Origin of the sequence: Paenibacillus cremeus (assembly GCF_007786445.1) — a bacterium.
GTDB classification, from domain to species: domain Bacteria; phylum Bacillota; class Bacilli; order Paenibacillales; family NBRC-103111; genus Paenibacillus_G; species Paenibacillus_G cremeus.
In genome coordinates this window covers 1-115343 of sequence record NZ_VNJI01000010.1, presented here as the reverse complement: position 1 = coordinate 115343, position 115343 = coordinate 1, and the positions used below count along the sequence as shown (strand labels likewise).

The following is a 115343-nucleotide window of genomic DNA, read 5'->3' as shown; positions in this document are numbered from 1 at the left end:
TGATGTGCTGGCCATTATGTTTAGTGATGCGCCTTACACGTATCCGCAGCATTGGCAGAAGCCGTTTTTGCGCAACGGTCCTGAAGGAGCCTACGTCTGGTTTGATCCGTCTTACGCGGCGGAGGAAGCTCAGAACGAGGCTTTAGGTCAGGAGCTGGCCGAACAGCTTCGGCGCTTCAAAGAAGCCGGTCAAGTATCGGAGGATGCGGTTCGTAAGCTATTGGAGCGGTTGGACGACGACAACAACAAGAAATCATAATCCAAGAAGCCTTTCTACAGCATGCCGCGGAAAGGCTTTTTTCTTGTTCTGCTGCATAATTTGCCCACAATGATTCATCCTAAGTGGGAATGCGGTGAAGGAACAGGAGAGTGAACTATTCATGCCAATTGCAATCAGCCAGCAGCACCGGATCATGCTCGCAGCGGTCATCGGGTGCATGGCCCTGCTTAATGCTTGTGGAAGCAATCCATCGGAAACCGGGCGTACGGGAAGCGGGACGGTAGATATGAAGCAGCAATCCTTGCATGATCGGGATTCCCGGAATAACGAAGACAACAGCTTGGGCGTGAAGACAAAGTGGGTGAAGGAGCAAAATCAGCCTCAAGGGCGTGAATATGGCGGCCGGACGCAGCTGGATATGACGAACCCACATTTGTCAAAGACGATGGCCTTTACGCCCCAGATCGCTAATCGCGTGCAGCAGATGCCTGGAATACAATCCGCCCAAGTGCTGCTCACGGAAATGAACGCCTATGTGGCAGTCGTATTGAACGGCCACAATCCGGATGCGGAAGCCTCGCCTGAGGTCAGTCAATCCAGAATAACCTCGAATGGCGGTGCCGGGCTGTTCGGAACGGATCAATCGCCGAACCGGATCAGTTGGACGGAGTCGGGAGGGCTGTCGTACCGGACGGCGGACGAAATCAGCAAGCAGGTGCTGGGGATGGTGCCGACCAACATTCAGCAGGTGTATGTATCGGCGAACCCGAATTTTGTGCAGCGAGTCAAGGTGTATGCGGAGGAAGAGCAGAAGGGGGCGCTAGGCAGCTACCTGAACGAATTTAACACGATGGTGCAGCATGTCTTCCAGCGCGATACAAATACACGCAAATAAGGGATCCGTCAGCAAACGAATCGCCTCCTTCTGGGTGCAGCTCCTTGCAGCAGCATAACCGGGGGAGGCGTTCTGTCGTTTATAGTGCTAGCTGAATGGAAGGAGGGAAAAATGGCAATACCAAGAAAGACACACTACATGTCGTGTGTCTTTCTCTGGAAGGATGTGCCGTTCGATGAACAGCTGTTACAAGGTCCGTGCTTGCTGCAGTATGTCAAGCTGTGACAATGTCTATCACCAAGATGTGATCCGGACGATCAATCATGAATCTTCTTTTGCGCTTGCGATGGCATTGAACGAACGGGCGGATGAGCGAAAAGGGTGCCCTTCGTGCGGCGAGCCGCTTTTCTATTATCCTGTGGCTTCGATGGAGGAAGTCCTGCATTACGAGTAGCAGAAGCTAAGTCGTTAGTCTACCCAGGCTTCGCCCCAGCTTTGCACGGCCTCCATGACGGGCTCCAGCGCTTTGCCTTTTTCCGTGAGCTGGTACTCGATGCGTACAGGCGTCTCGGGGTACACGTGGCGGCTGATCAGGCCACAGGCCTCGAGCTCCTTGAAGCGCTCCGCCAGCATTCGGTCGCTCATGCCCGGAATCATCTCCGATATATCCTTAAACCGGCAAGGTCCTCGCAGCAATGAACGGATGATGAGCCCGGTCCAGCGTTTGCCGAGAATTTCGAAAGCCGCTTCGAATTTGGGACACATTTGGTGCAGATGATCTGCCATAGTATTCACCTCTTCTTTAAATGTATTTTAACATAAGCTACTTGACAAAGGTAAGTTTTTTTGTATACACAAACTAAAAAAAAGTAATCTACTTTCATTTTAGCGTATATTCAATAATTTCTCCACTTTTCGACGCGGCCATGCAAAATTCTGTTGAAAAATCGATGTAATTACAGTATAACATCGTTAGGCGACAGGAAATTTTGCAGCTTATTCTATTGGAGTAGGTAAATGCAGGCTGACAACTGACACCGTTGAATCGATACAACAGTTGCAATGAGGAGGAATTCATTTATGTACGGAGCCCCTTTATCGGGACAAGCGAAGAAAATGATGCTGCTCGGCTCTGGCGAGCTTGGCAAAGAAGTAATTATCGAAGCGCAGCGGCTGGGCGTCGAAACGATTGCGGTAGACCGCTATGCATCCGCACCTGCCATGCAGGCAGCGCATCGCTCTTACGTCATTAATATGCTGGACGGCGAGGAACTGCGCAGGCTAATCGAGCAAGAGAAGCCGGATCTGATCGTACCGGAGATCGAAGCGATTGCAACGCCGACGCTCGTAGAGCTTGAGCAAGAAGGCTACCACGTCGTGCCTACAGCGAACGCGGCGCGGCTGACGATGGACCGGGAAGGGATTCGCCGGTTAGCGGCTGAAACACTTGGACTTCCGACGGCAGGCTACGCGTTTGCCGACAGTCTGGACGAGCTGCGGGCTGCTGTAGCTCAGATCGGAACGCCTTGCGTGATCAAGCCGATCATGAGCTCCTCCGGCAAAGGCCAGAGCGTCTGCCGTACCCCGGAAGACGTCGAGCAGTGCTGGAACTATGCGATGGAGGGCGGCCGTGCGAAGAAAACGCGAGTGATCGTCGAAGAGTTTATCCGTTTTGACTCGGAAATTACACTGCTGACGGTTCGATCCGTCTCCGGAACTACATACTGCGCCCCGATCGGACATATTCAAAAGGATGGCGACTATATTGAGTCTTGGCAGCCTCATGCGATGAGCGAGCAGCAAATCCAAGAAGCGCAGCGGATTGCAGGCGCGATCACTGAGGCGCTGGGCGGAGCAGGCTTGTACGGCGTCGAGCTGTTCCTCGCACCGGACAAAGTGTATTTTAGCGAGGTGAGCCCAAGACCTCACGATACGGGAATGGTGACGATGGTCACACAGGATTTGTCTGAGTTTGCCTTGCACGTACGGGCGATTCTCGGCTTCCCGATCCCGACGATTCGTCTCTTGACCCCAGGGGCCTCCTACACGCTAAAAGCAGACCGGGAAGCAAGTGCAGAGGAATTCCGCATAGGCGGTCTGGAGCAAGCTCTGGCTGTACCGAATTCGCAGGTCCGTGTGTTCGGCAAACCGGAAACGAAGTTCGGTCGCCGGATGGCGGTGGCATTGAGCTCGGCGGATACCGTGGATGAAGCGCGGAAGCAAGCGGCTGAAGCTGCGTCCCACCTGCGAATCGAGTATGCTGCGTTGAAACTTTAAACCTGCTCTGTCGTATGATCATGCATGGAGCAGCTCTGTTTGGCAGAACGGATCTGATCGATCTTGAATTGGCAGAGGAGTGGACGTTATGAACGCACATGAAATTGATTACCAAATCAACGGCTCGGAAATGCAGTATGTCGAAATCGAGCTGGATCCGGGTGAAAGTGTTGTAGCTGAAGCCGGAAGCATGATGATGATGGATCAAAGCATACAAATGGAAACGATTTTTGGCGATGGCAGCGATCAAGGAAAAGGCCTAATGGGCAAGCTGTTCGGCGCGGGCAAGCGGCTGTTAACCGGCGAGAGCTTGTTTATGACCGTGTTTACGAACCGAGGCCGCGGCAAAGAGCGGGTCAGCTTCGCATCCCCTTATCCCGGCCGAATATTGCCGATGGACTTATCCATGCTAGGCGGAAAATTGATTTGCCAAAAGGATGCCTTCCTCTGTGCGGCGAAGGGCGTATCGGTCGGAATCGATTTTCAGCGGAAGCTGGGCACCGGATTTTTCGGTGGCGAAGGCTTTATTATGCAAAAAATCGAGGGCGACGGCCTCGCATTCGTTCATGCTGGCGGCGCGATCTGCGAGCGTGTGCTGCAGCCTGGCGAGATGATTCGCGTGGATACCGGGTGCCTGGTGGCCATGACGCAGGACGTTGATTACGACATCGAATTCGTGAAGGGGATTAAAACGGCCATTTTCGGCGGTGAAGGCTTGTTCTTTGCTACGCTGAGAGGACCGGGCCGCGTATGGATTCAATCGCTGCCGTTCAGCCGTTTGGCAGACCGGGTGCTGAGCGCAGCGGGACCTGGCGGCCGGAAAGAGGAAGGCAGTATTTTGGGCGGACTCGGCAATTTGCTTGACGGAGACCGATAAAAAGCGATATCATTCATAGTACGCATGGTTGATTACTGACAAGGTTTGCCACGAAACAACCATAGATACGCTGATGAGATCATTATATATGTTGAAAGAGGTGCTGAACTTGGCATACAATCCGCAAGTCGTCGATGCCAAAATCGTCAGTAACAATCCCAAGAACGGATTGTTTGAAGTCGTAACGCAACTGAAAGACCGGACCGTTTGCCGTCTGACGTTTGGTAAAGATGCGGCAGGTGTAGCCGTGCCTACTCATATTAGCCGTCTTTTGAAGGAGCCTTGCCCGGTTTGCCGGAAGGATTTCCTGTGCAACTGTATGTCCCGCTACAAAGAAACGATTTCTTCCCAAGCGCTTAGTTTGACAGGAACGCCATAAGGCGATAGCTTGGAATGACAACCCATGAGCTCCATAGCTCATGGGTTGTTTCCTTACCTAACGATTAAAACGACTAGTAACGACTTACCGTGGGAGACGGAAGACTATGCTGCGTTTGCTGATTTATCTAGGCATCATTTGTCTATTGATTTTCTCCGGTACCGCAGCGCTCCTCTATTGGCAATCAGTATCTGCCGCTCGCGAGCAGGAGGAGAAGCAGGCTAGATTGTGGCATGAGCAAGCCTCGCAGCGAATCGAGCAGTCGATGGGTGAGTTGGACCGGATGGTGAAGACGCTTTCAGGCGATTGGGCGGTTCGACGATTTGCCGAAACCGGGCTAAGCCGGGAGTCGGCGGAGGAAGCGGCGCTGCGCGACTATTTGGATGCGCTGATTAAGCAGCAGGCTCAGCAATGGAGCTATATTAATGAGCTGTGCCTCACTCAAGACAGCACAGGCCTCTCGCTCTGCAATCAGCCGGCCGCGGGAGGGAAATCGCTGGCGTCCAGACGCTTGCCGGCATTATCTCGCAATGAAAGGCTGCTATTGCCTGTGACGACGGACTCGATGGAGGAGAATGCCCGCGAGCATGAGCTGATTTATGCGGCGCCATTGTTTGAGCGGGGCACGAGCATCGTCAAAGGCACGCTGACCCTCTCTTTAAATGCGTCCAAGCTGCTGAAGGATGCTGTGAGTGATCGTGTATTTCGCCGCTTTGCGGTGATCGATGAGCAGGGCCAGCTGATCTACGGCTTAGAACCTTCAGCTACCAAGGCCGAGGTCTGGGCAGCAGCGGGTGAACGCAAAGGCGAGTTCCAGCAATGGGACAGTGGACGATACATCTCGCAAAAGCGACTCGGCATCCCTTACGTCTCCTGGTATTCAAGAGCCGAGCTGATCCCTGCACATTCTTTTGCAGATCGGAACCGTGTGGTGCTCCTTCTACTGCTGTTTACGTTGGTGCTGGCGCTTCTGTTTACCGCAAGTGCATTTTTGTATAAGCGTCTTTACATGACTCCTGTAGCGCAGCTGCGCGGCTTGATGAAGCGGGCGGAGCTGGGGGATCTCAAGGCCTATTGGGTGAGCAAGCATGGGAACGGATTGCAGGAGCTCGGTGAGAGCTATAACCAGATGCTGAACCGGCTGGAGGAGCTGATCAAGCAAGTCAAACGAGAAGAAGCGCTGAAAAAAGAGGCCGAGATGGAAGCGCTGCAATATCAGCTGAATCCGCACTTTTTGTACAATACGCTCAATACGATCAAATGGGTGGCCAAGCTGCACAAAACTCCGCAAATTTCGGAAGCCGTGACGGCGCTGGTCCGGCTGCTTCAAGCCAGCTTAGGGAAAAAGGGCGATTTCATAACCGTTCGAGAGGAAATTGGGCTGCTTCAGGATTATATGGAGATCCAGCGTTTCCGCTACGGGGATAAAATTCAATTGATCTGTGAGATGGAGCCAGCTTCAAAGGAGTGCCTGCTGCCCTGCATGCTGCTGCAGCCTCTGGTGGAGAATGCGATTGTTCATGGGATCGAACCGGGGAAGCGGGAGGGCCGGATTGCGGTTCGGATTCACGTCGATGTGAGCCGCGGCCTGCTCCTTTGCGAAGTAGAGGATAACGGGGTGGGCATGACCGAGAGCGCGCAAGGGACAATGGAGCTGGAGCCGCCTGCTGGCCCCCGTGTTCGAGAACGGATGACCGGCATCGGTCTCAAGCATATTCGTGAAAAAATCCGGCTGTATTACGGCAGCGGTTACAACATGCACATCGTCAGCAAGCCGGGGGAAGGCACGACGATCCGGCTCACGCTTCCGATGCATCAAAGCGGGGGATAGCGAAGGTGAACGTACTGATTGTAGATGACGAGCCGATTATTCGCCAGGTGCTGAGGACCATGATCGATTGGGAGTCGGAGGGGCTGGCTTGGTACGGCGAAGCGGAGGACGGGCTGGAGGCCTGGGATGCGCTTCAGAAGGGCGAGATCGATATCGTTGTGACAGATATTCTCATGCCTCGCATGGACGGCTTAGAGCTCGTTCGCAAGCTGGAGCAGGAGCAGCTCGATGTGGCGGTTGTCGTGCTGAGCTGTCTGGACGATTTTCAAGTCGTGAAGGAAGCGATGAAGCATGGGGCTGGCGACTATATTTTAAAGCCGACGATGGAGCCGGAAGGCTTAACCGTGGTGCTGCACGAGGCCAAGGAAGCGCTGGTGCGCAAGCGAACCGAGGCGGCGGAGCGCAACCGCTGGCGGGAGCAGCTGGAGCAGTCACGCCCGACGCAGACAGGGCTCTATCTTCGCAGGCTGCTGGAGGAAGAGCCGCCACTGGAAAAGGATGAACAGCTGCGAAGCCTCTGCGGCACAAACTCAACCGACACCGCAGCTTTCGTCAGCTGTATGATTCATTTGTCATCGGACCTCAACTGGTCATCGGCAAGCGGAGCCTTTCCCGATGCCATTGCCCTGATGTCTTGGACGGAGCGCCAAGGGATGGTGCTTTATCTCGACTCTGCTGCAGCGCAGGACATCACAGCGCATGTTCGGGGGCAGCTGCAAGCACATGGGGGTCCCCGGGTGTCGGCTGGCGAAGTCGATAGACCTCATTTTTTTATATCTTCCGTTAGTGGTATTCATAATCTAGTGGAACTACAGGCTGCCCTAGAGCAGCATCAGCTGGAGTGGGAGCGCTATTTCTACGCGGGCAGCGCCGACACAGCAAGGGACGGTCGCTTACCGCAGGAGGAGAAGCACAATTTGCTTCGGGCGCTTGCAGCGGCGAACTCGGAGGCGGCCCTTCACTGGCTGCGGGAGATCGCTCATCGAATTGCGGCGGAGCGCCCGCAGGTAGCGAGGGTGTATGCCTTTTATCAAGAGCTGCTCAGCCTGGCCGCGGCCTTCGCTCAGCAGTACAATGAAGCGCTGGATTTGGAGACCTATGAGGAAGCGTATCTCCATTCTGATAGCGTGCCGAATCATTTACAGCTGGAGCCCTTAGCCCAGTTCACCGAATCGGCCATCCTCCATCTGATCACGCTTCAAAGTGGCATGGGCTCGGACGTGATGACGTCACGCAATCCGTTTATCCGCAAAGCGTATGAGTATATGCAAGCCCACTACCATTTGCCGGTCAGCACGACGGACATCGCAGATCATGTTCGGCTAAGCCGCAGCTATTTGAGCGATCTGTACAGCAAAGAAACGGGCGAGCCGCTATCGGAAGCGTTGACGCGGATTCGTATGCAGGCCGCCAAACGCATGCTGCAGGATGGCAGCCGGAAGGTGTATGAGATCGCGGAAGCGGTCGGCTTTCATGATGCCAAAGCATTTGCTAAGACGTTCAAAAAACTGGTTGGCTGCACACCAAAGGAATTTGTAGATCGCGAGTAAAACGATCGGAATCGAACAAAAAGACTCCTTTTCCAACAAATAGGAGTCTTTTTTTATGCGCTGGAACACAGTAGAGTTAATAAAGTGAACGCTTACAATCGAAGAAGGAATGTGATCGCAATGACAATTCCATACCGGGGGATGGACATCGAACCGATCATCGAAGCGGTGGGCATCACCCGTACGTTCGGCAAAGGCACGGCCGCAGTCCACGCGCTGCGCGGGGCGAATCTCCGCATCGCACCGGGCCGGCTGGTGGCGCTCAAGGGGCGTTCCGGCTCGGGCAAAACGACGCTGCTCAACATGCTCGGATCTCTTGATCGGCCGACGGAGGGCGCGATTTATTTTAACGGCCACGAACTGACCGGCTGGTCGGACAAGCAGCGCAATGAGTGGCGGCGTACGCAGCTGGGCCTGATTTTTCAATCGTTTGCTCTCGTTCCCTATATGTCTGCTTATGAGAACGTCGAATTCGGGCTGCGCATTGCCGGGGTGGCCTCCTCCAAACGGCGTGACTACGCCGAGCAGGCGCTCGATTTCGTCGGCTTGAAGCCGCGGATGAAGCACCGTCCCTTCGAGATGTCCGGGGGGGAGCAGCAGCGCGTAGCGATTGCCAGGGCGATTGCTCATCGTCCCTCGTTGCTGCTGGCTGACGAGCCTACAGCGGAGCTGGACAGCCGGATGGGGCTGCAGGTGATGAAGGTGTTCAAGGATTTGGTGCAGCAGGAGAAAATGACGATTATACTCACGACGCACGACCCGGCGATTATGGAAATCGTCGATCAAGTGTATGCATTGGAGGATGGACACATTGTGGAAGAAGCCTAATGGGGCCGGTATCGGTGCCCGTAAGCTGTGGGGACCGCTGGCGTGCACGGTGACGCTGACTGCGCTTTTATCCGGATGCAGTCTGCTCCCGAAGGAAGAGGAGGCGTTGAAGCCTCCGCTCGTGAAGCCGGTGAAGGAAAATTTTGAGCTCTACGATGTGAAAAAGGGAAGCGTGACGAAGGCGGTCACTGGTGTAGGGACGTTTGCATCGGATCGGCTGCAATATTTGTTTTTTATTGAATCGGGCGGGCGACTGGCGACGATGAACGTCGGGCTGGGGTCCGAGGTGAAGGCCGGAGATGTGATCGCTTCGATCGAGACCGGGGATTTGATCAGTCGGGTTCGTCAGCAGGAGCTGGTGCTGGAGAAGGCCAATATCGCGCTGGAGCAGACGAAGGATGAGAAGCGCGGCGACGCCATGTCGATTCGGATGAAGGTGCTCGACGTGCAGAAGGAGCAGATTCAGCTGGATATGCTCAATGCCCAGATGAAGCGGGCCAAGCTGGTGTCGGATGTAAGCGGGATCGTAACCTACATTGATCCGATTAAGCAGGGGGATGTGGTTCAGGCTTATAAGCAGCTGGTGACGGTATCCGATCCGACGAAGATGAAGCTCGTTTACGAATTCACGAACATCACGGATTTGACCGGGATTCAGATCGGTATGGACGCGGATGTCAAAATCAAAAACAAGCTGTATAAAGGCACCGTGGTGCAAATTCCAGCCACTGCTCCGACATCCGATGTGAAGGCCGTCAACGATAAGAATGCCAAAACGGTAGCGATCAGCGTAGCGGATTTGCCGGGGGACGTGACGATTGGCAGCAACGCAGACATTACAATCGTGACCGAGAAGCGGGACGGCGTGCTGGTTATCCCGAAGGTGGGGCTGCGATCGTACATGGGACGCGATTATGTGCAGGTGCTCGAAGGCGACAGCCGGAAAGAGATTGATGTGGAAAAAGGGATCGTGTCCGCCACCGAAGTGGAAATCCGCAAGGGGCTAAAGGAAGGCCAGAAGGTGATTTTAAACAATTGAGGTGACGCTTCGTGGCGTTATTGGTCATGATGATCCGTAAGATGGTCAAAAACAAATGGCTGGAGCTCAGCTTGCTGCTCGGCCTGGTCATTTCCGTGGGGCTCGCGAGCAGTATGCCGATCTATACGAATGCGATTTTGCATCGGCTGCTGATTAAGGATTTGGAGCTTTTGCAAACGGACACACAGCAATATCCTGGCATCCTATGGACCTCCATCTACTCCAGTGCGGAGAACGGGGTGGAGGATAACGTCAAAAAGCTGCGCGAAGCGGATCGCTTCATGACAGAGCAGCTTCACCCGCGTCTAGGCCTGCCTTTAAAGACCTATGTGATTGAACGGGCGACCGATCGCTTTGCTATGCTGCCTGTTGACCCGACCCGGGTGGATGACAAGGTGAACCGTCCGGTGGACATCGTCGCGATGAGCGAGATGCAGGAGCATGCCGTGCTGAAGGATGGGGTCTGGCCGCAAAAAGAGCCGGTCAACGGGGAATACGAGGTCGTGGTCGTAGAGGATGCGTTAAGCAACCTAAAGCTCGTTGTCGGCAACGAATTTGTCATCTCCGATGAAGGCGTGACGCCGCTGAAGTTTAAAGTGGTAGGTGTCATTGATCGGAAATCATACGACGACCTGTACTGGTACAACTACATGTCCAGCTATCGGGGCAGCTTCCTGATCCCATTTGAAACGTTCGAAAAGTCATTTATGGAAGAGCAGCAGCTGTTTGTGCGGTCGTCCATCTGGTATACCGCCGTGGATTACACCAAGATGACCCTGAATTCGATCCCGATCTTCAGCTCCTGGTATGCGGGTACGGAGAACTTTTTGGGCGAGCGGTTTGCCAATGTGTCTATGAAAGCGCCGGCGCTGCAAACCATGGGTGGCTATTACGTCAAGGAAGAACGGCTGAAGCTGATGCTTTGGTCGCTCAATGTGCCGGTGATGATCATGCTGGCCTACTACCTCTTTATGGTGTCGAACCTGATTACGGAGCGGCAAAAAACGGAGATCGCTGTCCTGCGCAGCCGTGGGGCGAGCCGATTTCAGATCGTCGCCAGCTATTTGATCGAGGGGCTGATGCTGGGAGCCATTGCGCTTGCTGTCGGACCTTATGTCGGTCTGATGCTGACGAAGGTGCTCGGTGCCTCCAACGGCTTCCTGGAGTTCGTTCAGCGCGCAGCACTGAAGGTAGAGCTTACGCGAGATGCGTATCAATACGGCCTCATTGCCGTGCTGTGCTCGGTTGCGATGACGATCCTTCCGGTTCTCTTTGCTACTAGAGCGACGATTGTCGGTCACAAGCAGCAGATGGCGAGGCAGCAGAAGCAGTCGTTTTGGCACAAATATTTTGTCGATGTGGTGCTGGTTGGGATCGCGATCTACGGCTTGCAGACCTTCCAGCGGCGAATGAACGATTTGCAGTCGTTAGGTTTAGACGCAACCGATTTGCGTATCGATCCGCTGCTGTTTCTTGTACCGGCGTTGTTTATTCTGGGCTGCGCTTTCCTACTGCTGCGGATTTATCCTTTTCTCATCCGACTCTTGTACGGCATCGGGCGCAAGTGGTGGCCGCCGTCGCTGTACTCGACTCTGCTGCAGGTAGGGCGCTCGACGACGCAGTATCAAGCCATCATGGTATTTCTGAGCGTTACGCTGGCTACAGGAATGTTTAGCGCCAGTGCGGCGCGGACGATTAATAAGAATTCCAGCGAAAAAATTCTGTACGGCAATGGCGCGGACATTATGATGCAGATCAAATGGGAGGACGATGCGCCGCCCCCGGGCATGGAGGATCAGCAGCCGGATGCCTCAAGCGATGAGGATGGCACCCCTGCGCCTGTAGTGATCCCAGCGGTGAAAAAGAAAATACAGTTTTCGGAGCCGCCATTCTTGCCCTTGACGCAGCTTCCCGGTGTGGAATCGGCGGCCAAGGTGTTCGTGAAAAAGGACGCGGCGATTACATCAGGTAAAAACAAGGATACCGCGACCATCATGGGCATCGATACGGATGCCTTTGGTCAGACCGCTTGGCTGCGCAATGGGCTGCTCGATCATCATCTTAACGATTACCTGAACCTGATGGCGGTGGATCCTTCCGCGGTGCTGATCTCTAGGTCGATTGCGGACCAATTCAACCTCAAGCCTGGAGACCATATCTACGCCGGCTGGAGCGGGGTGGAGGCCGCCATGTTCAATATTTACGGCATTATCGATTACTGGCCATCGTGGAATCCGAATCCGAACTTTAGCGATAAATCGGCCACGAGCAGTGCTGGTACAGCCGCGAACAAAAATGCGAAGACCTCGACCAAGGTCAAATACCCTATGCTCATCGTCGGGCATTTATCGTTTATACAGAACAATCTGGCGCTGGAGCCTTACGATGTTTGGTTGAAGCTGAAGCCGGATGCGAGCAGCCAGCAGCTGTATCAATCGCTCGAGGATAAGAACATTCCCGTCACGAAGCTGAACGATGCCAAGCAACTGCTGATCCGCGCGAAAAACGATCCGTTCCAGCTCGCCATTAATGGGGTTATGACGCTAGGGTTTCTAATCTCGATCATTATCAGCTTCTTCGGCTTCCTGCTGTACTGGATTTTGTCGCTGTCCGGCCGCGTGCTGCAGCTTGGTATTCTTCGCGCTATGGGGATCTCATTCCGCCAGCTGATGATCATGCTGGTGGGCGAGCAGCTGCTGACCTCCGGTGCGGCCATTGCCATCGGTGTGCTGCTGGGCAACACGGCCAGCCGGCTGTTCGTGCCGATGTTCCAGCTGTCCCTGCAGACGTCGTCTCAGGTGCCGCCGTTTCAGGTTACCTTCGATCCTCGAGACCAGCTGCAGCTCTTTATTATCGTCGGCTTCATGCTGTCGATTGGACTGTTCATCCTCGGCTCGATGCTGTCCCGCATCAAAATCCACCAAGCTGTCAAGCTTGGTGAGGACTAAGAGGGAGGCCTGTGCGTGATTCATTGCGATAACTTGGTCAAAATTTATAAAGTAGCGGATCTGGAGGTCGTGGCTCTGCAGGGCCTGGATTTGCATGTGGAGCCAGGTGAGCTGATGGCCATTATCGGCAACAGCGGCAGCGGTAAATCGACACTGCTGAACATGCTGGGCGGTCTGGACCGCCCCTCCGCCGGTCAGCTGCAGGTGGATGGCAAGGATTTGCTGAAGTTTACGGAGCGGGATCTGGTCCGCTACAAGCGCGAAACCGTCGGCTTCGTCTGGCAGAATAACGCGCGGAACCTGATTCCCTACCTGACAGCACAGGAAAATGTGGAGCTGCCCATTCTGCTGAAAGGACGGCGCAAGCGCGAGCGGGCGCTGGAGCTGCTGGAGGCGGTAGGTCTGAGCCATCGCCGAGGCAATAAGCTGAACCAGCTGTCCGGAGGCGAGCAGCAGCGGGTTGCGATTGCGATCGCTCTGGCCAACCAGCCGAGGCTGCTGCTGGCTGATGAGCCGACCGGATCAGTCGACACAAAGATGGCGAATCAGATTCTTGATTTGTTCCGCGAGTTGAACCGGAATCTGGGACTGACGGTCGTCATCGTAACCCATGATCCGCTGCTCGCCAAGAAGGTGGACCGGGTCGTGGCGATCCGGGACGGGAAGACATCCTCGGAAATTATTCGCCGCAAGTCGTATGCCGATGAGCTGGCAGAGCTGGAGCGGGGTGGTCAGCCCGACGAAGGGGAGGAATCACACGTGGAGTACGCCGTTGTCGACAAAGCGGGCCGATTGCAAATTCCGGCCGACATGCTGCAAACCATCGGCTTAACGCAATCGAACAAGGTCAAAGTGCAGGTGGAGGACGGCCGCATCGTATTGCTGCCTCCGGAAGAAAGTCAGCAGGAGAAACCGAAGTCGAAGGAGGAAGCGCTGAAGTGAGTCGTTCAAAGTCAATCAAACTCAAGTGGGTGCTGATCGGACTGCTTGCCGCCGCTCCCATTGCAGGACAAGGCACCGCCGCTTACGCCGCCAAAAGCGTGGCCTATCAACGGGATTTGCTGGCTTCCGAGCAGCAGCTGGGGTCCGTATATGTTACAGCCAATTCCTTTTTCCAATTGAAAAATGCCGTCATCTTGCCGTCGGAAAACGGGCGCATGCTGTTCTTTACGATGACCGTGGCCAATGGGGAAGCAAAAGAGCTGTCGTTCTTAGATTACTGGGTACGAGTGTCGAGCAGCAGCGGTGCAGAATTTGAGGTTCAATTGCTCCCGCAGGACAAAGCGAAGAAGGACATCCCAGCCGGGCAATCGATGGATTTCTCCTTTTATGCGCCGGTGAATGATTCGGTGACACTTGGCGAGCTAAGCTTCCAGATCAAGCATTGGAATTACATGTCTGCGGCGCTGGAGGAACAGGTCGGAAGCATCCAATTTCCCGCCGAGCTCGATTCGGTGCTTGCTAACTCCTCGGACAGTCCGACGCTTACGTTCGGCAGCTTCCCCGTGGAAGCGCAAATTACGAAGCGCTATTTGCAGCAAAAGGATTCCTACCTCACGCCCCGGCTTCAGATGCGGCTAACCAACCACGGCAGTGCCAGCTTGAAGCTGCCCGGTCTGCAGTATTCGCTGCGGACGAGCAGCGGGACGCTTTATCCGCTGGACGCGGTTGTACCTGCGGATAAGCAGCTATTGACACCGGAGGTTGCCGTAGAGCTGCAGCTGAAGGGTAGCTTGCTCCCGAAAGCAGCGGCCGAAGGGGATTGGGAGGTGGTCATCTCCCAGCCGGTCGCGATTGCCGACGATCAGAAGCTGAACTATCCGATCGCGACGCTCACCGTCCCAGCGGCGGTTCAAGAGTCCATCCCGCTAGGCAGTCCGGTGGATTATACGAACCTCACAGGGACTTATCGGCTGCAGGTGGAGAAGCTTCAGCGGATGCCGTGGGAGGACCAAGACATCCTTAGTTCGGACCTTTCGCTTACTCATCAGGAGGAATCCGCGCTCCCTTTTCCAGACCTGAAGGCGTACTTTCTGCTGGATGACGGCGTCAAGGTGGAGGCTAAGGCGATCCGCACGGATCGGGCTGCAGGGCTTCCGCCCGGCACACCGATGCATGTACAGCTCGCGGCCAAAATTCCGTACACGTATCCGTTCTCCAGTGTCAGGCTGGTCGTTCAGGAAAAGGTGAGCGAGACGACGGCCGAAGATATGGCGCAGTTTGAGCTGCCGCTGCCAAACGTTTCCATGCCGATGGTTGCCTTAGGGGATAAGCAGCCGATTACCGGTGCGGGCCGCAAAGCGACCTATGCTCCGCGCGCGGTGAATACCTACGTGGATGATACCTCCAAGTGGGTCGAGGTGCAGCTGGAGACGATCAATCAGGAGAAGCGATCCGCTGCCTTGCCGAAAGTGGCTGCCTTCTTGAAAACACCGGACGAGCAGCTCTTTCCGATGAAAATCCGTGAAGTAAAGTCAAAGCTCAATCCTTCTGGTATTGCTGTGCAGTCGCTCATTACCAAGCTGCCTAGGGACTTCGACACCTCAAAGCTTAGCTTGGTTGTCGGGGAAGCCGTAACGGATCAGCATTGGAGCGGAGCCGATGAGAAGACGGATGCGTATCTGAACGCCGTCGAAATGACCTTGCCTCAGGAGCAAACAACGCCGAAGCCGATTCTGAAAAACGTCGATATGTTTCCTTATACGATTTCAATCGGTCATGTCCAAACGACCATCGATAATAAAGGGCTGCGCATTAATTTCGATTATAAGCTGAGTAAGGACAATTTCTACGAAACGAACAATGAAGGCACCAAGCTGATCTTCGTGTTCGAAGATGCAGGCGAAGCGGGACCGACGGAGGAAGTCTTATATTTGGAGACAAAGCCGACGGACGATGACAAAAAGCTGGATCTCGGTGATCACAAATACCTCATCTCGAAGGCGGATCCGGATTTGATGTACCGAACCAAGTTCATGAAGCAATACAAGCTCTCGATTTATTCCGAGCTGCAGGGCAAGCGCAAGCTGCTGGCCTCGAAAATGGTCGACTGGTTCACCATTTTGGATTAGAGATCGGCGCCCGCCTCCTGGGCGCTGTTTTTTCTTTTCCGCATTAGTATGGTAAAATGAAAGAATGATGTTTGAGGAAAGGCGGTCCGTTCATGCGCATTGGTGTTGTATCCGACACACATATGTTTAGCCGGGCTGCCAGTCTGCCTGACGCGCTGGTTCGCGGTTTGGAAGGTGTAGACCTGATATTGCATGCCGGAGATTGGATGGATGAAGCCGTGGTTGACTTGTTTGCAGCGATTGCACCGGTTGACGGGATTGCCGGCAACAATGACGGAATCGAGATCATTCGCCGCTTTGGCAAACGCAAGGTGCTGAAGCTTGGCCCTTATCGCATTGGCATGATTCACGGCGATGGAGGGCGTTCGACCCCGGATACCGCCTACCGCTCCTTTTACGGGGATGAAGGGGCTACAGTGGACGTCGTCATTTTCGGGCATTCCCATGTCCCCTATATGGAGGAGCGCGGAGGAATGCTGCTATTCAATCCCGGCTCGCCCACGGATAAGCGAAGACAAACGCAATACTCCTATGGCATTATGACGCTGGGTGAGCGGATCGAGGCAGTCCATTATTATTTTGACCGCAAGTAAACCATGAGATGGAGGAACGAATGATGACACAGTGGAAAGAAATTACGACGAACGATGAGTGGAATCAATTATTTGAAGGGACGGCCTCCAAGCCGATCGTCCTCTTGAAGCATAGCACGGCCTGCCCTGTAAGCTTCAACGCTCTTCAAGAATACGAAACGTATCTAGGCAAGCAGCCGAACGAAGAGGTGGATTACATCCTTGTGAAGGTGATCGAATCCCGTCCGGTTTCCAACCAAATTGCTGAAGACACCGGTGTGAAGCACGCTTCGCCGCAAATTTTATATATTAAAAATAAAGAGACCATTTGGAATACGTCCCACTGGTCGATTACGGAAGAACATATGACCGCCGTGCTTAGCTAAACCCAGCGTACGGCAGAAGAGGGGATTTGCTGCATGAGCGTACAACCTTTTCCGTTTTTCTCGGGTGCTTTATATCAGCGCAAATTGTGCAATGTCTATTTACCGCCAAGCTATGATACGTCGGGGGATCGCCGTTATCCGGTCATCTATTTGCTTCACGGCCTGTACGGGAATGAAGCCAGCTGGCTGATGAAGGGCAATGCGGAGACTACCTTGGATGCTATGATCGCATCGGGTCAGCTGCGTGAATGCATTGTCGTCATGCCAAGTGACGGGGGCTATGGGCAGGGCACTTTTTATATGAACTGGTACGATGGCTCTGGTCGCTTCGAGGACTATTTGCTGTATGATCTGATCCCGGCGATTGATATGGAGTACCGCACGATCGCTGAGCGCGAGAGCCGAGCGGTGTGCGGCTTGTCGATGGGTGGGTTCGGTGCCTTCATGCTGGCGCTTCGCAATCCCGGGCTGTTCGGCGCAGCAGCTAGTATTTCCGGTGCACTGACGGCGGCCAATCTCATCACGGAGGAGCTGCTTCGAACGGAGCTGTGCCGGATGATAGGCCCAGTCAAGGGGCCGCATGTACGCGAGCATGATTTGCATGTGCTGGCGGCACGGATGGTAGGGGAGGAGAATCGACCGGAGCTGCATTTTAACTGCGGGACGTCCGACTACTTGTATCCGCTCAATACCGCGTATACGGTTCTCTTGGAACAGCTAGGGTATCCGCATGAATATATGGAGTTTGAAGGAGAGCATACCTGGGATTATTTCGGAGAGCATTTGACCGAGGCGCTGCAGTTTATGGAGCAGTTTTTCGCTAAGTCCAAGTCCAGTTCCGGGGAATAGACGCAATACTAAAAAACTAGCAAGGGCTGATTAGGTGTCAGCCCGATGCTAGTTTTTTTGGTTTTCTGGAAGCTGCACCGCCAGCGTGCGATCCAACTCGGCCGATTTCCACGCAGCGCCCCATTTCGCATATAAGGCTTGAGCTTTGGACAAGGAAGTAGACGCGATCTCGAGCAAGCCCGATTGCTGCTGGCATTTCGCCATCGCTTCCCAAGCCATCGCCTCATAGTGCAGAAAATGCTGCTTCACCGCCGCTTCAATCGCGCGTTCATAGCTCCTTATGGCCAATGCTGACTTACCGTTGATTCGATACCATCCGGCTTCCAGCAGCAGCTTCAGGTGCAGAAAATTGTTCGGCGAATGACGGGCCCATGGCGTAAGGAACCGCAGGCTTTTGCGAACCCGTCGTTTGCAGCGCTTTTGATCGGCTGGAGAGGCACTGGGGTATAACGCTGCAGCAGTCATCCCTTGGTTGAAATAATGCAGGTGGATATGCAGTAAGCCAAACACGTTCTTGAGGCTGGTCTCCGCCGCTTCGCATATAAGATATGCGTCCTCGTAACGGCCCTGTAAGTAGTACGCCTGCGCTTGCAGCGTGTAATAAGTATGGATCGCCGCTTTATTCGTCAGCGCCTCTAGCTGCCTGATTTCTTCACCGCTCATGAAGGCCGCTTGGTGCTCCGCGTCAGCCATCATGTTCACCATATACCGCTGCAAAACCGAATAGATCGATATCGCATCCTGATCCTGCGCTTTGGCCATAAACGCGCCGTAGAGCACCGATTCCTTCCACACCTCCGCTAAGAAATGGCCCATATAGATTCGAAGGAAAAACCGAAAGTTGATCGAATAGCCGGCATACACGAAATCACCGGATTGAACGCCGAACTGGTACGCTTTGAGCAAATATTCAGCATGCTTCTCCATGTGCTCGCTCAGATTGCTGGTGAAGGCGCCATATCCGAAATACACTTTACACTTGATCGAGGTGCAGTCCAGCGAATCACAGAGCTTCAGACCGAGCAAGCCATAGTCATTGCCGGCTTTCAGACGGCCGAAGATGGAGCTCAAAATGACGCTGTAGGTGGAATAAGCTAATGCCGACCCTTCGGAATGGCCATGCTCAAGGGAGTAATTAAACATCCGAAGCATGAGATAAATGTACAGCTCGGAATTCAAATAATACGCGGGCGCAATCAAATGGACCATTAACCGCATCACCGCGAAATGGTTCGGGTCCGAGATGACAGGGTGATCCAGCAGCTCCTCCGGTCGTTTAATCCCTACCGCGATTCGGGTCTTGAGCATTTCCCACATAATGGTCATTAGATTTACAGACGGTTGGATAGGTAGGTTAAACAGACGCAATCCTTCCAATCCCATCCGCAAAGCCTCTTCGTGCTCACCCGTATTGGTGTACAGCACCATCATCAGATGATAAACATTGGCTTTCTCCAGCTTGGAATGGGCGTTCTGCAGCAGTTGGGCGAAAGTCGCTTTGGCTTTCTCAAAGTGTCCGCATAAATATTGCAGCTCCGCAAGCTCCATGTGGATCATGAAAGTCAAGTCATAATCCCATTTCCAGTCTGTATGATGCAGGCTCTTAGCATAGATGGCATAACGATAGGCCGTTTCATGAGCGGCGTTGATCTTGGCCTTCTGGCACGCGGCGATGTTGAGGCGAATCAGCTGCTCACGTTCTTCCGCCGTGCTGATCCATGCCATGCCGAGATTGAGCTGGTTCACAATCTCAAACCGCTTCTCCTCTCGAACCTCTTCGGATGTATGCTGCTGCAGCAGCCGGCCGAGCTTCAAATGGAGCTCCTGCTTGTGCATTTCAGGGATCAGCGAATAGAAGGCCTGATGTACGCGATCATGCATGAATTTATAGGACTGGTGAGGGGAATCGATGGGATGCCTTCCGCGGGCGGAATAAAGCAAAAGCCCTTCATCCACCGCTTCGGTCAGAAAGGGCTGCAAAACTTCAAACGGCTCATCAACCGCCAGCGAAAGCGTTTGGGCTGTAAACTCGTGCCCGATGCAGGACGCATCCTTTAGCAGCTCCTGAAGCGTCGAAGGCAGCCTTCCAATCCGCTTAAGCATGAAGTCAAACACATTATCGGTCATATGGAGCTCGCTAATTTTGTCCGCATCCCATCGCCAGCCTTGCTCCGACTCCACATACCACAGCAGCTGCAAGTCATAGAGTGACCGGACAAATTGCTTGACAAAAAACGGATTGCCCTTCGTTCTGCTCATCACGATTCGAGTCAAAGGCTCTAAGGATTGCTTGGAGGAACGTAAGGTGTCCGAAATTAACTGGTGCAGGGCGTCCTCATCAAGAGGCTTCAAGGGTATCGTTACGAATCGCGCGGCTTGTACGTGGAGAAGCTTCTCCAGCATCGCCTTCAACGGATGGGACTCGCTAAGCTCTTGATCCCGATAGGCTCCGATGAACATCGTATGCTGGGCATCGGTATTATTCGACAAATCACTAATTAGCTGCAGTGAAGCCGGATCTGCCCATTGCAAATCATCCAGGAATATAATCAGCGACCTCTTCAGCTTAGAGAGCACGGATAAATAGCTTCTCCAAGTCATAATAAACCGATTGTGAGTCTCTGCAGGAGTAAACCTTGCGAGCGGGGGCTGCTTGCCTAAGATGGGCTCCAGCTCCGGATGCATGTCGATTAGAATTTGACCGCTCGAACCAATCGCCTGCAGAATCATTCGTTTAATCGTCTGCAGTTCCTCCTCTGGGAGGGTCAGCAAGTATTGAGCAAGCTGGCGTCCTGCCTGCTGAATCGCTTGATAAGGGATTTCGCGCTTGAATTGATCGAATTTGCCTGCTACGAATAATCCTTGCTCCGATTGGACAAGCCGCTGCAGCTCGTTGATTAAATACGATTTGCCAATACCGGATACGCCGCTGACAAACACCATCTCATACCCGCCCAGAAGCGAGCGCTGGTAGGCGTTGTAAAGCAGCTGGAGCTCCGCATCCCGACCGTACATCGATTCAGAGATCGTAAATCGGCTAGGGGTTAAAGGAGAGGTAACGATATCGTCCAGATTCCACGTCAAGGAGGTCCCCTCCGGTTGGAAGAATATGAATAAGAAAAGCTCCTCATCGGAGCTCTTGGAATGTCGCTTTCTTGTTTAACTGTGTGGTACCCGAGTCTACGCCTTCTTCTGCACGGAATCGGAAAGCCGCTGGATATAATCCAAAAATTGTTGACGTTCGACTTCATTAAATTGTTCAAAGGCATCGGACAGCGTTTCCGCCCAAACCGCCTTCGATTGCAAAATAATGTTCGTTCCCTCATCCGTCAGCGCGACCATGCGGACACGCGCATCCGGCTGGCTGCTCTCCCGGTACACCAATCTGGCTTTTTCCAACCGGTCGATCATTTGGGACATCGTACTGGAACGTACGTCCAAATGCGAAGCAAGCTGGCCGATCGTACTGGTGCCCTCGCGGTGAAGATGGCGAAGTAAAAGCCACTGTACGCGGGTAAGCGGACTATCCTGCCGATCCAGCACCTTGGAACGCAGATGTCGGTTGATGGTTTGTAGATGGGTGACAAACTGCTCTAACGATTCTTTGATCTCCATAATTTAGCCTCCACAACCAAATTATACTTTCTTTCTAAATCGTTTGACAACAGGGAAATGGCAGGTTTGTGTAAACAATCCTTGCTCTCATTTACGGAAAATATCAAAAAATAGCTTAAGCTAGATTGGGATGTGGTTACAAAGTCCTACAATCTATAATCTGAATAATTATTCAACATTATTTTGTATTTACATCGAAGCTTCGATGCATTACGATAGAAAAGTCGAAACCGTTTACACTGGGGTGCGCTCGATGTTTACAACTGCCATCAAGGTACGGAGCACAATAATATGAGGTGGAGCTGTGTGAATGAACCAACTTTATCACATCTATCATAAATACAAGAATCTAGAGTTCATTTACATCATCCCATTAGTACTTTTAGCACTTGACAAGAAACTGGATCATTATTTTTGGAGGCTGAGATCCGGCTATGGATTTCCCCAATCCGAGGACAGCCAATGGTACATCGACTATGCGCATAATCTGATGGCTACGTACAAGATCGGCCTGACAATGAACGATCTTTTATATGTTGGGTATAATGTCTTGCTTACCGTTCTGCTGGCCATCGTTAAGGAGCCGGAGAACATCTTGTTGATACAGGCGGTAACGGCTAGCTTGAATGTGATTCTAGTCTATTTAATTACACGCAAGCTGTTTAATCGGCTGTCGGCTATTTTTGCCTCATATTTTTATTCCGAAGCTTGGGATACGACGCTGTGGGCGATGTATATTTTATCCGAATCGTTTTTTATCAGCGTGATGCTGCTTTGTATTTATTTCCTGGTTATGATGATGGATACCAAGCAAAGAAAATATCAGATTTTATTTGCGGTCACCGCGTTTTATATGATGATCTTCAGACCTACGGGCATCATTTTGCTGGCGTTTATTTTCGGCTATATCCTCTACAACCTGAAGAAAGAAACGATCTTACATTTTGTTAAGAAGTACAGGTACGTCTTGGGTGGCTTGATCACGGCGGTAGTTGTCGCGGCTGTCTATTTTCTGGCCGGGGATAAGCTCGAGCCTCTGGTCACTTCAATGCAGTTCAACGCCAAAAAGGTCATGTACAATATTTACGCTAAGGGCTGGATTTACGATAAGCCAACGGCGTTTGACGCTCCTTTTAAACCCGACTATAACATTAACATTTTAAATAGTCTTGTCTTAAGCTTTATCATCAACAACTGGGATCATGTTATGGCCATTTACGGCCGAAGATCGATTGCCTTCTTCGGACCTTGGGTGTGGGAGACGAACATACACACCTTGCATGGGATCAAGAAACTGATCTTGAATCTGATCCCAACAGGGCTCTTTCTGGCCGGTACGGTAGGCGCTTTCATGAATAAACAGTTTAAGAAGGTTTCCATCGTGTGGCTGATTATACTGTCCATTTTTATCTTTTGTGTCATTTTCTTTATCGATTGGATGTACCGTTACAAGGTGCCAGCTACGCCATTTATTGCGATTGCAGCAGGCTACGGGGCGGAAAGAATCATTCATGTCGCAATTGTAATTGCCAAAAAATACACGGGGTTGCTTCTACATGGATCAAGACAAAGTGCTGATCGTCATACCAGCGTATAATGAGCAAAACAACATTCTTAAGGTAATCGGGGATATTCGAGCCGCGAATCCTGAGTTTGATATTTTGGTTATTAACGATTGTTCCACGGATGCCACATCGATCACAGCTAGGAGGGCGGAAGGGGTCAAAGTGGTGGACCTTCCGTATAACCTGGGGATCGGCGGTGCGGTCCAGACGGGCTTCAAATACGCATTCTCACAAGGATATTGCTATATGGTTCAGATCGACGGCGACGGGCAGCACCTGCCCAAGGAAGTCGATAAGCTGGTCGATGCGATGGCGCGAAGCGGGTGCGATATGGTGATTGGCTCGCGGTTCCTCGACGTCCAGTCGTTCCGCACAACATGGTCGAGGAGACTGGGAATTAAGGTGTTTTATTTTCTGTTCCGCATGCTGATTCAAACGAAGGTGACGGACAGCACTTCCGGCTTCCGTATTTATAATCGACGCAGCATCGAGTTGCTTTGCCGGCATTATCCAGACGATTATCCCGAGCCGGATGCTATTATTTTGTTGAAAAAGCATGGACTCCGCATTTCAGAGGTTGGGGTCGAGATGAGACACCGGGAGCACGGAACGTCTTCGATCACACCGATTAAAAGCCCGTATTATATGGCGAAGGTCATTCTATCGATCTTCTTCTCCTATACCAGGACAAGGTGGTGACAAGGTACATGGAGGGGGGACATATTGACAGTATTCACCTTATGGGGGTCGCCTTCAGCGTGACTATGATGGTCTCGGTATTTTTTATGGTCAGAGCACGGAAGCTGCGGGAAAAATACTCCTTAGTGTGGTTCTTGATCGGCATGTTTACGTTGGTCATGTCGGTTTTCAAAGGCATGATGGATTGGTTCTCCAATCTGATCGGCGTTTACTACGCCCCGTCGGCCTTTTTTGCCATCTTGATTGCCAGCGCCTATCTGTTGATTCTGAAAACGAGCGTCAGCATATCGGGGTTAAAAATGCACAATAAAGCGCTCACCCAGGAGCTCGGCTTAACCAAGCTGAAACTGGAGGAGCTGGAAAAGAAATTAAACAAGGCGGACTTATGATTAAATATTTAATGCTGTTTGGAAGTCTATCCCTAACCGTCGTTGCCAACACCCTGCTCAAAATGGCCAGCAAATCGCTCAGCTTCGAGGGAGGAATCGTCTCGGTTCTCCTCGGCTATCTGTCTTCCCAGTTAATTATCGGGGGCTTTGCAGCTTATGCGCTAGCGGCGGTCGTATGGGTTTATTGCTTGTCAGCATTTGATCTCAGCTATGTTACCTTTGTATCCAGTGTCCAATATATTCTGATCATCGCCGTTTCCATTTTGGTGTTTCAAGAGCAGATCAGCATGATGAAATGGTCCGGCTGTGCGTTTATTATGATTGGCGTCATTTTTTGGATGAAAGGATAATTCGTTGATGTTCAGATGTATTGCGTATACGGAATCCATGAAGGACGAGTGGGACCGCTTGGCTTTGACCCAAGGGACGGTGTTTCATTCGACGGCGTTTCGGAAGCTGCTTCTTCGGTCGTTTGGGTATCAGTGTGCATATCACGCGATCATGGACAAGGATGACCGCATTTGCGCGATGATTCCGCTAGTGGTGGGGCGCAATCTGGGACTGAAGCGGGTAGCGGTTTCGCTGCCTTTTGTGAACTATACCGATATTTGTGCGGTGAGCAGCGATGCCATGGCGTTCGCGATTGAGGCCATCGCAGCTTTGAAAGCGAAGCTAGGATTGAGCTACGTCGAGCTTCGATTCAAGGCGCAGCGTATTAGCCGGCCAGACTGGCGGGAACAGCTGCAGAACCATACCTTTGTGCTTCCACTTTCAAGCAATGAAGAGGAAGTGCTGTCGCGTTCATCGAGCAGCAATCGCAATCATGTGCGGAAGGTGTACAAGAACCATTGCTTTAGGGTATCGTTTGACCTTAGGCACCTGGACGCTTTTTACAAGGTATATGTGCGTAGGATGAAGCAGCTGGGTTCGCCAGCTCCGGATATCCGTTTTTTTAAGCGTTTTTTTGAGCTTTTGCCGGATCATGCGGCCTTGCTTACGGTTCAGGACAGCGTGACCTCTGCGACGGTCGGAGGCATGCTGCTGCTCAAAAGTCCCGGGAACTCGACCTTGTATTATCCTTACGGGGCTAACCTGGTAGAGTATAACAACAAGTACCTGAACAATTTCATGTACTGGGAAGCCGTCCGCTACGGGATTCGCAGTGGATGTCAATATCTTGATCTGGGCCGGTCGCAAACCGGATCAGGGACTTATAAGTATAAGGAGCAATGGGGAGCCGAGGCCAAGCAGCTGCAGTATTTGATTTATGACGGAGGCCAAGCTGCAGCAGCACCCCCAGACAAGCAAAGCTTAAGCTTCTTTATTGAGCTCTGGAAGGCAGCGCCCAGCTTCGTTACAAATCAGGCGGGTAAACGGCTGATCCGATTTCTAATGCCTTAAGGCAACCATCTCTATTGTTCTGAACATCGGAGGAAATTTACGTATGAGCCATTCCAATAATTGGAAGCAGTATTTTGACCAAAAGGCCGAAATTCACGGGGCGTCTGTCAAGTCCTCCGATTATTTCGATGATGAAAGCTTTTTTATCCAGCGGGACAACACCTTGCGTTGGCTGGGAGAAACACAGGGCCAAACGATCCTCGATGCAGGCTGTGGTGTTGGCGCGTTCAGTGAGCCGCTGGTGCAGCGCAATACGGTTCACGGGGTGGATTTCTCACAGAAGAGCCTCGAATTTGCTGCTGCCCGTGGTCTTCAGACGTCGTCGCAGGATTTGACAGGGATGGATTTTGAGAAGAATACGTTTGACGTAGTGCTTTGCATTGGCGTCATTCAATTGATCGAGAATTATATCCCGGTCATCCAAGAGCTCGCGAGAGTGACGAAACCGGGCGGAACGCTGCTGATCCAAACGCTCAACAAGGGCTCATTGCAGCGGAAGCTGCTCATGCTGATTGAGAAGAGCAAAAAGTTCGATCAAATGTACTCGATGAATGAGCTTAAGGGCGTGTATGAGCGGTTCGGCTTCGAGGAGATCGAATTTTTGAAATATTATCATCCGCTCAAGCTGGTGACCCAGAGCGACAGCGAAGGGGTGCTTTCGGGGATGCTCAGCACTTCGTTTGCAATCAAGGGGCGGAAGAAGCGTGGCTAAGATGGAACGGATTTCGAACATGCTCACGTTTGACATTGAAGAATGGTTTCATGCCAACTACGACCACATTAATCCGGCAGATTACAGGGGCAAAGGGTCGAGGTTCAGAGCACATATGGATGGTCTTTTGCAGATGTGCAGCGACACGGGCTCTAAAGCAACCTTTTTCGTGCTGGGGTGTATCGGCGAGGATTACCCGGAGGTGGTGAAGGAGATTGCCCGGCAAGGGCATGATGTCGCCTCCCATGGCTATGGGCATGAGCTGGCATACAGTCAAACCTACGATGCGTTTAAGGCGGACGTGAAAAAGTCGGTGGACATTCTAGAGGATCTGACGGGAACAAAGGTACTCGGTTACCGGGCGCCATCCTGGTCGATCGTAGAGCGCAATCTGCATTATCTTGAGGCGTTGGAAGAGCTGGGGCTGCAGTATGATGCTAGTATTTTTCCTGTCCAAACGTTCCTGTATGGGATTCCGGATGCGCCGACCGAGATACATAAGCCTAAGGTGGGCGGGCGAGAGCTTCGGCTTTATGAGGTACCGATGTCGGTTATGAACCTGGCGGGCCGCAATATGGGTTATTCGGGCGGGTTTTACTTCCGGTTTTTCCCGCGACTATTCATTAAACAGGCGATTAAAGCGGCGAACCGCCGTGGAAGCAGTGCGATTGTTTACCTTCATCCGAGAGAGATCGATGCAGGAGAGCAAAAGCTGAGCTTGCCGCCAAAGGAGCATTTTATCCACTATTATAACGTGCGCGGGACGAAATCGAAGTTGGAGAGTGTCCTGAAGAGCTTCCGATTTACATCGGTTTCGGAGCATTTAAAGCAGCATTGCGGGTTAGAAGTCTAAGGGGCATGATGGAGGGGTTCTGACCGAAGCGGTTCGATGGGACTCCTTTTTTTGTTTATGGCACATTTTGTTATATAATAAACCTAATTATTATACAGATAAGTTGATCCGTCGACTAATTGAGCAGGTGGAGGAAGAGCAAATGAAAGTGGCGATTACAGGAGCTAGCGGGTTTATCGGTCAGCACCTGACGAAATATTATTTGGAGCAAAAGGCGTCGATTATCCACATTTCCCGTGACAAGAAAAAGCGGACGGAAAATCCGTTGATACGACACATGACTTGGTCAGAGCTGGAGACAAATGTAATGCCGCTCGAAGGCGTCGATGCGATCGTCAATCTGGCGGGCGAAACGATCAACCAGCGCTGGACGAAGTCGGCGAAGGAACGCATTATGCAGTCGCGATTGGATGCGGTTGCGAGGGTTAGCAGTATCATCGAGCGGCTGGAAAAAAAGCCGGTGCTTATTAATGCCTCCGGCATATCGATTTATGGCAGCTCTGAAGAGAACGTATTTATGGAAGACAGCGAGCTAAAGGTCGAAGGCTTCCTCTCTCAGGTTCTGGATCAATGGGAAATGGCGGCGGAGCATATTCCAGACACCCGTGTAGTGCTGCTGCGAATCGGGATTGTCCTAGGGACGGATGGTGGCGCTCTGCCGCAATTGATGAAGCCGTTCAAGCTGGGCTTCGGAGGGCGAATCGGCTCCGGTAGGCAGAAAATGTCGTTTATTCACATTAATGATTTGTGCCGATTGATTGATTTCTGTATTCAGGATGAGGAAATCGAAGGACCGGTGAATGCGGTGACGGCGTTTGCGGTATCGAATGAGGAATTTGGCCGTGAGCTTGCCAAAGTGCTGAAGAAGCCGTATCGTTTCCCAGTGCCTGCGTTCTTATTGAAGCTGATGTTTGGAGAGATGTCGACCGTGCTGCTGGAAAGCCAGGCTGTGCTTCCCATAGTGGCTAACAGCAAAGGGTTTATTTTTGAGTATTCGCTGCTCGAGGATGCGCTGAAAGATTTGTTAGGCAAGGAAAAGGGCAGGTGAGCGGCGCATGATGACTTATGGTTCAAGCGAGGTTTCGGAGCTGCGCTTCATTCATTTGCAGGCCGAGGCGGAATTGAGGGACTCACAATGGATGGACGTGACGCTGCGATTCGAGTTGGCGCCAGGCGGGGAACTGCCGGAAGGCATCGAGGAGCTGTCGGCGCTAATCATCTGTACGCATAGCGGCGATATTGTGCAAATCGTGCCGCAGGATGAGGACCGAGATTGCGAATACCAGTTCACGGAGCTGGAGAAGGAGCAGCTGCGAGACTACTATACGAAGACGGTGCGTCCGCGGCTGTCGGAATATTTGATTTAAATGAAGAAACCTGGCCTCCACTTTTGTGGGACCAGGTTTTTTGGTTGTGCGAAGGACTATAACTGATTACTTCTCTTCCTGCTTTTGCAGCGCGGCTTTGAGAGCATCGCCGAGACCGGAGGACAGCGACACGTTATCACTGAATTCCTTCGCCATCTGTGCTTGCTGGCGCTTAGCGCCGCGTCCGCCGCCGCTAGCGGAATCATTCAGCATCTCAATCACGTTGCACGGTCGGCATTGCGCGTATTTACCCGCTTTACCGGTGTGAAGCTCCATCTTCTTATGGCACTGCGGGCAGCGCTTATTCAGCATCGTCGGCTCCGCCGCGCGCTGGTAGCTGCACTCCCGGTTGATACAGGCCAGACGCTTGCCGCGTTTGCTTTTGATTTCCTGCAGCGGCTGGCTGCATTCCGGGCAGCGCGAATGAGTAATGTTATGCGGCTTGTATTCGGCGTCGCTATTTTTGACCTGCTTTACAATGGCGGCGGTTTGCTGGCGAATTTGCGTCATGAATTTCTCCGCATCGCCTTGACCCTTGGAAATCCGCTCCAGCTCTTGCTCCCACGCAGCGGTCAGGTCCGCTGAGCGAAGCTCTGGGACCACCAGCTCGATCAGCTGCGTTCCTTTGCCGGTGGGCTGGAGCGTATTCATTTTGCGCTCGATTGTATCGGTCTGCAGCAGCTTCTCAATAATGTCCGCGCGGGTGGCCGGTGTTCCTAGATGATTCTTCTCCATCACGGTCAACAGCGCAGCTTCGGTATAGCGACCGGGCGGCTTTGTGAACTGCTTTTGGAGTGCGAGACGGAACTCTTTCAGCTCGCTGCCGACCTGAAGCGGAGGGAGCGACTGCCTGGTGGAGGCGGCGTCTTCTGCGGCGTTGTCCTCATCCTCGTCGCTATCATAGTCACTTCCGCTGCCGCCGAGGCCATCCTGCTGGCCGTGAAGGGCCTTCCATCCGGCGTCGACGGTCACCCGACCTTTGGCATGAAACATTTCGCCGCCGATGTCAAGGGTGACGGCAGTTTCGTTATAACGGAAGGCAGGGTAGAACAAGCTGATAAACCGCCGCACGATCAGGTCGTACAGCTTACGCTCATCGGCGCTTAACGCGTGAAGCTGCGGACGCTCGTCAGTCGGAATGATCGCATGATGATCAGACACCTTGCTATCGTCGACGATCCGTTTGGTGATCGGCAGCGGCTTGCGAAGCAACGGCTTCACCAGAGTGCCGTAGGGCTGCACCTGGAGCGCTTCCAGCCGCCCTGGCAGCGTCGCGGTCATATCCGAGGACAAGTAGCGCGAATCCGTCCGCGGGTACGTAACGAGCTTATGCTGCTCGTATAACTTTTGCAGCACATTGGACGTTTGCTTCGCGGAGAAGCCGAAGCGCTTATTCGCATCGCGCTGCAGCTCGGTCAAATCGTAGGCCAGCGGATGCGGCTCGCTCTTCTCGTTCATCTTCAGCTGCGCCACCTTAGCGGAGCGCGCTTTATTGAGCCGCTCCAGGAGGCTGTCGGCAGCAGCTTGGTCAAACAGTCGGCCGTCCGGTACGGAGGCGCTTCGCCAAACGGCCTGGAACGAGCCAAGCTGCGCACGCAGCATCCAGTAGTCCTTCGACTGGAAGCTCTTAATTTGCCGCTCGCGCTCCATTAAGGCAGCCAGCGTCGGCGTTTGGACGCGGCCAGCCGCCAGCTGCGCTTGATGCTTGCAGGTCAGCGCACGCGTAATATTGAGCCCGATCAGCCAATCGGCCTCTGCACGGCACACCGCCGAGCGGTACAAAGCATCGTAGGCTTTGCCCGGCTTAAGCGAGGCGAAGCCTTCGCGAATCGCTTTATCCGTCTGCGACGAAATCCATAGCCGCTTGAACGGCTTTTTCCACCGGATCATCTCCATGATCCAGCGGGCAACGAGCTCGCCTTCCCGGCCGGCGTCGGTGGCAATGATCAGCTCCGCCAAATCGCTGCGCTGTGCCAGCTGGGCGATTGCTTTGTACTGCGGCGTTGTTTCGCGGATCAGCTTCAGCTTCATTTTGTCGGGTACGAGGGGCAGGTCCTCTAAATTCCACGTTTTAAACTTTGGATCGTAATCTTCAGGCTCAGCCAGCGTCACCAGATGCCCTAAAGCCCAAGTGACGACATAGTCCGGTCCTTCCATGTAATGCTTATGCTTCTGATGGCAGCCGAGCACCCGGGCAATTTCCTTGGCCACACTGGGCTTTTCCGCCAAAACTAATGATTTGCTCATGTTCAAAACTCCTTTAGCTAATGACCGATACGTAAAGACCAGCTACCATTGTAACACATTGTGACGCTTTCCTTAATCTTTGTGGTACAGCTCGCGGTAATCGGTCGGTGTCATGCCCTCCTGCTCCAAAAATCGTTTATTGAAATAGCTGACGCTGGGATAGCCTGCCTGCAGAGCGATTTCCCGAACGGTCAGCTCTTTGTTCTCTAGCAGCCACTGCTTACTGAACTGCAGCCGGCTTAGCGTAATGAAGGTCATCGGCGTCATTTGGGTCGCTTTTTTAAACAATTTGCAAAAATAATATGTGCTGACCCCGGCCTGCTCCGCCCAATAATCCAACTCAAAGGGCTGACAAGCGGAGTTCCGCATCGTCGGCAGCAGGTCGAGTATCCGTTGATCGATCTCGATGCTTTTGGATGAGGTATGCGGAATGGCATTGGCGACGAATTCCGTCAGCGCCGCATAGGTGAGTGTAGACAGCCGAGGCAGCTGTAAAAATGCATTCTCCTCGACCTCCGTAAGCAGCTGATCAAGCGCCTGCTCCAGCGGCTTCCATTGGCGCATCGTCCACAAGGGCGAGAGATGGAAATCTTTTTCACGCATGTAGTCGGTTAAGGGTTTGCCGTAAAAATGAACCCACCGCACATTCCAGGGCTCCTCGTCGCTGGTCCAGTACCGCTGCTCCTGCATGGGAAAATACAAGAAAGCATCTCCGCGCTGTAGGGTATGCGTAATTTTCTCCGTTTGCACGTAGCCTTTACCGTCCAAGACCAAATGGATGCTGAAATTGTTAAGCGATCCAGCAGCCCGATACACCGAATGCTCGGGGAAATCCCAGTACCAGCCTACGGACTCCGGAAGAATTAAGTACTCGTGATCATTTAGCGTGGGGAGCTGCTTATGGTGTCTCATGAGGGAATCCCATCCTATGACAAAATAGTGTTAGTTGATCGCAAAAAGTTTCTATTTTCATTTTAATGGACGTTAAATATAATGACAATATCATACTAATTCATACATAGAAGGAGCGCTACAAACATGACTGCAAAGAAGCTTCGCTGGGGTGTACTAGGCTGTGCGGGCATTGCCATCCGTTCAGTAATTCCGGGAACGCAAATTTCCGAAACGGGTGAAGTCACGGCGATTGCAAGCCGCGGACTGGAGAAAGCGCAGGAGACCGCTGCCAAGCTGAACATTCCCAAAGCCTACGGAAGCTATGAGGAGCTGCTGGCGGACAAGGACATCGACGCCGTCTATATTCCGCTGCCGAACCATCTGCACAAGGAATGGACGATTCGCGCCGCTGAAGCAGGCAAGCATGTGCTGTGCGAGAAGCCGGCCGCGCTGAACGCAGCGGAGATGGAAGAAATGAAGGCCGCTTGCGAGAAAGAGGGCGTCGTATTCGCCGAAGCGTTCATGTACCGCTATCATCCGCGTTACGCCATGGTTCGAGATATTATCGCTTCCGGTGAGATTGGTGACATTCGAGGCATACACGGGGCGTTTACTTTCAATAGCGCAGCGAACAAAGCCAATGTCCGCTTCAAAAACTTCATGGGCGGCGGCTCGCTGTATGATGTTGGGGTTTACCCGATTACAGCAGCACGCATGATTCTGGGACGGGAGCCGGAGGCGGCGACGATGCACGCATTCTTCTCTCCAGAGCATGACAATGTGGACATGATGGCGTCGGGCTTGCTGGAGTTCTCCGGCGGCGTAGCCCTTACGTTCGACTGCGGCATGTGGAGCTCCGGACGTAATACGCTGGAAATTCTCGGTACCGACGGCCGGATTGAGTTTTCTCGCGCCTATGTCGTAGGGCTGAACGAAGGCGATAACTTTGCCGTTATTACCAAAGAAGGACGCAGGGAAGTCGAGGTTCCAAAGGTGAATCATTATGCACTGCAAGCGGACGCATTCGCTCGCTGCGTGATGTACGGGGAGCCGCTGCCATATCCGGCATCGGATTCGATTGCGAATATGCGCGTAGTAGACGCTTGTCTCACTTCGGCGAGAGAACGCCGTCGTGTAGAACTCTAAGAGGGGGACCGGGAGAGATGAGAACCATTCAAATTGAAGGCTTGGATAAGCCGGTATCATGCTTGATTCAGGGGTCGGATTTTTTCCGTCCGAATGTGTATGAGAAGGTATGCACGGTGCTGGACGGATACTTTGCCATTGGCGGCAACACAATCGATACGGCGCACATTTACTGCGGCGGCGAGAGCGAGGTCGCGATCGGTCAATGGCTCAAAGACCGCGGCAACCGGTCGGAGGTTGTTATTTTGACTAAGGGCGCGCATCATAACCGCGACGGCCCACGCGTCAATCCACAAGCGATTGCCAGCGACTTGAGCGACAGCCTGGAGCGCCTCGGCACGGATTACATCGATCTCTACGCACTGCACCGCGATGATCCAGCCGTACCTGTGAGCGTCATCATTGATGCGCTGAATGAGCATATCCGGGCGGGCAAGATCAAGGCGATTGGCGGCTCGAACTGGTCTGTGCAGCGGCTGCAGGAAGCGAACGACTACGCGGCGGAGAACGGACTGCAGGGCTTTACGTTCAGCAGCCCGAATCTGAGCCTTGCGAAGCCGAAGGAGCCGTTCTGGGCCGGCTGCATCTCGGCGAATGCATCGGATTGCGCGTATCACGAGCAAAAGCAGCTGCCGCTGCTGTCCTGGTCCTCGCAAGCGCGCGGCTTCTTCACCGGCCGATTCTCGCCGGAGGTGCGCGACAACGCGGATATGGTTCGCGTCTTCTACAGCGACGCCAACTGGGAGCGCCTGCGCCGTGCAGGGCAGCTCGCTGAGGAGAAGGGCGTCAGCACGATTCAGATCGCGCTTGCCTACGTGCTGAACCAACCGTTCCCAACCTGCGCGCTGATCGGAGCGCAAACGCCGGAAGAGCTGGAGTCCTGCCGACAAGGGGCAGAGATCAAGCTGACCCGCGATGAGCTGAGCTGGCTCGAAAACGTAGAGTAATCACTCTAAGGCATCCTCGTAAGAAAGCGGCCCACGCTGCTTTGTCGAGGGTGTCTTTTTTCATGTAGAAGCCCCCCCTTGGAAGCCGGCTCGATTTGCTTAAAACCGTGGTTTTCTTGCTATTCCAATGGTATAATGACTGCACTAACGCTAAGATTTGGAAGTGATTGGAGCAGGAGAGATGAAGGTAAACGAACAGTTCGGACATATCGATATTTATTTGTTTGATCAGCTTCAAAAGGGGCGAATCGAGCCGGGCATGCGCCTATTAGATGCGGGCTGCGGCGAGGGGCGTAACTTGATTTACTTTTTGAGGGAAAGCTATGATGTGTTTGCGGTGGACCGATCGGAGGAGGCGGTGCAAGCCGTCCGGCGGCATGCGGTTAAGCTGGCGGATTTCGCGCTGCAAGGGAACGAAAGGTTTCGAGTCGAGCCGGTTGAAAAAATGAGCTTCGCCAACGACAGCTTCGACGTGGTCATCTCCTGCGCGGTGCTGCATTTTGCCGATCATGAAAGTCACTTTCAGCAGATGGTGTCTGAGCTATGGCGCGTGCTGAAGCCCGGGGGGCTGCTTTTTGTTCGTACGGCTTCGGGCATTGGGATGGAGGAGCAGGTCAGGCCGCTTGGCTCGGGTCGCTACGGCCTTCCGGATGGGAGCGAGCGGTTTCTCGTCACGGAGGACATGCTGCTGCGCTGCACGGAAAAGCTCCATGGACAGCTGCTGGAGCCGATCAAGACGGTGCTTGTGCCAAACCAGCGGTCGATGACGACCTGGTGCGTGAAGAAGCCGCATATTTTATTTTTTGATCCGATTGAAGAGATGCCGGATGAGACCGGTCAAGGGAAGGAAGAGGGAAGTCTGTGAGTAAGCTGAGAGTATCGGCAGTGCAGTATCATCTACATACGATTCATAGCTTTGAGGAGTTTGCGCAGCAGGTGGAGCATTATGTAAAAACAGCGGCGGAGTTCGAAGCGGACTTTGTGTTGTTTCCCGAGCTGTTTACTACCCAGCTTCTGTCGATCGGCAAGGGCAATGGCTCAAGAGAGGCGCTCTCGATTGAGGCACTTCCAGGCTTTACGGAGCAGTATATGGAGCTGTTCAAGAAGCTTACAGCAGATACGGGGATGCATCTGATCGGTGGTACTCACATCATCGAAGAAAATGGCCGATTATATAATTCGGCGTACTTGTTTTATCCGGATGGCCGGGTAGCGGAGCAGCGCAAGCTGCATATTACCCCGACGGAAGTGAAAGAATGGAGCATGGCAGCAGGGGACGGACTGCAGGTGTTCGATACGGATAAAGGCCGGATTGCCATTCTGATCTGCTACGATATCGAATTTCCGGAGATTGTGCGGATGGCGAAGGCTAAAGGGGCGGATGTGATTTTTTGCCCGTCCTGCACGGATGATCGGCATGGCTTCCATCGCGTTCGGTACACTTGTCATGCGCGAACGATCGAGAATCAGGTTTACGTCGTTACGACGGGAACGGTGGGCTCTTTGCCGACGGTTGATTTTATGCGGGGGAACTATGGGCAGGCGGCGATCATCACCCCGAACGATGTGCCATTTCCTCCAGGCGGCATTATGACGGCAGGCGAAGTTAACGGAGATATGGTCATCACCGGCGATCTGGATCTGGCGCTTCTATACGAGGTGCGGGAGAAAGGCTCCGTAACGACCTGGCGCGACCGGCGGACGGATTTGTATACGGATTGGAGCTAAGCTAGTAGAAAGCGGGAGAGGTGAGCTTATGGCATCGAATGCTTTCCGAAAAGAGCTCTATGTGTTCGAACGGGGCCCTGAGGGGAAGCCGGTTATGGCTGTCATCCGTAATTATACGGAGCGCGATTTTGACGGTTTGATTCGAATTCAGCAGGAAAGCTTCCCGCCCCCGTTTCCGTCCGAGCTGTGGTGGACCAAGGAGCAGCTTGCGAATCATGTTCACTTGTTCCCCGAAGGCGCGCTGTGTGTTGAAATTGACGGCGAGCCGGCGGCTTCGATTACGGGGCTGGTCGTTGACTTCGACCCGTCCCATGCGGAACATACGTGGGAGGAGATTACGGATGCCGGATATATCCGAAATCATAAGCCTGACGGCAATACACTCTATATTGTCGACGTTAGCGTCCGACCGATGTACCGCAAGCTGGGACTGGGCAAATGGCTGATGCAGTCGATGTACGAGGTAGTCGTGCAACTGAAGCTGGAGCGTCTGCTCGGCGGTGGACGTCTGCCTGGCTATCACGAGCATGCGGATACGATGACGGCGGTGCAGTATGCGGAAGCGGTGCTGGCCGGAGAGCTGAGGGATCCGGTGATGAGCTTTTTGCTGCGCTGCGGCCGAACGCCTGTCAAACTCGTTGCCGGCTATCTTGAGGACGAAGACTCTCTCAACTATGCCATGCTGATGGAGTGGAAAAATCCTTTTATACGGTAAGCTTGCAGTCGATTTGAGAGGGTCCCCACGTTTACACTTCCCGTTTCTGGTTACACTGATCTATTGTACTTGGAACAGAGGTAATCAAGGCAACAATAGGGAGGTTGTACGATGAAATCGTGGGTAAAAATGGCTGGATTGTCGGCGGCATTGAGCTTGGTGCTTAGCGGATGTCATGGAGAGCCGCATTCGTGGCTCGGATTGGGCGGGGCCAAAGCTACGGTAACGAGCCCTGATGAGCACAACGAGCATGCCGCTTCGGCGGATCACATGAACATGAATATGAACTCGTCGTCCGTGACGGCCAAGGAAAGCCCAGCAGCCGTAGTGAACGTGGATTTGCTCGGCGCGAAGGGAACATCCATTGGGAAGGCCACGCTGACACAGGTGAACGGCGGGGTTCAATTTGACGTGGATGCGATGAATTTGCCGGAAGGCACCCATGGCATCCATGTGCATGAGAACGGGAAGTGCGTCGGTCCGAATTTTGACTCGGCGGGCGCGCATTTCAATCCGGCTCACAAAAAACACGGCGTAGAAAATCCGGAAGGACCGCATGCCGGCGATCTTCCGAATCTGGTGGCCGGTGCGGATGGCAAAGCGAAGTTCTCGTTCGTCAGCAAAATGGTTACACTGGAGAAAAATCAACCGAACTCGCTTCTCAAAGAGGGAGGCACCTCGCTCGTCATTCATGAGAAGGCCGACGATTATAAGACAGATCCGTCCGGCAATTCGGGCTCGCGCATTGCATGCGGAGTCATTCAATAACCGCTCGTAGCTACAGAAAAGAGCAGTCCTCCATTGCGGATTGGACAGCTCTTTTTTTGTTTGCTAGAGGTGGGGCAATGGTTACGGCAGCATGGCCATCAAATGACGGGCGGCGGCGGAGACGGGGACGTCTTTTAACGTAATCAAGCCAATGTGGCGCGGCGGGATCGGAGGCTCAAGCTGGATCTCGAACAAGCTGCCTCTTTCGAGCTCGTCGGTTATAAAATCTTTCACGACACATGCGATGCCAAGGCCGATCTGGGCAAATTGGACGAGCAGGTCGACGCTTCCAAGCTCGATCTCAGGGTGCAGGACATGCCCCTGCTGCTCCGCATACCGATCGATGTACCGGCGGGTGCTGCTGCCATGCTCCAGGAGGATGATGGGATGCTCGAGCAGCTTGCTGAGCGAAACAGGGTGCTCGGCGATGCCGCGATACCTGACTCCGGCCACAAAGCAGTCTTGAATGCGCTGCCCCTCGCGGACGATCAGCTGTTTATCCTCAATGGGTAAGTGGACGATGCCGAAATCGATTTTTCCTTCCTTCAGCAGGGCTATGGTCTCTCTTGTAGTCCGATTCGTCACCTGCAGCTTAATGGCCGGAAATTGATGATGGAACCGCTCCAGATGCGGGAGCAAATAATGGCGGCTGAGCGTATCGCCCGCGCCGATTTTTACTTCCCCTGCCATGAGCTGCTGCATTTCGCTGATTTTTCGCTCGCCGGTTTCCATGAAGTGATACGCCTGCACGATATATTTGAACAAAACCTCACCTTCGGCTGTGAGAGTAACGCCCTTGGAGGTGCGGAAAAAAAGCTGACCGCCCAGCTTTTTCTCCAGCTGCTTGATGGAGTGGCTGACAGCTGGCTGAGTGAGATACAGCTCCTCTGCGGCCTTTGAAATATTGCCTGATTTGGCGACAAAATAAAACACGCGGTACCATTCCATATTCGCTAGCATGATATAAACCTCGTTTATGATGGATATAAACATTATTCATTTTTTTTATGCTATATACCTCTAATATAATATGAGTGTAACCATTAACTCAAGTGGAAAAGGGGAACGGAAATGAGTGTAACGGCAGTCGTAGGCGCCAATTGGGGAGACGAAGGAAAAGGGAAGGTGACCGATGTATTCGCGGCTGAAGCAGATGTTGTGGTGCGCTATCAGGGGGGAAGCAATGCCGGGCATACCATCATTAATTCGTATGGGAAGTTTTCGCTGCACCTGCTGCCTTCGGGGGTGTTTTATCCGCATGTGACGAATGTGATCGGTCCCGGCGTAGCGCTGAACGTATCGGAATTGATGGCGGAGCTTGCGATGCTGGAGGCTGGTGGAGTGCCTGCGCCAAAGCTGTGCGTGTCGGACCGTGTTCAGCTGGTGCTGCCTTACCATGTGCTGTTCGACGGTATCGAGGAAGAGAGACTGGGTGCTCGCGGCTTCGGATCGACACGCAAGGGGATTGCGCCATTTTATGCGGATAAATACGCCAAATTGGGCATTCAGGCGGGAGAATTAAGCCATCCAGAGCGGCTGAGAGAGCGGATCGAAATGGCGGTTGCGGCCAAAAATGTACTGCTGGAGCAATGGTACGGAAAGCCGAAGCTGGATGTCGCGGTGCTGGTGGAGCGGCTGGTACGTGAGGGGGAGCAGCTGCAGCCGTATTTGTGCGACACGACGGAGCTGCTTCATCATGCGCTGGCTCGCGGGGAACGGATTGTCGTAGAAGGCCAGTTAGGAGCGCTGCGTGATCCCGATCATGGCATCTATCCTTTTTCAACCTCGTCTTCTACGCTTGCGGGTTTCGCCGCTGTAGGGGCCGGGCTGCCACCGTATGCCATTGACCGCATTACGGCCGTAGTCAAAGCGTACTCCAGCTGTGTCGGCACCGGTCCATTCGTAACGGAGCTCGCGGGAGGCGAAGCGGACGAACTGCGCAGACGCGGAGGCGATGCGGGCGAATTTGGCGCAACCACGGGGCGTCCCCGCCGGATGGGCTGGTTCGATGCGGTGGCCACGCGTTACGGCTGTCAGGTGCAGGGGGCGACGGAGGTGGCTCTGACGAACCTGGATGTGCTCGGATATCTAGAAGAGATTCCGATTTGCACGGCTTACCGGATGGCTGATGGCGTTCGCACGGAACGATTCCCTGTAACCAGCTTGCTGGATGGGGCGAAGCCAGAGCTGACGGTGCTGCCAGGCTGGAAGTCGGATATTTCTCAAGTGCAGTCCTTTGAGGAGCTGCCGGAGCAAGCCCAGGCATATGTGCGTACTATTGAACGGCTCATCGGTGTGCGTATTCGGTGGATTTCCGTCGGTCCGAAGCGTGAACAGATGTTTGAGTTAACGCCTTAACTTCTGTTGGATGTGCCATTTTTCCTCTATGATCTCTATGGATTCATATAGTATACTAATAGTCTGTTATGGAATCGATAGGGTCAAAGGAGACGCACACGGCATGAGGTTTGATGTGGAGTATATCTCATTTTTTGTCATTCAAGTGGACGGAGAAGAAGGAACGAGCGGGAAGCGCTCCAAGCATTACGTGACGATGGACGGGGACGATTATGCGGAGAGCGAGCTGAGCTCGTTTTTGAATGGCGAGTTTTCCAAGACGGCGAAGCGAAAAGCTGAGCGGAACCCGAAGGCTGAGCAAGTACCGACCAAGATCGGCCGCTTTATTGCAGAGCCGGGCTATGATTTGGACACGAATCCGAACTATAACCTGTTCGCTAGACTGCGTACGGCCGCGACGCTCGACCAATATATGGGCCATGCGGACGAATTGGTCACGACCTATATGGATGCCAGCGCGATCCGCGGCGGAGCGATGTTCATCGTGCGGGCGAAGCTGAATGAGCTGTTTGATGAGCCTTTTCTGTTTGTGTTCAAATGTGACTTCGAATCTAAAATTGCCCGGATTACCGATGAGCGCAGCCTGCTGAATCAGGTGGAAATGGCGATCAACGCGAAAAATATGAAGTCCATCATGTACCCGCATATGCCGGAGCCGGGGATGATCGAGGCATGGGAGCTGAAAATTCATCAGTCGTCGCATGCGCGGTACTTCGAGGATTTCCTCAAATACGTCGAGTATGAAAAGTCTGTACCGGAGCTGATGAATGAGCAGGTGCTGGGCTTCGTGCATCAGTACGTCGAGCAGGAGTTTGAGGATCAGCCGGAGGCGAAGGAGCGCGAGATGGAGGAGATCGAGCTGTGGGCCCACAGTGACAAGCGCGAGCTGCAGGAAAAGTGGGAGCCGCAGCAGGTCGTGGAGGCCGCCTCGATCATGGTGGAGCAGAAGCCGGACCTCGAGCTGAAGCTGAAGCTGGGCCATATGGCTGTGAGAGCGATGCTGGCCGACTTTGGCGACCGCTTGCATATTGCCAAGCACGGCGATCGGTATGTGGTCGTGCTGGAAGGCGACTTTGTGCAGTTTGAGCGCGGGATCTCGCCGATCGAGCTGCTGGCGCCGGAGCCGCTGGACGTGCTGATGGAGCGGCTGATGCGGAAGATCATGGAGGAAGAGCGGGAAGCGGTGTTTAGTTAACATACATCGCAAACAACTACAAGAAAAAGTGAAAGACCCACCCTAAGGTTACCGCCTCGGTGGGTCTTTTTTACCACGAAACCAACCGGCTGACAATGTCTCAGCCTTTCACTGCAGGCACCTGAGCGGTGCTCGCCGTACGCTTTCCGACCACGTCCAGCAGCAGCTCGCCGCTGGCCTGTGTCTCCCACGTGGCGGCGAACCGCACGTCGTGCGAGACGCCGAGAATATCGTAGCGCTGGGCGAGATGCTGGCGGGCCGTGCCAATGATCAGCGTGTGCAGGCGCACCTGCTTCGAGCGCCCCAGCTCGCCAAGCTGCTGGCGCACCGGAGGCGAGACGGCGCCGACGCCGTCCGTGACCATGACGAAATCGGCGTCATGGTATCGCGGCTGCGCGGTCACAAGCTCGATGCCCCGCCGGAGCGGGGCGTCGAAGTGCGTGCCGCCGCCGAAGGTGAGCTGCGCGAAAGCGTAGAACGCGGGCCAGTCGGGCTTCCGCCAGGAGAGCGGATGCTCGATGAGCTCGCCGCGGGCGCCGAACAGCAGCAGCACGAAGTCGCGCCGTTCGAGCAGGCTGAACGCTGCGAACGTGGCGACAAACACCTGCGCGAGCCGGAGCTTGGAGCCGCGCATCGAGTGTGACGTGTCCAGCATGCAGATCACGGGGCCCTTCAGCGGCTCCTCCGTCCAGCCGGAGATCGTGTAGGTAAGCAGCTTCCGCTCCAGCCACTTGACGGTGAAATACGCTTCGTAATCCTCATCGGCCAGCAGGCTCGCTTCGCTCGGCAGCATGTGCGTGATGTCGTCGGATTGCCGTAGATCATCATAGCTTTCAGGGATGCGGGGCGAGCGGGTTTTCTTGCGCTGCGCCTTGAGGTGCTGTACCTGCCGTCCGACCTCTTGGAGGAAGGCGATGAGCTCCGGGTGACGTTTCAGCTTCTCGACCCACTGCATGTAGTTGGCGAATTCCTGCCGGTGCAGACGGCCCAGATCGCTGCCCCAGCGGCGATTGGCAATTTGCTGGCTCGCCTGTAGCAGCTCGAAGACGTTCAGGGAGTCCTGCTCCTCCTGTCCGAGCGACTCCTTGAGCGAGCGGGCAAGCCAGGCGCCGAGCTGCTCCTCCAGCTGCCGGAAGGTTTCCTGCTCCTTGCGAGTAAAGCGCTCCAGCTGCTTCTCCCGTTGGGTAAGCTCGGCTTCGGCCTTCTGCAGCTTTACACGCAGTTTATCCCGCCGGACGAAGTCGGTGCGCATCTCTTCCTGCAAGGAACGCACTCTCGCCTTCAGCTCCGCAATTTCCGTTTCCGCCAGCGGACGCAAATCCTGCGCCGCTTGCTTTTCTTCCACATTGCGCTTACCCTGCTGCAGGGTGTAGCCGATCAGCCGAAGCTGCTCAATCTGCTTATCCGACAAATGCTCATTGATCTGCGACGTTTCCTCCCCATGCTGCTGCTTCTCGCCAAGCCCGATCGTCCGCAGCTGCTGCTCCTCTTGCTTGCGGCGCTTCACTTCCTCCGTGAAGCTTGCCGTCAGCCACATGAGCGCCTTTAACGCGGTTTTGAAGGATGCATTCACCTCACCAACCGTGCGGGGATGAATCGTGTGGTAAAAATATTGCTTCTGCAGCTGCAGAACAATCCAGCGGTGAAAGGGCGTAGCCGTCCCAGCGCCGCGCTCCACCTCCGGCTGCTTCAAGTAGAAGCTCATGAAAAAGTCGGCGAACAGCTCAATGGAAAACCAAGGCGTGTTCGCCTGTGCTTCGCGAATCCATTCCTGCGCTGTACGTGAGGAATGAACGAAGCCGTCAAAGACGTAGCGGTCAATGCGCGCCGAGCGGATGATCATCGTGCTGCTTTCACCTCCGAAGCCCAAGCCGTTAGGCTACAAAGTGTAATCATACTGCACACCAGGAATATCACGGTCAAACAGCGTACGGTACAGCCCCTGCATCGTTTGCAGAATCCGCTCGCCCTGAATACGCAGATGCGTATACTTCACCGCGTACTGCGCCGTATGTAAAAGAAGAAAATTGCGGTTGCGGATGTAGCCCGGCAAATCTTGCTCGCGCTGGAGCCACCCTGTCAGCTTACCGCGGAGCTCGCGGGCGGTTTCTTCTAGCTCCAGTCGGCACTCCTCCAGATTGGCTTTCGCTTTTTCCTGATCCTCCTTGCTCATGCGGCCGCCGACTTCTTTTTTAAATTGAAAGGCATGCAGCTCATCTTCTTTGTCCGCCCAGTGGCGTGCGATCTGTTCATAGCGGCGAAGCGGCAGCTCTCGTTCCGTCTCTTGCTTAAGCGCATCCTGAAACACCTTCTGAAACTGCTCCTGCAGCGCGGGAGCATCCTCCGGCAAATCCCAGAGCATGTGCAGCGTATAGACGGTATCCCACACATTCACTTCGGTACGCCCGTTCAGAGCTGCAGAGGTTTTCCAGACGTGGCCGATTTTACGCAGACGGCGGTCGGAGAGGGTGTATTCCTTGGCTTCCATGGCCGTTTTGAGTTGATACAGCATGTAGATTAAGCCTTCCGGGATGACGATCTGGTCGGCGGCTTGACGAATAGCACCGATGTCTCGCATGGACAACAGCTCGGGCAGCGGCTCCCCCGGCAGTTGGAACAGCTGCTCGAAGCTCGAAAGATGCTTTAAATACCCCACCTCATACCGAATCAAAAACCGGTCATAAAGGGCGGCCAGCTGCTCATTTTCTTCCGGTAATTCATTAGAAGCGGCCATCAGGAAGAGCAGGGGAACGCTTTGCTTATCCTGCCCGTTAAAAAAGATCCGCTCGTTCAAAATCGACAGCAGCGCATTCAAAATCGCACTGTTCGCTTTAAAAATCTCATCGAGAAACGCAAAATCCGCATCCGGCAAATAGCCGTCGGTCTTTCTCACGTATCGGTCCTGTTTAAGCTGCTGGAGCGACACGGGACCGAACAATTCATCCGGCGTGGTAAACCGCGTCAGCAAATAATCGAACCAGCGACCGCTGCCGAACAGCTCGGAGATGGCTCGGGCCAATTGTGATTTGGCGGTGCCCGGCGGCCCGATCAAAAGTGTATTCTCCCCGGCCATGAGGCCGAGCAGCAGCAGCCGGATTAACTCCTCACGTTCGAGGAAACGGGCTTCAAGCAGAGTGAAGGCTTCTTCTAATTTGCTCTTAATCGTCTGGAACTCATTCATAGTACTCAGGTGCTGCCTCCTTTGTCCCGCATACAGATTCATGTGTCTTATTGTAGCAGACAGCCGGTTTTTTCTCTAATTGGAACTTGGGTTTATCACCCAGTGGAATCATGGTACAATGAATGGGATTGCAGTAACATCCAAATCCACTCTGGATCAAAGGGGATAATTAGTATGTCGGTACATTCCTTCACAGTAAAAACCATCGACGGAGCCACCCAATCGCTCGCCGATTATAAAGGCAAGGTGCTGCTAATCGTCAATACGGCCAGTGCCTGCGGACTCACACCTCACTACAAAGGGCTTCAGGAGCTCTACGAAACCTATCAAGACCACGGCTTCACGGTGCTCGGGTTCCCTTGTAATCAATTTGCCGGTCAGGAGCCAGGGACAGAGGCGGAGATCAAACAATTTTGCGAGCTGAATTACAACGTCACCTTCCCCATGTTTGCTAAAGTGAATGTTAAAGGGGAGAACGCCCATCCCTTGTTCCAATACTTAGTCGAGCATGTGCCGGCGCCGTATAAGACAGGAGACATCGAATGGAACTTCGCGAAGTTTCTAGTGAATCAGGATGGGGAAGTAGTAAAACAGTTCAGTGCGCGCACAGAGCCGTCCGCCATTGAAGAAGATATCAAGAGACTTCTATAAAGTAAGCAAAACCCCTTTTGCTCGGAAGAAAAAGGGACTATAATAGGTTAGAAGGTTTTTCAATCTGATAATGCAAACGTGTGCAGAGCATCATCGTCTGTGCGCGTCCGCGACAGGAGGCATACCCCATGGAATCCATGGAGCAAAAGATAGAGCAGAAGTACGAACAGCTGGGCGACATTTTAAAATCGATGGGCAAGGTCGTCGTTGCGTTTTCGGGCGGCGTGGACAGCGCTTTTTTGCTGAAGGCGGCGCTTGAATTTATGGGTCCGGAGAATGTCCTGGCCATTACGGCCGATTCGGAAACGTATCCGGAGCGCGAAAAGTATGAAGCCATCGAGTTGGCCAAGCAGCTGAATGCGCCGCATGAGGTCATTCATACGAGCGAGCTGGATATCCCAGGCTATGCGGAGAATCCGACGAACCGGTGCTATTTTTGCAAAAATTCGCTGTTCGATCACCTGATTCCCATCGCAAAGCAGCGCGGGTTCGAGCATGTTGTGTTTGGCGCGATCGCTGATGACTTGGGTGAGCATCGACCTGGCTTGCAAGCAGCTCATGAGCGTGGGGTACGTGCGCCGCTGCTTGAAGCGGGGATTAAGAAATCGGAAATCCGCCATTTGTCCCGCAAATTTGGGTTGAAAACTTGGGATAAGCCGTCCTTTGCTTGTCTCTCCTCGCGTATTCCGTACGGGGAAGTAATCACAGCTCAGAAGCTATCCATGATCGACCAGGCTGAAGATTTCCTCATTCAACTCGGCTTCCGGCAAGTTCGCGTCCGTCAGCATGAAAATTTGGCACGGATCGAAGTACCGGTTACTGAGCTTGCGGAAGTGCTCGCCGTAGCGGATACCGTCCATGCGAAGCTTAAAGAGATTGGCTATGCCTATGTAACATTGGATCTGAAAGGCTACCGTTCAGGCAGCTTAAACGAAGTGCTTCCACAAGAGCAGCAAGCGGTGCAAGCCGCGGCGCAGGGCTAATCACAGGAGGGCGACCAGACGATGAGCAGACCGAAGGTTTATATAACAAAGCCGATTCCCGCGGAAGTACGGGCCTATTTGGATCAGCATTGCGATTGTACCCAGTGGGAGGAAGCGGGCGTTGCACCAAGAGAGCGTTTACTTGAAGCCATTCAGGATGTCGAAGGTCTGCTCACGCATGGCAGTCTCGTCGACGATGAACTGCTGGGCCATGCACCGAAGCTGCGTGCGGTAAGCACGATTTCCGTAGGCTATAATCATTTTGACTTGGACGCGATGCGGTCGCGTGAAGTGATCGGCCTGCATACCCCGTATGTGCTCGACGATACGGTAGCGGATCTCGTGCTGGCTCTCATGCTGTCCGCCTCCAGGCGAATTGCGGAGCTGGACGCTCTGGTAAAAGCCGGAAAGTGGCAGAAGGGCAGCAGCACGAACGAGCAGGAGCATTTCGGGATGGACGTTCACCATGCCAAGCTGGGAATCATTGGTATGGGCCGCATCGGCGACGCGATCGCCAAGCGTGCCGTTCATGGGTTTGGCATGGAGCTGCGGTACTATAACCGCAGCCGTCGTCCGGAGGCAGAGGAGCGCTACGGCGCGCAGTACTGCGATCTGGAGGAGCTGCTGCGTGAGTCCGACTTTGTCGTGCTGATGACGCCGCTGACGCCGAAGACGGTGCATTATATCCGCAAGGAGCATTTTGAGCTGATGAAGCCGACTGCGTTCTTCATCAACGCCTCGCGTGGCCAAACCGTGGATGAAGCCGCGATGATCGAAGCGCTTCAGAGCGGTAAAATTCGCGGCGCAGGGCTTGACGTATTTGACGTGGAGCCGGTCCAGCCAGACAATCCGCTGTTGAAAATGCCAAACGTGGTCACACTCCCGCATATTGGATCGGCTACGGCGCAAACCCGTTTTGACATGGCGATGCTGGCCGCCCGCAATCTGGTGGAAGCGCTGAACGGCAGCCGCCCGCAGCATGTGGTGAAGGAACTGCAATCATTGCTGAACTAATTTTTTGCTACATAAGTAAAGCCGCTCGTACCTCATGTTACAGAGGATGAGCGGCTTTTTAAGTGTAGCCTTCTTATTTGGCAGCTGCGGCTGCTCGTTCGGCGAAATCGCCTTCAATCTCCGCGATGAGCGGCGAAGGCTGGTCGCTGTAGAAGAGCTTCAGCTCGTGCAGCGCACGGGTGCAGCCGACGTAGAGAAGCTTCGCATCCTGCGGCGTAGCGGTGTAATGGTCGGGATCGACATCGATCAGAAAGACCGTATCGAACTCTAATCCCTTGGCCATATACACCGGCACGATCGAGACGCCGCCTCGGTACTGCTGCTGCCCCGGCACGATCAGGTTCGCCTCGCAGCCGGCGGCGGCCAGCTCCGCGTGCAGCTTGCGGCAGCGCTCCTCCGTGCGGGCGAGCACGGCCAGCGTGCCGGCGCCTTCACGGCTGCGGTGCGCGGCGACCGCCTCGGCGATGCGCGCCGCCAAGGCCGCGCCGCCCGCCTGCACGAGCGCCACCGGCTCGCCGCTGCGGAACACCGGAACCGCCGGCGCCGGCGGTTCAGCAAACCCGTGCTTCAGCACTTCGTTCGCGAAGTAGATGATCTCCATCGTCGAGCGGTAGCTCCGATTGAGCGTGAAATAGCCTCGGCTGTCTTCCGCGAACATCGACAGCAGCTCATTCCAATCCTGCACGCCTTGGTAGGCGTGAATGCCTTGCGACAGATCGCCGAGGATGGAGAACGAGCCGTTCTTCGTGTGCAGCGCCAAGACCGCGACTTGGAACGGAGAGAAATCCTGCGCTTCGTCAATGACGGTGTGATCGAAGCGAAGCTCGCCGTGAATGCCGACAAAGCGCTGGCGGATATGGAGCAGAGGAGCGAGGTCTTCCGTCTGCACCTGCTTCTTCTTAGCCGCCGCAGCGGTGGAGGTACGAATCGCTTCCGGAATCCAAGCCTGTGCCTCCGCTGGTAAAAACGGTGGGCGAGCAGCGGCATCAAACAGCTCTTTATAGAACGTAAACGGAGTGTAGGCCGTCCATTGCTTGGTGTAGGCTCTAAGGCGTTCGCCGCCTTTTTTCTTATAGTCCTTGCGCAGATGAACCTCCCAGACCTTCTCGAGCTCCATCTCCATCCAGCGCTTCATTCTTGCAAGCACTCGTTCCCGACGCTTCATCAGCGGCTCATGCTTGTACTCCACGTCGTACCATTCGCGAATCGTGGCCGCGGGCAGCTTCGCCCGCTCCCATGGCAGGAAGTCCGCCTGCGGCACCGCTTGCTGCTCATAAGCATCCAGTGCACGCTCGAGCCACGCTTGAAATTGAAGTGAGCCCTTGAACCTTCCTGGCGCCGAATCATCCATCACGGGGCGGTTCGGGCCGATGCTGAACCAATACCGCAGCCGTTCGGCCGGATCAGCCAGCTTCACTTCGTTTTCAAGCAGCTCCAGCGACCAGTCAGCGAATGTCGTCTGCTGAATATGACCGACCCCGAGCTCCGGAAGCACGCCGGAAATATAATCGAGAAACATGCGGCTGGGAGCGAAAATAATCATTTTTTCCGCCTTCACTTGATCGCGGTAATGATAGAGCAAGAAGGCGAGCCGATGCAGGGCGACGGTCGTTTTTCCGCTTCCCGCCACCCCTTGGATGACGAGGGCGTTATTTTTGGCGGCGCGTATAATAGCGTCCTGCTCCGCTTGAATCGTGGATACGATGTCCCGAAGCTTGTTGTCCTTGTTTTCACCGAGCCGGTACAGCAAAAATTCATCGGTCACGGCCATCGAATCGCTTTCACGATCGAACGTGTCGACAACCCGCTTTAGTAATTGTTTGCGGATCACGAGGTTCCGCTTCAAATAAACGAGCCCCTCGATCACTCCGTCGGGTGAAAGATAGCTTGCAGCATCCGTTCCGCCCGTGAACGAATAAAAGAGACTCGCGACCGGTGCGCGCCAATCAATGACCATGAGCTCCGGGGAGTCCGCTTTTTCCACGCCGAACTTGCCAATGTATAATGGAGTCGGTTCCTTCTTCCCAGCTTCGTGAAAGTCCAGCCTGCCGAAGTACGGCTCCGGCATCGCTTGGGCCAAGCTGTGCCGCTTCGTCTCGCGGATCGATTCCAGCACCTGCTCCGTCAAATCTGGGCCGGTGTAGGGCGGGATCTCCTTCAGCATCTTTAGATGGGTGTCCATTTCGGTAATCGTTGATTCCAGACGTTCCAATTCCTCTTGATAAGCGCTTTGCAGACCGGATTCCACTGTCTGATACCTCCGTTTCGAATGAACTCCCTAAAAATGGCAGGGATACACTATAGCATAATCTCTGAGACTGTTGCAACAGTTTTCTTTTACATCTCCGCTGCCCTTCATGGTATCACATTCCTGATACGCATCCAAAAGCGAATAGGACCGAAGTCCTCAACAGGATTCGACTTTCTTTTACGTTGTCGGTTGGAAGAAAGTGCCTTACAATTAATTCAAGTTTCAGCGCTAGGAGGAACCGCCCGTATGTGGACTGTAAAACGGAACAAGCCTGGTGGTCACGGAGTGTTTGTGCGTTTGCTGATACCGAACATGCTGTTTTTGCTGCTGCCGCTCCTGGTCGGATGGGTCATTTACAATCAAACGCTGCAGGAGATCGAGAAGGAAGTGACGGCGGCGCATTTGAATCTGCTTCAGCAGAGCAAAGAAAACCTTGATCGTCGATTTTCTGAAATCGCTTCCATAGCCAACCAGCTGGTGAGCGATACGCGCATCATGCAATTTCAAAATATTAAAGAGCCCTTTCAAGGCGCCAATACGTACGCGATTCTCGAAACTCGCAAGAGCATCTACAATTTCAGCTTGTCGAACAATTTTCTGTTCAATTATTTTGTGTTGTTCAAAAATAGCGAGCTAGTGCTGGCGGAAAGCACCACGTACAAGCTCTCGGATTTTTCCAAGTCGTTTCAATATGTCGCTATGGACGCCAGACAGTGGAAAAGCGTCTTCATGGACGCGTATCATTACCGGAAAGTGCTGCCGGCGCAAGAGGTGACGGTGAACGGCAGTCCGTACTCGCTGCTGACCTATATTCAGTCGCTGGGGTTTCCTGGGGCACCGCAGGGGGCGGTCGTGGTCACGGTCGACAACCGGGAGGTGCAAAAGCTGTTTAAAGGCCTCGACCTGTCCGGGGGCGGCTGGGCGTATATCGTAAGCACGAGCGGAGATATTGTCAGCTCCCTTTCGTCTGCGCCATCGTCTCTTCAAGCACTGCCTGTGGATCGGAGCAAGCTGGTTGGCAAGCAGGGGACCATTTTGCAGGAGATCGGCGGACAGGAAATGATGGTGACCTACACGACCTCGGCGTATAACGGATGGACGTATCTGGTGGCGCAGCCGGTGCATGTGGTGTTCGAAAAAGTGCTGTATATCAAAAAAATTACGTTTACGATGGCGTTTATCTTTTTGGCGCTCGGCCTGCTCATTGCTTACTTAATCGCTTACCGAAACAGTCGGCCGCTAAGGAGCATTCTGGAGACGATTCGCGAGCGCTCCGACCGGGAGGTGGCGGTGTACTCCGATGCGTACCGTTTTATACGGGATACCGTATCCCAGCTGATCGATAACAACCGGGAGATGCAGGGGAAGCTGGAGAAGCAAGCGCCTCTCTTGCAGGCAGCGCTGTTCGAACGGCTGTTGAAGGGCGAATATGTGTCGCCGAAGGATGTACCGGTCTGGCTGCAGCATGTAGGGATCGAGACGGACGGCAGCTACTTTGCGGTAGCTATCTTGCAGCTGCGTGGATATGACGGAGGCCTTGATCGTGATGAGCTGGAAAAGCTGGAGGTCAAGCGTGTTCTCGTCAAGGATATTATTCAAGAAGCGACGAACGGCACAGTGCACTGGCATGATGTGGCGGAGGATCAGATTGCGCTGCTGTTTGCTTTTGGCCCGGGCTACATGGCAGATCATACAGGGCAATTAGATCAATTCATGAGCCATGTCACTCGTTCAATCCAAGCGAATGTCCAAATGGCCGCGCGTTTCGGTGTTGGAGGCATGCACGAAAATTTAATGAACGTGTCTCGTTCCTATGAGGAAGCAAAGCGAGCGTTGGAATATTTGCTGTGGCGTAATCAAAGCGGCATTATGAGGTTCGAGGAGCTGCCGAAGGAAAATAACGGCTATTATTATCCGGCGGACTTAGAAAATCGGTTGAGCAATCTGGCCAAAGCTGGTGAGCAAGCGTCTGTCATTGAGCTTCTGGAGGAGCTGTACAGGATCAATTTTGAGGAGCGGCGTTTGTCGGTACCGATGCTGCGTCTGTTTATGAACGAAATGTGGGGCACGATCGTCAAGCTGCTGCCTCAGGTCGGGATGGATGAAGGGGCCGCGATGGAGCAGCTCAAGCCTTTTTCCGGAGATATGTCTACGTATGAAGGCTTAGATCATAACTACCGGTCTCTCACGTCCACCTACAGGCAGGTGTGCGGCTTCGTCAACGAGCATAAGAAAAGTCAGAACGTTCAGCTGCTGGAAAAAATCATCAAGCTGCTGCAGGAGGGCTTCTCGAGATCGGAGCTGTGCCTCGATTCGGTGGCGGATCAAATGAATATTTCCAAAGGGTATTTATCGCAATTTTTTAAGGAGCAGACCGGTGTAAATTTCTCCGATTATTTGGAGGATTTGCGCATGAAGCAGGCGAAGGCGCTGCTCACGCATACGGATCTGCCGGTGTATGAGATTGCCGTGCAGGTGGGCTATAGCTCATCTAATACGTTTTGCCGGGCGTTCAAGCGGATTAATGGGATCAGCACGACGGAGTTTCGCCGTTAAAACAGCGCTTTGAAAGCGTATTCTAACGAATTGCACATCGCATATACAATTGCACATTCCCATTTCTGAAGGCCTGCACATCGAGATGCAGGCTTTCACATTTACGCCGCTTGCTCTCATCCGCTATCTTGGGAAGTAGAGATCGAACGAAAGGAGGTGCACATTTGGAAGCGCTTAAATCCGCAACAACGATATCCACCGAGGCCCGTGTGAAGGCGAAGAGCCAAACACCGATTCAAAAGATCCGCAAGGTATGGCAGCTGTACGCACTGATTGCTCTGCCTGTGATCTACATCCTCATTTTTAAATATGTACCCATGTACGGCGCGCAAATTGCATTTAAAAATTTCGTTGTGACGAAAGGCATCTGGGGGAGCGAGTGGTTAGGCTTTAAGCAATTCACCCGGTTTTTCAACTCGTATGACTTCTGGAGAATCATGAGTAACACGATTATTTTGAGTGTGTACAATCTGGTGGCGGGTTTTCCGTTTCCCATCATTCTGGCGCTCAGCTTAAATTATGTCCGCCAGCATTGGTTCAAAAAAACGGTGCAGATGATTACGTACGCGCCCCATTTTATCTCGGTGGTGGTCATGGTCGGCATCATTCTGGAGCTGCTGGATCCGCGCAATGGCATCGTGAATACCGTCATCAAGCTGATGGGCTTCGATGCAGTTAGCTTTATGGGAAAGCCGGAATACTTCAAATCGATTTACGTCTGGTCGGGCATTTGGCAGAGCGTCGGATTTTCCTGCATCATTTACTTGGCTGCACTATCGAGCATCGATCCATCGTTGCATGAAGCGGCTGTCGTGGATGGTGCGAACAAAATGCAGCGAATGTGGCACATCGATCTGCCCGGCATTATGCCAATTGCAATTATTATGCTCATCATGAATACCGGCCATATGCTGGATGTCGGGTTCGAGAAGGTGCTGCTGATGCAGAACCCTCTGAACATCCGGACGTCGGAAGTCATTGATACGTATGTGTACAAGGTCGGATTGGCTTCGCAGGCGATGAACTACTCGTATTCCGCTGCGATTGGTTTGTTCAAATCCGTCATCAACCTGATTCTCCTGGTGGCCGTCAATAAGGTCGCTCAGAAAACCAAGCAGGCGAGCTTATGGTAAGCGGGGAATGGAAAGGAGTGCTCTGTGGAACATTCAGCCATTAAAGAAACGAGCGTAGACCGGCTGTTTAACGTGTTGAATTACGTGATCTTAAGCTTGTTTTTAGTGACCATCTTGTACCCGTTGATCTACATTATCAGCGCGTCTATCAGTAATTCGGAGGCCGTTATCTCCGGCAAGGTGTGGCTGTGGCCCATCGATCCGACGCTGGAAGGGTATAAAGCGGTGTTTAAGCACAAGCTGATTGTCAGCGGGTTCATGAATTCCTTCTACTACACGATTGGCGGGACGCTGATTAACGTGTTCATGACCATCCTGGCGGCGTATCCGTTGTCGCGGAAAGATTTTTACGGTAAAAATGCCTTCATGTTCCTGTTCGTGTTCACGATGATGTTCTCCGGTGGTTTAATTCCTACGTATTTGCTCGTCAGGGATTTGGGGATGCTCAATTCGGTTTGGTCCATGCTGCTTCCCGGGGCGCTAGGCGTATGGAATATGATCATTACCCGCACGTATTTTCAGACGACCATACCTGATGAACTGCTGGAGGCCTCCCAGTTGGATGGCTGTTCAGACTTTCAGTTCGTATGGAAAATCGTGCTTCCGCTTTCCGGCCCGATCATTGCGGTCATTACGCTGTTTTATGCGGTCGGTCACTGGAATTCGTATTTTAGCGCGCTCATTTATTTGAAAAATCAGCATCTCTATCCGCTGCAGCTGGTGCTTCGCGACATCCTGGTGCAAAACGATGTGGATCTGAACATGCTGGTCGACGCCCAGGAGGCGGCCAAGCGGGAAGGGCTTCGCGAGCTGCTCAAATATTCACTAATTATCGTCGCTACGGCTCCGCTGATGATTATTTACCCGTTTGTGCAAAAATATTTTGTCAAAGGGATCATGATCGGTTCGTTAAAAGGATAGCAAATCGCTATATACAGTTTTTAACCAGGAGGGGTTAGGTTGAAAAAGACGACGGGAATTTTACTATCAAGCGTGTTGGGCACTGTGATGGTGCTTAGCGGCTGTTCGGGAAATCAGGAGGCCTCAGGCGGGAAAGGGGAGGACACCTCAAAGGCAAAAGCGGCCGTGTCGCCGCCGGGCCAGTTTCCGATCACAACCGAGAAAACGACGATTAAAGTGCTCGTGAAAGGCAGTGCCTCCGTTGAGGACTTCGCGACCAATGAATTCACCAAATGGCTGGAGCAAAAAACGAACATTCATATCGACTGGGAAGTTGCACCAGAGAAATCTGCTACGGAGAAGCTGAATCTGGTACTCTCCAGTGGCGACTACCCGGACGTCATTATGGGCTTTGGCGTATCGCCTACCCAGATGATGATCGGGGGAAGCCAAGGGGCTTTCCTTCCACTGAACGATTTGATCGACAAGTACGGGGTCGAGATTCAGAAGGTGTTCAAAGATAACCCGTTCTACAAGGATTTGATCACAGCACCGGATGGAAAAATTTATGCACTGCCGCAGATCAACGAGTGCTACCACTGTATGTACCAGCAGCGGATGTGGATCCACAAGCCGTGGCTGGATAAGCTGGGTCTGAAAATGCCGACGACGACCGACGAGTTTTATGAGGTTTTGAAAGCGTTTAAAACGAAGGACCCGAACGGCAACGGCAAGGCGGACGAAATTCCGCTCTCCGGCTCGATTCAAGCGGCCAGCAGTCATCTGTTCTCGACCCAAATGATCGACTCGTTCATCATGAACGCCTTTATTTACGACCATGGAGATAAAAAGCTGTACCTGGACAACGGCAAGGTGACGGTGCCTTATAATAAGCCGGAATGGAAAGAAGGCTTAAAATATTTGCGCAAGCTGTACGCTGAGGGCTTGATTGATCCGCAAGCATTGACGCAGGACAACAACCAGCTCAAGCAGTTGGGTGAGAATCCGGATACGGTTATCCTGGGGGCATCCTCCGGGCATAACATGGGCTCCTTAACGACGCTGGGTGCGAAGAGCGGTCGTTGGCTGACCTATGTAGCCGTGCCGCCGTTGAAAGGACCGAATGGCTTCCAAAATGCGGCATACCATCCATACGTGGTTGCTAACGGGCAGTATATCATTACCAAAAATGCGAAAAACCCGGAAGCCGCTTTCCGTTTGGCCGACTTCTTATTTAACTCTCCGGATACCACCATTCGCTGGTATGCAGGGCGAGAAGGTACCGAGTGGCGGTATGCAGAGAAAGGCGAGATCGGCATCAACGGCAAGCCTGCGATTTGGAAGCAGCTGACTCCATGGGGCGGGGTACAGAATGTCAACTGGGGCCAAACCGGACCGAACTACCGTTCGAACGACTTCCGCTTAGGCGAAGTGGCGAACCCTGAGCAGCCGCTTGAGGTGATCCTGTACAACGAAACGAAGCAAAAAATGGAGCCGAAGCAAATGCCGATCGAAAAGGTTATGCCTCCGGTATTCTTCACGGCGGAGCAAGCCTCGGAGCTCGCGGACCTGGAAAAAACGATTCTCGATCACGTGAAAGAAATGATGGCCCGCTTCGTCACCGGCGACTCGGATATCGACAAGAACTGGGACGCATATGTAAAAAATCTCGATAACATGAATTTGAAGCGTTATCTGGAAATTTATCAAAAGGCTTACGACGCAAGCTTTAAGAAAAAATAAGCAGCAGAGGTTATTAAACAAGCGCCCTCCAGCAGCGGTCATCCATGGCCGCCTGTTGGGGGGCGAACATTCGTATTCATTTCAGAAAGGGAGGCTTACTATGATACCCAGATTTAAGGATGCGCGCGATGTGTTTTTTGAACGCCGGTTCGGCCTGTTCGTTCATTGGGGGCTATACGCGATACCGGCATGGCATGAACAAATTTTGTGGCGCGGAAAAACAAAGCGGAAGGACTATGAACAGCTGATCCATCAATTTAATCCGGAGCAATTCGACCCGGACGAATGGCTGGATATGGCAGAACAAGCTGGGATGCAGTACATCTGCTTTACAACCAAGCACCATGACGGGTTTTGCATGTGGAACACGAAGTATACGGACTACAATGTGATGAATTCCGCCTACGGCAAAGATATTCTAGGGATGCTCGCAGAAGCTTGTGCTCGTAGAAATTTTCCGCTCAGCTTATACTATTCCTGCCCGGATTGGCATCATCCGAACTATCCGAACCAGGGACGGCACCACGAGATGTTTGGACCTCGGCCTGGGGATGAACCGGATATTGACCTCTACTATGCCTTCGTCCGTAACCAGATCAGGGAGCTTTGCACGAATTATGGTCCCATTTATCAGCTGTTCTGGGATGTGAACGTAGCGGAGCACTATGACCCGAGTCTCAATGAAATGGTTCGAGAGCTTCAGCCGGGCATCTTGATCAATGACCGGGGACCTGGTAAAGGCGACTATAGTACGCCGGAGAGGCACGTGCCGGAAGGCGGCGCGTTCAAAACACCGACGGAAGCATGTCAGGCGCTTGGGCGCGAGAGCTGGGGCTATAAGACGGACGAAGATTATTACAGCCATAAATTCATCATGCAAAGTATGGACAAAATCATGGCCATGGGCGGCAACTACTTGCTCAATGTAGGTCCGATGCCAAACGGCAAAATTGCGCCAGAAAACCAAGAAGCACTAGGGCGCATCGGTACGTGGTACCATTCCGTGAAGGAAGCTTTCTTGAATACTGTACCTGCATCGGACATGGTCTTTCGAGATGAGATTGTTATGGAAGGCTCCGCACGCCGGATGGTCCGCGACGAAGTGCTTCTAACCCGTAATGGTAATACGTTATATGTGCATCTATATAAAGACACGCAGAGCAATTCCATCGTCTTGAAGCCGCTGGATATACTGCCACGCAGGGCCACATTGCTGAACGATGGAAGAACGCTGGAAGCGTCCGTCGATCATATCCCTTGGGCGTGGAGGGAAAAACCGTACTTGCGCATTCGCCATCTCCCGGTCAACGAGCTGACAGATACGGTCATGGTGTTGAAGCTGGAGTTCGATGAGTCCGTGTGTGAATGACCACCTGAAAGCCATCTTCTACGGGTAATAAGGAGCGAGAAAGCGCCTAGCGCCCGTTTGCTTAACACATGAAAGGGCAGGCACATATCCTAGTAGAAAGATCCTAAAGATTCTTTAGGGTCTTTCTGCTAGGTACTACGAAGCTGCGGAGGATGGGATGTGGTTTCGGTGAAAATCAAATTTTACACCACGCTCCAAGTGAATGTGCCTGAAATCATTAAAGATTGCGATGTGCTCATCTCTGAGGAGGAGCTGTTCTCGGATATTAAGAGCATCGTTGAATTATGGGCAGAGCAGCGATTACTCGAGGACGGCTGGCCGGTCCCTAATGTATCCCAAACGATTCGAGAATATTTGATCGACAATGGATCGATTAGTGAAAGAAAATACTTCTAACGCCGATCTCTTGCTGAGTTCGGCTATTTCTACTTTCCATTTCTTAATTTGAGAAGACAGCGCTATCATTACTATTTTATGCTAGTTTTGAATAGAGCGATACCGAATCAGAGGAGGAGAATGATTTTGAATCAGCTGAAAGCGGCGTTAATCGGAATTGGCGGCTTTGGTAAATCGCATACGGCCATGATCTCTAAGCTGGCGAGCGAAGGGATCATCTCATGCGCTGCATTTTGTGAGCCGAATGCCGATAAATTTGAGAAAGAACGGGATATCCTGCAATCGCTTGGAGCACAGCATTATACGGATTATCGTGACATGCTGAAGCATCCGGACTTGGACTTTGTTATTATTGCTACTCCGATCCCTCTGCACAAGAGGATGTGCATTGATGCACTGGAGCAAGGAGTTCCCGTTTTGTTAGAAAAGCCCCCAGCAGTTGCAATTGAGGATCTGGATGCCATGATCGAGGTGCAGCAGCGAATTGGCCAACCTGTTGCTGTTAATTTCCAGAATACGTCAAGCCAATCGTTCCTTCAGCTTCTTCAGAGCATCAGAGAAGGACGAATCGGTAAAGTCGCTTCTGTTGTCGCAGTCGGAATGTGGAAGCGTACACAGCAATATTACGAACGCAACAATTGGGCCGGTACGCTCAGATACAACGGCGAATATGTTTTGGATGGCTCGATGTGTAATGCGCTGTCTCATCTCTGGCAGAATTCGCTGCTTGCAGCCGGAGCGGGCGATCCCGAGCAGGCGCAGCCGCAATGGATCGAGGCGGAGCTGTACAAGGGCCACCCGATCGAATCCGAAGATACGGTTTGTGCCAAAATCCGATCCAAAAACGGTGTGCTCGTCCACATGTACACTACCTTATGCAACGAGAATAATGATACCCCTTACATCAAGGTGATTGGCGACAAAGGCGAGCTGCAATGGAACTACGATCAATCGCTCCGTCTTACGGATGGAGAAGGAAAGATACATAACTTTGAGTTTGAGAAGGAAGATTTAATGCGGAATATGTATATGAACCTCATTCGCCGCATCCGCGGGGAGGAGACGAAGCTTTTTTGCGACCTTGCCGCTTGCCGCAACTTTGTGCTGACAGCGAACGGGGCGTTCACATCTTCGGGGTTGGTACATCCTATCCCAGAAGGCGCCTTGGATATCGCATCGGATGAAACGACAGTGACGACTGCGATTAAAGGTATTCGCGAGCTGGTAAAGGAAGCATCGGAGAAACAGCAGCTCTTCTCGGAGACAGCCGTTCAATGGGCCGTTCGCACACAGCGTGTAGATCTTCGCGACTACCGGCAGCTGCAGTTGGGGTAATCTCATAAGGATCATAGAGGAACGGAGAAGCCGTCAGACAGGAGCTGGCGGCTTCTTTGTTATGCGCTCTGAAGAATCTTGGCTTCGAGATTCGCGCGGATCATTCGGATGCGTTGTTTGACGTAAAAATCGTAAGCGGCTCCTCTAAGATCGTGGAGGGGGATCTGCAACTCGGTGACGTTATCGATAATGATCATCGATCCGTTATCGAAAAATTTAAAGGTCAGATCAACCCAAGGCTGATCGACGGCGTCCAAAATTTTGTCAATTTGACTCTCCGACATCATACTGCTGTTCGTCATCATGACATGTTTAAAATAATCACGCTCTATAAATCTAGCATTCGTCACTTTCATCGTCTGCACCCCTCTCGAAATAGGAACGTTTGTTTCTATCTCTATTATAGCAAACAAATGTTCGCAGTCAATAGATTGATAGAATAATTTTCCTATTCGGGAGAGTTACCAGCTTTTTCAGCAGATCATCAAGGCTTCAGTCGATCAAGTTCGGGCAATAGAGTGACGCTTTCCTGCTCGTTGGGATCGGTACGCGCAAGAATGGCCGTGCAAGATTCCGTTTCGCTGGGATTGTATGGAAGGTGAGGCATGCCTGCCGGAATGTAAAGAAAATCCCCCTCCTCAAGCTCCATATGAAGCTCCAGCTTTTCCCCGTACCACATCGCCGATTTTCCTTGCAGCATATAGATCGCCGTTTCATGGTTCTCGTGCAGATGTGCTTTCGCCCGTCCGCCGGGCGGAATGGTCAGCTTATGCATGCAAATGGCCTGGGAATTGGCGCTTTCCGCGGAGATTGCCTCCGCATAGTCGAAGCCTTGCTTACCATGATACGTTTTGGAGGATCTGATCAATCGGCAGGTTGGTTTTTGACTCATTTCCACATGCACCTCCGTAAATGATGCGACTCTCTTCATAAATATCCTCCAATTGCTAAAAAATAACCGTTTTGCTGAATGGCAATGTTTTAATTGAGAAATACCATATAAGGAAGAAAACGGGATTCCATAACGTGGAACAAGAAGATTCATTCAGGAGGAGTGCTCGCATGGAATATAGAATCGAACGCGATACGATGGGGGAAATTCGGGTGCCTGCAGATAAAATGTGGGGACCACAGACGCAGCGCAGCTCGGAAAATTTCAGGATCGGAACGGAGCGCATGCCGCTGGAAATCGTTAGAGCATTTGCGCTTCTAAAGCGGTCAGCAGCGGCGGCTAATGCCAAGCTGGGTAAGCTGGATGCGGAGAAAGCGGAGGCCATTATAGCCGCTTCGGACGAGGTGAGGCAGGGGAAATGGGACGACCAGTTTCCATTGGTGGTATGGCAGACAGGCAGCGGCACCCAATCGAACATGAATGCGAACGAAGTGATCGCGCGGCGGGCTACGGAGCTCCTAACCGCTAAAGGCAGCGAAACGCGCATTCATCCTAATGATGATGTCAACCGCTCACAGAGCTCTAACGACACGTTCCCGACTGCCATGCATATTGCAAGCGTGCTCGCTGTGGAGGAGAAGCTGCTGCCATCGATTCAAACGCTCAAAGGAACGCTCCACGACAAAATGGAAGCCTTCCGGGATATCGTTAAAATCGGCCGTACACACCTTCAGGATGCGACTCCGCTCACGCTTGGCCAGGAAATTAGCGGCTGGTGGGCGATGCTGGACAAAACCGAGCGAATGATCCGCCAAAGCACTGATACCATGAGGGAGCTCGCGATAGGAGGCACTGCGGTTGGTACGGGGCTCAATGCCCATCCGAAATTCGGCGATACCGTAGCGGAGGAAGTCTCACAGGTCACCGGACAGCCGTTTACGTCTGCGACGAATAAGTTTCACGGACTGACCAGCCACGATCAGATTGTGTATGCTCACGGAGCGATCAAAGCGCTGGCCGCGGACCTGATGAAAATCGCAAACGATGTCCGCTGGCTGGCCAGCGGGCCGCGCTGCGGGCTCGGCGAGCTGACGATCCCAGAGAACGAGCCTGGCAGCTCGATTATGCCGGGCAAGGTGAACCCGACTCAAAGCGAAGCGATGACGATGGTCGCCTGCCAAGTGATGGGCAACGATGCGGTGATTGGTTTTGCCTCGAGCCAAGGCAATTTTGAGTTGAATGTGTTCAAGCCGGTCATCATTCACAATTTTTTGCAGTCGGTCCGGCTGCTCTCGGATGCGATGGATTCGTTCAACGCACACTGCGCCGTGGGGATTGAACCGAATCACAGTGTCATTAAGAAGCATTTGGAGGAATCCCTAATGCTTGTCACGGCGCTTAATCCGCACATCGGCTATGAGAAAGCAGCTTCGATTGCCAAAACAGCGCATAAAGAAGGCTTGACGCTTAAGGAATCGGCGATTCGAAGCGGTTATCTGACTGCGGAGCAATTCGACAAGTTCGTTCGTCCAGAGGACATGATTCATCCGCTTTAATCCATTTTTTTAGGCGGAAGTGTGGCAAAGCACGACATCCACCCATATTTTATAAGAGTACATTCACTCACTTTCCGAGTGGCTAGGAATTCTTATAGGTGGTGTTTGAAAATGTCAGAGGATCAAATTCTGGATCGGGCGTACAGTATTACAGAATTTTCGGAACTGCTCGAAATTCCGCCCGGAACATTAAGGCAATGGGAAAAAGATTTTAACTTGAAAATACCAAGAAACGCAAAAAACGTTCGTTACTACACGCAAGGCGAAAGTGAAGTGTTTCGAAAAATCAAGTCGCTGCGCGAGAAAGGGAGCAGTGTGGAGTTTATCAGCCAGCTGCTTAGAGAAGACGAGATCGCGGAAACGGCTCCGGAGCAGGCTCCAGCGGCTCAAGCTAGTGCGCCGGAATCGGCGGCGATCCAAACGGTGCCGGTACTTAACGATGGGAATCACGCGCTGCTGTTGAACATTCAAGAGCGGCTGACAGCGCTGCCTGAAGTCATTAAAGCGGCGTTCTCGGAGCAGATTAAGAAGGAAGTGGAAGCGGGGAATAAGCTGCTGCTTTCGGGTTTGACGGATGCGGTGTGCAGTCAGGTCATCGACGTCTTGAGACGGGAGCTGACTGGCGCTTCGTTGCAGCAGGCTCAGATCGCAGCAGTTTCTAAGCCGGAAAGGAAGAAGAAGTCCATTTGGCGCAAGGATATCCGAAAGCCTCGGCCATAATCCTCGAAATAGGCACAATCTTAGAATAGGCATCGCTTAATTCATTTAAGCCATGCCTATTTCTGTCTTTTTTTGTCTATTGAGCTAACACAAATTTATAACCGATCCCCCAGACTGTCTTAATAAAATTAGGCTGACGAGGATTATCCTCGATTTTTTTTCGCAAATTCATAATATGTACGTCGATCGCACGGTCATTCACAAACGAATCGATGCCGCGAATCGCATTGATTAGTTCTTCTCGTTCGAATACTTTCCCAGGCGAAGAGCTAAACAGCTTCATAAGCTCCCACTCGGAATAGGTCGTTTCAATCTCGGTGCCATTGACGATGAGCAAGCGGCGGTCGTAATCAAAAATAATTTTGTCAGACACGCTCGATTCACTCGTCAAGCTCGAAATTCCGAGGCCTTGGCTCTCCATCCGCCGTAAAATGGCAATGATGCGAGCTTTTAATTCCTGCATGCTGAAGGGCTTACAAAGGAAATCATCCGCTCCGGATTGGAGGGCGTTAATACGCTCATTAACAGAGTTTTTCATCGATACTACGAGGATGGGGACATCGGTGAGAGTTCGGAGCTTAGCGCAAAATTCGGTTCCGTCGGAGTCCGGGAGAATTAGGTCCAGTAGTATGACATCGGGTTCAAATTCAGTCAATGCGAGGCTTCCGGCTTCCGCGGTTTCGACACGATGCACGATAAAGCCTTCGCCGGAGAAATAAAGATATAACATCTGTCCCATGACATTGTCATCTTCAATGATTAATATTTTGGTCATAAATATTGCTCCACCTCCCCGCCAGAAACATGCAGCTAGACAAAAAGAACGATTTGACAAAACTTAGTCTCATTATAGCTTGTTGATTTATGTAAGTCTACAAAGAAAACAGTCGAAAAAAAGAGAAATATGTCGAAACGTTTTTAATTGCTTATGCTTATTCTAGTGCTAAGAAGATATAAAAAATAGAAAAAAATGGAACATTGAAGCTCAAAATTATGTTTCAAATGTTAGGAAGCATAACAAAACACTAAAAGAAAAGAAAGAAATTTTCTCAGATTTATTTTCTATTATGGTTACAGTAAGGCTTTCAAGGAAAGAGGTGGATATGTGGAACTAATCCAATTTTACCGCGAGCAATTCGCTCAATCTATCGATGAGTTTGAACCCGATTGGCAAGAAGATCTGAATTACTCGCTGGGCTTTAGATGGGACCGGCAGATGAATCAATATCATGAAGTATTCCGAATTACCAATTATTTAGATAGAAACCCTAATTTAATTTATGCTTTAGTCCTTCCCGAACGCTTCAAAGAACGGAATATCGCAGACTTAATTAGAGAATTCCAATCCAAATATGAAATTGCTCTGACTTATTTTAAGCATGGCATTATTTTGAGCGTCTGCACCAACACGGAAAAAATGACCGAAACGGTGATCGGATTTTTATTTCGGGCCCGCAGTGAGCTGGTGGACTTAATCGAATTCTCAGTTATCCGTACGGAGAACTAATATGAGCAGGAGGAGCGGGGGGGCAAGATGCAAGATCAAATCCAGTATATTGAGTTTGGGATAGCCGATGAACGCTATGCCATTCCAATCCGTGAAATTCAAGAGATCATCCGTTTACAGCCGCTGACACCGATCCCGAATACGAAGAAAGAAATTCAAGGGGTTATCAATTTAAGGGGCAAAGTGGTGCCGGTCGTTTGTTTCCGCAAAAAGATTATGATGCAGGGAGCTACGGACGAGCAGTTGAAGCGCATTATTATTTTAAATACAGGGGAAGATTCCGTCGGGCTCATTGTGGACAGGGTATACCGCGTGGCGTCCTATTATAATACACAACCGACTCCGGACGGCAGTAACGAACAGCGCCATATTACCGGCATCGGTCAGACAGGACCTAACGAACAGCCCGTTGCCATTATCGCAGTAGACGCACTGCTTTGAATCTTGATGTAGGGGGGATGAAAATGTCGCAATCGTTTCAAAGCTCATATATGGGCATTTTTTTGGATGAGCTGGGTGAACAGCTGCAAATCTTGGACCAAATGCTGCTGGACCTGGAGCAAGGAGGCGGACAGGAAAAAACGATTCAGACCATTTTCCGCGCTGCGCATACTTTGAAGGGCTCTTCGGCTGCTATGGGCTTCGAGAAAACGAAGGAGCTTACGCACAAGCTAGAGAGCATTTTTGATATGCTCCGGGGCGGCGGACTTGATATACATACCAGCTTAATCAATGTTTTGTTTCAAAGCGTAGATCATTTGAAGAGTCAACGTGAATCGTTTCTCCAAGGTAATCTGGATGAATTCTCCATCGATCATATGCTCGCGGAGCTGGAGCCTTTTCTTACTGGAGATTTGAAAACGCAAGCTTTGATTCCCGAATCGGCGATGGAGCAGCGGGGGGCAGTAGACCAAACAGAAGAAATGGCTGCGCCTGGTTTGTTGGAGCTGTTCCAGCACGAAGATCGGATTCGTATAGCGGATGCGCTCAATTTAAACAAACAAGTGCATTTAATCGACTTAACGCTCGAGCCCGATGTGCAAATGCCGCATGCCCGAGCGATGCTTTTGCTGGAGAGAGTACGGATACTGGGTGAACTGATCGCATCGGAGCCAACGGATATCCAACTGCGTCAGGAGTACGGCTCAGGCTTGAAATTGACACTGGCTGCCGGTTCCATGGACGATATTCAAAGATTTGTCGATGAACTGAACCAAGTGTTTTTCTATAAACAAATCATCGTTGAGGATCTGTCAGCGGACCAATTGTATCACACCCAAGTCCATGTGCCGGAAATCAAGCCTGAAGCTGCCCCAGTACTCGTGAAGCAAGCTGAACCTCAGCCGGAGGTCAAAGCGGTCGTACCGGAGATGAAGCCGCTGCAAGCCTCGAGTCAAACGGTAAGAGTGGACGTAACCCGCTTGGAGCATCTGATTGATCTGGTAGGAGAGCTGATTATCGATCAAACGCGGCTGAAGGAGCTGGGCAAGCAGCTGCGGGCGAAATTCCGGAACGAGACGGAGACGGAGCTGCTGGACGACATTTTGACCCACTTGAACCGTGTGGTTGGCGAGCTCCAGAACGGCATGATGAAGGTCCGGATGCTGCCAATCGAGCAGCTATTTAACCGCATCCCAAGACTAGTGCGGGATTTGTCGCAGCAGGCAGGCAAAGAGATCGAGATTTACATCGATGGGAAGGAAACGGAGCTCGATCGAACGCTGATTGAAGAGCTGAGTGATCCACTGATTCATATTCTCCGTAATGCGGCGGACCATGGGATCGAGCCTCCGGAAGAAAGGGAACGTCTGGGTAAGCCGCGAAAAGGTCAAATTTGGCTCAAGGCCGCCCACCAGGAAAATTCGATCATCATTACGGTTACGGATGACGGACGAGGTATTTCCGCTGAGAGGATTAAGAATAAGGCCATCCAGAAAGGCTTCTTATCCCCCGAGGAAGCGGAGAAAATGTCAGATCGCGAAATCATCTCGCTCATTTTCCACTCCGGCATGTCTACGGCAGAGCAGGTCACAGAGCTTTCAGGACGCGGGGTTGGGATGGATATCGTAAGAAGTCATGTCGAGAAAATTCGAGGCATCATCGACATCGACACGACGCCAGGCGAAGGCACGATGTTTACGATCAAGCTCCCGCTGACCTTGGCCATCATCCGCTCGCTGCTTGTCCAAAGCAACGGCCGATCGCTAGCGATTCCACTGGTGAATGTCATCGAAATATTCCGCATGCAGGCGGATCAGTTCAGGACAGTGTCCGGCCGGCGCGTTTGTCTGGTGCGAGGCGATATTGTTCCGCTCATCACGTTGAACCAGCTGCTGAATCAGGGCAGTCGGGAGGAGAAGTCCAAGGACGGCTCCCAATTTGTCGTCATGATCGGAATTGCGGATAAGCGTGTTTGTCTCCAGGTAGACCGGCCTCTGGGCAACCAGGAGATTGTTTTGAAATCATTGGGCGGGTATGTCGGCCAAGTGCCGTTCATCACTGGTTCTACCATTTTGGGCGATGGCATCATACGGGAAGCAGGTACACTTCGGCTGAACGTGAAGGAAAAGCAAGCGATAGCCAAAACGGCCGCTACTGAGAGCAAGCTGGTCACCTTTTTGCTAGAGAAGGAGCAATACGGCATCCCGGTCGAGTTAATTAAAGAGATCACACCAGTGCCTTCAATAACCAGCATGGTTCACGCAGAAGAGCATGTGCTGGGCTGCATCAACCTCCGCGGAACGCTGATCCCTCTCTACGACTTAAGACAATGCCTAGGCAAGCCGAAGCATGTGAATGCCTCCAAATCGAGAGTGATTGTTCTGGAGCTGAAGGAACAGCTGATCGGCATTATGGTCGATGAGGTGTCCGAAGTGATGACCATCCGCAGCAACGAGATCGATCCGCTGCCAGAGTACTCGGCCAAAGGAGGTCAGCATCCGGTAAGCGGCGTTCACAAATCGGGAGATCAGCTGGTTATGCTGCTGGACATTACTCAAGCGATTCAGTGCAGCCCGCAAGTCGATCAAGTAAAAGGGGCTATGCTGACCTATGGATAAAACGGGCGTCTTAATCGTTGATGATTCGGTGCTTATGAGAAGTATTATCACAAGCTTATTCGAACAAGACGACCGTTTTTATATCGTCGGTGTGGCTACGAACGGGTTCGAATGCTTGGAACGCATCGTCGAGCTCCAGCCGGATTTAGTCATTATGGATGTGGAGATGCCCGAAATGGATGGGCTTGATGCACTGCAGTATATCGTTCATTATCATCCGATGCCTGTCGTCATGCTAAGCAGCTATACTTCCGAGGGCTCGGAGCAGACGTTTAAAGCGCTGCAGATCGGCGCAGTCGATTTTTTTCATAAGGATAGGCTATTTGAAGGAAATCCCCACATGGTGGATGATTTTTTGCTGAGATGCAAGGTGGCGGCTAGAAGTCGTATGCCTGTCCTCATGGATGTCAAAGTGACGAATAAGAACACGACTATCAACGTTTTAAAAGAAACACTGACCTACTGCTTGAAAATTGAAGAACAGCTGCGCATCGCTCAAGAGGAGCTATGGAAGACGATCCGCCAGCAAGGCGGGATGGTCGTCAAATTTAAGCAAATCAAAGGTGAATTTGTCCATACGATGTGCGAGGGAGAATTGCTTCGACGGTTTGGGCTTGTTCCGGATATGGTTTTCGGCAAGAGTTTGATTGATTTTTTCTCGGAGGATATAGCCGAACACCATGAAGAGCATTATGCCAAAGCCTGGTCGGGAGAAGAGTTCGTCTTATATGAAACCAATATGCGCGGTGCCGTCTACTTCACCATTTTAAGACCGATTCAGGTGGATGGGATGGTGAGCGAGGTCATTGGCGTGACGATTGACATCACAGAGCAAAGCAAAGCGGCCGAAAGCCTAGACTTCCTGGTCCGTCACGATTCGCTGACCGGATTGCCGAACCGCAACTATTTGACCGATCTGCTGAAAAAGTTAACCGCTCCCGGCGCAGGGAAGCCGTTTGCGCTGTTTTTCCTGAACCTTGACAATTTCAAGATCTTAAATGAGACCCTAAGTCACGAACTGGGCAGTTATTTGCTGGAAATTGTAGCTCGACGGCTGAAAAGCTTAGCGCGCGGCGTTCATACCTTAGCCAGAGTAGGCGGCGACGAATTCGTCTATTTGCTTCCGAATTGCACGCCGCAGCAAGTGGCCGAGATGGCCATCGCGATTCTCGAGACAATTAGACATCCCATTCAGATTCAAGGGCACAACTTGAAAATTACGGCCAGCATGGGAATCAGCCGCTACCCGGAGGATGCTTCCGATCCCGAGGCTCTGGTCAAATATGCTGATTTTGCAACGGATATCGCCAAAGAGAACGGCCGAGACCAATTCCATTTCTATACGGCAGCCCTGCACGAGCGTTTGGATCAGCGGTTAAAAATTGAGAAGCACTTGCGCAAAGCGCTGGAGCGGAATGAATTCGAGCTGTTTTTTCAAGCGATTGTCGATACCCGAACGGACCGCATTGTAGGGATGGAGAGCTTGATTCGCTGGAACAGTCCAGATTTGGGCAGGGTGCCTCCGAATCAATTTATTCCGATCGCGGAGGAAACCAATCTCATTTTGGATATCGGTGAGTGGGTATTATGGGAAGCATGCCGCTGGAATAAAACGTGGCAGAAGCAGGGGCTTCCTCCGGTGACGGTGACGGTGAACCTATCGTCGAGGCAATTTTATGATCATAAGCTGAAGGAAACGATCGTGCGCATCTTGGAGATCAGCGGCCTGACGAAGGACAGTCTGGAAATTGAAATTACCGAGAGCATGACCATGGATGTAGGACGGGCGATCTCCACGTTAAAAGAGCTGAAGCAGCTCGGTTTACAAATCGCCATGGATGACTTCGGCACAGGCTACAGCTCATTAGCTTACTTGAAGGAATTCCCAATCGATAAGCTAAAGATCGACCAATCGTTTGTGAAAGGGATCGAAACGAATCCCATCAATGCCTCGATCGTGAATACGATCATTTCCATGGCCCGGAACATGCGGATGAAGGTGATCGCGGAAGGGGTAGAAACCGAGGAAGCGCAGCGCATATTAAAAGAGTACGATTGTCACTATATGCAAGGGTATTATTTTAGCCGCCCCCTGTGCGGGGAAGAAGCAGCCCAATTAATGTCCATACGGAATATCGATTAACCAGCACGCAATTGCTCATAGATCAACTCTAGACCTACATATCTCAATCATACCAACTAATCGATTCCAATGGAGGCTGTGATGAAGGTGACACTTCGCGTTAAATTATTAGGAAGCTTTATTATGGTAGTCCTGCATTGCAGGGGATCCGGCGAAAAGGACGGCACTAATCAACAGCTACAAAACCCACCAGGAAACGTTTGGAAGCGCGTTCAGAGAGTACGAGGCACTCCTGAATTCGGAGGAAGAGAGAGGACTCTATGAAAATGTAAGAACGACTACCACCGAGTTTTTCAAGCAGGCGCTGGCTATTTCGGAAGCGATGACGAGCGGCGATGTGGAGTCAGCTGCGCAGCTCATCGACCTGCAGCAAGCCGCCTATGAGAAGGCCGTGTCGAGTCTGCAAAAATGGACGGATTACAATATCAAAGGTACGCAAAAGGACGCAGACAAGTCTGCTGCAGCGAACACTACCGGCAAGAGCCTGGCGATTGGTCTTACCTTGACGGCAGCGACTCTAGCGATCACGTTTGCGGTACTGTTCTCCAATTACTTCATTCGTACGATTCTCGCCATCTCGTCCGTTGTCGAAAAAGCGGCAAACGGGGATTTACGAGAGTTAGTGGTTATTAAAACCAAGGACGAGCTGGGCCAATTTGCCGACGCATTCAATCAAATGATCGTCAAACTGCGAGACTTGATCGGCGACATTTCTCTAGCCTCGCAAAATGTGGCGGCAGCCGCAGAGGAAATTTCCGCTACCACTGAGGAAATCGCAGGGGGGAACGCCATTCAAGCGAGCGAAGCGCAGAATATCACTGATATGTTCCAATATTTGCGGAGGGCAAGCGATTCGGTGGTCGCCAGTGCGGATCGGGCAGCCGACATGTCCCGGAAAACGCATCAAGGCGCAGAAGAAGGGGAACGCATGATTCAAGCGTCGACCCGAAGCATGGGACAGCTGTCTCAGCAAATGTCCTTATTGGAGAAAGACTCGAACAAAATCGGTGAAATTATCGGCGTCATCAATGATATTGCAGACCAAACGAATTTGCTGGCGCTGAATGCGGCGATTGAAGCCGCTAGAGCCGGAGAGCAGGGTCGGGGCTTTGCCGTTGTTGCCGACGAGGTACGAAAGCTAGCGGAGCGGAGCGGGGACGCCACCAAGGAAATTGCATCCATTATCCAAGGCATGCAAAACAATACCCGCGATAGTGTGAAAGCAGTTGAAGCTGCGGCAGGGTTATCGAATAAAACAGGACAGGCCTTCGTTCAGATTATCCGAATGGTGAACGAAACCGCCGAGCAAGTAGAAAGTATCACCGTAGAGAGTCAGGTGAGTCCAATCAATCGCTCAATGTGATGCGTTCACTTGAATCGATTGCGGCCGTAACCGAGGAGTCAGCAGCAGCGGCACAAGAATCGGCAAGCTCATCTCAAGCGCTGGCCAAGCTTGCAGACCAGCTGAATCTTTCTCTATCTTCCTTTAAGGTGTAATTGCTTTCCTTTTCGTGGACCCAATAACCTACCGCAGGATGCTTGTAATCCAACTTAGTAACTGAGGTGAACGCATTGCTGCAGGATGTAATCTTAGATTTTACTATCATTTGCATGCTATTCTTTCTAGTCATCATCAGGCATCAAGCGGACATTCGTCGAATTCGAACGAGCGAAGAACGATATCGCGCGCTCATCGATTATTCGCAAGATTTCATTCTAAGTATGGATTCGGAGGGGCTCATCACGTCGGTGAATCGGAAGCTGTGCAGCACGTTCGAGCGCCCTCCGGAGTATTTTAACGGAAAGCGGTTCGAAGAAGTAGTATTCATGCAAAGTCCGGAGCTCTGGGAGCAATACCTTACCTATACCAAGGAAGTTCGACAGCCCCAACAGTTTGAGTTGAGTCTTACCATGCCGGACGGCAGTATCAGGGAATTTAGTACAACGCTTTGTCCTCTCCTGAATGTCGGTTCGGTTCCCCTACAGATCAATGCTTTCATTCACGATATAACGGATATGAAGAAGCGGAAAGAAGCGGATGAGGCCAATCAGGCCAAAAGTCAGTATTTGGCGCGAATGAGCCATGAAATCCGCACCCCCCTAAACGGGATTATCGGGCTGTCTCAGCTGCTCCAAAAGACAGAGCTGACCCCGCTGCAAAAGGATTATTTGGACAAAATCAATTCCTCCTCCCAAGCGCTTATCGGATTGATCAATGAAGTGCTGGATTTCTCTAAGATTGAAGCAGGCAAGCTGAACCTGGAGCATGTGAATTTCCATCTCGAGGACTTGTTCAAGCGACTGGCCGACACGATCAGCTTTATTATCGGTAGTAAGCCGGTGGAGGTGATCTTTGATATCGATCCGGATTTGCCCTTAACGGTAATCGGAGATCCGCTGCGGCTGGAGCAGGTACTGCTGAACCTTTGCAATAACGCCATTAAGTTTACGTCCAAAGGACACGTCCTGCTGCAGGTCCAGCTGGAGGATGCCGGCTCGGGCGAAGCGATCGTGATGTTTTCCTTGGAGGATACCGGCATCGGCATTTCGCTGGAGCAAATCGCCAAGCTGTTCTCGCCGTTCATACAAGCGGAAGCTTCGACAAGCCGAAAATACGGCGGCTCGGGGCTAGGTCTTGTCATCAGCAAGCATCTAGTGGAATCGATGAAAGGCCGCCTGCACGTCGAAAGCTGGGTGGAGAAAGGCAGCCGATTTTATTTTTCGCTGCCGCTCGAGCTCCCACCGGTCGAATTAGAGACAAAGGCGCTGCTCGGGGATGGGGAGCTATCCGTGGTGGTCGTCTGCGCCCAACCGCTGCTCCGAAAGAGCCTTTACAGTATGCTGCAATCGTTTGGGATGCAGGTGCTTATGGCGGAAGGCCAAGAAGAATGGATGAAGACTCCGGATCCACCGAGTGCATTGGAAGCGGCACGGTTTCTGATTGTGGACTTGGAGGAGGCCACCGGCAGTGCGCGAGGGCTCCTGAAGCATGTGAATCGACGATTCACGAAGGTGCTTTTTATATCCACATTACATGCTCGGGAACGCAGCGCAGCATTAAACCCGGAGCTTATGGCTGACTACACGCTCATTAAGCCCGTTAGCCGTTCTAGCTTATATCAAGCTTTAGAGATGCTGCTTAAGGACAGATCTACAGAAGGCAGCGAATCGAAGCCCGTACACACGCTCAAACCCAAACCGTCACAAGAATTCAGGGGACACATTATCGTGGCCGAGGATAACGAAATCAATCAGCTAGTGGTGGAGGGGCTTCTACATCGCAAGGGCTATGCCGTAACCAAGGTCGAGCACGGGGCAGAAGTACTGAACAGAATGGATGAGCAGGCGTGGGATGCGATTTTTATGGATTTGCACATGCCGGTGTTGGATGGATTCGAAACGACGAAGCGAATACGCGAGCAGTCTGAGTACAATCACATTCCCATCATTGCCTTAACCGCCAATGTGATGAAGCAGGACCTGGAGCGGTGCCTCTCAATCGGGATGAACGATATCGTAACGAAGCCGCTGGAAGAGGAACGACTGGTTCGGGTGCTGGAAAAATGGATTCCACGTCTTGCCCTACAGTCGGTTCAAGGTGTGAACTTGGACAAAATGCTTCGACAAATGGGCGGTAAATCGCATATTTTACCGAAGGTATTAAGCAAATTTTGCCAGGAATACCGCGGGTTTCAATCCGTACTGGAAGCGGAGCTAGCTCAGGGGGATGCAGCAGCGGCGAAACGGGCCGTGCATTCACTCAAAGGCGTTGCCGCTACGCTGTATGCCGAAACGTTATTTTTGGCGGTGGTAGCCTTGGAAGAAGCGCTGCAGGATGATCAGAAGCAGGAGGCTTGGGGTGAGAAGCTGTGCGTGGTTCAGGCGGAGATTGGGCGGATCATTCAATCGGTTCCGTGGAGTTATTAATAAGGAACAGCCGAAGAACGGCGCTGCTTGCTTGGCCTGGGCAGTGTCGTTCTTCTTTTTGCACGACCCTTTCAATCCCTTCGGCATCTGGTATAATAGCGCTATACGATTTTTACATGAATGAATAAGGCATTTTGGTTGTAAACAGGAGAGACAGTAAACGCATGAAGACACTCATCATAGCGGAAAAGCCCGATATGGGGCGTAATATTGCCGCTGCCATCGATCCGAAAGCGAAGAACCACCGCACGTACATTGAAGGTGATACGTACATTATCACTTGGGCCATCGGCCACTTGATCGGGCTGGCGGAGCCGGATGCTTACGATGATCGATACAAACGATGGAATTTCAACGATCTTCCCATCGTGCCCGACCATTTCAAGCTGATTCCCAACCCGAAAACCAAAGATCAATTGAAAGTGATCGCCGACTTGGCTAAACGCAGTGCGATGCTGGTCAATGCGTGCGATGCCGGGCGGGAAGGACAGCATATTTTTTCCTTGATTCAGAGGCATCTGAAGCTGGCGCAGCCGGTGAAGCGGCTGTGGATTTCCGATTTGACGCCGGAGACGATTAAGAAGGGCTTCGCGGAGCTGAAGGAAGGGGCGGAATTCGAGAACTTAACCCGGGCGGCTAAAGCCCGCAGCGAAGCGGATTGGCTCATCGGGATGAACGGCTCCCGCGCGTTTACAACGAAGCATAACGAGCTGCTGTCCGTCGGACGGGTTCAAACCCCCGTGCTGGCGCTTCTCTACGACCGGCAAAAGGAGATCGAGGCGTTTACCTCCAATAAGTTTTACGAGGTGGAAGCGTGGTTTACGCAGGAAGAGACGAAGTACCGCGGCATGTGGCAGGGGGATAAGCTGACCGATGGCGAGAAGGCGGCGGCCATTGCAGCCAAGGTTCAGGGCAAGGAAGGACGGGTCGCATCCTATGAGGTTAAGGACACAAAGGAGTACCCGTTCAAGCTGTATGATCTGACCTTGCTGCAGCGGGAAGCGAATGCGAAATATGGCTTCTCGGCCAAGAAGACGCTCGATCTTGCTCAAGCGCTTTACGAGAAGCACAAAGCGATCAGCTATCCGAGAACGAATTCCAACTATGTTACGGAGCAAAACATTCCCGAGATGCATCGGGCGCTGGATCAGCTGGCACGTACCAGCTATGGCCCGCTCGTTCAGCAAGCGGATAAGAAGCTGGTGCACAAAAATAATAAAGCGATTTGCAATCCGGCGAAGGTCGAGGATCACCATGCGATTTTGCCTACGCACAAGATGCCGGGCAATCTCCCGCCGGATGAGCAGAAGCTGTATGATTTGATTGTGCGGCGGTTTTTGTCTCACTTCTACCCAGCGGCGACGTACAAGGTGCATTCCATCTTGACGGAGGTCGATGTGGAGGGGCAGCCAGCTGCCGAGCGGTTTAAGAGCACGGTCAAGCAGCTGTTGTCGGCGGGCTGGAAGGTCATTTACGCAGATCAGAAGAAGGAGAAGCCGGCCACGAAAGGCCGTGGCGCGAAAGCGGAGAAAGAGGCTGAGGACAGCGATGAGGTGGCGGAGGAGGAAATCAGCACGCCTTTTTCCTTAGACGCTTCTCAGTCGGTTCACTGCTTAGAGAGCAACGCCAAAGAGAAAGAGACGCAGCCGCCCAAGGCGTATACCGAAGGCACACTGCTGAAGGCGATGGAAAGCGCCGGCAAGCAGATCGAGGACGAAGAGCTGCGCGACGCGATGAAGGACTCGGGTCTCGGCACGCCGGCGACGCGAGCTTCGGTTATCGAGCGGCTGAAGCAGGTCGGCTACGTCGTGATGCAGGGCAAGCGGATCGCGATCACGCAGAAGGGCCGCACGGCCGTGGAGCTGATCCGCGGCGCCGGCGTCGAGCTGCTGACCTCGCCCGAGATGACCGGGCATTGGGAGCGCCGATTGAACGAGATCGCGCGAGGCATTGCCTCGGACGAGACGTTCATGCGGAACGTCAAGAAGTTCGCCGCCCTGATCGTCGAGAAGGTGCGGGGGCAGGCGCAAGCGCGCAAGCAGGCTTTCGCGGCGGGCGAGGAGCCCGCCGCGAAAGGGCCTGCGGCGCGCCGCGGGCGCTCTGGCGCGAAGGCGAAGCCCGCGCCTGACGGCGGCGAAGCCGCCGATGGCCGCGACGCGGCCGCGCCCCGCGCGAAGCGCGGCGCCGGCAGCCGCGCCGCGGCTGCACGCCGCCCGGCCGAGCCGGCGGCGGTGGTGCTCGCGAGCCCGGCGGCGCCGGCTCGCGGGGGTGCGCCCGCGGCGGCGGAGCCGCGCGCCGCGCTGCCGGGCTGCCCGCGGGCGGGCTGCCGCGGGCAGATCATTCGCGGCCGGCGCGGCTACGGCTGCAGCGACTACAAAGCCGGCTGCGGCTTTGTGATCTGGATCGACAGCTTTGGAGCCTCACTGACCGATACAGCCGTAAGCTACTTGTTGAAGCACGGGCGCACCGCGCTGATGAAGCTCACGGACGAGCAGGGGCAGCCCGTCGAAGGCCGCCTCGTCTTGAAAGATACGAACACCGGCCGGCTCGAGCTGGAGAAAGTCAATCGCTAGGTAAAGAAGAAGGGGGACACCATGAAAGAAATTCCAATGCCGTACGTGCGGGCGAACCAGACCGGCATCGTATTGTTCATTGTGCTCGCGATCGTACTGCAGCAGCCGGTACTGATCGTGGCCCTGTGGGCAATCCAAGTGCTGGGGCTATGGCAGGGCATCCGCGGCAACATCATCGTGCAGCTGGCCGCGCCGCTGCTCCGAAACAGAATCGCAGGGGCGCCGACGGAATCCCGTGAGCTGCAGAGGTTTAATAACACCATTGCGGTGCTGCTGCTGACCTTATCTATCATCTCGTTTTGGCTGGCGCCAGGCAGCTGGCTGGGGTATGTCCTCGCGGCGATGGTAGCGGTCGCGGCGGCGATCGCCTTGTGCGGCTTCTGTGTAGGCTGCTTCTTGTACTACCAAGTTAAACGCCTGCGTAGAAGATAATCGAACGTACACAAGGCCATCTGCTGCAACTCAAATAGCGGACCCGGATCATCCCCGGCGTCCGCTATTTCCGTTTCACGCTTTCCTACGAGCTTTCACCCCCTGACCGTTCGGACGGGTCCCTCCGTTCCGCTTCAATCGACGAAGCCAGCGGAATTTGAACCGCTGCCGCTTGGTGCCATAATTGCTCCCGGTCCATTCTCGCGGGTGGGCGAACGCATCCATCATGTGCCCGATCTCGATGGCACTTTTGCCCAACTGCTGCACGATCCGGGGACAAAGAATCCGCCCGGGCACACTGGCGCCGACCAGCACGAGGTCAAAGCGTTCCTGCTGCTTTGCCAGCTGCCCGAGCGTACGTCCGAGCTCCCGGTAATGGTTCAGGGGAACGGTGAGCGCGACGCGAATGCCTTGCTTCCGCAGCTGCTTAGCGGCCCGGGGAGCGGCACGTCCCACGAGCGCGACCCGGTAGGATCGCAGGAGGCGATGCAAGTACCCCTTTTGATAGAGCTGATCATTAATAAAGGAATCGGCGATATACGGAGGTCGCCAGCCCGTACGCCGAAGGAAGGCTTGGATATGGTTGATACTCGATAGATAATGCGATACGCCAACCACCGTAGCGGCTCGAACCGCTTGCTCCAGCTCGCGCAAAAACGCGGCGGAGGGAGGCAGATGAATTCCAAGAAATGATGAAACATAGGATAACGAGCGAAGCTGCCGCCGAGCGAGCAGCTTCCCCATCACATCGCCCAGACGAATGACGGAGACGGCTTGCCCGGTACGGATCGATCGCTGGATCAGCCGGTAGGTGAAGCCGGCACCGACGGTTCGGCGTTTGTAGCGCGATTCGATGATACGTACTCGTTTGACACTGTTAAGCATACCGAAGCTGCTGCCTCCTTTGGTGTGGCTGTCCTTTCTTCATAGTTTATGAAAAAGCAGCGGCTGGGTGCACCTATTTTCATGGACGGGCAGGGGCTACGGGAACGTGGGAGCCGCGCGGCGTTTCATTGGCCGGTTCCCCCTGAACGAGCCAGCGGCTTGGAGTATCTTGAACGCCCGACACTTCGATCTCGAAGGCGTCGGCGGGCCAATGATCCGATTGGAGAATCACCCAGCTGCCGTCCACCTTCAGGATCGAAAAGGGTACGCAAAGCTCATCCCCGCGTTGATGCAATCGATAATGCGCTCTGGCTGCAGCGGATACCTCATCGACACGCTTATTAAATGCGATGCGAATCCGTGAACGGTCCACTCGCTCGGCTTGCAAGGGAATCGGCTTCTCCTTATACATCCATAATCCAATGGAATACTCATACGCGGTCCAAAACCGGTAGCCCAGCTGGTCAGCCGTAGCGGCAAACGTTCGTACCCATTCCGTGCTTCGCCGCATTCGGCGCAGTGAACCGATATCGGTCTGTACACCAAGCGGGATGGAGGCATGCGATGCGCGAATTTGCTGAACGAACGGCTCGTATCGCTTCACATAATCCGCAGGGAGCCGTACACGCATCCAGTCGGGCCAGTGAGTCTGCAGCACGTGGACATCCGGGCGCACGGTCCGGATCATTTCTGCCGCATCGACCCCTTGATACTCTCGCACCGCACGGACCGGATCGCGCCCAGCATCGACCGCAACGGACCAGGTGGCGACCCGGATATCCGGTCTGGCCTCCCGCACACCGCCAGGACCGTTAATAAATGCATTCAAAAAAGCGTTGACCGCCTGCACGCGGAATTCGATCCACAGCAGGTAACGGGCCACGTCTTTTTTATAATAATAGGGGGAAGAGCGGTAGCGAAATTCGGGCATCTCCCCGCCGGAAAATTGTTTAAACGCGGCTCGCGCCAGCGGGCCCACATCTCCGTAGACCCAACTGTCCAATCCGTTCCATTCAGGGAAATAGGGCTCCGCCACTTCAAACCCGTCAAAGGGATATCGTCGAACCAGCTCGGCGCAGACGGCCTTCTTCCATTGCAGGTACCGACTGCTGAAGGGGGAAAGGCGGTAAAAGCCATCGTTCACCGGCTTCAGCAGTACCATTTGCCACTCGCGCCAATCCGGAGGCAAATGCCCCGTCGAATAAGCACCGTTGCCCAGCACCATAGCCCATACGCGCATTCCTCTATTCTTCAGCGCTTCCACAAGCCGACCGTTCACGTTCGTTTCATCGGTGACAAAATATCGGACAGCACGATAACCGGCAAGCGCAAGCTCGGAAGCAATGCTTTCTACGGAGCGGTCACGGTAATAGGCAAAGGTTGGGTCGATTTGAATCGTTGGCTCTATCGGCGGTTGCTCGGACATGGGTCACCTCTCTCCTTAGAATGGCTACTAGGCTTCTATGCGTCTTTCTACAAAAATAGTACCCTTAGCTTGCGCTCTTTTTGACAAGCTGAGGGGAGCAGAGTACAATTTTCTGGTAATGGGTTGAATTTGTCGAAATGATTCCTTAAGGTTTGGATCAAGAAGAAAGCGGTGTTTCAAGGATGAAAAAAGCGATCCCTGTTCATATTTTGACCGGTTTTCTGGGGAGCGGCAAGACGACGCTGCTTACCCGGGCGCTGGATTATTATAAGCTGCGCAGCATGAAACCGGCGGTGCTCATGAATGAGCTGGGCGAAGTCAATCTCGACGGCATGCTGGTCGATGAGGAAGTGCCGATGACCGAGATGCTGGGCGGCTGCATTTGCTGCACGGTTCGCGGCGATCTGGGCATGGAGCTGAAGCAGCTGATAGACGAGCATCAGCCCGATGTCGTGTTTGTCGAGTGCACGGGTGCGGCGAATCCGATTGAGGTGCTGGACGGCGTGACGGACGCTTCGCTGCTAACCGAGGTGGAGCTCCAGTCGGTAATCACGGTAGTCGATGCTTTGCAGTTCTCTGAACGTGCGGTGAACGCCAAGAGCAAGACGTTCCGCTTAATGGCGGATCAAATCCGCTGCGCCACTCGGATTATTTTGAACAAAATCGATCTCGTTCCTCCGACGGAGCTTACCCGCTTGGAGGCATTGATCCGTGAACTCAACGAGGTTGCGCCGATCATCGGTGCGGTGAAATGCGAAATCGATTTAAGCTTGTTTGATCAGCAGGGCGGCAGCGTCGAGGCCCGGTATCGTGAGGCCCACCAACACTCCGAGGCATGCGGCCATGGCGAGACCTGTAATCACCCGGATCATTCGCACGAGCACTCCGCTGAGGACGCCCATGCCCATCATCATAGCCACGAGCATGTGATGGTGTATACGCATTATTTTCAAGTCCCAATCGACAGTGAGCAGTTCGAGGCGCTAATCGGCCGTCTGCCGCAAGAAATTTACCGGGCCAAGGGTATCCTGCGCTTCTCCGATACGGTGAACCCGTTTCTGTTTCAATATGCGTACCGCGAGATGGATTTTATCAAAATCACTCCGAAGGAAAACGTCCCCAGTGTGGCGGTATTTATTGGGGAGCACTTCGACAAAGCTCGCTTGGTCGCGGAGCTAGCTGCGCTGGAAGCGTGAAATGGAGGCAGTTATGGCGAACCATCATAAGCAGGATATTGAATCTACGATGCAAGATATCGTTAAGGCTATGTCGGCCAAAGGCTGGCGCATCACCGATCAACGCAAAAGCTTAGCAACGCTGTTTGCCGAAGCAGAGGGGTTTTTGTCTCCCAAGGACGTGTACGACTCCATGCGGCAGCAGTACCCTGGCGTCAGCTTTGATACGGTATACCGCAATCTGCGGCTGCTGAGCGAAATGGGCGTGCTCGAGCAAATTTACTTGAATGACGGCTTGAAGTTCCGCGCCCGCTGCGGGTCGCACCATCATCACCATCTGATCTGTCTCCAGTGCGAGAAGACGGTTCCGTTCGAATTTTGTCCGATGCTGCACATGGCAGGTGTTCCAGCCGATTTTCAGGTGGTCAGCCACAGGTTTGAAATTTTCGGCTATTGTCCGTCTTGTGAATCAACAGCGTCGTCAGAATAAGTATTCCAATCACATAGGGCATCACGTTGGTCTGCGCTCGCGGATGACGTGGTGCTTTTTTCTTTGTCGAAAAGGGGCTTGAATTTTACCAAGCTGGCGGAAAGTACGCACGAGTCAGAAACAAAGTAAAGGCTTTCAACCATTGCCGACAGCTCTCTAGAACCCTCAAGTCTTGTACTTAATGTCATGGTGAAAATATTACCAACATCGATTGACAGTAATTTAGGCGGGTGCTACGATACATTCATACCAAGTAAGTTTATCGGAATAATAAATATAAGTTACCGGACCACCGGAACCGCTAGATGACTCGCTGGACGATGCATCCGATAAACGATTCTTCGGTCATTTCAACCGAAAAAATGATTCAAGGGGAGAGATTTAGTTATGAAAACTCAAAACAAACAGATGCTCCGAGCCATCGGCAAATGGTCCTTATACAGTGTTCTTGCTTTATCCTTACTAGGCCTGACGGCATGCGGCAGCAGCGCAACTCCGGCATCCAATGCGAGTGGTGACAAACCAGTTGCCGCAGCGAAGCCGCCCGTGGAATTATTGAACGTTTCCTACGATCCAACGCGTGAGCTGTACCAAGAGTATAACAAGGCTTTTGCAGCCTACTGGAAAAATAAGAGCGGGCAAACGGTCACCGTCAAAGCTTCGCACGGCGGCTCCGGCAAGCAAGGCCGATCCGTCATCGACGGTTTGGAAGCCGACGTAGTCACCTTGGCACTAGGTTATGACATCGATGCAATTCAAGAGGCGGGGCTGATTCAAAAGGACTGGCAGAAAAAGCTGCCCAACAGCAGCTCCCCATACACTTCGACAATCGTCTTCCTGGTTAAGAAGGGAAATCCGAAGGGCATTAAAGATTGGGACGATTTGATCAAGCCTGGCGTCCAGGTCATCACTCCGAATCCGAAAACCTCCGGCGGCGCCCGCTGGAACTACTTGGCGGCCTACGCTTATGCGTATAAGAAGAACAACAATGACGAAGCGAAAGCGAAGGAATTCGTGCAAAAGCTGTTCAAAAACGTACCGGTGCTTGATTCCGGTGCCCGTGATTCCACAACGACGTTCGTGCAGCGCGGCATTGGCGATGTCCTGATCGCTTGGGAGAACGAAGCGTACTTGTCGATCAATGAATTTGGTAAAGACAAATACGAGATCGTGAACCCGTCGCTCAGCATCTTGGCGGAGCCTCCGGTAGCCGTGGTGGATAAGGTCGTTGATAAACGAGGCACTCGCGAAGTGGCGCAAGCGTATCTGGAGTACCTGTACACCGATGAAGGCCAGACAATCGCAGCGAAAAACTATTACCGTCCGCGCAATGAAGCGATAGCGAAGAAATATGATGCACAATTTCCAAAAATCCCTATGGTAACGATCGAAGATCCACTCTTCGGCGGCTGGCAGAAAGCACAAAAAACTCATTTTAACGACGGCGGCGTATTTGACCAAATCTATAAGCCGTAAGCAGGGAGCGGGATCAGCATGGCAAAGGCTCGGAATTCACGCAGGGTATTACCCGGTTTCGGGTTATCCATGGGCTATACGGTGCTCTACCTCAGCTTGATCGTCTTGTTTCCTTTATCCGCGATTTTCATTAAGACGTCGGGCATGGGCTGGGAGAAGTTTTGGCATACGATTACGGATGCAAGGGTGGTGGCGTCGTACAAAATCAGCTTCGGTACGGCGCTCGGCGCTGCGCTCGTGAATGCCATCTTCGGCTTCATCGTAGCTTGGGTGCTTGTAAGATACAAATTTCCTGGAAAAAGGCTGGTGGATGCGCTCGTCGATCTTCCCTTTGCACTGCCTACGGCAGTTGCAGGCATCGCGCTGACGACGATCTATTCGCAGAACGGCTGGGTAGGACGCATCTTGGAGCCGCTCGGAATCAAGATTGCGTTCACTCAGCTGGGGATTACGCTGGCCTTGACCTTTATCGGCATCCCGTTTGTGGTGCGGACGCTGCAGCCGGTCATCGAGGAGCTGGAGAAGGAGGTAGAGGAAGCGGCGGTCAGTCTCGGAGCGAGCCGGTGGCGGACGTTTAGTCGCGTTATTTTTCCAGAGGTACTACCTGCACTTCTCACCGGTTTCACGCTGGCGTTCGCCAGAGCGGTGGGAGAATATGGCTCGGTCGTGTTTATCTCCGGCAATATGCCGATGAAAACCGAAATCGCGCCGCTCCTGATCATGACGAAGCTGGAGCAGTACGATTACGCAGGCGCCACAGCGATTGCACTGGTGATGCTGGTCATTTCCTTCCTTACGCTGCTCCTCATTAACTACCTGCAGTGGCGGGCAAACCGGCATACGGTATCAGCTTAACTTATATAAGGAGGACGATTCCTATGGCCGGGTATGTTACCACCACGGTCCATGCGGGTCAAGTGAGCCTCGACAGGCCACGGCACATCACCGAGCCGCGCATGATTCAATGGTTTTTGATAGCGATCGCGTTAATTTTTCTAGGCTTTATGCTCATTCTGCCGCTGGCTAGCATCTTTGTGGAAGCCTTCCGCAAAGGCTGGGAGGTGTATGCAGCCGCACTAATCGAATCCGACGCCGCGGCGGCGATTCGCTTGACCATAACCGTCGCAGCCGTGTCGGTGCCGCTTAATCTATTATTTGGCATCGCGGCGGCATGGGCGATCACAAAGTTTAAGTTCAAAGGCAAAAATCTGCTGATGACCCTGATTGATCTGCCGTTTGCCGTATCTCCTGTTATCTCTGGACTCATCTACGTTCTATTGTTCGGTGCAAGAGGCTGGTTCGGTCCGTGGCTGCAGGCACATGATATCAAAATTATTTTCGCCCTGCCAGGGATTGTGCTGGCAACGGTGTTTGTTACCTTTCCCTTTGTGGCGCGGGAGCTGATTCCGCTCATGCAGGCACAGGGAACGCAAGAGGAGGAAGCCGCTGTGACGCTCGGTGCGGGCGGCTGGCGCATCTTTTGGAACATTACGCTGCCTAACATTAAATGGGGCTTGCTGTACGGCATTATCTTGAGCAGTGCCAGAGCAATTGGCGAATTCGGCGCCGTCTCTGTCGTCTCCGGTCATATCCGGGGGTCGACCAATACGATGCCGCTGCACATTCAAATTTTGTACAACGAATATAATTTTGCCGGAGCGTTCGCCATTGCATCGCTGCTCGTTTTACTAGCCGTGGTGACCTTGGGGGTTAAAAGCTTCATCGAATGGAAGTTTAAAGCTCAGCAGCACAGGGAAGGGGAGTAACGTTCATGCATATCGTTGCCAAACACTTGACGAAAAGCTTTGGCAGCTTTCAAGCCACCAAAGACGTCAGCTTCGAGATCGAGAAGGGGAAGCTGATCGGGCTGCTCGGTCCGAGCGGAGGCGGGAAAACGACGATCCTTCGCATGCTGGCTGGGCTCGAGGTGCCGGATGCCGGAGACATTTTGTTTCATGGGCAAAAGGTGAACCATCTGCCGCCGCAGGAACGAGGGATCGGCTTCGTGTTTCAAAACTATGCCTTGTTCCGGCACATGACCGTGTTTGATAACATCGCCTTCGGCCTAACAGTACAAAAGCGCACTAAACCACAGATTCGCGAGCGGGTCATGGAGCTCATCGTACTCACCGGACTGTCCGGGCTGGAGCACCGGCTGCCGAATCAGCTGTCTGGCGGACAGCGTCAGCGGGTCGCTTTTGCCCGTGCGATTGCGCCGGAGCCCCAGCTGCTGCTGCTCGATGAGCCGTTCGCCGCGATTGACGCGAAGGTGCGCAAGGAGCTGCGGACGTGGCTGAAGGACATGATCGACCGTGTGGGCATCACCACCATCTTCGTCACGCATGACCAGGAAGAGGCGGTAGAGGTGGCCGATCAGATCATGATTGTGAATCAAGGCCGTCTGGAGCAGCAGGGCACGCCGATCGAAATTTATAGGGAGCCGCAAACGCCGTTTGTAGCGACCTTTATCGGGGAATCGAACCGGCTGGATGATATTTCGGGCTTGAAGGGCTTTGACTCCGAAGCCATTCATCAGGCGAAAGCCGTGATTCGGCCGGAATTCATCGAAATTGGGCATCCCGGCGAGATTTCATTTCCTTCCGCAGCGGAACAGGGAAGGGTTAGGAATATCTTTTTCCGGGGGACGAATTGGCAGGTAGAAGTGGAAGTCGAGGGTGATCGCTTGTTTGCTTACCGTTCCATGGAGCTTCCGCCGTTACAGCCGGGAGATGAAGTCCATGTGCTGATTCACCGCCTCTACGTGTTCAACGAGAACGAAAACAGACTGCTGGAGAATCGATTGAAGGTTGATCCGATGCCGGTACACATATAATAGAGAAAGAAAGCGTCGAATCGATATAACCGTTGGAGGGGTACAGCATGGAGCATCATATTACAATACGCAGTGGAGAACTGGACTTGGCGGCAACGCTGCATTACCCCGTCTCGGGAGCTGCTGGAAGCAAAGCAAACCGTCATCCGATCATCATCATCGCACATGGCTTTATAGGCACCCGAATTGGCGTGGACCGGCTTTTCGTCAATGCGGCACGTGATTTTTGCCGGCATGGGTACATGGTGCTGCGGTTTGATTACGGCGGCTGCGGCGAGAGCACGGGAGATTATGGCCAGGGCGGCTTGGATGCGCTGATCGACCAAACCCGGCATGTGATCGATTACGCACTAGACATCGATTGCGTGGATCCGCAGCGATTGATTTTGCTCGGTCACAGCTTAGGCGGTGCGGTAGCGATCTTGACGGCAGCGCGTGATAAGCGGGTGAAGACACTGGTGCTCTGGGCAGCGGTCGCGTATCCTTTCAACGACATCATTAACATCACCGGCAAGCAGCTGTATGAACGTGCCGTTCAGAACGGCTCCTCGGATTACTTGGGCTACAATTTCGAGCCGGTGTTTTTCGACTCGCTGACCAAGCATCAGCCGTTTGAGCAGCTGCGCAAGTTTAACGGCGATGTGTTCCTGGTCCATGGCACGGCCGACGAAGTGATTCCGGTAGACTACTGCTTTTTGTACCAGAAGCTGTTCTGGATGCGCAGTCAGGGGCTGTGCGATAAAGAGGTTATTTTTCAAGCGAATCATACGTTCACTGGGCGAGAAGCGAAGGAGCAGCTGCTGAGCAAGACGAGGGAGTGGCTGATCACGAACGACAAGCAGAAACAAGAATGGAACGACTGGGAAATCTAATCAGGTAGCGGAGGGATGGACCATGGCAAAGCCATTGGAAGTGGATGAGCATTGGATTAAGCGCTTGGCACAAAGTGTGAATGGTCTCGAATACGGCACCGTTCAAATCGTCGTCCATGATGGACGCATTGTGCAGATCGAGCGAACGGAACGCAAGCGATTTGAGGCGGAGCTGGCAGCACAGCGCGTGTCTGCAACCAAGCAAGTGAAATAGCCCCTAGATCGGCGAGGTAAAAAAATGTATTGCAGTTCTGGACTTGGAAGAGTATACTAAACCAAGTATTTACCAATACAATTTCATTCGGCGTTTGCTTAGGGCTGAGATATTGAGAACCCAAAGTGCTGTTCATGATTCCTTCCGGAATGATGAAAACTGCATTTTGGGTTCTTTTTATTTTGTCGAAAGGGGGGCATTGACAGCCTGCTGACGAACGCTAAAACAACCATTAAGGAGATGAATAGGTGTGAAGCTGACCAAAACGAAAATGATGCTTGCAATCGCTCTCACGGGAAGCATGCTGGCCTTATCGGCTTGCGGCGGAGCGGCTCCTGCTACCGGAGGCTCTGGAGCAAAATCAACGGAGGCAGAGAAAAAAGCCTCCAAGCCGATCGAGCTGCAATTTTACTTCCCAGTGGCTGTCGGCGGGCCATTGACCAAAATTTTCGACAGCCTGGCCGAGCAATTCAACAAGGAAAACAAAGACGGGATTACCGTGAAGCCGATTTATACAGGCAGCAACCAGGACACCCTGGTCAAAGCGCAAACCGCTGTCATGGGAGGCACGCCGCCGGATCTGATGCTGTCGTCTTCCACGGATTTGTTCACCTTGATGGACATGGACGCGATTATCCCGCTGAATGACCTGATTGCCAAAGATGGTGGAGACGCTTACATTAAAGATTTCTATGAAGGCTTTATGGCAAACGCTCAAACCGGCGGCAAAACGTACAGCATTCCGTTCCAGCGCAGCACCATTATTTTGTACTACAACAAGGATGCGTTTAAAGAGGTGGGTCTGGATCCGAATAAACCGCCGCAAAATTACCAGGAATTAACCGAATACGCAAAAAAGCTGACGAAGCCTGGCAGGTGGGGCCTTGAAATTTCCTCCACCGACTACATTGGCTGGATGTTCCAGGCACTTGCTTTACAGAACGGCAAAAACCTGATGGATCAGGACGGCAAGAAAGTATTTTTTAATACTCCGGAGAATGTAAAAGCGCTGCAATTTTGGATTGACCTGATCAAGAAGGACAAGGTCATGCCGGAGGGCGCTACGAACTGGGCTACGATTCCGTCGGACTTCAACAGCGGAAAAACCGCGATGATGTACCATACGACGGGCAACCTCGGTGCAGTGAAGAGCGGAGCCAAATTCGAATTCGGCACAGCGTTCCTGCCAGCCGGTAAGAACTTCGGCACACCGGTAGGTGGAGCGAACCTGTACATCTTTAAAGGGATTGCGAAAGAACGGCAGGAAGCGGCGTGGAAATATATCCGTTGGCTGACCCAGCCGGACCGTCTGGCGCAGTTCAGTATTGATACCGGCTATGTAGCGCCGACCCGCAGCTCGAATGAGACCGAAGCGATGAAAAAATATATCGCCTCCTTCCCGCAAGCGGTTACGGCACGCGATCAGCTTCAATATGCTGCCGCCTCGTTCTCTACGCACGCTTCCGGCGAGGTAGGGAAGATCTGGAACGACAGCCTGCAATCCGCGATCACGGGCGACGTTCCTCCGGCGGAAGCACTCAAGAAGGCACAGGATGCCTCCGAGAAAGTGCTGGCTCCTTTTAACAAATAAGTGAAGTAGATAGGAGGGCGATCCATGGAGAAGCGGTTATTAGCCGTTCGTATGCGCAACAATGTGCAAGCGTGGCTGCTTCTCCTTCCTACTTTCATTTTCCTCGCGCTGTTTACGTTCTACCCGCTGTATAAGACGGTCGTTACCAGTTTTTATTTGAAAAAATTGGCGATCCGCGTCCCGCAGTTTGTGGGCGGAGGGAACTATCAGAAGCTTTGGGAAGATGCGAAGTTTTGGAAGGTGCTGGGCAATACGGTCATCTTTGTCATCGGGACCGTTCCCGCGGCGATGGCCATTGCAATGATCATGGCTCTGTTTGTCAACCGTGCGATCCGGGGCGGCGGCTTGATGCGAACGTTTTATTTTTACCCGACCGTCATTCCGGCTGTTGCTATCGCGAATATTTGGTTGTTTATTTACACTCCAAAGTATGGCATTTTGAATAGCATTCTGGAGTGGTTCCACCTCCCCTCGGTTAACTGGCTGGGCGATATGAGCACGGTGCTGGGCTCGACGATTGTGATGGCGATTTGGAAGGAAGCCGGATTTCTTATGGTATTCTATTTGGCCGGGCTGCAAAACATCCCTAAGGATCTATATGAAGCGGCTGATGTGGATGGAGCAAGACCATGGTTCGTCTTTTGGAAGGTGACGTTCCCGCTGCTGATGCCGAGCACGTTATTTATTTTCATTATTGCGACGACGGGCACCTTCAAGCTGATTGATCATTTGCCGGTCATGACCGGCGGCGGCCCCGACAATGCAAGCAATCTGCTGCTATACCATATCTATGAGACTGCCTTCAAGTTTTGGGACGAAGGGATGGCAGCTACCTTAACCGTAGTCCTCATTGTGCTGCTTTTGATCGTTTCGTGTATCCAATTTTTCGGGCTGGATAAAAAAATTCATTACAGTTAGGAGGAGTGGCATGCGCTTCCTCAAATATGGCCTGATGTATGTTCTGGCCCTCATCTGGATTATCCCGCTTGCGTGGACCGTCATAACCTCCTTTCGGCCCCGGGACCTGATCGTATCGTCCGGCTGGTCGCTGCAATTTACATTAGATAACTACAAGCATGCGTGGAATGCGGCTCCGTTTGCACAGTATTACGTCAACACGATTGAAATCGTGGTTGGGATCGTACTTGTTCAGCTGATTACGGTCATTTTCGCAGCTTATGCCTTTGCCCGCATGAACTTTTGGGGGAAAGATGTACTTCTCATGCTGGTTATGATGCAAATTATGGTTCCCCCGGATATCCTGATCGTTCAGAACTATCAAGTCCTGAAGTCGATGCATCTGATCGATACCAAGCTGGGAATTATGATTCCTTACTTTGCTTCGGCGTTCGGTACGTTCTTATTGCGGCAGACGTTTAAATCCGTGCCCTATGAGCTGGAGGAGGCAGCAAGGCTCGACGGCTGCAATCTGCTGCAGATTATTATGAAGGTATATGCGCCGTTGGCGATTCCTTCGTTGATCTCGTTTGGGATCGTGTCGATCAGCCATCATTGGAACGCCTTCCTATGGCCGCTCATAGTGACGAATTCTCCGGAGAACCGGCCGCTTACGGTAGGATTGGCGATTTTTGCTCATGCTTCCGAGACCGGAGCACAGTTTGCAGAGGTGACAGCGGCTACATTAATTATCGCGCTGCCGCTTTTAATCGGATTTTTCGTGTTTCAAAAAGGGTTCATCAACAGCTTTATGCATTCGGGGGTGAAGTAGCAACATGACGATTAAATTGATAGCGCTCGATATGGACGGCACGCTGCTCAATGAGAGTAAGCAAATTTCGCAGCAAAACACGGAGTGGATCGCCAAGTGCAGCGAGCAAGGAGTGCATGTCATTTTATCCACGGGGCGCGGAATTCATAAGATTCGTCCCTATCTTAAGCAGCTCCAGCTGGAGTCGTCGCTCATTGTCGCGGTAAACGGCGGGGAAGTGTGGAAAGGGCCTGATGAGCTGCTGTTTCGCCAAACGATTTCTGCGGAGGTGATTGAGGCGCTGCGGCAGCTGGCTCATGAGCTGGATGTGTGGTATTGGGGGTATCATTCGGAAGGCAAGCCTACGCGGGATTCGTGGGGAGATCGGGAGTTGCAAGGCTCAACGCTGCTGCAATGGGTTAAGTTTGGCTTTCAATCGGACGATCCAGACAAAATCGCGCAACTGTATGAGAGAATCCCGAGTATTGGAGCATTTGAGCTGACCAACTCTCATCCGTCCAATATTGAGGTGAATCCTGCAGGGATCACCAAGGCGAGCGGGCTGCACCAAGTGTGCAATCTGCTCGATGTAGGGATGCACGAGGTCGCAGCGATGGGAGACAGCATGAACGATATGTCGATGATAACGGAAGCTGCGCTTGGCATAGCGATGGGCAACGCCCAGGAAGAAGTTAAGCGGCGGGCCGATGCGGTCACAGACACCAACGATGAAGATGGGGTCGCAAAAGCGATTCAGCGCTATATTTTTTCTAGCTAAACCAAGGTTTATTTAATCTCTACCTTAGTAAGTATTCCTATTCCAGGGCTGCCAGATAAGTAGAAGCTTCTACTTATTTGTGCGGCTCATTTTTTCAGTTGGAGGCGATAATTGACAAAATAGAGAAGCTGTTGTCAAACTATCAGCTCTATTATATAATGTTGAAGTTACTTTGAAAGGAGAATTGACCAATGTTCAAAAACAAAGCTCTTATTGGTTTATTTGTATGTTTTGCTTTGGTGATGTCTGCTTGCGGATCGAAGGCAGCTGCTCCGGCAGAGCCATCCAAAACGACCGGAGATAAGCCAGCCGCGGCACAACCGGCGAAGGAAACGAAGCTGGATCAAATTAAGAAGGCCGGTAAAATTGTTGTAGGTACAAGCGCGGACTACCCGCCGTACGAGTTCCACAAAGAAGTGAACAAGAAGGACGAAATCGTCGGCTTCGATATCGAGATTGCCAAAGCTCTTGCTAAAGACCTCGGCGTTACGCTCGAAATGAAGGATATGAAGTTTGATGGTCTGTTGGCTGCCCTGGATGCTGGAAATGTCGATTTCGTTATTTCCGGTATGACTCCTACTGAAGAGCGTAAGAAAAGTGTAGATTTCACTAAAATTTACTACACTGCAGTTCAAACGGTGGTTGTTCGCGCCGAAGATAAAGACAAATACAAATCGGTTGACGATCTGAAAGGTAAGAAAGTCGGCGCTCAAAAAGGTGCTACACAAGAACAGATCGTAAAAGAGCAAATGCCTAACTCCGAGCTGAAAGCTCTTGGCAAAATCTCCGACCTCATGCTTGAGCTGAAAAACAAGAAGGTTGACGCGCTCGTAGTTGAGCAGCCTGTCGCTTCTGCTTACCTGTCGAAGAACAAAGATCTTGTCATTACTGACGTGAAGCTGAAGACAGAAGACAGCGGTTCGGCGATCGCCCTGAAGAAAGGCGCCCCTGAGCTGGTGGACGCAATGAACAAAACGCTTGATAAGCTGATGGCTGATAAATCCATTGAAAAATTTGTGGCTGAGGCAAACGATCAAGTGGAATAATAACTTCATAAGAGCGACTTTCCTATAGACGACAAAAACCTGAGCGGAGCTACTCCACCCGGGTTTTTGTTCGGTTTTTTGCAAATTTTATACGAAGGCTGAAGAAGGAGGGGAACGATGGATTTTTCATTTTTACCGAAGTATTATATGTTTTTTCTTGATGGCGCTAAAATAACGCTGATTTTATCGTTCTTTACGGTGATTTTGGGTGTCGTTCTAGGGGTTTCTCTCGCATTGATGCGCATGTCGAGGATTTGGCCGCTGAAAATTTTCGCTACCTCGTATATTGAATTCATACGCGGTACTCCACTGCTCGTACAGCTGTTCATTATTTATTATGGCCTTCCGCAAATCGGAATTACTTTTCCTGAGGTGCCGGGCTTTGGCTCCGCTTTTCCAGACTTTATGGCAGCGGTATTGACGCTTTCCATTAACAGTGCGGCGTACATAGCAGAATTATTCCGTGCGGGAATTCAAGCGATTGACAAAGGACAAATGGAAGCAGCACGCTCACTGGGGATGCCTCATTCGATGGCGATGCGCTATATTATTTTACCGCAGGCTCTTCGCAATGTGCTGCCGGCCCTCGGCAATGAATTTATCGTCGTCATCAAGGAATCTTCGATCGTCTCCGTCATCGGGATCGGCGAACTCATGTATAAAGCGGATACGGTACGGGGTAACACGTTCCAGCCGTTCGGACCACTCCTTGTAGCCGCACTGATTTACTTCGTCATGACCTTCACACTGTCCAAATTGCTCGGGGTAGCAGAGAGGAGGATGAGGACTTCTGATTAAGGTAATGGATTTACACAAAACGTTCGGCAAAAACGAAGTGCTCCGCGGCATCGATATGGAAATCGCCAAAGGCGAAGTGGTCGTTGTGATTGGGCCCAGCGGCTCGGGGAAAAGCACCTTTTTGCGCTGCTTGAACCTGCTGGAGACGCCGACGGGCGGCGATATTGAATTTGAAGGCACCTCGCTTGTGAAGAGCAAGCAGGATCTCAATCGTCTGCGTCAACGGATGGGGATGGTGTTCCAGCAGTTTAATCTGTTCCCTCATATGTCGGTCATGGACAATATTACGCTGGCGCCAAAGAAGCTGAAGAACCTCAGCAATGAAAAAGCACAGAAAATCGCCGCTGACCTCTTGCAACGCATTGGCCTCGCAGACAAAGCAGGGAGCTACCCAGGACAGCTGTCCGGCGGTCAAAAGCAGCGGATTGCCATCGCTAGAGCGCTCGCCATGTCGCCTGCGGTTCTGCTGTTCGATGAGCCGACATCGGCGCTTGATCCAGAAATGGTCGGCGAGGTGTTGGATGTCATGAAGGAGCTGGCGGCCGAAGGCATGACGATGGTCGTTGTCACGCATGAGATGGGCTTTGCCAGAGAAGTGGGGACGCGACTGGTGTTCATGGACGGGGGCAAAGTCGTGGAGCAGGGCAAGCCGGAAGAAGTGTTTGCGAGTCCGCAGCATCCGCGTACGAAAGAGTTTTTGAGCAAGGTATTGTAAACAGCAAAAAGCCGCACAGCCTCCGAGCGTTTCGGAAGCAGCTGTGCGGCTTCTTTTTAATGTTTCGACGCTCCGGCTTGGACGCTGCGCTTAAATTCCTCACGCATCACCTGCAGTGTCTCCGGGTTTGACAGCACATCGTAGGCCGTGTAGGCCAGCGCTTTGGCGCCTAGAAGCATTCCTTCGAAGGCACGCGGCTGCATCGCTAAATCGCGGAATTCCTTGGTGTGCAGCAGATGCTTCTCGTTCACTACTTTCACATACGGATGAATGGTCGGACAATGCCGCGACACATTGCCAAGATCAAGTGATCCGTGATCTTTGCCGGTCTCGATTTCATTCTCGGAGATGCCGAGCAAGCCCAAATTGCGCGTGAATAGTTCCGACAGTGTCTCATTCGTGATCAGCTCGTCATACGAGAACTCATAGTTCGATGTTTTGAGCGTACAGCCGGTCTGCAGCGCGGCTCCTTGGGCACAGCGGAGCACCTTTTGCACCAATTCATCGGTATAAGGGCGATTCGCGGAACGGATATAAAATTGCGCCGCAGCATACTCCGGAATGATGTTCGGGGCTTTACCGCCATCGGCAATGATCCCGTGAATCCGGGCATGGCTCTGCAGCTGCTGCCGGAGTGCGCCGATCGATTGGAACAATAACAGCACCGCATCCAGCGCGTTAATCCCTTCGTACGGCGTAGCTGCCGCGTGTGCGGCTTTGCCGAAAAATTCATATTGGATCGCGTCCATAGCAAGCGATTCACCGGATTTCTCGTACGTGTGATATGGATGCGCCATTAACGCAAAATCACAGTCGTTAAACAATCCTGCCGCGGCCATCGTCACTTTGGCGCCTTTCGTTTCCTCCGCTGGGGTGCCGTACACGCGTAGTGTCCCGCCAAGCTCCTCCATCACGGATTTCAGCCCGACCGCCGCTGCCAAGCTCATCACACAAATTAAATGATGGCCACACGCATGTCCAAGCTCAGGCAGCGCATCATATTCACATAAAAAAGCCACCGTCGGGCCTGGCTTGGAGGCGGTGTAGGTGCCGATAAAAGCGGTTGGCAGATCCAGTACAGGAGTCTGCACTTGAAAGCCTTGGACTCTCAATTCCTCCATGAGGCGGGTAGATGCTTTAAATTCTTCATGCCCTAGCTCCGGATTTTCACCTATGTATTGGGAGATCGCTGTGAATGTACTCGCATGCTGTTCAATCACAGAAGCGATGTGCTGTTTCATCGTTAAATTCGCTCCTCTCAGACGAGACGTATTTTCCTCTCCTGTATTATAAACGATGCGAAGCGGGCAAACAAAAAAGACCTTTCCACCTCGGTAGAAAGATCTTTTGTTTATTAGATCTTTCCACCCCTGTGGTAAGGCCTTACTTATGTTCAATTATGCTTACTGAAGGTGACGACGGCGGTCGATGATTTGCTCTTCCAGCTGCTTCTTGATCTTATGCATCGCATCGATTTCCAGCTGATGATTATCATTAAATCGGACACCGGTCAGAGCCAGGGCTTCATTAAGGGTCAACTCAACGGAAATTTTCTTTTCCTGTATTTCGCGGGATTGGGAATGCATTGGACATCGCTCCTTTTTCATGATCAAACGAGGTTGGCATCAAGAAATCAAGAAAGCGCATACAGGTCTTGGATTTGGGCTCGTAAAGTGCTAAAACCCTTGATTTTCCTTGGTTTTAATATAACATATCATGTGAAGTTTTTCAAGCTGAGAAATAAAAAAGAGGCGCATTATTTTGTAATGGCCTCTTAATATCTAAGCTTGTCCTTCATACGCATCCGCTGAAGACAAACAACAAGCTGGTCGATTTCTTGGCTTAATTTGACGACCTTTGGATCGACAAAACTCCCGGTTTGTTCTACGAGCAAGTAAAGCTGAAGCTGCATCCGTTCTAAATTCCTCTGCAATTCGACTTCCTTCATTCGTTCTGACCCCATTCGTTAGCTTAAGATTTGTCCATTATAATACGAATCTTTTATAAAAAATGTAAATCGGTGTCGAACCAATTGTTAAATTTATATGACAAATTTTCACAGTACATAACTGAATTTCTGCAGTGGCAAACTAGGCAGGATGGGAGGTGAGCCTCAGCATGGATAAGCAAAAAGCAAATGCGAAAAACAGCTCGTACTTTCGAAACAATAAATTTACTGAAGAAGAAGCCTTCATGTCTGCCGCCAAAGCGGCGAAACGACCTCCGAGCCTAAACGGAGAACCGAAAGAAACGAATCCGCAATAATATCGAAAACCAGCCGAAAGCCGCTGCCGAGGGGTGGCGGCTATTTTCTAATTCTACCTTGGATCAAAAAAGGAAGATATACTACAGAGGGGTTATTTACTCGCAAATGTTAAATGCGGCCGCAATGCTTGTGGTTTTTTGGCGCCTGTCCATGGTATAGTTATAGCAGGCAAGACATGGGACAACGGAGGAAGCAAGCAAAGGAGAATCGGCCGCATGATCATCGTACGTAATTTAAGCAAAACTTATCCGCCAGACACCCGCGTATTACAGCGGATCAGCTTTCAGGCTGACGAAGGTGAGCTGATCGCTTTGCTTGGCGCAAGCGGCAGTGGGAAAACGACTTTTTTCAAGTGCCTGATGCTCAAAGAAAAGTGGGATGAAGGGCAATATATTTATGACGGCAAAGATATTACCTCGATCAACGGATGGGAAAAGCTCATGCTGCGCAAGCAGTGGGCGTTCTTGGAAGAGAAGCCGAGTCTGAATGGGAAGAAGACAGCATTGAAAAATGTGCTAAGTGCGCTCTTGTTCAAAAAATCTTGGTTGCGCTTTCTCACTAATACGGTTTCCGAGGACGATCATCTGGAAGCGATGGACTATTTAGATAAAGTGGGTCTGCTCGAGAAGGCGCACGAGCCTGTCGATAAGCTAAGCGGCGGGGAGAAGCAGCGCGTAGCCATTTGTAAGGCGATGATCAAGGGCGCGAAGGTGATTTATGCGGACGAGCCGGTGTCCGGTTTAGATCCTGAGGCAGCCAGCCGCATTATGGAAGATCTGCAAATGATCGCCCGGAAAAATAAGCTGGTCATCTTCTGCAGTCTGCATCAGGTGGAGCTCGCCGAGAAGTTCGGCTCCCGCATCTGGGGGCTGTCGGAAGGCAGGCTTACTGTGGATATTGCGGGTCGCCGCTTAACGCAGCGCGAGAAGCAATTGATATTTTAATCGTATAAACAGTAAGATCGCCTGTTCCGAAATGGAGCAGTGCGATCTTTTTTTACTTTTATAGCCTGATGTCAACCTGTGATATGCCGGGCAATCAGTGTACCGTGATGGCGGCCGGTTTCGATGAAAATTTCATTCGCATCCGCCGCGGAAGCGGCTACGACTCCAGCGAGGTATAAGCCTGGAACCGAGGTTTCCATTGAATCCGTGTGGAAATTCGGTGTGCCATCGGGCTGCATGGAAGAGCCCAGCTTGGTTAGCAGGCTGCGGTTTGGTCGGAACCCGGTCAGCGCAAGGACAAAATCGTTCGCCAGCTGCGTTTCTTCACCATTGCTGCGCACCGTCACCGTCTGCTCTTCGATGCTCATGACCTGCGAGCTAAACAGCATGCGAACGCGGCCTTTGTTCACCATGCTTTCGAAAATCGGCCGGACCCATGGCTTGATATTCGGAGAATAGGTAGGCCCGCGATATACGACCGTCACCTCGGCGCCGGTGCGCATTAAATCCATCGCTGCATCAATCGCAGAGTTATTGCCTCCGATGATGACCACCTTCGTTCCGCCGTAGGGATGCGCTTCCCGATAGTAGTGGGTAACCTTGGCCAGTGATTCGCCGGGTATGCCAATTAGGTTCGGATGATCAAAGTATCCCGTTGCAAGGACGAGCTTCTGAGTCTCCACGATGCTCCGGGCACCTGAACGATTCTCCACCTGGAGCTGGAAGCCGCCGGTATCAGCTTGTACAATGTCCGTAACGGTGTGATAGGCACGAATGCGCAGCTCGCTTCTTGCCGCTACATTCCGGTAATAGGTCAGCGCCTCTTGCCGATAGGGCTTCTCGTTCGGCGTTGAGAACGGATAACCGCCGATTTCCAGCAGCTCGGGGGTACTGAAGAACTGCATATATGTAGGATACAAATAGATGGAATGGACGACGCATTCTTTTTCAATGATGAGAGGGTCGATCCCGAGCTTCTTGAGCTCAATCGCGGCGGATAGGCCGCAGGGTCCTGCCCCGACGATGACGACTTGTTCCATGGCCTCGCACCTCGCTTCTCGTGTGATCGTGATAGCAGTACTTATCTATAGTAACCGATCTATCGTAAGGATGCCAGCATGTGAGCGATTGGATGGAGGAGCGCTTTTCGGAAGGTAAAATGTGGTTGACAGGTTGCTCGTCGTTCCAATACGATGGTCATGCAGTCGAAAAAAGCGCTTAATATTTTTTAATAAGTGAGGTATGCCGAGATGTTAAAAGGAATTCCTTCGATACTTTCTCCCGAGCTGTTAAAGGTTCTGATGGAAATGGGCCATGGCGATGAGATTGTGCTGGCGGACAGCAACTTTCCGGCGGCGAGCCATGCACAGCGTTTGCTGCGCGCAGACGGCCTCGAAATTCCAGCGCTGCTGGATGCGATTCTAAGTCTATTCCCGCTGGATCAATATGCGGAGCACTCTACAGCGTTAATGGCCGTTGTGCTTGGGGATCCGATCAAGCCGGTCATTTGGGACGAATACCGCCAGATTATTCTCAAGCATGAGCCGGAGGCGCAGGAGCTGGAGCTCGTTGAGCGTTTCGCGTTCTATGAGCGGGCGAAGAAGACCTATGCCATTGTTGCAACCGGAGAAAGTGCGCAGTACGCCAATATTATTTTGAAAAAAGGTGTTATCAAGCCGAGCAAGTAAAGGAAGCAAGCCGCGCCTCACCGGCATGTAGAGTGCTTTTTTCATGCCGGCGTGGCAGCGAAACGTTTTGCATGCTTATTTACTCACTTGCTCAGTGGGCATGGGACCGGTGTAAACCGACTGCGGACGGAAAATCCGATTGATCGCGGCTTGCTCCAGCACATGGGCAGACCAGCCTACAACACGCGCAATGCTGAACGTTGGTGTAAATAAAGCCGAAGGCAGACCGATGGCACGCATGATCGCTGCAGCGAAAAATTCGACGTTCGTATACAGCCGTCTGCCGGGCTTATACTCATCCAACAGCTTTATGGCTGCAGCTTCCACATGAATCGCCAGCTCAAACCACGGGTCCTCGGAGGACAGTCTGGCGGTCACTTGACGCAGCGCTTCCGCCCGAGGGTCTACGGTTTTGTATACCCGATGTCCGAACCCCATCAATCTCCCGCCTTGCTCCAGCGTTGATCTGATCCAATCTTCCGCCTGTTCCTTATTCCCAATGGCATCCAGCATGGCAATGACCTCGGTCGGCGCACCCCCATGGAGCGGGCCTTTCATCGCACCGATCGCCGCCGTAAGGGCAGAGATAAGATCGCTTTGCGTGGAGGAAACGACGCGGCCGGCAAAGGTCGAAGCATTCATTCCATGCTCCATGCCGAGAATCAAGTAGGCGGTCAATGCTTTAACATGCGCAGCTTCGGGAATGACTCCTGTTAGCATGTACAGATAATTCGCGGCATGATCAAGCTGGTTGAGTGGCTCTATGAGCGGAAGGCCGTTTTCCAATCGGTAGCGATAGGCGACGATGATGGGCAGCACAGCGGTTATTTTTAGTGCTTGCTCAACTGAAGGCGGCCAGCTGTATTGCGACTCGGACATGGCCGATACGGCGGTTTGCAGCACGCTCATAAGAGGTGTTTCACGCGGCAGCAGCTTGAGGAGGCTCAATACATGCTCAGGTAGGCAGCGGTCGGCAACCCATTGCCCTTTGAAGGCTTCAAGCTCGGCAGTATTCGGCAGTTGGCCATACCAGAGTAAGTACGCCACTTCCTCGAAGGTGGAGGTGATCGCCAGCTCTTTTGCCCAAAAGCCCCTATAAATCAAATGTCCATTCTCGCCATCCACTAAGCTGATATCCGTTTCGGCTGCTACTACACCTTCTAAACCCGTTACTTTAGCCATTTCGTTTCAACCTCCATCGAAGGATCTGTTTTATTATTATCATATGTCCGGATCTTGATAAAGTAAATTTATAATAATTTATATTCTATAAAGATAAATATTATCGAAAGTTCTATAATCATATCAATTTGCACGACCGCATAGCATAGATTACAAGACTTCCATTTTGGAAATGGGGATGTGCCATGTACGCCGTGATTCGAAACCGTCTGCAGCTGATCGACACCCGTTATTTGCAGCTAGTGGTTGCGAGCTTTTTAATGGGGAATCTGATTGCCGTTGTTTTGTCCGTTTATTGGACGACCCCGAGGCCTCTTCCAATTGTCGAGCATTACAGCTACTCCACTTTCGTCGCTTCCAATGGGGTGAAGCTTAATGCGATGCAGACGTCGCCGGATAATATTGAGCTGAAGCATATTACGACCAATGTGTCGAAAACGTCCGATTACGGGATTAACGGGGGCTTTTTCTGGAACGGAGATTTGCTCAGTGTGGCTGTCATCGGGGATAAGCCGCTAAAAGGTGACGCAGGAGATTATGGCTCCGGCTGGTATAATATTGACTTCCCGAAGGGGACACTGGTGTGGGATGAAGTGACCCGCAGCTTTTCCGTTCAAGTGGTGATTGAGGCTGGGGAGCTGAAGGTGACTGATCGGCAGCACTACTGGGCGCAGGGCGGGGTGAGCATGTCGCTGCGGGATGAGAACAAGTGGGTGAGTCAGGCGATCGACGAGAACATGCCGGCCTTTGATGAGGCGAGGCTGCGCTCGGGGGCGGTGTACGATGATCAGATGAACATTTGGCTGCTCGTCTCGGACAAGCCCTGTACGGTAGAGCAATTCCGCACCGCGGTGAAGGAAGTGATCGCGCCGAAGCGGCTCGTGGACGGCATCTTTCTCGATGGCGACGGCTCCTCGCAGATGCGCAACAGCCAAGTGACGCTGAAGGGTGACTCGCGCGAGGTGTATCAAATGCTGGCTTTGAAGGAGAAGTAGAAGGATGAACAATATTCGGATTCGGCTGATTTCGGAGCAGGATGTGCTATTAGTAGGAATATTCCCGCGTTATCGTTAAGTGTCGATCCACGGAACCCAGCAGTACGCTATATACTAGGCTCGGATTCGTGCAAGTCGGTATGGAAGGCACGTCGATTACGATGAGGTTGAAGCTATAGCGCAGTAACCCAAACCTATTCCTTCCAACTGCTAAAGTATGGAGTTGCACAGTAAATGACCGTCCGGAAATCTTTCCCGACGGTATTTCTTTATGCTCAGAAATTTAGCAATTGTCATCATTTGGAGAAAAACTGGAAAATAATGCAACTTCAGCTTGGTCATTCGCGTATTAACTTTTGAATCGATGCCAAGCGAGGCTGGAGGTGCTCAGGATGTTGGAGCTTTACTGGGGGCTGTTGATCACCGGGGTTTTGTTCGCGCTGGTGACCGTGGTGTTCGGCGACGTGCTCAGCAATGCGATGCATGGCATGTTCGATTTCATGTCCGGCGATACCCATCACTGGCTGCAGCCGATGGTGCTGTTCAGCGGGATTACGGTGCTTGGCGGAACAGGAGCAATGCTCACCAAGTACACCGAGATGATGCCGTCCGCGGTATTGGTATTATCCCTGCTTGTGGCCGTAGGCACGGCGGTCGTGATCTTCTACTTCTATGTGAAGCCGATGCAAGCCAGTGAAAATTCGGTCGCGTTCTCGATGCAGGACTTGGTTGGGCGCATGGGTGAGGTCTCTGTACCGATTCCGGCCCGAGGGTGCGGTGAGGTACTGGTACGAATCGGCGGCAGTGTGACCAACCAGATCGCGCAAAGCTTCGATGGCGTTCCCGTTGAAGCGGGGTGCCGGGTCGTCACGGTGGAAGTGAAGGAAGGGACGCTGCTGGTGACCCGCTGGGAAGAGGAAAGTAAATAGCAAAGGAGCGGTTGGGGATGATGATTAGCGATGCGTTAGTGATTCCAGGTATTGTGGTTGGCGTAATCGTCGTGTTGGGCTTGGCCTTTTGGGCCCGATATAAGACGGTAAGTCCAGATGAGGCGATGATCGTGACCGGATCGTTTCTGGGAGCCCGAAATGTACTTACCGACGACACGGGACGCAAAATAAAAATCGTCCGCGGTGGCGGCTCGTTCATTCTTCCGGTGTTTCAGCAGGCCGAGTTCATCTCCTTGCTGTCGTTGAAGCTGGATGTATCTACCCCGGAGGTATATACCGAGCAAGGGGTGCCAGTTATGGCTGACGGCGTAGCGATTATCAAAATCGGCGGCGCAGTGGAGGATGTGGCTACAGCGGCTGAGCAGTTTATGGGGAAGCCGACCGAAGCTCTAAAAGGTGAGGCGCAGGAAGTGCTTGAAGGCCACCTTCGGGCAATTCTCGGCTCAATGACCGTGGAAGAGGTATACCGAAACCGGGATAAATTTGCTCAGGAAGTGCAAGGTGTCGCGGCGAAGGATTTGAAAAAAATGGGGCTGCAGATCGTGTCCTTCACGATCAAGGACTTGCGCGATAAGCACGGGTACCTGGATGCGCTTGGGAAGCCGCGGATCGCTGCTGTGAAGCGCGATGCGGAAATCGCCGAAGCGCAGGCGGTGCGCGATGCGCGGATTCAGAAGGCGCAGGCGGAGGAGGAAGGCCAGAAAGCCGAGCTTCTACGCGACACAAACATTGCCGAGGCAGCCAAGGAGAAGGAGCTGAAGGTCGCCGCGTTCAAGCGGGATCAGGATACGGCGCGTGCGGAGGCGGATCAGGCGTATCATATCCAAGAAGCGCGGGCGAAGCAGAGCGTGGTGGAGGAGCAGATGCGCGTAGAGCTTGTCCGCAAGGAGCGCGAGATCGATCTCGAGGCGAAAGAAATCTTGCGCCGCGAGAAACAGTATGACGCCGAGGTGAAGAAGAAGGCGGATGCGGACCGGTACTCGGTCGAGCAAGCGGCGCAGGCGGAAAAAGCGAAGCAGATTACACAAGCCGACGCGATGCAGTACCGGATCGAAGCGGAAGCGAAGGCGATGGCGGAGCAGAAGCGGCTAGAAGGGCAGGCGGTCGCGGACGCCGAGCGGGCGAAAGGGACGGCCGAGGCGGAGGTTATCCGGCTGCGCGGCTTGGCGGAAGCGGAGGCGAAGCAGAAGCTTGCCGAGGCGTTCGAGAAGTTCGGCGAAGCCGCGGTGCTCGACATCATCGTGAAGATGCTGCCGGAGCTGGCCGGCAAAATTGCCGAGCCGATCCAAGCGATCGACAAGCTGACGGTGGTCGATACGGGGCTGGGCGAAGGCGCGGCACGCGTCAGCAATTACGTCACGTCGCTCATGGCGACGGCGCCGGAAATGCTGAAGAGCGTCAGCGGCATCGATGTGGAGAAGCTGGTGAAGGGTTTGACGCACCGAACCAGTGCCTCTGCCTCTGGACTTGCCGTAGTCCAATCGGCTGCAGCGGCAGCAAAGGAAACGGAAAGCAACTAAACCAAGTAAAAAAGCAGCCATCCGGCGAGATGCATGCATCCGACCGGGGCTGCTTTTTATTTATGATATGAATCATTTATGCCATTAAATATTTTTCTGTTAGGATGGACAGCAGCTGAATGCCGACTTCGTTGTGCCCGCCCTCGGGGATGATCAGGTCGGCATACTTTTTGGAGGGCTCGATGAATGCTTCGTGCATTGGCTTCACCGTCGATAAATACTGGTCGTAGACCGATTGAATCGACCGTCCCCGCTCGTGAATGTCGCGCAGAACTCGACGAAGAATGCGCACATCCGGGTCCGTATCGACGAATACCTTGATATCCAGAATGTCCCGCAAATGCTCGTCCGATAGCACATGCAGCCCCTCGATAATGACGATTTTATTCGGCTTCAGCTCGATGGATCGTTCCGTGGAACGGGCGTGTACCGCGAACTCGTAGACCGGCGCTTGCACGATTTGCTTTTGCTTCAATTGCTTCAAATTCATGAGCAGCAGCTCGTTGTCGAACGCCAGCGGATGATCGTAATTGATTGTTTCGCGCTCGGTGATCGACAGATGCGAATGATCTTTATAGTAATTGTCTTGAGAAATAAACGTAACCTTGCCCGAACCGAGCCGGTCGATGACGGAGCGCGCCACCGTAGTTTTGCCTGAGCCTGTACCGCCTGCGATGCCGATGATCAACATAACTGTGATAATGCCTCCCACAACGAAAATGTACATTTGTTCAATTTTTGTATTGTAGCATAAACGGGACTTGAACACTAACCTATGGAAGTTTGTCACATATTGTGCCCGGCGGATAGCCAAAATAAGCTTGGTTTCGAAACATTTTCTAAGAGGGGAACGAAGCTTGATGACACTGTTAACCGCACCCAAAAGCCGGATTTTGCTGCCGGAGTTGAAAGATAAAGTGGCCGTGGTCACGGGGGCCGCATCAGGAATTGGTCGAGCGGCGGCGATCGGGCTAGCGCAGCAGGGGATGAAGCTCTGTTTGGTCGATTTGAAGGACGAGCGCAGAGATCAGGTCGAGAAGGAGCTTCATGAGCTGAAGGCGCAGGTGATGACCGCCGATGTCGACGTGGCCGATGCGAATCGGGTGAAGGAAGCGATCGATGCAGCAGCCCGTCAGTGGGGACGGATCGATATGCTGTTTGCCAATGCGGGCATTAATGGCGTATTGTCGCCGATTGAGGATATGAAGCCGGAGGATTGGGATCAGACTCTGGCCATCAATCTGAAGGGCACATTCTTGTGCGTAAAATACGCCATCCCACACATGAAGCAGCAGGGTGGCAGCATCGTCATTACCAGCTCGATCAATGGCAGCCGGGTATTTTCCAATTTCGGCATGTCCGCGTACAGTACGTCGAAGGCGGGGCAGGTCGCTTTTGCCAAAATGGCGGCGCTGGAGCTTGCACAGTACAAAATCCGCGTCAACGTCATTTGTCCGGGCTCGATCCAAACGAACATTGGAGAGAATACGCACCCTACGCCGGAGCTGAGCAAGATTAAAATTCCAGTGACTTATCCCGAAGGCAGCCAGCCATTAGAGCATGCCCCAGGCCAGCCTGAGCAGGTAGCGGATTTGGTTGCTTTCCTTGCTTCAAGTGCGTCCAGCCATATTACGGGTACCGAATTGTTTATCGATGGGGCGGAATCGCTCATTTAACGAATCGATTAATGGCATTAAACATCTTGCTCCCACTCGGGGAAGTGTCTAGGATTAACGTATAGCGCTGCCTAAACGATCTGTGGTATGCTACTACGTACAAGTCTTTTACACGTCATTCCGAAGTTGCGGCCCCTACAGCCCAGAGGAGGAAGATACGATGAACGAAAATTTTATCAAGATTAAAGGGCTCGACGGCGAGCTCAAGATCTCCCATAAGAAGAAGGATTTTGGCTTGACGGTGTCTACCAAGGAAATGGTGTATCAGAAGCCGCATGCGAATTATCACATCAAGCTGGAGGATATCGTCAGCATTACTCCTTATGAAGAGCCGATCGGCGCGCGTAAGATCCGGTTCAACAGCCAGAAAGCCTCCGGTAGCGAGACTGTGAATTTGCACACCGGCATGCAGCATTACCGCATTTATGTCCGGGAGGCGGAGCTGCATAACCGCAGCGGCATTTTCAAGCTGGAGACGGCGCAGTTCATTTTACCGATTATGAAGGACCTGCTGCTGGCGATTTCCAAGTACGGCGGCTTGAACGCTTTTACCTAACGGTATGCATCGTTACACCTACATGCCCTGCATCAGTCCATGCGACTGACAGCAGGGTTTTTGTGTGCCCGGGTGATACTATTACCCTAATTTACCAAGGGCGGGAAAGCGAACGATTTTAGGCACGAAGGGCAATGTTCAAGCCTTACAAAAGCGTTTATGCTTATCCATGGCTGAAAAACGGCACAACATGAGAGCATAAGCGAGGTTGAAGCAATGGGTAGAGTCAGCACACGAGGTGCAGTTTTGGCCCGCAAGGTGGCGGGGACGATCATGGCTTGCCTCTTGGTGTTCGGGAACACAATTCCGACAGGGGCGGCGCAGGCGCAGGAGCAGCAAAAACGGTTTTCGGATGTGAAAGGGCATTGGGCGGAAGCGACGATTTACCGGCTGGTGGATCAAGGGATTCTGGACGGATTTCCAGATGGGACATTCCGACCGAATGACCCGGTGACTGCCGATCAATTTGTGAAAATGCTGTTATTGTCTTATTCAAAAATGTATCCGAACGGCGAGCGTGCCTGGAAGAGCGAATTTACCTCGGCGCTTAGTGCGGCGAACCGCAGTATTTTGCAGCAGGATTACCGCGATTTCAACTTTAAGGCGAGTCTGTCCGGCTACTGGGCGAAGCCATTTATTGATCTGGCCAGCGACCTGCATTTTATAAACAAAAGCCAGTTCGCCGATTTCAAAACGAATCTGAAGCGCGAGCAGGTTTCGGAGATCGTCTATTATACGGTGAAAGAGACGGAATATTTGGAGGACGAGCCGCTGAGCATGAAGAGTGCAGCCAAGCTCGGGGATTTCTTGAGCGCGAAGGCCAGAGAGCAGCGGTTTGTGGCGGAGGCGTTCGGCAAGGGCATCATGGAAGGGTATCCGAACGGGTATTTCGGGATCGGACAAGAGGTGACGCGGGCGGAATCGCTGGCGATCCTCGATCGGATTACCGATAAAAGCAAGCGGGTCGCGACAGCAGTAACGGAGACCCAGCCGGAGCTGCAGGTCATTGTGCCGACGAAGGACGGTCACTATAAGAAGGTGGTGTTCGCGAACGCCAAGATGGCCAGCGCCTACACGGTGCTGAGTGAAGCGGCTAAGCTGAGAGGCACGAACTATGATCTGGTGGAGACAACGGCGAAGCTATACCGGGACGGAGACACGAAGGCGAAGGACCTTAGTCGTACGGTGCCATCTAGCGAAAGCTTGGAGGAAGCGTCGCTGTGGATCGAGCCGGAATACCGCACCTATGGCATTACGCTCCATGTGGGGGATGGGGTGCTGGCCCGGAATCAGGAAGCGGTGGAGAAGTACGCCAACGCCTTGTTCGGGTACGACGCGCTCAAATTCAAGCAGCTGTATACCGGTGTGTATGGCATGGTGGAAGCCGGTTCAGCGGTTGAAAATCAGACGGTGGCCATTGGCAGCTACTCCGTTGAAGTGCACGTGGAAAAAGCGGCGAATAGCGTGTTGTTTTCGATTTTGGAGAAAATGTAAGCTTTTTCGGGTAAAGAAAGAAGACATGCTCGTCAGCGGATGACGGCATGTCTTTTTGCTAATGCTGATGCTATTCGCTCGTAAGCTTCAGCTTCTCGAGGGTTTTGAAGAATAAGCTGAGCACGATCGCAATGACGGTGGCCAGCGCCATCCCTTTCAGGGTGAAGCTACCGATGGAAATCGTCGCTCCGCTGATCCCGATCACGAGCACGATGCTGGTCAAAATCAGGTTGGATGCCTTGGAATAGTCGACCTTTGTTTCAACGAGCATGCGCACGCCGGAGGCCGCGATGACGCCGAACAAGAGCAGCGAGACGCCGCCCATAACCGGTGTCGGGATCGTCGTGATGAGCGCGGCCAGCTTGCCCAAGAAGGAAAGCACGACGGCAATGACGGCGGCACCGCCGATGACCCAGACGGAGTAGACGCGGGAAATCGCCATGACCCCGATGTTTTCACCGTAGGTGGTGTTTGGGGTGGAGCCCAGAAAGCCGGAGATGATGGTCGAGATTCCGTTCCCCAGTAAGGATCGATCGAGACCTGGATCTTTGGACAAGTTACGGCCCACGATATTGCCGGTGACGATCAAGTGGCCGATATGCTCGGCGATGACGACGAGCGCAGCCGGCGCGATGATGGCCATGGCCGACCAGTTCAGCTGCGGCGTATAGAAGGTCGGAAGCGCGAACCATTTGGCCTCCGCTACAGCGGTGAAGTTGACGAGACCCAGGGCAAAGGCCAGCAGGTATCCGCATACGATTCCGATGAGGATCGGAATGATTTTGAGGAAGCCGCGGAAGACGACCGAGCCGACCACAGTAACCAGCAGCGTAACGGAAGAGACGAGAACGGCTTGCGTATCGACCTTCCAATCGGCGGCTGCCGCAGCGGGCTTGATAAAGCCGGCCATCTCAGCGGCGACCGGTACGAGCTCCAGGCCGATGACGGCGACAATCGCGCCCATGGCTGCGGGCGGGAAGACGACGTCGAGCCAGCCCGTTCCTGCCGAGCGGATAATCAGCGAGACGAGGATGAAGATGAGGCCGGAGACGATAAAGCCGCCGAGCGCCGCTTCATAGGGCTGGCCTGAGCCCAGCACCGCAAATACCGGGGACAGAAAAGCAAAGCTGGAGCCCAAGTAGGCAGGGATTTTTCCTTTGCACAGCAGCAAATAAAGCAGAGTACCGATCCCGTTCATGAGCAGGATGGTCGCCGGATCCACCTTGAATAAGACGGGCACTAGCACGGTGGAGCCGAACATCGCGAACAAGTGCTGCAAGCTGAGCGGAATGCTCTGGAGCAGCGGTGGCCGTTCGTCGATTTGAATTTCTCTAGGTTGCATTAAGACCAAACACTCCTTCAATTCGTGTAATGAAAAAATTATGAAAAAAATGCCTCACTTATATTATCAAATTTCTGAAAAAAAACCATCCCTATTTTAATAATATAGTTGTATAATAGATGTTAGTTTAAACGTTTCAACCCATTTTCCACGGAAAAATAGGTTGTATTTATGAGAGGGGACTTCATCCGACGTGAATCAAGGTGTATTGGATCGTAAAAATTGGCTGGACTGGATGTGCGGAATCGGCGAGCCTGTGCTGCACTCGCTCAGTGAGCGCAAGCTTCGCGAAACGATGCCGGTGCAAGGCAAGACGGACGATCGTCCCCACTATACGTACCTGGAAGCATTAGGGCGTTTGCTTTGCGGGATGGCGCCTTGGCTCGAGCTGCAAGGTCTCGAGGGCGAAGAAGAGGAGAAGCGCAGCCGCTTTGCAGAGCTGGCTAGAGCTGCGATTGATTCGGCGACTGATCCAAGCTCTCCAGATTTTATGAATTTCTCTTATGGGCATCAGCCGATTGTGGATGCGGCATTTCTGTCGCATGCGCTCATTCGTGCGCCTCGCGAGCTGCTGGACAAGCTGGATGACCGCGTGAAGCGGAATTTGGCGGCTTGCTTAAAATCGACGCGGACTCGCAAGCCAGGCTATAACAACTGGCTGTTGTTTGCGGCGATGACCGAGACGCTGCTCTGTGTGATGGGCGAAGAAGACTGGGATCCGATGCGCGTCGATTACGCGATTAAGAAGCACACCGAATGGTATTTGGGCGACGGAACTTACGGGGACGGTCCGGAATTTCATTGGGATTACTATAACAGCTTCGTGATTCAGCCGATGATGGTCGACATTCTGCAAACCATCGGCTCTAAGATGCTGGATTGGGAGCAGGAGCTCGAGCCGGCGCTGAAGAGAGCTACCCGTCAGGCGGAAATACAGGAGCGCCTGATCTCGCCGGAAGGCACGTTCCCTGCGATCGGACGCTCACTCGCTTACCGCTTCGGCGCGTTCCAGCTGCTGTCGCAAGTGGCGCTGCAAGAGCGTCTGCCGGACGGCGTTGAGCCTGCGCAGGTGCGCTGCGCGCTTACGGCCGTTATCCGCCGGATGATCGAAGCGCCAGGCACGTTCGATGAGCAGGGCTGGCTGCGCATCGGCTTCTGCGGCGATCAGCCGGAGGTGGGCGAGCGGTATATTTCCACCGGCAGCCTGTACCTTTGTGCGGCAGTATTCCTGCCGCTTGGCCTTTCGCCAGCGCATCCGTTCTGGCAGGGCGAAGCCGACTGGACCGCGAAGAAGGCGTGGTCAGGGCAGTATTTTGCCATTGATAAAGCATTGAAATAACCGAATTGAAGCTCGGAGGTTGGCCTTTGCAGGCCGGATCTCGGGGCTTTTTTATATGCGGTGCAATATTCGCCACCAATTTGGTCAACCGCGTTGGTTGTGACGAAGGCATCAACTGGGTACCATATACCTCATCAACCAAAATGAGGAGATTACCGCAATGAACAAAGTATGGTGGAAAGAGAGCGTCGTGTATCAAATTTATCCGCGCAGCTTTATGGATAGCAGTGGTGACGGCGTCGGCGATTTGAAGGGGATCCTAGGGAAGCTGGATTATTTGAAGGAGCTGGGGATCGATGTGATCTGGATATGCCCGATCTACCAATCGCCCAATGATGACAACGGCTACGATATTAGCGATTACTGCGCGATTATGGAGGAATTCGGCACGATGGCCGAGTTTGACGAGCTGCTCGCTGAGGCGCACCGCCGCGGAATTCGGATCATTATGGACCTGGTCATTAACCACACCTCCGATGAGCATCCTTGGTTCGTGGAGTCACGCAGCTCCAAAACCAATCCGAAACGCGATTATTACATTTGGAGAGCAGGAAAGCCCCACGGGAGAGAGCCGAACAACTGGGAATCCATCTTCGGCGGTTCCGCCTGGCAGTTCGATAAGCAGACCGGCGAATATTACATGCATCTGTTCTCCACGAGGCAGCCGGATTTGAACTGGGAAAATGAAGAGGTACGCGGCGAGCTGTACAAGATGATCAACTGGTGGCTGGATAAAGGGATCGACGGCTTTCGCATCGATGCGATTACGCACATCAAGAAGATTAAGGGGCTGCCGGATCTACCGAATCCGAACAAGAAGCTGTTTGTTCCATCGTGGGATGGACATCGTAACCGGGAGGGAATTCTGGATTATTTGCGCGAGCTGCGCGACACGACGTTCCGCAACTACAACATTATGACGGTCGGAGAGGCTAATGGCGTGGAGCTGGATCAGGCCGAGGATTTCGTCGGGGAGACGAACGGTGTCTTTAATATGATGTTTCAGTTCGAGCACATGTCGGTGGATCACGGCCCCGGCGGCAAGTGGGATTATAACCCCGAGTGGAAGCTGTCCGAGCTGAAGCACATTTTATCCAAATGGCAGGTTGGGCTTGAAGGGCGGGGCTGGAACGCATTGTTCCTTGAAAACCACGATGTGCCGCGTTCCGTCTCTCGGTTTGGAAATGACGGCAAGTATCACGACGCGTCCGCGAAAATGCTCGCCACCTGCTTCATGCTGATGCAAGGGACGCCTTACATTTATCAAGGTCAGGAAATCGGCATGACGAATGTGCAGTTCGAGGAGATCCACCAGTATCGTGATGTCGAGATTATGAATTTATACCGTGAGGCGGACGCGGTGGGTAAGACGTTTCGTGATATTCGCGAAGCGATCTATGCCCAAGGACGTGACAATGCGCGTACCCCGATGCAGTGGTCTGGTGAGCGCTACGCCGGCTTTTCCAGCCATGAGCCATGGATCGAAGTCAATCCGAATTATGAGCAGATTAACGTGGAACGTCAGGAGGCGGATCCTCATTCCATCCTCCATTATTACAAGCGGCTGATTGCGCTCCGTAAGGCGGAGGAGGTCGCGGTGTATGGAAGCTATGAGCTGCTGATGCCGGAGGATGAGCGCATTTATGCCTATGTCCGTAAGCTTGGCGACGAGAGGCTGCTGATCGTATGCAACTTCACGGAGCACGTGACGACGATGCGCTGGCCTGATGCGTTGTCCGCAAAGGGTGCAGAGCTGCTGCTCGGGAACTATGAGGTGGAACCGGCGGCGCTGGAGCTGGAGCCATCCTTCATGCTGCGGCCGTATGAAGCTAGAGTCTATAAACTTTGAACTTGGGTCAGCTTACTTACCTTCAGGTAAGCAGCTGTAGCTTTTTTCAGTGATTTTCATTCCGCTGCCAGATGGGTATAATGTACGTTGTGTCAATAATTGGTCTCAACCATACAGGAGGGTAACGATGAATTCGTTTCGTTTTTATAATCCGACCCAAATTATATTCGGTGAAGGTACGGCGGATACCGTGGGGCAGCAACTAGCCAGTGTGGGCGCGAAAAGCGTATTGCTCATCTACGGCGGGGGCAGCATCAAAAAGAGCGGCCTCTACGACCGCGTCATCAAGCAGCTTCAGGAAATCGGCGCGAAGGTGGTTGAGCTGCCAGGCGTGGAGCCGAATCCGCGGGTTAGCACCGTTCGCAAAGGCATCGAGCTGTGCCGTTCGGAAAATGTCGATTTCATCTTGGCCGTCGGCGGCGGCAGTGTCATCGATGCGGCGAAGGCGGTCGCGGTCGGCGTTCCTTATGAAGGCGACGTGTGGGATTTCTTGATGCGCAAAGCGGAAATTCGCGGCGCATTGCCGCTTGGAGCGGTGCTTACGCTGTCGGCTACCGGCTCCGAGATGAACGGCAGTGCGGTCATTACCGACTGGGAGCATCAGCTGAAAAAAGCGTTCGGAAGCATCTACGCATACCCGAAATTTTCGATTTTGGACCCTACGCTGACCTACACGGTACCGGCGGATCAAACCGTCAACGGCGCGGTGGATATGATGTCCCACGTGTTCGAGCAGTACTTCAGCTTGACTACCGATACTCCACTGCAGGAGCGTTTGTGCGAATCCATACTGCAAACGGTCATCGAGAATGCGGAGCTGGCGCTGAAGGAGCCGACCAACTATGCGGCGCGCGCGAACATTATGCTCTGCGGTACATATGCGCTCAACGGCGGTATGATCAGCGTCGGAATGCAGAATGACTGGGCGACGCACATGATCGAGCATGAAGTCAGCGCGATCTATGATATTGCGCATGCGGCGGGCCTGGCGATTCTATTCCCGAACTGGATGAAATACGTTTATCGCGAGCGGATTGACCGGTTTGTTCAATTCGCTGTTCGAGTGTGGGGCGTAGATCCGAACGGCAAGTCCGACGAAGAGATTGCCTTGGCGGGCATTCAAGCGACACGGGATTATTTCAGCCGCATCGGTGCGCCAGCGCGTTTAGCCGATCTGGGCATTGGCGCAGAGCATCTGGATCAGATGGCGAAGGAAACCGTCCGCTTCCACCCGGTAGGCTCGTTTAAGAAGCTGGCGGAGCAGGATGTACGGGCGATTTTGGAAATGAGCTTGTAATTAGCATTAGCAGCAAAGCAATCCACTGTCGCTGTCTTCCGTCTAAACGGAGGGCAGCGCTTTTGTCTGGGCAAAATAGCAGTTGGGTGACCAAGGAGGAGAACAGCATGTTTTTACCATCATTCGGATTGGAAGGCAAGAAAGCGATGGTCACGGGCGCGGGCCGCGGGATCGGTAAAGCGCTGGCGATCGGACTGGCTGAAGCGGGGGCCGATGTAGCCGTGCTGGCGCGTACGGAAAGTGATCTCGCCGGCACGGTCGCTGAGATTGAAAAAGTAGGCCGCAAGGCGCTGGCGCTGCCTACGGATATCACTTCGCGGGAGCAGCTGCACCGCTCGGCCGAGAAGGCGATCGCATGGGCGGGTAAAGTGGACATCCTGATCAACAATGCCGGGATGAACATTCGCACTCCCGCACTGGACGTGACGGAAGAAGAATGGGAAACCATTATGCAGACGAACCTGAAATCAGCGTTCCTATTGTCGCAAACGCTGGGAGCGCACATGAAGGAAAGCGGCGGCGGATCGATCATTAACATTTCCTCGGTAGGCGGACATATGGCTCTGCGGACTGGAGTCGTATATGGCTCGACCAAAGCTGCTTTGATCCAGATGACCAAAATTTTAGCACTGGAGTGGGGGAAATTCGGCATTCGTGTCAATGCGATCGGGCCATGGTACTTCAAAACGCCGCTAACCGAAAAGCTGCTGGCGGACGAGCAGTTTGTTAGTGAAGTGCTGGCGCGCACCCCGCTGAAACGAATCGGGGAGCTGCCGGATTTGGTAGGGCCGGTGGTGTTTCTGTCCTCGGATGCAGCTAGCTATATCACGGGTCAAACGCTGTTCGTAGACGGCGGCATGACGATTTACGGATTTTAATTTGGGCCGGAGGAGCATTGTCATGAATGATCCGTTAGCGGAACGGACCCCGGCAGCAGGGCGTGGGAATCATGCCATTTTTGTACTGGTTACCCTGCTGTACTGGTCTTCGATGTACGTGTACGTGCCGGTATTGTCCCCGTACTTGGAGCATATCGGCGCTTCTTATAGCATGGTGGGCGTGGTGCTGGGCAGCTACGGCCTGACACAAATTTTGCTGCGTCTGCCGATTGGAATCGCATCGGATCGGATGAAGCGGCGCAAGCCCTACATCGTGCTCGGCGTGCTGACGATTGCGCTCGGGTGCGTCTGCTTCGTCTTCGGCGAGCAGGTCGGCTGGGCGCTGCTGGGGCGCATTATGACCGGCGTCGGGGCATCCACCTGGTCGGCGTATACGGTCATGTACGCGAGCATGTATCGGCCCTGACAGGCTACCCGCGCGATGGGCACGATTAGCCTTATGATCGCGGCAGGGCAGATGATCGGGATGAGCTTGAGCGGCTTTCTCGTAAAGATCGGGGGCTGGAACACGACCTTCTGGACGGGAGGCGCGATGGGATTAGCTGGCGTACTGCTGGCCATTTTTCTAAAAGAGCCGCGGGGGGCGTCGGACCGGCTTCCGATGCAGTTCAGCGACCTGATGCCGGTCATGCGCGATCGGCTGCTCTGGAAAGTATCCTTGCTGTCGATTCTGGCGCACAGCGTGCTGTTTATCACCATGTTCGGCTTCACCCCGTCCTATGCGCTCACGTTGGGAGCGGATGAGCTGGGACTGACGTGGCTTGTACTCGCGTTTATGCTCCCGCATGCGATCAGCTCCTTCATTACAGGTCGGGTGCTTGCGCCGCGGTTTGGTGCGTGGAATTTGGTGTTGATCGGCTTCGTGATGAGCAGCATCTGTTCCGCCTCCATCTCGATGGTCTCGTCGTATCCGCTGCTGGTGGCAACCCAGGCGTTCAATGGGTTTTTCCAGGGGCTGCATTTTCCTCTGCTGCTGGGCCTTTCGATTGAGCACATTCCGCAGCAAAAGCGCGCTACAGCCATGGGATTTTACCAAGCGGTGTATGCGGTGGGGATGTTTGCCGGGCCGTTCTTAGCCGGTGGGCTGAATGAATGGGCCGGGCTGCGCAGCGGGTTTTATTTTGCAGGCATCCTTGGAATGGTAGCGACGGGGTTTACGGTGTATTGGTTTAAACGCCGAAGCACGAGCGGGCTGCAAGCTGCAAGGGATAGAAAGGCTTCATAAGGAATGGAAGATCGTCTTCTCTTGATCGGGGAGCCGGTCTTTTTTTGCGTATAAAAGGGTGTTTGGGTGTGAATTCCATAAGATTACAGTAAAATGAATGTTTAATGTTCGTTAAATGTCATAAAAACTAACATAAAAGTATTGAAGAATCCGAAGATTCGTTTTATAATGTAATAAAACATCACGCAATTATGTACATAACGAAAGATTAGCAGCTATCCCATACGACCATCGATTGAAAGTGCACGCTAGACCAGGGAGGGAGAGGCTATGCATCTGACTGTCGAACAAGCGTTATCGATTTATCCGCTGTCTGAGGGGAAGCTCGTAGCGGGACGTTCCGGTACCGGCCGGATCGTGAAATCCGTCAACGTGATGGATGCCCCCGATATTACGGACTGGATCAAGGATGGGGAAATGCTGTTTACCACCGCCTACTTGATCAAAGACCGCCCGGCGGATGCGATCCATCTGCTGCGTAAGCTGAACGAACGAGGCTCGGCAGGCCTTGGGATCAAGCTGGGCCGCTTCTGGTCCGATGTGCCGGAGCCTATCTTGGAAGAGGCCGATCGACTCTCGTTTCCTCTAATTGAGCTTCCGTTTCAATTCACCTTTTCCGATCAAATGAGCGGGTTGTTTCACGCCGAGCTGCAGCGCAGCACGAAAATGCTCCATTCTGTCCTCGATAAACAAAAGAAGCTCATGCAATTCGCATTGAAGCCGGATCCATTCAGCAGCCTTTTTCATACGATTCTGGGCATTATCGGCTACCCGATCGCAGTGGTCGGGTCCCGAGGGCAGCTCGTCTTCAATTCCACACCGTTCAGTGAGGCGCAGCTCTTGCGCGGCTTTCCCTGGCGGGAGGTTAGTCAGTGGATTTACACCGAGGATGGGAGATATTATCGCATCCCTCTGGGCGAGAAGGAGGAGTGTCTCGGCTATGCCTTGTTTTACCCTCCGGCCGAGCAGGTGCTAAAAGTCGAAGAAGGGCTGTTTCATCAGGCGGCGGAGATCATTTCTTACCATATGGGCTTCATATATAAAGAGTATATGGAGCATTCCGTACAGCATGATCTGGGCACACTGATGGCCCGGTATTTGAAGGGGGGCGGCACGCTCAATGCGCTTCTGGATGGCGCCGAGAAGCTGGGTATCCCCATGCTGGGCGGTCCATATCAATGCGTGCTGGCGACCGTAGCGGAAGGGCTTCACGGGAATGTCGGGCAAAAGCTGCTGCGTGAGCTTCGGGAGGAGCTTCAATACCACCCGGAGATGAAGGATTTGAAGGTGATTCATTTTTACCTTGACGAGGGGGTGCTGTCGCTCTTCCCTGCCGATGCCTTCGCCGGGAACAACAAGCTGCCGGAGCTGCTCGAGCGGTGTGTGAAGGGGGTCATCAGCGGTCGCGGCGGCGAGACGGTGCTGCGGCTTTCGGTCAGCAATAAAAAAAGTAAGCCCGAGGCGCTCCAGGATGCCTACCGCGAGTGCGTAGAGACGGAAAAGCTTGCTATGCGTCTTGCGCTTAGCGATCCAATTGTGCAGTTTGAGTCCGTGGAATTGGCCTATTTGTTCCAGCACATGCCGGAGGAGCGCATGCGGGTATTCTGTAACGAGGTGCTGGAGCCGCTGCTCGGCAAGGATCCGGACTATTCCGGCGAAATGCTGCGTACGCTTGAAACGTTCATCGACAGCGACGGGCAAGTGAATGAAACGGCGAAGCTGTTATACATTCATCGCAATACCGCCGCCTATCGGCTGGAGAAAATCAGTGAGCTGCTCCAGGTCGATTACAAGACGATCAATGATTTGCTGCGGCTGAAGCTGGTCTTCCTGTTTCGGCGAATGCTGAAAGCAACCTAGCTCTAGCAAGGAGACCGGCCAGAGCCGTCAAAGCGGAGGAGGCCGAATACACCCATGACGAAGCTATACATTAAGCAAGCGCACATCGTATCGATGAACGCGGAGGATGATATTTTTACAGGTGATGTGTGGATTCAGGATGATCGGATCGTTTACGTTGCGCCGGATTTACAGTTCATGGAGCCGCAAGCGGATCGGGTAATTTCGGGGAAAGGCCGGGTGTTAATGCCGGGCTTTGTGCAGACGCATATCCATCTCTGTCAAACCCTGTTCCGCGGAAGGGCGGACGATATGGAGCTGCTCGATTGGCTGAAAAAGCGGATCTGGCCTCTGGAAGCGGCGCATGATGAGGAATCCGTCTATTACTCGGCGCTGCTGGGCATTGGAGAGCTGATCCGCAGCGGGACGACGACGATTCTCGACATGGAGACGGTGAATCATACGGCTTCGGCGTTTCGAGCTATGGCGGAGAGCGGCATCCGGGCGGTGTCGGGCAAGGTGATGATGGATCAGGGGGTGGGCGTCCCGAAGGAGCTGTTGGAGCAGACCGAAGCTTCCTTGAACGAAAGCGTCGCGCTGCTGGAGCAATGGCATGGGCATGATGGCGGAAGGATCAGCTATGCGTTTTGTCCCCGGTTTGTGGTGTCTTGTACGGAAGCGCTGCTAACTGAGGTGAGGGATTTATCCGCGCATTATGGGGTAAAGGTGCACACGCACGCTTCTGAAAACCGCGGTGAGATCGAGCTGGTGGAACGAGAACGCGGCATGCGAAATGTCGTGTATTTGGATCATATCGGACTCGCGAAGCCGAATTTGATCTTGGCGCACTGCATCTGGTTGGATGACGAGGAGAAGCGGATTATTCGCGAGCGGGGCGTCAAGGTCACGCATTGCCCCGGCTCGAATCTGAAGCTGGCTTCCGGCATTGCGGAGGTCCCGGACTTGTTAAGCCGTCATATCCAGGTCGGGCTGGGGGCGGACGGCGCGCCGTGCAATAACAATCTCGATATGTTTCAGGAAATGCGCTTAACCGCCTATATGCAAAAGGTGCAGCATGGACCGACGTCGATGAACGCCAAAACGGTGCTGCGCATGGCCACGATGGGCGGTGCCGAGGTGCTGGGCATGGAGGAGGAAATCGGCAGCATCGAGCCAGGGAAAAAGGCGGATGTGATTCTCCTGGATTTGAATGATTTTCACACCTATCCGGCGCATGAAACCGATTTGTATTCCCGCATTGTGTACTCAGCGACGCGGGGAGACGTCGAAACGGTGATCATTAACGGCACCATCGTGATGGAAGATCGGATGCATTTAACGGTGGATAAAGCGCTGGTACTCAAAGAATCGGATCGGGCCATCAGCCGATTGCTGAAGCGAATTTGACGCCTGTGATCGAGGGAGGAATTGCAAGAGAGGGAGGTCTTAGGCCAATGTCATTTAGTTAAGGCATAGTGTCCAAAATCAAGAACAAGAGCAGGTTATCGAAAAGATAGCCCGCTCTTTTTTTGCGCAAAAATGCGAAATAGGTATTGACAAGCAGTTAAATAAATGTGGCGAAGCCCCTTGAAAAACGAGGAGGTTTTGTCATTGGAATTGTACGCGAGCTCTTTAAAAGAAACGCTGACATCCCTTATTCGAGAGATGTCAGTGGCACCCGAACTTTATGTTA

The 115343-nt window shown here is 52.8% G+C and carries 104 protein-coding genes and 2 pseudogenes (1 of these 106 running past the window's edge); 85 read left to right on the top strand and 21 right to left on the bottom strand.

What is annotated here, in order from left to right; all coding sequences use genetic code 11:
* The 3 genes from FPZ49_RS10245 to FPZ49_RS10235 form a co-directional block, all read left to right on the top strand.
* A protein-coding gene (locus FPZ49_RS10245; protein ID WP_144846169.1) for a hypothetical protein crosses the window boundary here: on the top strand, nt 1-259 show its 3' portion. Its footprint begins 233 nt before the window's first position; the window shows 259 of its 492 coding nt (coding positions 234-492); the start codon falls outside the window, past its left edge; its stop codon occupies nt 257-259.
* 121 nt (nt 260-380) lie between these two features.
* Nucleotides 381-1115, top strand: a complete 735-nt coding sequence (locus FPZ49_RS10240; RefSeq protein ID WP_261381344.1) for a YhcN/YlaJ family sporulation lipoprotein — start codon at nt 381-383, stop codon at nt 1113-1115.
* 175 nt (nt 1116-1290) lie between these two features.
* Complete coding sequence (locus tag FPZ49_RS10235) at nt 1291-1509, top strand: hypothetical protein (protein ID WP_144846168.1); 219 nt, start codon at nt 1291-1293, stop codon at nt 1507-1509.
* Nucleotides 1510-1523: 14 nt separating this feature from the next.
* On the opposite strand, the gene FPZ49_RS10230 is transcribed toward FPZ49_RS10235, so the two are convergent.
* The gene (locus tag FPZ49_RS10230) at nt 1524-1841 is read right to left on the bottom strand and encodes a winged helix-turn-helix transcriptional regulator (RefSeq protein ID WP_144846166.1); all 318 of its coding nucleotides are present in this window, start codon (nt 1839-1841) and stop codon (nt 1524-1526) included.
* A 294-nt stretch (nt 1842-2135) separates the two neighbouring features.
* Here FPZ49_RS10230 and purT point away from each other — a divergent pair, with 294 nt between their 5' ends.
* From purT to FPZ49_RS10165, 13 genes are all read left to right on the top strand, one after another.
* Nucleotides 2136-3332, top strand: coding sequence for a formate-dependent phosphoribosylglycinamide formyltransferase (gene purT, locus FPZ49_RS10225; protein WP_144846164.1), 1197 nt, complete (start codon nt 2136-2138; stop codon nt 3330-3332).
* Between the two features lie 88 nt (nt 3333-3420).
* A complete protein-coding gene (locus FPZ49_RS10220; RefSeq protein WP_144846162.1) occupies nt 3421-4209 on the top strand; it encodes a TIGR00266 family protein in 789 nt (262 codons plus the stop codon).
* Between the two features lie 100 nt (nt 4210-4309).
* Nucleotides 4310-4588 (top strand): hypothetical protein, encoded by a 279-nt coding sequence (locus FPZ49_RS10215; RefSeq protein ID WP_261381354.1) that lies wholly within the window; start codon nt 4310-4312, stop codon nt 4586-4588.
* A 106-nt stretch (nt 4589-4694) separates the two neighbouring features.
* Entirely contained in the window at nt 4695-6419 is a 1725-nt protein-coding gene (locus tag FPZ49_RS10210) for a sensor histidine kinase (RefSeq protein ID WP_144846158.1), read from the top strand.
* 5 nt (nt 6420-6424) lie between these two features.
* Nucleotides 6425-7969, top strand: coding sequence for a response regulator (locus tag FPZ49_RS10205; protein ID WP_144846156.1), 1545 nt, complete (start codon nt 6425-6427; stop codon nt 7967-7969).
* Nucleotides 7970-8089: 120 nt separating this feature from the next.
* Nucleotides 8090-8797, top strand: a complete 708-nt coding sequence (locus tag FPZ49_RS10200; protein WP_144846154.1) for an ABC transporter ATP-binding protein — start codon at nt 8090-8092, stop codon at nt 8795-8797.
* Entirely contained in the window at nt 8781-9836 is a 1056-nt protein-coding gene (locus tag FPZ49_RS10195) for an efflux RND transporter periplasmic adaptor subunit (RefSeq protein ID WP_261381343.1), read from the top strand. The genes FPZ49_RS10200 and FPZ49_RS10195 overlap by 17 nt, the downstream gene beginning before the upstream one ends.
* 11 nt (nt 9837-9847) lie before the next feature.
* The gene (locus FPZ49_RS10190) at nt 9848-12784 is read left to right on the top strand and encodes an ABC transporter permease (protein WP_144846150.1); all 2937 of its coding nucleotides are present in this window, start codon (nt 9848-9850) and stop codon (nt 12782-12784) included.
* A gap of 15 nt (nt 12785-12799) precedes the next feature.
* Nucleotides 12800-13726, top strand: a complete 927-nt coding sequence (locus FPZ49_RS10185; RefSeq protein WP_144846148.1) for an ATP-binding cassette domain-containing protein — start codon at nt 12800-12802, stop codon at nt 13724-13726.
* Nucleotides 13723-15855 (top strand): hypothetical protein, encoded by a 2133-nt coding sequence (locus tag FPZ49_RS10180; protein ID WP_144846145.1) that lies wholly within the window; start codon nt 13723-13725, stop codon nt 15853-15855. Before FPZ49_RS10185 ends, FPZ49_RS10180 begins: the two co-directional genes overlap by 4 nt.
* 92 nt (nt 15856-15947) lie before the next feature.
* A complete protein-coding gene (locus FPZ49_RS10175; RefSeq protein ID WP_144846143.1) occupies nt 15948-16448 on the top strand; it encodes a metallophosphoesterase family protein in 501 nt (166 codons plus the stop codon).
* Nucleotides 16449-16471: 23 nt separating this feature from the next.
* Nucleotides 16472-16813 carry a bacillithiol system redox-active protein YtxJ gene (gene ytxJ / locus FPZ49_RS10170; RefSeq protein WP_144846284.1) on the top strand — a complete coding sequence of 114 codons (342 nt, stop codon included), beginning with the start codon at nt 16472-16474 and terminating at the stop codon, nt 16811-16813.
* A gap of 33 nt (nt 16814-16846) precedes the next feature.
* Nucleotides 16847-17662: an alpha/beta hydrolase gene (locus tag FPZ49_RS10165; RefSeq protein WP_144846141.1), complete on the top strand. Its 816-nt coding sequence runs from the start codon at nt 16847-16849 to the stop codon at nt 17660-17662.
* A gap of 48 nt (nt 17663-17710) precedes the next feature.
* On the opposite strand, the gene FPZ49_RS10160 is transcribed toward FPZ49_RS10165, so the two are convergent.
* Nucleotides 17711-20746, bottom strand: coding sequence for an ATP-binding protein (locus tag FPZ49_RS10160; RefSeq protein WP_144846139.1), 3036 nt, complete (start codon nt 20744-20746; stop codon nt 17711-17713).
* 96 nt (nt 20747-20842) lie between these two features.
* Nucleotides 20843-21277 carry a MarR family winged helix-turn-helix transcriptional regulator gene (locus FPZ49_RS10155; RefSeq protein ID WP_144846137.1) on the bottom strand — a complete coding sequence of 145 codons (435 nt, stop codon included), beginning with the start codon at nt 21275-21277 and terminating at the stop codon, nt 20843-20845.
* Between the two features lie 310 nt (nt 21278-21587).
* Between FPZ49_RS10155 and FPZ49_RS10150 the strand changes: the two genes are divergently transcribed.
* From FPZ49_RS10150 to FPZ49_RS10110, 9 genes are all read left to right on the top strand, one after another.
* On the top strand, nt 21588-22874 hold the full coding sequence (locus tag FPZ49_RS10150; RefSeq protein WP_144846135.1) for a glycosyltransferase family 39 protein: 1287 nt from the start codon (nt 21588-21590) through the stop codon (nt 22872-22874).
* Nucleotides 22834-23541: a glycosyltransferase family 2 protein gene (locus FPZ49_RS10145; protein WP_144846133.1), complete on the top strand. Its 708-nt coding sequence runs from the start codon at nt 22834-22836 to the stop codon at nt 23539-23541. Before FPZ49_RS10150 ends, FPZ49_RS10145 begins: the two co-directional genes overlap by 41 nt.
* Nucleotides 23542-23549: 8 nt before the next feature.
* Nucleotides 23550-23930 carry a DUF2304 domain-containing protein gene (locus tag FPZ49_RS10140; protein ID WP_144846131.1) on the top strand — a complete coding sequence of 127 codons (381 nt, stop codon included), beginning with the start codon at nt 23550-23552 and terminating at the stop codon, nt 23928-23930.
* Nucleotides 23927-24280 (top strand): hypothetical protein, encoded by a 354-nt coding sequence (locus FPZ49_RS10135; protein WP_144846129.1) that lies wholly within the window; start codon nt 23927-23929, stop codon nt 24278-24280. The genes FPZ49_RS10140 and FPZ49_RS10135 overlap by 4 nt, the downstream gene beginning before the upstream one ends.
* 7 nt (nt 24281-24287) lie before the next feature.
* Entirely contained in the window at nt 24288-25331 is a 1044-nt protein-coding gene (locus FPZ49_RS10130) for a GNAT family N-acetyltransferase (protein ID WP_144846127.1), read from the top strand.
* Nucleotides 25332-25374: 43 nt separating this feature from the next.
* A complete protein-coding gene (locus FPZ49_RS10125) occupies nt 25375-26043 on the top strand; it encodes a class I SAM-dependent methyltransferase (protein WP_144846125.1) in 669 nt (222 codons plus the stop codon).
* 1 nt (nt 26044) lies between these two features.
* Nucleotides 26045-26896, top strand: a complete 852-nt coding sequence (locus FPZ49_RS10120; RefSeq protein ID WP_261381353.1) for a polysaccharide deacetylase family protein — start codon at nt 26045-26047, stop codon at nt 26894-26896.
* Nucleotides 26897-27038: 142 nt separating this feature from the next.
* On the top strand, nt 27039-27944 hold the full coding sequence (locus tag FPZ49_RS10115) for a TIGR01777 family oxidoreductase (protein ID WP_144846121.1): 906 nt from the start codon (nt 27039-27041) through the stop codon (nt 27942-27944).
* Nucleotides 27945-27951: 7 nt separating this feature from the next.
* The gene (locus tag FPZ49_RS10110; RefSeq protein WP_144846119.1) at nt 27952-28263 is read left to right on the top strand and encodes a hypothetical protein; all 312 of its coding nucleotides are present in this window, start codon (nt 27952-27954) and stop codon (nt 28261-28263) included.
* A gap of 66 nt (nt 28264-28329) precedes the next feature.
* Here FPZ49_RS10110 and FPZ49_RS10105 read toward each other — a convergent pair whose 3' ends face one another.
* Both FPZ49_RS10105 and FPZ49_RS10100 read right to left on the bottom strand, forming a co-directional pair.
* Nucleotides 28330-30510, bottom strand: coding sequence for a DNA topoisomerase III (locus tag FPZ49_RS10105; protein WP_144846117.1), 2181 nt, complete (start codon nt 30508-30510; stop codon nt 28330-28332).
* 72 nt (nt 30511-30582) lie between these two features.
* Nucleotides 30583-31422 carry an AraC family transcriptional regulator gene (locus FPZ49_RS10100; protein ID WP_144846115.1) on the bottom strand — a complete coding sequence of 280 codons (840 nt, stop codon included), beginning with the start codon at nt 31420-31422 and terminating at the stop codon, nt 30583-30585.
* Nucleotides 31423-31548: 126 nt separating this feature from the next.
* Between FPZ49_RS10100 and FPZ49_RS10095 the strand changes: the two genes are divergently transcribed.
* The 6 genes from FPZ49_RS10095 (at nt 31549) to FPZ49_RS10070 (ending at nt 36708) form a co-directional block, all read left to right on the top strand.
* Nucleotides 31549-32550, top strand: a complete 1002-nt coding sequence (locus FPZ49_RS10095; protein ID WP_144846113.1) for a Gfo/Idh/MocA family protein — start codon at nt 31549-31551, stop codon at nt 32548-32550.
* Between the two features lie 17 nt (nt 32551-32567).
* On the top strand, nt 32568-33497 hold the full coding sequence (locus FPZ49_RS10090) for an aldo/keto reductase (protein WP_144846111.1): 930 nt from the start codon (nt 32568-32570) through the stop codon (nt 33495-33497).
* 181 nt (nt 33498-33678) lie between these two features.
* Entirely contained in the window at nt 33679-34362 is a 684-nt protein-coding gene (locus FPZ49_RS10085; RefSeq protein ID WP_144846108.1) for a class I SAM-dependent methyltransferase, read from the top strand.
* Nucleotides 34359-35225, top strand: a complete 867-nt coding sequence (locus FPZ49_RS10080; RefSeq protein WP_144846106.1) for a carbon-nitrogen hydrolase family protein — start codon at nt 34359-34361, stop codon at nt 35223-35225. Before FPZ49_RS10085 ends, FPZ49_RS10080 begins: the two co-directional genes overlap by 4 nt.
* Before the next feature lie 28 nt (nt 35226-35253).
* Nucleotides 35254-35940, top strand: coding sequence for a GNAT family N-acetyltransferase (locus FPZ49_RS10075; protein WP_144846104.1), 687 nt, complete (start codon nt 35254-35256; stop codon nt 35938-35940).
* Nucleotides 35941-36051: 111 nt separating this feature from the next.
* Nucleotides 36052-36708, top strand: a complete 657-nt coding sequence (locus tag FPZ49_RS10070; protein ID WP_144846102.1) for a superoxide dismutase family protein — start codon at nt 36052-36054, stop codon at nt 36706-36708.
* Nucleotides 36709-36789: 81 nt separating this feature from the next.
* On the opposite strand, the gene FPZ49_RS10065 is transcribed toward FPZ49_RS10070, so the two are convergent.
* On the bottom strand, nt 36790-37668 hold the full coding sequence (locus FPZ49_RS10065) for a LysR family transcriptional regulator (protein WP_144846100.1): 879 nt from the start codon (nt 37666-37668) through the stop codon (nt 36790-36792).
* A gap of 111 nt (nt 37669-37779) precedes the next feature.
* Between FPZ49_RS10065 and FPZ49_RS10060 the strand changes: the two genes are divergently transcribed.
* Together FPZ49_RS10060 and FPZ49_RS10055 are read left to right on the top strand one after the other, a co-directional pair.
* Nucleotides 37780-39066, top strand: coding sequence for an adenylosuccinate synthase (locus tag FPZ49_RS10060; RefSeq protein WP_144846098.1), 1287 nt, complete (start codon nt 37780-37782; stop codon nt 39064-39066).
* Between the two features lie 103 nt (nt 39067-39169).
* The gene (locus FPZ49_RS10055) at nt 39170-40261 is read left to right on the top strand and encodes a DUF3900 domain-containing protein (RefSeq protein ID WP_144846096.1); all 1092 of its coding nucleotides are present in this window, start codon (nt 39170-39172) and stop codon (nt 40259-40261) included.
* Between the two features lie 100 nt (nt 40262-40361).
* Here the strand turns inward: FPZ49_RS10055 and FPZ49_RS10050 are convergent, their stop codons facing one another.
* Nucleotides 40362-42104, bottom strand: coding sequence for a vWA domain-containing protein (locus FPZ49_RS10050; protein ID WP_144846094.1), 1743 nt, complete (start codon nt 42102-42104; stop codon nt 40362-40364).
* A gap of 36 nt (nt 42105-42140) precedes the next feature.
* On the bottom strand, nt 42141-43442 hold the full coding sequence (locus FPZ49_RS10045; RefSeq protein ID WP_144846092.1) for an AAA family ATPase: 1302 nt from the start codon (nt 43440-43442) through the stop codon (nt 42141-42143).
* A 174-nt stretch (nt 43443-43616) separates the two neighbouring features.
* Here FPZ49_RS10045 and FPZ49_RS10040 point away from each other — a divergent pair, with 174 nt between their 5' ends.
* The 3 genes from FPZ49_RS10040 (at nt 43617) to FPZ49_RS10030 (ending at nt 46090) form a co-directional block, all read left to right on the top strand.
* The gene (locus FPZ49_RS10040) at nt 43617-44093 is read left to right on the top strand and encodes a glutathione peroxidase (RefSeq protein ID WP_144846090.1); all 477 of its coding nucleotides are present in this window, start codon (nt 43617-43619) and stop codon (nt 44091-44093) included.
* A 128-nt stretch (nt 44094-44221) separates the two neighbouring features.
* Nucleotides 44222-45076, top strand: coding sequence for an ATP-dependent sacrificial sulfur transferase LarE (gene larE / locus FPZ49_RS10035; protein WP_144846088.1), 855 nt, complete (start codon nt 44222-44224; stop codon nt 45074-45076).
* A 21-nt stretch (nt 45077-45097) separates the two neighbouring features.
* Nucleotides 45098-46090, top strand: coding sequence for a 2-hydroxyacid dehydrogenase (locus tag FPZ49_RS10030; protein ID WP_144846086.1), 993 nt, complete (start codon nt 45098-45100; stop codon nt 46088-46090).
* Between the two features lie 73 nt (nt 46091-46163).
* Here the strand turns inward: FPZ49_RS10030 and FPZ49_RS10025 are convergent, their stop codons facing one another.
* Nucleotides 46164-48338, bottom strand: coding sequence for a HelD family protein (locus FPZ49_RS10025; RefSeq protein WP_144846084.1), 2175 nt, complete (start codon nt 48336-48338; stop codon nt 46164-46166).
* Nucleotides 48339-48587: 249 nt separating this feature from the next.
* Here FPZ49_RS10025 and FPZ49_RS10020 point away from each other — a divergent pair, with 249 nt between their 5' ends.
* The 7 genes from FPZ49_RS10020 (at nt 48588) to FPZ49_RS09990 (ending at nt 57773) form a co-directional block, all read left to right on the top strand.
* Nucleotides 48588-50897: a helix-turn-helix domain-containing protein gene (locus FPZ49_RS10020; protein WP_186445714.1), complete on the top strand. Its 2310-nt coding sequence runs from the start codon at nt 48588-48590 to the stop codon at nt 50895-50897.
* Between the two features lie 164 nt (nt 50898-51061).
* On the top strand, nt 51062-52030 hold the full coding sequence (locus FPZ49_RS10015; RefSeq protein WP_261381342.1) for an ABC transporter permease: 969 nt from the start codon (nt 51062-51064) through the stop codon (nt 52028-52030).
* A gap of 24 nt (nt 52031-52054) precedes the next feature.
* Entirely contained in the window at nt 52055-52951 is an 897-nt protein-coding gene (locus FPZ49_RS10010) for a carbohydrate ABC transporter permease (RefSeq protein ID WP_144846080.1), read from the top strand.
* A 39-nt stretch (nt 52952-52990) separates the two neighbouring features.
* Entirely contained in the window at nt 52991-54673 is a 1683-nt protein-coding gene (locus FPZ49_RS10005; protein WP_144846078.1) for an ABC transporter substrate-binding protein, read from the top strand.
* A gap of 100 nt (nt 54674-54773) precedes the next feature.
* The gene (locus FPZ49_RS10000; RefSeq protein ID WP_144846076.1) at nt 54774-56042 is read left to right on the top strand and encodes an alpha-L-fucosidase; all 1269 of its coding nucleotides are present in this window, start codon (nt 54774-54776) and stop codon (nt 56040-56042) included.
* Nucleotides 56043-56210: 168 nt separating this feature from the next.
* Nucleotides 56211-56438: a hypothetical protein gene (locus FPZ49_RS09995; RefSeq protein WP_144846074.1), complete on the top strand. Its 228-nt coding sequence runs from the start codon at nt 56211-56213 to the stop codon at nt 56436-56438.
* Nucleotides 56439-56564: 126 nt separating this feature from the next.
* Nucleotides 56565-57773, top strand: coding sequence for a Gfo/Idh/MocA family protein (locus tag FPZ49_RS09990; protein WP_186445713.1), 1209 nt, complete (start codon nt 56565-56567; stop codon nt 57771-57773).
* Nucleotides 57774-57832: 59 nt separating this feature from the next.
* Here FPZ49_RS09990 and FPZ49_RS09985 read toward each other — a convergent pair whose 3' ends face one another.
* Both FPZ49_RS09985 and FPZ49_RS09980 read right to left on the bottom strand, forming a co-directional pair.
* Nucleotides 57833-58129 (bottom strand): hypothetical protein, encoded by a 297-nt coding sequence (locus tag FPZ49_RS09985; RefSeq protein WP_261381341.1) that lies wholly within the window; start codon nt 58127-58129, stop codon nt 57833-57835.
* A 128-nt stretch (nt 58130-58257) separates the two neighbouring features.
* A complete protein-coding gene (locus tag FPZ49_RS09980; protein ID WP_261381340.1) occupies nt 58258-58704 on the bottom strand; it encodes a cupin domain-containing protein in 447 nt (148 codons plus the stop codon).
* Nucleotides 58705-58835: 131 nt separating this feature from the next.
* On the opposite strand from FPZ49_RS09980, the gene fumC reads away from it, so the two are divergent.
* Together fumC and FPZ49_RS09970 are read left to right on the top strand one after the other, a co-directional pair.
* Nucleotides 58836-60221 (top strand): class II fumarate hydratase, encoded by a 1386-nt coding sequence (fumC, locus tag FPZ49_RS09975; RefSeq protein ID WP_144846070.1) that lies wholly within the window; start codon nt 58836-58838, stop codon nt 60219-60221.
* A 111-nt stretch (nt 60222-60332) separates the two neighbouring features.
* Complete coding sequence (locus FPZ49_RS09970; protein ID WP_144846068.1) at nt 60333-60941, top strand: MerR family transcriptional regulator; 609 nt, start codon at nt 60333-60335, stop codon at nt 60939-60941.
* Nucleotides 60942-61017: 76 nt separating this feature from the next.
* On the opposite strand, the gene FPZ49_RS09965 is transcribed toward FPZ49_RS09970, so the two are convergent.
* The gene (locus FPZ49_RS09965; protein WP_144846066.1) at nt 61018-61716 is read right to left on the bottom strand and encodes a response regulator transcription factor; all 699 of its coding nucleotides are present in this window, start codon (nt 61714-61716) and stop codon (nt 61018-61020) included.
* A 330-nt stretch (nt 61717-62046) separates the two neighbouring features.
* Here FPZ49_RS09965 and FPZ49_RS09960 point away from each other — a divergent pair, with 330 nt between their 5' ends.
* From FPZ49_RS09960 to FPZ49_RS09925, 9 genes and pseudogenes are all read left to right on the top strand, one after another.
* Nucleotides 62047-62448, top strand: coding sequence for a hypothetical protein (locus FPZ49_RS09960; RefSeq protein WP_144846064.1), 402 nt, complete (start codon nt 62047-62049; stop codon nt 62446-62448).
* Between the two features lie 27 nt (nt 62449-62475).
* Entirely contained in the window at nt 62476-62889 is a 414-nt protein-coding gene (locus FPZ49_RS09955; protein ID WP_144846062.1) for a chemotaxis protein CheW, read from the top strand.
* Between the two features lie 23 nt (nt 62890-62912).
* Entirely contained in the window at nt 62913-65507 is a 2595-nt protein-coding gene (locus tag FPZ49_RS09950; RefSeq protein WP_186445712.1) for a chemotaxis protein CheW, read from the top strand.
* On the top strand, nt 65500-67650 hold the full coding sequence (locus FPZ49_RS09945; protein WP_144846058.1) for an EAL domain-containing protein: 2151 nt from the start codon (nt 65500-65502) through the stop codon (nt 67648-67650). Before FPZ49_RS09950 ends, FPZ49_RS09945 begins: the two co-directional genes overlap by 8 nt.
* Nucleotides 67651-67786: 136 nt before the next feature.
* Nucleotides 67787-68335, top strand: a pseudogene (locus tag FPZ49_RS37880) (MCP four helix bundle domain-containing protein); the annotation flags it as partial.
* Nucleotides 68327-69013: a methyl-accepting chemotaxis protein gene (locus FPZ49_RS37875; RefSeq protein ID WP_449289939.1), complete on the top strand. Its 687-nt coding sequence runs from the start codon at nt 68327-68329 to the stop codon at nt 69011-69013. The pseudogene FPZ49_RS37880 and the gene FPZ49_RS37875, both read left to right, overlap by 9 nt.
* 209 nt (nt 69014-69222) lie before the next feature.
* Nucleotides 69223-71577, top strand: a complete 2355-nt coding sequence (locus FPZ49_RS09935; protein ID WP_144846054.1) for a response regulator — start codon at nt 69223-69225, stop codon at nt 71575-71577.
* Nucleotides 71578-71741: 164 nt separating this feature from the next.
* The gene (locus FPZ49_RS09930; protein ID WP_144846052.1) at nt 71742-74150 is read left to right on the top strand and encodes a DNA topoisomerase 3; all 2409 of its coding nucleotides are present in this window, start codon (nt 71742-71744) and stop codon (nt 74148-74150) included.
* 21 nt (nt 74151-74171) lie between these two features.
* On the top strand, nt 74172-74582 hold the full coding sequence (locus FPZ49_RS09925) for a DUF4395 domain-containing protein (protein ID WP_144846050.1): 411 nt from the start codon (nt 74172-74174) through the stop codon (nt 74580-74582).
* Nucleotides 74583-74657: 75 nt separating this feature from the next.
* Here the strand turns inward: FPZ49_RS09925 and FPZ49_RS09920 are convergent, their stop codons facing one another.
* A complete protein-coding gene (locus FPZ49_RS09920) occupies nt 74658-75467 on the bottom strand; it encodes a GT-D fold domain-containing protein (protein ID WP_144846048.1) in 810 nt (269 codons plus the stop codon).
* Nucleotides 75468-75546: 79 nt separating this feature from the next.
* The gene (locus FPZ49_RS09915) at nt 75547-76893 is read right to left on the bottom strand and encodes an N-acyl-D-glucosamine 2-epimerase (RefSeq protein WP_144846046.1); all 1347 of its coding nucleotides are present in this window, start codon (nt 76891-76893) and stop codon (nt 75547-75549) included.
* Between the two features lie 182 nt (nt 76894-77075).
* Here FPZ49_RS09915 and FPZ49_RS09910 point away from each other — a divergent pair, with 182 nt between their 5' ends.
* From FPZ49_RS09910 to FPZ49_RS09840, 15 genes are all read left to right on the top strand, one after another.
* Nucleotides 77076-78089 carry a CobW family GTP-binding protein gene (locus FPZ49_RS09910; RefSeq protein WP_144846044.1) on the top strand — a complete coding sequence of 338 codons (1014 nt, stop codon included), beginning with the start codon at nt 77076-77078 and terminating at the stop codon, nt 78087-78089.
* Nucleotides 78090-78102: 13 nt separating this feature from the next.
* Complete coding sequence (locus FPZ49_RS09905; protein WP_144846042.1) at nt 78103-78558, top strand: Fur family transcriptional regulator; 456 nt, start codon at nt 78103-78105, stop codon at nt 78556-78558.
* Nucleotides 78559-78966: 408 nt separating this feature from the next.
* On the top strand, nt 78967-80034 hold the full coding sequence (locus tag FPZ49_RS09900; protein ID WP_391563813.1) for a sulfate ABC transporter substrate-binding protein: 1068 nt from the start codon (nt 78967-78969) through the stop codon (nt 80032-80034).
* An 18-nt stretch (nt 80035-80052) separates the two neighbouring features.
* The gene (cysT, locus tag FPZ49_RS09895) at nt 80053-80889 is read left to right on the top strand and encodes a sulfate ABC transporter permease subunit CysT (RefSeq protein ID WP_144846038.1); all 837 of its coding nucleotides are present in this window, start codon (nt 80053-80055) and stop codon (nt 80887-80889) included.
* Nucleotides 80890-80912: 23 nt separating this feature from the next.
* Complete coding sequence (cysW, locus tag FPZ49_RS09890) at nt 80913-81800, top strand: sulfate ABC transporter permease subunit CysW (RefSeq protein WP_144846036.1); 888 nt, start codon at nt 80913-80915, stop codon at nt 81798-81800.
* Between the two features lie 5 nt (nt 81801-81805).
* Complete coding sequence (locus tag FPZ49_RS09885) at nt 81806-82867, top strand: sulfate/molybdate ABC transporter ATP-binding protein (RefSeq protein WP_144846034.1); 1062 nt, start codon at nt 81806-81808, stop codon at nt 82865-82867.
* 47 nt (nt 82868-82914) lie between these two features.
* Nucleotides 82915-83739, top strand: a complete 825-nt coding sequence (locus tag FPZ49_RS09880; RefSeq protein ID WP_144846032.1) for an alpha/beta hydrolase — start codon at nt 82915-82917, stop codon at nt 83737-83739.
* A gap of 22 nt (nt 83740-83761) precedes the next feature.
* The gene (locus FPZ49_RS09875; protein WP_144846030.1) at nt 83762-83953 is read left to right on the top strand and encodes a YezD family protein; all 192 of its coding nucleotides are present in this window, start codon (nt 83762-83764) and stop codon (nt 83951-83953) included.
* Nucleotides 83954-84224: 271 nt separating this feature from the next.
* Nucleotides 84225-85544: an ABC transporter substrate-binding protein gene (locus tag FPZ49_RS09870; RefSeq protein WP_144846276.1), complete on the top strand. Its 1320-nt coding sequence runs from the start codon at nt 84225-84227 to the stop codon at nt 85542-85544.
* 24 nt (nt 85545-85568) lie between these two features.
* Nucleotides 85569-86462: a carbohydrate ABC transporter permease gene (locus FPZ49_RS09865; RefSeq protein WP_144846028.1), complete on the top strand. Its 894-nt coding sequence runs from the start codon at nt 85569-85571 to the stop codon at nt 86460-86462.
* Nucleotides 86463-86472: 10 nt separating this feature from the next.
* A complete protein-coding gene (locus tag FPZ49_RS09860; RefSeq protein WP_144846026.1) occupies nt 86473-87273 on the top strand; it encodes a carbohydrate ABC transporter permease in 801 nt (266 codons plus the stop codon).
* Nucleotides 87274-87277: 4 nt separating this feature from the next.
* Entirely contained in the window at nt 87278-88030 is a 753-nt protein-coding gene (locus FPZ49_RS09855; RefSeq protein WP_144846024.1) for a Cof-type HAD-IIB family hydrolase, read from the top strand.
* A gap of 191 nt (nt 88031-88221) precedes the next feature.
* Nucleotides 88222-89076, top strand: coding sequence for a transporter substrate-binding domain-containing protein (locus FPZ49_RS09850; protein ID WP_144846022.1), 855 nt, complete (start codon nt 88222-88224; stop codon nt 89074-89076).
* Between the two features lie 117 nt (nt 89077-89193).
* Entirely contained in the window at nt 89194-89874 is a 681-nt protein-coding gene (locus FPZ49_RS09845) for an amino acid ABC transporter permease (RefSeq protein ID WP_144846020.1), read from the top strand.
* The gene (locus tag FPZ49_RS09840; RefSeq protein ID WP_144846018.1) at nt 89867-90589 is read left to right on the top strand and encodes an amino acid ABC transporter ATP-binding protein; all 723 of its coding nucleotides are present in this window, start codon (nt 89867-89869) and stop codon (nt 90587-90589) included. Before FPZ49_RS09845 ends, FPZ49_RS09840 begins: the two co-directional genes overlap by 8 nt.
* A gap of 56 nt (nt 90590-90645) precedes the next feature.
* Here FPZ49_RS09840 and FPZ49_RS09835 read toward each other — a convergent pair whose 3' ends face one another.
* From FPZ49_RS09835 to FPZ49_RS09825, 3 genes are all read right to left on the bottom strand, one after another.
* Nucleotides 90646-91830 (bottom strand): M20 family metallopeptidase, encoded by a 1185-nt coding sequence (locus FPZ49_RS09835; protein WP_144846016.1) that lies wholly within the window; start codon nt 91828-91830, stop codon nt 90646-90648.
* A 162-nt stretch (nt 91831-91992) separates the two neighbouring features.
* On the bottom strand, nt 91993-92175 hold the full coding sequence (locus tag FPZ49_RS09830; RefSeq protein WP_144846014.1) for a hypothetical protein: 183 nt from the start codon (nt 92173-92175) through the stop codon (nt 91993-91995).
* 188 nt (nt 92176-92363) lie between these two features.
* A complete protein-coding gene (locus FPZ49_RS09825) occupies nt 92364-92537 on the bottom strand; it encodes an aspartyl-phosphate phosphatase Spo0E family protein (RefSeq protein WP_144846012.1) in 174 nt (57 codons plus the stop codon).
* A 170-nt stretch (nt 92538-92707) separates the two neighbouring features.
* On the opposite strand from FPZ49_RS09825, the gene FPZ49_RS35475 reads away from it, so the two are divergent.
* Both FPZ49_RS35475 and FPZ49_RS09820 read left to right on the top strand, forming a co-directional pair.
* A complete protein-coding gene (locus FPZ49_RS35475; protein ID WP_186445709.1) occupies nt 92708-92854 on the top strand; it encodes a hypothetical protein in 147 nt (48 codons plus the stop codon).
* A gap of 216 nt (nt 92855-93070) precedes the next feature.
* Nucleotides 93071-93799: a phosphonate ABC transporter ATP-binding protein gene (locus tag FPZ49_RS09820; protein ID WP_144846010.1), complete on the top strand. Its 729-nt coding sequence runs from the start codon at nt 93071-93073 to the stop codon at nt 93797-93799.
* A 71-nt stretch (nt 93800-93870) separates the two neighbouring features.
* On the opposite strand, the gene FPZ49_RS09815 is transcribed toward FPZ49_RS09820, so the two are convergent.
* Nucleotides 93871-94839: a YpdA family putative bacillithiol disulfide reductase gene (locus FPZ49_RS09815; RefSeq protein ID WP_144846008.1), complete on the bottom strand. Its 969-nt coding sequence runs from the start codon at nt 94837-94839 to the stop codon at nt 93871-93873.
* Between the two features lie 210 nt (nt 94840-95049).
* Here FPZ49_RS09815 and fucU point away from each other — a divergent pair, with 210 nt between their 5' ends.
* Nucleotides 95050-95487: an L-fucose mutarotase gene (fucU, locus tag FPZ49_RS09810; protein WP_144846006.1), complete on the top strand. Its 438-nt coding sequence runs from the start codon at nt 95050-95052 to the stop codon at nt 95485-95487.
* Between the two features lie 75 nt (nt 95488-95562).
* Here fucU and FPZ49_RS09805 read toward each other — a convergent pair whose 3' ends face one another.
* Nucleotides 95563-96669, bottom strand: coding sequence for a citrate synthase/methylcitrate synthase (locus FPZ49_RS09805; protein WP_144846004.1), 1107 nt, complete (start codon nt 96667-96669; stop codon nt 95563-95565).
* A 185-nt stretch (nt 96670-96854) separates the two neighbouring features.
* Here FPZ49_RS09805 and FPZ49_RS09800 point away from each other — a divergent pair, with 185 nt between their 5' ends.
* The 3 genes from FPZ49_RS09800 (at nt 96855) to FPZ49_RS09790 (ending at nt 100134) form a co-directional block, all read left to right on the top strand.
* On the top strand, nt 96855-97664 hold the full coding sequence (locus tag FPZ49_RS09800) for a hypothetical protein (RefSeq protein WP_144846002.1): 810 nt from the start codon (nt 96855-96857) through the stop codon (nt 97662-97664).
* Between the two features lie 392 nt (nt 97665-98056).
* Nucleotides 98057-98593 carry a protease gene (locus tag FPZ49_RS09795; protein WP_144846000.1) on the top strand — a complete coding sequence of 179 codons (537 nt, stop codon included), beginning with the start codon at nt 98057-98059 and terminating at the stop codon, nt 98591-98593.
* Between the two features lie 17 nt (nt 98594-98610).
* A complete protein-coding gene (locus FPZ49_RS09790; RefSeq protein ID WP_315899168.1) occupies nt 98611-100134 on the top strand; it encodes a flotillin family protein in 1524 nt (507 codons plus the stop codon).
* A 76-nt stretch (nt 100135-100210) separates the two neighbouring features.
* Here the strand turns inward: FPZ49_RS09790 and udk are convergent, their stop codons facing one another.
* The gene (gene udk / locus FPZ49_RS09785; protein ID WP_144845998.1) at nt 100211-100825 is read right to left on the bottom strand and encodes a uridine kinase; all 615 of its coding nucleotides are present in this window, start codon (nt 100823-100825) and stop codon (nt 100211-100213) included.
* A 169-nt stretch (nt 100826-100994) separates the two neighbouring features.
* Here udk and FPZ49_RS09780 point away from each other — a divergent pair, with 169 nt between their 5' ends.
* The 3 genes from FPZ49_RS09780 (at nt 100995) to FPZ49_RS09770 (ending at nt 103860) form a co-directional block, all read left to right on the top strand.
* Nucleotides 100995-101810 (top strand): SDR family oxidoreductase, encoded by an 816-nt coding sequence (locus tag FPZ49_RS09780; protein WP_144846272.1) that lies wholly within the window; start codon nt 100995-100997, stop codon nt 101808-101810.
* A gap of 160 nt (nt 101811-101970) precedes the next feature.
* Entirely contained in the window at nt 101971-102366 is a 396-nt protein-coding gene (locus FPZ49_RS09775; RefSeq protein ID WP_144845996.1) for a hypothetical protein, read from the top strand.
* A gap of 216 nt (nt 102367-102582) precedes the next feature.
* Nucleotides 102583-103860 (top strand): S-layer homology domain-containing protein, encoded by a 1278-nt coding sequence (locus tag FPZ49_RS09770; protein ID WP_144845993.1) that lies wholly within the window; start codon nt 102583-102585, stop codon nt 103858-103860.
* A 70-nt stretch (nt 103861-103930) separates the two neighbouring features.
* Here the strand turns inward: FPZ49_RS09770 and uraA are convergent, their stop codons facing one another.
* Nucleotides 103931-105202 (bottom strand): uracil permease, encoded by a 1272-nt coding sequence (gene uraA, locus FPZ49_RS09765; RefSeq protein ID WP_144845991.1) that lies wholly within the window; start codon nt 105200-105202, stop codon nt 103931-103933.
* Between the two features lie 193 nt (nt 105203-105395).
* On the opposite strand from uraA, the gene FPZ49_RS09760 reads away from it, so the two are divergent.
* The 7 genes and pseudogenes from FPZ49_RS09760 to FPZ49_RS09730 all read left to right on the top strand — a co-directional run bounded on the left by FPZ49_RS09760 (nt 105396) and on the right by FPZ49_RS09730 (nt 115057).
* The gene (locus FPZ49_RS09760; protein ID WP_144845989.1) at nt 105396-106541 is read left to right on the top strand and encodes a DUF2264 domain-containing protein; all 1146 of its coding nucleotides are present in this window, start codon (nt 105396-105398) and stop codon (nt 106539-106541) included.
* Nucleotides 106542-106701: 160 nt separating this feature from the next.
* On the top strand, nt 106702-108390 hold the full coding sequence (locus FPZ49_RS09755; RefSeq protein WP_144845987.1) for a glycoside hydrolase family 13 protein: 1689 nt from the start codon (nt 106702-106704) through the stop codon (nt 108388-108390).
* Between the two features lie 127 nt (nt 108391-108517).
* Nucleotides 108518-109687 (top strand): iron-containing alcohol dehydrogenase, encoded by a 1170-nt coding sequence (locus tag FPZ49_RS09750; protein WP_144845985.1) that lies wholly within the window; start codon nt 108518-108520, stop codon nt 109685-109687.
* 107 nt (nt 109688-109794) lie between these two features.
* Entirely contained in the window at nt 109795-110565 is a 771-nt protein-coding gene (locus tag FPZ49_RS09745; protein ID WP_144845983.1) for an SDR family NAD(P)-dependent oxidoreductase, read from the top strand.
* 22 nt (nt 110566-110587) lie between these two features.
* Nucleotides 110588-111811: pseudogene (locus tag FPZ49_RS09740) on the top strand (MFS transporter).
* Between the two features lie 270 nt (nt 111812-112081).
* A complete protein-coding gene (locus tag FPZ49_RS09735) occupies nt 112082-113671 on the top strand; it encodes a PucR family transcriptional regulator (protein ID WP_144845981.1) in 1590 nt (529 codons plus the stop codon).
* A gap of 54 nt (nt 113672-113725) precedes the next feature.
* Nucleotides 113726-115057: a 5'-deoxyadenosine deaminase gene (locus tag FPZ49_RS09730; protein WP_144845979.1), complete on the top strand. Its 1332-nt coding sequence runs from the start codon at nt 113726-113728 to the stop codon at nt 115055-115057.
* Nucleotides 115058-115343 lie beyond the last annotated feature (286 nt).

Bases quoted from the DNA above. Each gene is read 5' to 3' on its own strand.
- FPZ49_RS10240 (WP_261381344.1), top strand. From the start codon at position 381: ATGCCAATTGCAATCAGCCAGCAGCACCGGATCATGCTCGCAGCGGTC.
- FPZ49_RS10235 (WP_144846168.1), top strand. From the start codon at position 1,291: ATGAACAGCTGTTACAAGGTCCGTGCTTGCTGCAGTATGTCAAGCTGT.
- FPZ49_RS10230 (WP_144846166.1), bottom strand. From the start codon at position 1,841: ATGGCAGATCATCTGCACCAAATGTGTCCCAAATTCGAAGCGGCTTTC.
- purT (WP_144846164.1), top strand. From the start codon at position 2,136: ATGTACGGAGCCCCTTTATCGGGACAAGCGAAGAAAATGATGCTGCTC.
- FPZ49_RS10220 (WP_144846162.1), top strand. From the start codon at position 3,421: ATGAACGCACATGAAATTGATTACCAAATCAACGGCTCGGAAATGCAG.
- FPZ49_RS10210 (WP_144846158.1), top strand. From the start codon at position 4,695: ATGCTGCGTTTGCTGATTTATCTAGGCATCATTTGTCTATTGATTTTC.
- FPZ49_RS10200 (WP_144846154.1), top strand. From the start codon at position 8,090: ATGACAATTCCATACCGGGGGATGGACATCGAACCGATCATCGAAGCG.
- FPZ49_RS10175 (WP_144846143.1), top strand. From the start codon at position 15,948: ATGCGCATTGGTGTTGTATCCGACACACATATGTTTAGCCGGGCTGCC.
- ytxJ (WP_144846284.1), top strand. From the start codon at position 16,472: ATGACACAGTGGAAAGAAATTACGACGAACGATGAGTGGAATCAATTA.
- FPZ49_RS10165 (WP_144846141.1), top strand. From the start codon at position 16,847: ATGAGCGTACAACCTTTTCCGTTTTTCTCGGGTGCTTTATATCAGCGC.
- FPZ49_RS10155 (WP_144846137.1), bottom strand. From the start codon at position 21,277: ATGGAGATCAAAGAATCGTTAGAGCAGTTTGTCACCCATCTACAAACC.
- FPZ49_RS10150 (WP_144846135.1), top strand. From the start codon at position 21,588: ATGAACCAACTTTATCACATCTATCATAAATACAAGAATCTAGAGTTC.
- FPZ49_RS10145 (WP_144846133.1), top strand. From the start codon at position 22,834: ATGGATCAAGACAAAGTGCTGATCGTCATACCAGCGTATAATGAGCAA.
- FPZ49_RS10140 (WP_144846131.1), top strand. From the start codon at position 23,550: ATGGAGGGGGGACATATTGACAGTATTCACCTTATGGGGGTCGCCTTC.
- FPZ49_RS10135 (WP_144846129.1), top strand. From the start codon at position 23,927: ATGATTAAATATTTAATGCTGTTTGGAAGTCTATCCCTAACCGTCGTT.
- FPZ49_RS10130 (WP_144846127.1), top strand. From the start codon at position 24,288: ATGTTCAGATGTATTGCGTATACGGAATCCATGAAGGACGAGTGGGAC.
- FPZ49_RS10125 (WP_144846125.1), top strand. From the start codon at position 25,375: ATGAGCCATTCCAATAATTGGAAGCAGTATTTTGACCAAAAGGCCGAA.
- FPZ49_RS10120 (WP_261381353.1), top strand. From the start codon at position 26,045: ATGGAACGGATTTCGAACATGCTCACGTTTGACATTGAAGAATGGTTT.
- FPZ49_RS10115 (WP_144846121.1), top strand. From the start codon at position 27,039: ATGAAAGTGGCGATTACAGGAGCTAGCGGGTTTATCGGTCAGCACCTG.
- FPZ49_RS10110 (WP_144846119.1), top strand. From the start codon at position 27,952: ATGATGACTTATGGTTCAAGCGAGGTTTCGGAGCTGCGCTTCATTCAT.
- FPZ49_RS10105 (WP_144846117.1), bottom strand. From the start codon at position 30,510: ATGAGCAAATCATTAGTTTTGGCGGAAAAGCCCAGTGTGGCCAAGGAA.
- FPZ49_RS10100 (WP_144846115.1), bottom strand. From the start codon at position 31,422: ATGAGACACCATAAGCAGCTCCCCACGCTAAATGATCACGAGTACTTA.
- FPZ49_RS10095 (WP_144846113.1), top strand. From the start codon at position 31,549: ATGACTGCAAAGAAGCTTCGCTGGGGTGTACTAGGCTGTGCGGGCATT.
- FPZ49_RS10090 (WP_144846111.1), top strand. From the start codon at position 32,568: ATGAGAACCATTCAAATTGAAGGCTTGGATAAGCCGGTATCATGCTTG.
- FPZ49_RS10085 (WP_144846108.1), top strand. From the start codon at position 33,679: ATGAAGGTAAACGAACAGTTCGGACATATCGATATTTATTTGTTTGAT.
- FPZ49_RS10075 (WP_144846104.1), top strand. From the start codon at position 35,254: ATGGCATCGAATGCTTTCCGAAAAGAGCTCTATGTGTTCGAACGGGGC.
- FPZ49_RS10070 (WP_144846102.1), top strand. From the start codon at position 36,052: ATGAAATCGTGGGTAAAAATGGCTGGATTGTCGGCGGCATTGAGCTTG.
- FPZ49_RS10065 (WP_144846100.1), bottom strand. From the start codon at position 37,668: ATGCTAGCGAATATGGAATGGTACCGCGTGTTTTATTTTGTCGCCAAA.
- FPZ49_RS10060 (WP_144846098.1), top strand. From the start codon at position 37,780: ATGAGTGTAACGGCAGTCGTAGGCGCCAATTGGGGAGACGAAGGAAAA.
- FPZ49_RS10055 (WP_144846096.1), top strand. From the start codon at position 39,170: ATGAGGTTTGATGTGGAGTATATCTCATTTTTTGTCATTCAAGTGGAC.
- FPZ49_RS10050 (WP_144846094.1), bottom strand. From the start codon at position 42,104: ATGATCATCCGCTCGGCGCGCATTGACCGCTACGTCTTTGACGGCTTC.
- FPZ49_RS10045 (WP_144846092.1), bottom strand. From the start codon at position 43,442: ATGAATGAGTTCCAGACGATTAAGAGCAAATTAGAAGAAGCCTTCACT.
- FPZ49_RS10040 (WP_144846090.1), top strand. From the start codon at position 43,617: ATGTCGGTACATTCCTTCACAGTAAAAACCATCGACGGAGCCACCCAA.
- larE (WP_144846088.1), top strand. From the start codon at position 44,222: ATGGAATCCATGGAGCAAAAGATAGAGCAGAAGTACGAACAGCTGGGC.
- FPZ49_RS10030 (WP_144846086.1), top strand. From the start codon at position 45,098: ATGAGCAGACCGAAGGTTTATATAACAAAGCCGATTCCCGCGGAAGTA.
- FPZ49_RS10020 (WP_186445714.1), top strand. From the start codon at position 48,588: ATGTGGACTGTAAAACGGAACAAGCCTGGTGGTCACGGAGTGTTTGTG.
- FPZ49_RS10000 (WP_144846076.1), top strand. From the start codon at position 54,774: ATGATACCCAGATTTAAGGATGCGCGCGATGTGTTTTTTGAACGCCGG.
- FPZ49_RS09985 (WP_261381341.1), bottom strand. From the start codon at position 58,129: ATGAAAGTGACGAATGCTAGATTTATAGAGCGTGATTATTTTAAACAT.
- FPZ49_RS09980 (WP_261381340.1), bottom strand. From the start codon at position 58,704: ATGAAGAGAGTCGCATCATTTACGGAGGTGCATGTGGAAATGAGTCAA.
- fumC (WP_144846070.1), top strand. From the start codon at position 58,836: ATGGAATATAGAATCGAACGCGATACGATGGGGGAAATTCGGGTGCCT.
- FPZ49_RS09970 (WP_144846068.1), top strand. From the start codon at position 60,333: ATGTCAGAGGATCAAATTCTGGATCGGGCGTACAGTATTACAGAATTT.
- FPZ49_RS09965 (WP_144846066.1), bottom strand. From the start codon at position 61,716: ATGACCAAAATATTAATCATTGAAGATGACAATGTCATGGGACAGATG.
- FPZ49_RS09955 (WP_144846062.1), top strand. From the start codon at position 62,476: ATGCAAGATCAAATCCAGTATATTGAGTTTGGGATAGCCGATGAACGC.
- FPZ49_RS09950 (WP_186445712.1), top strand. From the start codon at position 62,913: ATGTCGCAATCGTTTCAAAGCTCATATATGGGCATTTTTTTGGATGAG.
- FPZ49_RS09945 (WP_144846058.1), top strand. From the start codon at position 65,500: ATGGATAAAACGGGCGTCTTAATCGTTGATGATTCGGTGCTTATGAGA.
- FPZ49_RS37875 (WP_449289939.1), top strand. From the start codon at position 68,327: ATGATCGTCAAACTGCGAGACTTGATCGGCGACATTTCTCTAGCCTCG.
- FPZ49_RS09930 (WP_144846052.1), top strand. From the start codon at position 71,742: ATGAAGACACTCATCATAGCGGAAAAGCCCGATATGGGGCGTAATATT.
- FPZ49_RS09925 (WP_144846050.1), top strand. From the start codon at position 74,172: ATGAAAGAAATTCCAATGCCGTACGTGCGGGCGAACCAGACCGGCATC.
- FPZ49_RS09920 (WP_144846048.1), bottom strand. From the start codon at position 75,467: ATGCTTAACAGTGTCAAACGAGTACGTATCATCGAATCGCGCTACAAA.
- FPZ49_RS09915 (WP_144846046.1), bottom strand. From the start codon at position 76,893: ATGTCCGAGCAACCGCCGATAGAGCCAACGATTCAAATCGACCCAACC.
- FPZ49_RS09910 (WP_144846044.1), top strand. From the start codon at position 77,076: ATGAAAAAAGCGATCCCTGTTCATATTTTGACCGGTTTTCTGGGGAGC.
- FPZ49_RS09905 (WP_144846042.1), top strand. From the start codon at position 78,103: ATGGCGAACCATCATAAGCAGGATATTGAATCTACGATGCAAGATATC.
- FPZ49_RS09900 (WP_391563813.1), top strand. From the start codon at position 78,967: ATGCTCCGAGCCATCGGCAAATGGTCCTTATACAGTGTTCTTGCTTTA.
- cysT (WP_144846038.1), top strand. From the start codon at position 80,053: ATGGCAAAGGCTCGGAATTCACGCAGGGTATTACCCGGTTTCGGGTTA.
- cysW (WP_144846036.1), top strand. From the start codon at position 80,913: ATGGCCGGGTATGTTACCACCACGGTCCATGCGGGTCAAGTGAGCCTC.
- FPZ49_RS09885 (WP_144846034.1), top strand. From the start codon at position 81,806: ATGCATATCGTTGCCAAACACTTGACGAAAAGCTTTGGCAGCTTTCAA.
- FPZ49_RS09880 (WP_144846032.1), top strand. From the start codon at position 82,915: ATGGAGCATCATATTACAATACGCAGTGGAGAACTGGACTTGGCGGCA.
- FPZ49_RS09875 (WP_144846030.1), top strand. From the start codon at position 83,762: ATGGCAAAGCCATTGGAAGTGGATGAGCATTGGATTAAGCGCTTGGCA.
- FPZ49_RS09870 (WP_144846276.1), top strand. From the start codon at position 84,225: ATGATGCTTGCAATCGCTCTCACGGGAAGCATGCTGGCCTTATCGGCT.
- FPZ49_RS09865 (WP_144846028.1), top strand. From the start codon at position 85,569: ATGGAGAAGCGGTTATTAGCCGTTCGTATGCGCAACAATGTGCAAGCG.
- FPZ49_RS09860 (WP_144846026.1), top strand. From the start codon at position 86,473: ATGCGCTTCCTCAAATATGGCCTGATGTATGTTCTGGCCCTCATCTGG.
- FPZ49_RS09855 (WP_144846024.1), top strand. From the start codon at position 87,278: ATGACGATTAAATTGATAGCGCTCGATATGGACGGCACGCTGCTCAAT.
- FPZ49_RS09850 (WP_144846022.1), top strand. From the start codon at position 88,222: ATGTTCAAAAACAAAGCTCTTATTGGTTTATTTGTATGTTTTGCTTTG.
- FPZ49_RS09845 (WP_144846020.1), top strand. From the start codon at position 89,194: ATGGATTTTTCATTTTTACCGAAGTATTATATGTTTTTTCTTGATGGC.
- FPZ49_RS09835 (WP_144846016.1), bottom strand. From the start codon at position 91,830: ATGAAACAGCACATCGCTTCTGTGATTGAACAGCATGCGAGTACATTC.
- FPZ49_RS09830 (WP_144846014.1), bottom strand. From the start codon at position 92,175: ATGCATTCCCAATCCCGCGAAATACAGGAAAAGAAAATTTCCGTTGAG.
- FPZ49_RS09825 (WP_144846012.1), bottom strand. From the start codon at position 92,537: ATGAAGGAAGTCGAATTGCAGAGGAATTTAGAACGGATGCAGCTTCAG.
- FPZ49_RS35475 (WP_186445709.1), top strand. From the start codon at position 92,708: ATGGATAAGCAAAAAGCAAATGCGAAAAACAGCTCGTACTTTCGAAAC.
- FPZ49_RS09820 (WP_144846010.1), top strand. From the start codon at position 93,071: ATGATCATCGTACGTAATTTAAGCAAAACTTATCCGCCAGACACCCGC.
- FPZ49_RS09815 (WP_144846008.1), bottom strand. From the start codon at position 94,839: ATGGAACAAGTCGTCATCGTCGGGGCAGGACCCTGCGGCCTATCCGCC.
- fucU (WP_144846006.1), top strand. From the start codon at position 95,050: ATGTTAAAAGGAATTCCTTCGATACTTTCTCCCGAGCTGTTAAAGGTT.
- FPZ49_RS09805 (WP_144846004.1), bottom strand. From the start codon at position 96,669: ATGGCTAAAGTAACGGGTTTAGAAGGTGTAGTAGCAGCCGAAACGGAT.
- FPZ49_RS09800 (WP_144846002.1), top strand. From the start codon at position 96,855: ATGTACGCCGTGATTCGAAACCGTCTGCAGCTGATCGACACCCGTTAT.
- FPZ49_RS09795 (WP_144846000.1), top strand. From the start codon at position 98,057: ATGTTGGAGCTTTACTGGGGGCTGTTGATCACCGGGGTTTTGTTCGCG.
- FPZ49_RS09790 (WP_315899168.1), top strand. From the start codon at position 98,611: ATGATGATTAGCGATGCGTTAGTGATTCCAGGTATTGTGGTTGGCGTA.
- udk (WP_144845998.1), bottom strand. From the start codon at position 100,825: ATGTTGATCATCGGCATCGCAGGCGGTACAGGCTCAGGCAAAACTACG.
- FPZ49_RS09780 (WP_144846272.1), top strand. From the start codon at position 100,995: ATGACACTGTTAACCGCACCCAAAAGCCGGATTTTGCTGCCGGAGTTG.
- FPZ49_RS09775 (WP_144845996.1), top strand. From the start codon at position 101,971: ATGAACGAAAATTTTATCAAGATTAAAGGGCTCGACGGCGAGCTCAAG.
- FPZ49_RS09770 (WP_144845993.1), top strand. From the start codon at position 102,583: ATGGGTAGAGTCAGCACACGAGGTGCAGTTTTGGCCCGCAAGGTGGCG.
- uraA (WP_144845991.1), bottom strand. From the start codon at position 105,202: ATGCAACCTAGAGAAATTCAAATCGACGAACGGCCACCGCTGCTCCAG.
- FPZ49_RS09755 (WP_144845987.1), top strand. From the start codon at position 106,702: ATGAACAAAGTATGGTGGAAAGAGAGCGTCGTGTATCAAATTTATCCG.
- FPZ49_RS09750 (WP_144845985.1), top strand. From the start codon at position 108,518: ATGAATTCGTTTCGTTTTTATAATCCGACCCAAATTATATTCGGTGAA.
- FPZ49_RS09745 (WP_144845983.1), top strand. From the start codon at position 109,795: ATGTTTTTACCATCATTCGGATTGGAAGGCAAGAAAGCGATGGTCACG.
- FPZ49_RS09735 (WP_144845981.1), top strand. From the start codon at position 112,082: ATGCATCTGACTGTCGAACAAGCGTTATCGATTTATCCGCTGTCTGAG.
- FPZ49_RS09730 (WP_144845979.1), top strand. From the start codon at position 113,726: ATGACGAAGCTATACATTAAGCAAGCGCACATCGTATCGATGAACGCG.